The organism is Flavobacterium sp. TS_SC_5, assembly GCF_056156265.1.
In genome coordinates this window covers 3,551,741-3,667,083 of the sequence record NZ_CM149588.1, presented here as the reverse complement: position 1 = coordinate 3,667,083, position 115,343 = coordinate 3,551,741, and the positions used below count along the sequence as shown (strand labels likewise).

At 35.4% G+C, this 115,343-nt stretch carries 100 protein-coding genes and 3 pseudogenes (2 of these 103 running past the window's edge); 28 read left to right on the top strand and 75 right to left on the bottom strand.

Translation table 11 applies throughout. From position 1 onward, the window contains the following. Window positions 1–1,518, bottom strand: partial view of a TonB-dependent receptor gene (locus AC0J6S_RS15785; protein WP_474954690.1) — the 5' portion only. 1,131 nt of this gene lie to the left of the window's left edge; only the first 1,518 of its 2,649 coding nucleotides appear in the window; the start codon lies at window positions 1,516–1,518; its stop codon lies off the left edge, out of view. 391 nt (window positions 1,519–1,909) lie between these two features. On the opposite strand from AC0J6S_RS15785, the gene ychF reads away from it, so the two are divergent. From ychF to AC0J6S_RS15760, 5 genes are all read left to right on the top strand, one after another. Further along, a complete protein-coding gene (gene ychF / locus AC0J6S_RS15780) occupies window positions 1,910–3,004 on the top strand; it encodes a redox-regulated ATPase YchF (RefSeq protein WP_474954689.1) in 1,095 nt (364 codons plus the stop codon). Window positions 3,005–3,343: 339 nt separating this feature from the next. Then, the gene (locus AC0J6S_RS15775; protein ID WP_474954688.1) at window positions 3,344–3,868 is read left to right on the top strand and encodes an NADPH-dependent FMN reductase; all 525 of its coding nucleotides are present in this window, start codon (window positions 3,344–3,346) and stop codon (window positions 3,866–3,868) included. Between the two features lie 6 nt (window positions 3,869–3,874). Continuing rightward, complete coding sequence (pncB, locus tag AC0J6S_RS15770) at window positions 3,875–5,053, top strand: nicotinate phosphoribosyltransferase (protein WP_474954687.1); 1,179 nt, start codon at window positions 3,875–3,877, stop codon at window positions 5,051–5,053. 151 nt (window positions 5,054–5,204) lie between these two features. Then, window positions 5,205–7,067, top strand: coding sequence for a DNA topoisomerase IV subunit B (locus tag AC0J6S_RS15765; protein WP_474954686.1), 1,863 nt, complete (start codon window positions 5,205–5,207; stop codon window positions 7,065–7,067). Window positions 7,068–7,120: 53 nt separating this feature from the next. Then, window positions 7,121–9,778, top strand: coding sequence for a DNA gyrase/topoisomerase IV subunit A (locus AC0J6S_RS15760; RefSeq protein ID WP_474954685.1), 2,658 nt, complete (start codon window positions 7,121–7,123; stop codon window positions 9,776–9,778). A gap of 42 nt (window positions 9,779–9,820) precedes the next feature. Here the strand turns inward: AC0J6S_RS15760 and AC0J6S_RS15755 are convergent, their stop codons facing one another. The 7 genes from AC0J6S_RS15755 to AC0J6S_RS15725 all read right to left on the bottom strand — a co-directional run bounded on the left by AC0J6S_RS15755 (window position 9,821) and on the right by AC0J6S_RS15725 (window position 14,391). Continuing rightward, entirely contained in the window at window positions 9,821–10,594 is a 774-nt protein-coding gene (locus tag AC0J6S_RS15755; RefSeq protein ID WP_474954684.1) for a TerC family protein, read from the bottom strand. A 25-nt stretch (window positions 10,595–10,619) separates the two neighbouring features. After that, on the bottom strand, window positions 10,620–10,994 hold the full coding sequence (locus AC0J6S_RS15750) for a DNA topoisomerase IV (RefSeq protein ID WP_474954683.1): 375 nt from the start codon (window positions 10,992–10,994) through the stop codon (window positions 10,620–10,622). Window positions 10,995–11,166: 172 nt separating this feature from the next. Further along, the gene (locus tag AC0J6S_RS15745) at window positions 11,167–11,739 is read right to left on the bottom strand and encodes a pentapeptide repeat-containing protein (RefSeq protein ID WP_474954682.1); all 573 of its coding nucleotides are present in this window, start codon (window positions 11,737–11,739) and stop codon (window positions 11,167–11,169) included. After that, window positions 11,739–11,960 carry a DUF6095 family protein gene (locus AC0J6S_RS15740; protein ID WP_474954681.1) on the bottom strand — a complete coding sequence of 74 codons (222 nt, stop codon included), beginning with the start codon at window positions 11,958–11,960 and terminating at the stop codon, window positions 11,739–11,741. The genes AC0J6S_RS15745 and AC0J6S_RS15740 overlap by 1 nt, the downstream gene beginning before the upstream one ends. Before the next feature lie 67 nt (window positions 11,961–12,027). Beyond that, complete coding sequence (murQ, locus tag AC0J6S_RS15735; RefSeq protein ID WP_474954680.1) at window positions 12,028–12,843, bottom strand: N-acetylmuramic acid 6-phosphate etherase; 816 nt, start codon at window positions 12,841–12,843, stop codon at window positions 12,028–12,030. A 114-nt stretch (window positions 12,844–12,957) separates the two neighbouring features. Next, window positions 12,958–13,626 carry a ZIP family metal transporter gene (locus tag AC0J6S_RS15730; protein WP_474954679.1) on the bottom strand — a complete coding sequence of 223 codons (669 nt, stop codon included), beginning with the start codon at window positions 13,624–13,626 and terminating at the stop codon, window positions 12,958–12,960. Then, on the bottom strand, window positions 13,627–14,391 hold the full coding sequence (locus AC0J6S_RS15725) for a class I SAM-dependent methyltransferase (RefSeq protein WP_474954678.1): 765 nt from the start codon (window positions 14,389–14,391) through the stop codon (window positions 13,627–13,629). A 95-nt stretch (window positions 14,392–14,486) separates the two neighbouring features. Here AC0J6S_RS15725 and AC0J6S_RS15720 point away from each other — a divergent pair, with 95 nt between their 5' ends. Next, on the top strand, window positions 14,487–15,662 hold the full coding sequence (locus tag AC0J6S_RS15720) for a THUMP domain-containing class I SAM-dependent RNA methyltransferase (RefSeq protein ID WP_474954677.1): 1,176 nt from the start codon (window positions 14,487–14,489) through the stop codon (window positions 15,660–15,662). 59 nt (window positions 15,663–15,721) lie between these two features. Next, entirely contained in the window at window positions 15,722–15,958 is a 237-nt protein-coding gene (locus AC0J6S_RS15715) for a hypothetical protein (protein ID WP_474954676.1), read from the top strand. Window positions 15,959–16,042: 84 nt separating this feature from the next. Here the strand turns inward: AC0J6S_RS15715 and AC0J6S_RS15710 are convergent, their stop codons facing one another. Genes AC0J6S_RS15710 through rlmD form a run of 3 tightly spaced genes read right to left on the bottom strand, consistent with a single transcriptional unit; the run spans window position 16,043 to window position 18,807 of the window. Next, window positions 16,043–16,864 carry a DUF6048 family protein gene (locus AC0J6S_RS15710; protein ID WP_474954675.1) on the bottom strand — a complete coding sequence of 274 codons (822 nt, stop codon included), beginning with the start codon at window positions 16,862–16,864 and terminating at the stop codon, window positions 16,043–16,045. After that, window positions 16,836–17,357, bottom strand: coding sequence for a DUF6452 family protein (locus AC0J6S_RS15705; RefSeq protein WP_474954674.1), 522 nt, complete (start codon window positions 17,355–17,357; stop codon window positions 16,836–16,838). The genes AC0J6S_RS15710 and AC0J6S_RS15705 overlap by 29 nt, the downstream gene beginning before the upstream one ends. A 37-nt stretch (window positions 17,358–17,394) precedes the next feature. Continuing rightward, window positions 17,395–18,807: a 23S rRNA (uracil(1939)-C(5))-methyltransferase RlmD gene (gene rlmD, locus AC0J6S_RS15700; RefSeq protein ID WP_474954673.1), complete on the bottom strand. Its 1,413-nt coding sequence runs from the start codon at window positions 18,805–18,807 to the stop codon at window positions 17,395–17,397. A gap of 379 nt (window positions 18,808–19,186) precedes the next feature. On the opposite strand from rlmD, the gene AC0J6S_RS15695 reads away from it, so the two are divergent. After that, a complete protein-coding gene (locus tag AC0J6S_RS15695; protein WP_474954672.1) occupies window positions 19,187–19,597 on the top strand; it encodes an OsmC family peroxiredoxin in 411 nt (136 codons plus the stop codon). A 68-nt stretch (window positions 19,598–19,665) separates the two neighbouring features. On the opposite strand, the gene AC0J6S_RS15690 is transcribed toward AC0J6S_RS15695, so the two are convergent. Together AC0J6S_RS15690 and cysM are read right to left on the bottom strand one after the other, a co-directional pair. Then, complete coding sequence (locus AC0J6S_RS15690) at window positions 19,666–20,358, bottom strand: SGNH/GDSL hydrolase family protein (protein ID WP_474954671.1); 693 nt, start codon at window positions 20,356–20,358, stop codon at window positions 19,666–19,668. Between the two features lie 124 nt (window positions 20,359–20,482). Continuing rightward, window positions 20,483–21,370, bottom strand: a complete 888-nt coding sequence (gene cysM, locus AC0J6S_RS15685; RefSeq protein WP_474954670.1) for a cysteine synthase CysM — start codon at window positions 21,368–21,370, stop codon at window positions 20,483–20,485. A gap of 394 nt (window positions 21,371–21,764) precedes the next feature. On the opposite strand from cysM, the gene AC0J6S_RS15680 reads away from it, so the two are divergent. Then, entirely contained in the window at window positions 21,765–22,463 is a 699-nt protein-coding gene (locus tag AC0J6S_RS15680; RefSeq protein ID WP_474954669.1) for a DUF1003 domain-containing protein, read from the top strand. Between the two features lie 35 nt (window positions 22,464–22,498). Here the strand turns inward: AC0J6S_RS15680 and AC0J6S_RS15675 are convergent, their stop codons facing one another. Further along, window positions 22,499–22,777 (bottom strand): DUF2752 domain-containing protein, encoded by a 279-nt coding sequence (locus AC0J6S_RS15675; protein ID WP_474954668.1) that lies wholly within the window; start codon window positions 22,775–22,777, stop codon window positions 22,499–22,501. 101 nt (window positions 22,778–22,878) lie between these two features. Between AC0J6S_RS15675 and AC0J6S_RS15670 the strand changes: the two genes are divergently transcribed. Beyond that, on the top strand, window positions 22,879–23,061 hold the full coding sequence (locus tag AC0J6S_RS15670; protein ID WP_474954667.1) for a hypothetical protein: 183 nt from the start codon (window positions 22,879–22,881) through the stop codon (window positions 23,059–23,061). Beyond that, entirely contained in the window at window positions 23,054–23,605 is a 552-nt protein-coding gene (locus AC0J6S_RS15665) for a Smr/MutS family protein (RefSeq protein ID WP_474954666.1), read from the top strand. Before AC0J6S_RS15670 ends, AC0J6S_RS15665 begins: the two co-directional genes overlap by 8 nt. 140 nt (window positions 23,606–23,745) lie before the next feature. Here AC0J6S_RS15665 and AC0J6S_RS15660 read toward each other — a convergent pair whose 3' ends face one another. Then, complete coding sequence (locus AC0J6S_RS15660; protein ID WP_474954665.1) at window positions 23,746–24,687, bottom strand: hypothetical protein; 942 nt, start codon at window positions 24,685–24,687, stop codon at window positions 23,746–23,748. A 196-nt stretch (window positions 24,688–24,883) separates the two neighbouring features. Between AC0J6S_RS15660 and AC0J6S_RS15655 the strand changes: the two genes are divergently transcribed. Next, window positions 24,884–25,801 (top strand): EamA family transporter, encoded by a 918-nt coding sequence (locus tag AC0J6S_RS15655; RefSeq protein WP_474954664.1) that lies wholly within the window; start codon window positions 24,884–24,886, stop codon window positions 25,799–25,801. A gap of 20 nt (window positions 25,802–25,821) precedes the next feature. Beyond that, window positions 25,822–26,946: a cysteine desulfurase family protein gene (locus tag AC0J6S_RS15650; RefSeq protein ID WP_474954663.1), complete on the top strand. Its 1,125-nt coding sequence runs from the start codon at window positions 25,822–25,824 to the stop codon at window positions 26,944–26,946. Window positions 26,947–26,981: 35 nt separating this feature from the next. Here AC0J6S_RS15650 and AC0J6S_RS15645 read toward each other — a convergent pair whose 3' ends face one another. From AC0J6S_RS15645 to ppsA, 26 genes are all read right to left on the bottom strand, one after another. Then, complete coding sequence (locus tag AC0J6S_RS15645; protein ID WP_474954662.1) at window positions 26,982–29,249, bottom strand: glycosyltransferase; 2,268 nt, start codon at window positions 29,247–29,249, stop codon at window positions 26,982–26,984. 11 nt (window positions 29,250–29,260) lie between these two features. Continuing rightward, the gene (locus AC0J6S_RS15640; RefSeq protein WP_474954661.1) at window positions 29,261–30,298 is read right to left on the bottom strand and encodes a glycoside hydrolase family 130 protein; all 1,038 of its coding nucleotides are present in this window, start codon (window positions 30,296–30,298) and stop codon (window positions 29,261–29,263) included. Window positions 30,299–30,355: 57 nt separating this feature from the next. After that, complete coding sequence (locus AC0J6S_RS15635) at window positions 30,356–31,339, bottom strand: MlaD family protein (protein ID WP_474954660.1); 984 nt, start codon at window positions 31,337–31,339, stop codon at window positions 30,356–30,358. 7 nt (window positions 31,340–31,346) lie between these two features. Beyond that, on the bottom strand, window positions 31,347–32,099 hold the full coding sequence (locus AC0J6S_RS15630) for an ABC transporter ATP-binding protein (protein ID WP_474954659.1): 753 nt from the start codon (window positions 32,097–32,099) through the stop codon (window positions 31,347–31,349). 5 nt (window positions 32,100–32,104) lie between these two features. Continuing rightward, a complete protein-coding gene (locus AC0J6S_RS15625) occupies window positions 32,105–32,887 on the bottom strand; it encodes an MlaE family ABC transporter permease (RefSeq protein WP_474954658.1) in 783 nt (260 codons plus the stop codon). 427 nt (window positions 32,888–33,314) lie between these two features. Further along, window positions 33,315–35,897 (bottom strand): cation-translocating P-type ATPase, encoded by a 2,583-nt coding sequence (locus AC0J6S_RS15620; RefSeq protein ID WP_474954657.1) that lies wholly within the window; start codon window positions 35,895–35,897, stop codon window positions 33,315–33,317. A gap of 14 nt (window positions 35,898–35,911) precedes the next feature. Next, the gene (locus AC0J6S_RS15615) at window positions 35,912–36,910 is read right to left on the bottom strand and encodes a sodium:calcium antiporter (RefSeq protein WP_474954656.1); all 999 of its coding nucleotides are present in this window, start codon (window positions 36,908–36,910) and stop codon (window positions 35,912–35,914) included. A gap of 150 nt (window positions 36,911–37,060) precedes the next feature. Beyond that, complete coding sequence (locus tag AC0J6S_RS15610) at window positions 37,061–37,894, bottom strand: universal stress protein (protein WP_474954655.1); 834 nt, start codon at window positions 37,892–37,894, stop codon at window positions 37,061–37,063. 158 nt (window positions 37,895–38,052) lie between these two features. Next, complete coding sequence (locus AC0J6S_RS15605) at window positions 38,053–38,340, bottom strand: chaperone modulator CbpM (RefSeq protein ID WP_474954654.1); 288 nt, start codon at window positions 38,338–38,340, stop codon at window positions 38,053–38,055. A gap of 2 nt (window positions 38,341–38,342) precedes the next feature. Then, entirely contained in the window at window positions 38,343–39,248 is a 906-nt protein-coding gene (locus AC0J6S_RS15600; protein WP_474954653.1) for a DnaJ C-terminal domain-containing protein, read from the bottom strand. A 102-nt stretch (window positions 39,249–39,350) separates the two neighbouring features. Then, window positions 39,351–39,923 (bottom strand): YceI family protein, encoded by a 573-nt coding sequence (locus tag AC0J6S_RS15595; RefSeq protein WP_474954652.1) that lies wholly within the window; start codon window positions 39,921–39,923, stop codon window positions 39,351–39,353. Window positions 39,924–40,139: 216 nt separating this feature from the next. After that, window positions 40,140–41,201 carry a reverse transcriptase domain-containing protein gene (locus AC0J6S_RS15590; protein ID WP_474954651.1) on the bottom strand — a complete coding sequence of 354 codons (1,062 nt, stop codon included), beginning with the start codon at window positions 41,199–41,201 and terminating at the stop codon, window positions 40,140–40,142. Window positions 41,202–41,696: 495 nt separating this feature from the next. After that, the gene (locus AC0J6S_RS15585; protein ID WP_474954650.1) at window positions 41,697–42,851 is read right to left on the bottom strand and encodes a phospholipase D-like domain-containing protein; all 1,155 of its coding nucleotides are present in this window, start codon (window positions 42,849–42,851) and stop codon (window positions 41,697–41,699) included. After that, entirely contained in the window at window positions 42,838–43,941 is a 1,104-nt protein-coding gene (locus tag AC0J6S_RS15580; protein ID WP_474954649.1) for a site-2 protease family protein, read from the bottom strand. Before AC0J6S_RS15580 ends, AC0J6S_RS15585 begins: the two co-directional genes overlap by 14 nt. A gap of 66 nt (window positions 43,942–44,007) precedes the next feature. Then, window positions 44,008–44,997, bottom strand: a complete 990-nt coding sequence (locus AC0J6S_RS15575; protein ID WP_474954648.1) for an NAD(P)-dependent oxidoreductase — start codon at window positions 44,995–44,997, stop codon at window positions 44,008–44,010. A gap of 1 nt (window position 44,998) precedes the next feature. Further along, the gene (locus tag AC0J6S_RS15570; RefSeq protein ID WP_474954647.1) at window positions 44,999–45,244 is read right to left on the bottom strand and encodes an acyl carrier protein; all 246 of its coding nucleotides are present in this window, start codon (window positions 45,242–45,244) and stop codon (window positions 44,999–45,001) included. Further along, window positions 45,241–46,410 (bottom strand): dihydrolipoamide acetyltransferase family protein, encoded by a 1,170-nt coding sequence (locus tag AC0J6S_RS15565; protein ID WP_474954646.1) that lies wholly within the window; start codon window positions 46,408–46,410, stop codon window positions 45,241–45,243. Before AC0J6S_RS15565 ends, AC0J6S_RS15570 begins: the two co-directional genes overlap by 4 nt. Further along, the gene (locus tag AC0J6S_RS15560; protein ID WP_474954645.1) at window positions 46,403–47,401 is read right to left on the bottom strand and encodes an alpha-ketoacid dehydrogenase subunit beta; all 999 of its coding nucleotides are present in this window, start codon (window positions 47,399–47,401) and stop codon (window positions 46,403–46,405) included. Before AC0J6S_RS15560 ends, AC0J6S_RS15565 begins: the two co-directional genes overlap by 8 nt. 19 nt (window positions 47,402–47,420) lie before the next feature. Beyond that, entirely contained in the window at window positions 47,421–47,693 is a 273-nt protein-coding gene (locus AC0J6S_RS15555) for a zinc ribbon domain-containing protein (RefSeq protein ID WP_474954644.1), read from the bottom strand. Window positions 47,694–47,840: 147 nt separating this feature from the next. After that, a complete protein-coding gene (locus AC0J6S_RS15550) occupies window positions 47,841–48,113 on the bottom strand; it encodes a zinc ribbon domain-containing protein (RefSeq protein WP_474954643.1) in 273 nt (90 codons plus the stop codon). Window positions 48,114–48,125: 12 nt separating this feature from the next. Then, complete coding sequence (pdhA, locus tag AC0J6S_RS15545) at window positions 48,126–49,121, bottom strand: pyruvate dehydrogenase (acetyl-transferring) E1 component subunit alpha (RefSeq protein ID WP_474954642.1); 996 nt, start codon at window positions 49,119–49,121, stop codon at window positions 48,126–48,128. Between the two features lie 11 nt (window positions 49,122–49,132). Then, window positions 49,133–50,650, bottom strand: coding sequence for a S1C family serine protease (locus AC0J6S_RS15540; RefSeq protein ID WP_474954641.1), 1,518 nt, complete (start codon window positions 50,648–50,650; stop codon window positions 49,133–49,135). A gap of 46 nt (window positions 50,651–50,696) precedes the next feature. Further along, entirely contained in the window at window positions 50,697–52,430 is a 1,734-nt protein-coding gene (gene acsA, locus AC0J6S_RS15535) for an acetate--CoA ligase (protein ID WP_474954640.1), read from the bottom strand. A 57-nt stretch (window positions 52,431–52,487) separates the two neighbouring features. Next, window positions 52,488–52,946 carry an OsmC family protein gene (locus AC0J6S_RS15530; protein WP_474954639.1) on the bottom strand — a complete coding sequence of 153 codons (459 nt, stop codon included), beginning with the start codon at window positions 52,944–52,946 and terminating at the stop codon, window positions 52,488–52,490. A 31-nt stretch (window positions 52,947–52,977) separates the two neighbouring features. Continuing rightward, window positions 52,978–53,733 carry an SDR family oxidoreductase gene (locus AC0J6S_RS15525; protein WP_474954638.1) on the bottom strand — a complete coding sequence of 252 codons (756 nt, stop codon included), beginning with the start codon at window positions 53,731–53,733 and terminating at the stop codon, window positions 52,978–52,980. A gap of 12 nt (window positions 53,734–53,745) precedes the next feature. Further along, complete coding sequence (gene ppsA, locus AC0J6S_RS15520; RefSeq protein ID WP_474954637.1) at window positions 53,746–56,166, bottom strand: phosphoenolpyruvate synthase; 2,421 nt, start codon at window positions 56,164–56,166, stop codon at window positions 53,746–53,748. 630 nt (window positions 56,167–56,796) lie between these two features. Between ppsA and AC0J6S_RS15515 the strand changes: the two genes are divergently transcribed. From AC0J6S_RS15515 to AC0J6S_RS15490, 6 genes are all read left to right on the top strand, one after another. After that, on the top strand, window positions 56,797–59,151 hold the full coding sequence (locus AC0J6S_RS15515; protein WP_474954636.1) for a PAS domain-containing protein: 2,355 nt from the start codon (window positions 56,797–56,799) through the stop codon (window positions 59,149–59,151). Between the two features lie 6 nt (window positions 59,152–59,157). Continuing rightward, a complete protein-coding gene (locus tag AC0J6S_RS15510) occupies window positions 59,158–59,886 on the top strand; it encodes a sensor histidine kinase (RefSeq protein ID WP_474954635.1) in 729 nt (242 codons plus the stop codon). A 4-nt stretch (window positions 59,887–59,890) separates the two neighbouring features. After that, window positions 59,891–60,301, top strand: a complete 411-nt coding sequence (locus AC0J6S_RS15505; RefSeq protein WP_474954634.1) for a response regulator — start codon at window positions 59,891–59,893, stop codon at window positions 60,299–60,301. Window positions 60,302–60,322: 21 nt separating this feature from the next. Further along, the gene (locus AC0J6S_RS15500; RefSeq protein WP_474954633.1) at window positions 60,323–60,745 is read left to right on the top strand and encodes a response regulator; all 423 of its coding nucleotides are present in this window, start codon (window positions 60,323–60,325) and stop codon (window positions 60,743–60,745) included. A 9-nt stretch (window positions 60,746–60,754) separates the two neighbouring features. Continuing rightward, a complete protein-coding gene (locus AC0J6S_RS15495) occupies window positions 60,755–63,097 on the top strand; it encodes a response regulator (RefSeq protein WP_474954632.1) in 2,343 nt (780 codons plus the stop codon). A 282-nt stretch (window positions 63,098–63,379) separates the two neighbouring features. Next, window positions 63,380–63,547: a hypothetical protein gene (locus tag AC0J6S_RS15490; RefSeq protein ID WP_474954631.1), complete on the top strand. Its 168-nt coding sequence runs from the start codon at window positions 63,380–63,382 to the stop codon at window positions 63,545–63,547. 135 nt (window positions 63,548–63,682) lie between these two features. Here the strand turns inward: AC0J6S_RS15490 and AC0J6S_RS15485 are convergent, their stop codons facing one another. The 10 genes from AC0J6S_RS15485 to AC0J6S_RS15440 form a co-directional block, all read right to left on the bottom strand. Continuing rightward, window positions 63,683–64,555 (bottom strand): HAEPLYID family protein, encoded by an 873-nt coding sequence (locus tag AC0J6S_RS15485; RefSeq protein WP_474954630.1) that lies wholly within the window; start codon window positions 64,553–64,555, stop codon window positions 63,683–63,685. A gap of 70 nt (window positions 64,556–64,625) precedes the next feature. Beyond that, the gene (locus AC0J6S_RS15480) at window positions 64,626–65,027 is read right to left on the bottom strand and encodes a hypothetical protein (RefSeq protein ID WP_474954629.1); all 402 of its coding nucleotides are present in this window, start codon (window positions 65,025–65,027) and stop codon (window positions 64,626–64,628) included. A gap of 92 nt (window positions 65,028–65,119) precedes the next feature. Further along, the gene (locus tag AC0J6S_RS15475; RefSeq protein ID WP_474954628.1) at window positions 65,120–65,566 is read right to left on the bottom strand and encodes an endo-arabinase; all 447 of its coding nucleotides are present in this window, start codon (window positions 65,564–65,566) and stop codon (window positions 65,120–65,122) included. A gap of 168 nt (window positions 65,567–65,734) precedes the next feature. Beyond that, window positions 65,735–66,409: a hypothetical protein gene (locus AC0J6S_RS15470; protein ID WP_474954627.1), complete on the bottom strand. Its 675-nt coding sequence runs from the start codon at window positions 66,407–66,409 to the stop codon at window positions 65,735–65,737. A 358-nt stretch (window positions 66,410–66,767) separates the two neighbouring features. After that, complete coding sequence (locus AC0J6S_RS15465) at window positions 66,768–67,352, bottom strand: fasciclin domain-containing protein (protein ID WP_474954626.1); 585 nt, start codon at window positions 67,350–67,352, stop codon at window positions 66,768–66,770. Window positions 67,353–67,733: 381 nt separating this feature from the next. Then, on the bottom strand, window positions 67,734–68,762 hold the full coding sequence (locus AC0J6S_RS15460; protein WP_474954625.1) for a hypothetical protein: 1,029 nt from the start codon (window positions 68,760–68,762) through the stop codon (window positions 67,734–67,736). A 169-nt stretch (window positions 68,763–68,931) separates the two neighbouring features. Then, window positions 68,932–69,525: a CHAP domain-containing protein gene (locus tag AC0J6S_RS15455; RefSeq protein ID WP_474954624.1), complete on the bottom strand. Its 594-nt coding sequence runs from the start codon at window positions 69,523–69,525 to the stop codon at window positions 68,932–68,934. 480 nt (window positions 69,526–70,005) lie between these two features. Next, window positions 70,006–70,179 (bottom strand): hypothetical protein, encoded by a 174-nt coding sequence (locus AC0J6S_RS15450; protein WP_474954623.1) that lies wholly within the window; start codon window positions 70,177–70,179, stop codon window positions 70,006–70,008. Between the two features lie 778 nt (window positions 70,180–70,957). After that, window positions 70,958–76,213 carry an endonuclease gene (locus AC0J6S_RS15445; protein ID WP_474954622.1) on the bottom strand — a complete coding sequence of 1,752 codons (5,256 nt, stop codon included), beginning with the start codon at window positions 76,211–76,213 and terminating at the stop codon, window positions 70,958–70,960. 1,405 nt (window positions 76,214–77,618) lie between these two features. After that, window positions 77,619–78,200, bottom strand: a complete 582-nt coding sequence (locus AC0J6S_RS15440; RefSeq protein WP_474954621.1) for an LOG family protein — start codon at window positions 78,198–78,200, stop codon at window positions 77,619–77,621. A gap of 414 nt (window positions 78,201–78,614) precedes the next feature. On the opposite strand from AC0J6S_RS15440, the gene AC0J6S_RS15435 reads away from it, so the two are divergent. Further along, a complete protein-coding gene (locus AC0J6S_RS15435) occupies window positions 78,615–79,409 on the top strand; it encodes a tyrosine-type recombinase/integrase (protein WP_474954620.1) in 795 nt (264 codons plus the stop codon). After that, window positions 79,388–79,819: pseudogene (locus tag AC0J6S_RS15430) on the top strand (IS91 family transposase); the annotation flags it as partial. The gene AC0J6S_RS15435 and the pseudogene AC0J6S_RS15430, both read left to right, overlap by 22 nt. Before the next feature lie 9 nt (window positions 79,820–79,828). Here AC0J6S_RS15430 and AC0J6S_RS15425 read toward each other — a convergent pair. After that, window positions 79,829–80,089: a GIY-YIG nuclease family protein gene (locus AC0J6S_RS15425; RefSeq protein ID WP_474954619.1), complete on the bottom strand. Its 261-nt coding sequence runs from the start codon at window positions 80,087–80,089 to the stop codon at window positions 79,829–79,831. Window positions 80,090–80,123: 34 nt separating this feature from the next. Between AC0J6S_RS15425 and AC0J6S_RS15420 the strand changes: the two are divergent. Beyond that, a pseudogene (locus AC0J6S_RS15420) lies at window positions 80,124–80,897 on the top strand (transposase); the annotation flags it as partial. 275 nt (window positions 80,898–81,172) lie between these two features. Here AC0J6S_RS15420 and nhaA read toward each other — a convergent pair. Continuing rightward, window positions 81,173–82,486: a Na+/H+ antiporter NhaA gene (gene nhaA, locus AC0J6S_RS15415; RefSeq protein WP_474954618.1), complete on the bottom strand. Its 1,314-nt coding sequence runs from the start codon at window positions 82,484–82,486 to the stop codon at window positions 81,173–81,175. A 182-nt stretch (window positions 82,487–82,668) separates the two neighbouring features. On the opposite strand from nhaA, the gene AC0J6S_RS15410 reads away from it, so the two are divergent. Continuing rightward, on the top strand, window positions 82,669–83,583 hold the full coding sequence (locus AC0J6S_RS15410; protein WP_474954617.1) for a transposase: 915 nt from the start codon (window positions 82,669–82,671) through the stop codon (window positions 83,581–83,583). Window positions 83,584–83,721: 138 nt separating this feature from the next. Continuing rightward, window positions 83,722–84,195: pseudogene (locus AC0J6S_RS15405) on the top strand (transposase); the annotation flags it as partial. Between the two features lie 931 nt (window positions 84,196–85,126). Here the strand turns inward: AC0J6S_RS15405 and AC0J6S_RS15400 are convergent. From AC0J6S_RS15400 to truA, 13 genes are all read right to left on the bottom strand, one after another. Beyond that, window positions 85,127–86,044: a helix-turn-helix domain-containing protein gene (locus tag AC0J6S_RS15400; protein WP_474954616.1), complete on the bottom strand. Its 918-nt coding sequence runs from the start codon at window positions 86,042–86,044 to the stop codon at window positions 85,127–85,129. Between the two features lie 77 nt (window positions 86,045–86,121). Beyond that, window positions 86,122–86,490 carry a DoxX family protein gene (locus AC0J6S_RS15395; RefSeq protein WP_474954615.1) on the bottom strand — a complete coding sequence of 123 codons (369 nt, stop codon included), beginning with the start codon at window positions 86,488–86,490 and terminating at the stop codon, window positions 86,122–86,124. 1 nt (window position 86,491) lies between these two features. Continuing rightward, window positions 86,492–87,415 carry an oxidoreductase gene (locus AC0J6S_RS15390; RefSeq protein WP_474954614.1) on the bottom strand — a complete coding sequence of 308 codons (924 nt, stop codon included), beginning with the start codon at window positions 87,413–87,415 and terminating at the stop codon, window positions 86,492–86,494. Window positions 87,416–87,616: 201 nt separating this feature from the next. Beyond that, window positions 87,617–88,444 (bottom strand): transposase, encoded by an 828-nt coding sequence (locus AC0J6S_RS15385; protein ID WP_474954613.1) that lies wholly within the window; start codon window positions 88,442–88,444, stop codon window positions 87,617–87,619. Then, a complete protein-coding gene (locus AC0J6S_RS15380) occupies window positions 88,416–89,090 on the bottom strand; it encodes a transposase (RefSeq protein ID WP_474956376.1) in 675 nt (224 codons plus the stop codon). The genes AC0J6S_RS15385 and AC0J6S_RS15380 overlap by 29 nt, the downstream gene beginning before the upstream one ends. A 291-nt stretch (window positions 89,091–89,381) precedes the next feature. Continuing rightward, the gene (locus tag AC0J6S_RS15375; RefSeq protein WP_474954612.1) at window positions 89,382–89,708 is read right to left on the bottom strand and encodes a hypothetical protein; all 327 of its coding nucleotides are present in this window, start codon (window positions 89,706–89,708) and stop codon (window positions 89,382–89,384) included. 170 nt (window positions 89,709–89,878) lie between these two features. Then, the gene (locus tag AC0J6S_RS15370) at window positions 89,879–90,922 is read right to left on the bottom strand and encodes a tyrosine-type recombinase/integrase (protein WP_474954611.1); all 1,044 of its coding nucleotides are present in this window, start codon (window positions 90,920–90,922) and stop codon (window positions 89,879–89,881) included. 290 nt (window positions 90,923–91,212) lie between these two features. Then, complete coding sequence (gene cysK, locus AC0J6S_RS15365; RefSeq protein WP_474954610.1) at window positions 91,213–92,127, bottom strand: cysteine synthase A; 915 nt, start codon at window positions 92,125–92,127, stop codon at window positions 91,213–91,215. A 5-nt stretch (window positions 92,128–92,132) separates the two neighbouring features. Further along, entirely contained in the window at window positions 92,133–92,969 is an 837-nt protein-coding gene (locus AC0J6S_RS15360; RefSeq protein WP_474954609.1) for a serine O-acetyltransferase, read from the bottom strand. 198 nt (window positions 92,970–93,167) lie between these two features. Beyond that, window positions 93,168–93,953 carry a hypothetical protein gene (locus tag AC0J6S_RS15355; protein WP_474954608.1) on the bottom strand — a complete coding sequence of 262 codons (786 nt, stop codon included), beginning with the start codon at window positions 93,951–93,953 and terminating at the stop codon, window positions 93,168–93,170. A gap of 248 nt (window positions 93,954–94,201) precedes the next feature. After that, window positions 94,202–95,590, bottom strand: a complete 1,389-nt coding sequence (lpdA, locus tag AC0J6S_RS15350; RefSeq protein ID WP_474954607.1) for a dihydrolipoyl dehydrogenase — start codon at window positions 95,588–95,590, stop codon at window positions 94,202–94,204. Between the two features lie 522 nt (window positions 95,591–96,112). Next, complete coding sequence (locus tag AC0J6S_RS15345) at window positions 96,113–97,867, bottom strand: ABC transporter ATP-binding protein (protein WP_474954606.1); 1,755 nt, start codon at window positions 97,865–97,867, stop codon at window positions 96,113–96,115. Between the two features lie 63 nt (window positions 97,868–97,930). Then, complete coding sequence (truA, locus tag AC0J6S_RS15340; protein ID WP_474954605.1) at window positions 97,931–98,665, bottom strand: tRNA pseudouridine(38-40) synthase TruA; 735 nt, start codon at window positions 98,663–98,665, stop codon at window positions 97,931–97,933. Between the two features lie 246 nt (window positions 98,666–98,911). On the opposite strand from truA, the gene AC0J6S_RS15335 reads away from it, so the two are divergent. After that, the gene (locus AC0J6S_RS15335) at window positions 98,912–99,409 is read left to right on the top strand and encodes a metallophosphoesterase family protein (RefSeq protein ID WP_474954604.1); all 498 of its coding nucleotides are present in this window, start codon (window positions 98,912–98,914) and stop codon (window positions 99,407–99,409) included. Here AC0J6S_RS15335 and AC0J6S_RS15330 read toward each other — a convergent pair. The 3 genes from AC0J6S_RS15330 to AC0J6S_RS15320 all read right to left on the bottom strand — a co-directional run bounded on the left by AC0J6S_RS15330 (window position 99,384) and on the right by AC0J6S_RS15320 (window position 102,431). After that, on the bottom strand, window positions 99,384–101,111 hold the full coding sequence (locus AC0J6S_RS15330) for a tetratricopeptide repeat-containing sensor histidine kinase (RefSeq protein ID WP_474954603.1): 1,728 nt from the start codon (window positions 101,109–101,111) through the stop codon (window positions 99,384–99,386). The genes AC0J6S_RS15335 and AC0J6S_RS15330 overlap by 26 nt on opposite strands. Before the next feature lie 77 nt (window positions 101,112–101,188). Continuing rightward, complete coding sequence (locus AC0J6S_RS15325) at window positions 101,189–101,851, bottom strand: response regulator (RefSeq protein WP_474954602.1); 663 nt, start codon at window positions 101,849–101,851, stop codon at window positions 101,189–101,191. A gap of 166 nt (window positions 101,852–102,017) precedes the next feature. Next, the gene (locus AC0J6S_RS15320) at window positions 102,018–102,431 is read right to left on the bottom strand and encodes a DUF4293 domain-containing protein (protein ID WP_474954601.1); all 414 of its coding nucleotides are present in this window, start codon (window positions 102,429–102,431) and stop codon (window positions 102,018–102,020) included. A 182-nt stretch (window positions 102,432–102,613) separates the two neighbouring features. On the opposite strand from AC0J6S_RS15320, the gene rho reads away from it, so the two are divergent. Continuing rightward, window positions 102,614–104,389: a transcription termination factor Rho gene (gene rho / locus AC0J6S_RS15315; protein WP_474954600.1), complete on the top strand. Its 1,776-nt coding sequence runs from the start codon at window positions 102,614–102,616 to the stop codon at window positions 104,387–104,389. Window positions 104,390–104,526: 137 nt separating this feature from the next. Here rho and AC0J6S_RS15310 read toward each other — a convergent pair whose 3' ends face one another. The 4 genes from AC0J6S_RS15310 to AC0J6S_RS15295 form a co-directional block, all read right to left on the bottom strand. Then, complete coding sequence (locus AC0J6S_RS15310; protein ID WP_474954599.1) at window positions 104,527–105,783, bottom strand: RsmB/NOP family class I SAM-dependent RNA methyltransferase; 1,257 nt, start codon at window positions 105,781–105,783, stop codon at window positions 104,527–104,529. Window positions 105,784–105,962: 179 nt separating this feature from the next. Then, window positions 105,963–107,948 carry a KUP/HAK/KT family potassium transporter gene (locus tag AC0J6S_RS15305; protein WP_474954598.1) on the bottom strand — a complete coding sequence of 662 codons (1,986 nt, stop codon included), beginning with the start codon at window positions 107,946–107,948 and terminating at the stop codon, window positions 105,963–105,965. 106 nt (window positions 107,949–108,054) lie between these two features. After that, entirely contained in the window at window positions 108,055–110,016 is a 1,962-nt protein-coding gene (locus tag AC0J6S_RS15300; RefSeq protein ID WP_474954597.1) for a KUP/HAK/KT family potassium transporter, read from the bottom strand. Window positions 110,017–110,133: 117 nt separating this feature from the next. Further along, window positions 110,134–111,411, bottom strand: coding sequence for a hypothetical protein (locus tag AC0J6S_RS15295; protein ID WP_474954596.1), 1,278 nt, complete (start codon window positions 111,409–111,411; stop codon window positions 110,134–110,136). 116 nt (window positions 111,412–111,527) lie between these two features. Between AC0J6S_RS15295 and AC0J6S_RS15290 the strand changes: the two genes are divergently transcribed. Both AC0J6S_RS15290 and AC0J6S_RS15285 read left to right on the top strand, forming a co-directional pair. Next, a complete protein-coding gene (locus tag AC0J6S_RS15290; RefSeq protein WP_474954595.1) occupies window positions 111,528–112,592 on the top strand; it encodes a WD40/YVTN/BNR-like repeat-containing protein in 1,065 nt (354 codons plus the stop codon). A 181-nt stretch (window positions 112,593–112,773) separates the two neighbouring features. Next, the gene (locus AC0J6S_RS15285) at window positions 112,774–114,069 is read left to right on the top strand and encodes a TIGR00341 family protein (RefSeq protein WP_474954594.1); all 1,296 of its coding nucleotides are present in this window, start codon (window positions 112,774–112,776) and stop codon (window positions 114,067–114,069) included. A 45-nt stretch (window positions 114,070–114,114) separates the two neighbouring features. Here AC0J6S_RS15285 and AC0J6S_RS15280 read toward each other — a convergent pair whose 3' ends face one another. After that, window positions 114,115–115,173 carry an ArsO family NAD(P)H-dependent flavin-containing monooxygenase gene (locus tag AC0J6S_RS15280; protein WP_474954593.1) on the bottom strand — a complete coding sequence of 353 codons (1,059 nt, stop codon included), beginning with the start codon at window positions 115,171–115,173 and terminating at the stop codon, window positions 114,115–114,117. Window positions 115,174–115,185: 12 nt separating this feature from the next. Continuing rightward, window positions 115,186–115,343 carry the end of an ACR3 family arsenite efflux transporter gene (gene arsB, locus AC0J6S_RS15275; protein ID WP_474954592.1) on the bottom strand. It continues 889 nt past the right edge of the window, so the window shows 158 of its 1,047 coding nt (coding positions 890–1,047); its start codon lies off the right edge, out of view; the stop codon is at window positions 115,186–115,188.

Sequence of the window (115,343 nt, the reverse complement as noted above, 5' to 3'; positions counted from 1 at the left end):
ATCGCCTTCAGTAACTTCAAAAGTTTCTGTTCTAATTTCTGTACCAAAACCAATACTTACTTTGTCAGAAAGGTTTTTAGATATATCAATATTTCCTACAACATGGTTAAAAGAAGTTCCTCCTGGTTTAAAAGATATTGGGCTGTTTTCTAAATATACATTGTTACCATCAGCATCTTGAATGTCCGAACGGTTAAATGAATTTTCAACACTATATGTTTGAGAGTTACCACCCACAGTAATACTAGCGTCTGTGTTCCAATCATTTTTAGTGGCTTTGTACCCTAAAGTAGCATTGTAATCGTTTAGATCTCCAGTAAATGTAGGTACATAACCTTGGTATGAAGAAGGAGTTCCATTCCCAAAGAAATCAGCTAGAAAAGGATAGTCAGATAATGTTCTCCAGTATGGAGTTCTATAATTAGCAAATGAATTTACTTTTTTATAAACATAAGCAGCATTATAGTAAAGTGAAGTGTCATCTGATAAACCAAAACCACCGTTTACTAAAAACTTAGCAGCAGCAGTTTCTGGTGATCCATTGATGTTTCCTGCATCAGGTTGTAATGCTAAGAATGATTGTACCGCGGCTAGTGAAGCACCAAAATCAGCAGCGTCTCCTGCAGCGTCTACAGTTCCAGGTCTATTAGATAAATTTACTTTCGAAAAATCAACAGTATAATTTACATATCCTTTGTCGCCAACTTCTGATCCGTTATTTAAACTCACACCAATCATTTCGCCATCTCCTTGAGATGTCATTCCGCTTCTCATTGTAACAGATGCGCCGTTGGTATTCTTTTTTAGGATGATGTTCATTACACCTGCAATAGCATCAGATCCGTATTGTGCAGATGCTCCATCTCTTAAAATTTCAACTCTTTCAATAGCATCAGTTGGTATTGCTGAGATATCTGATCCTGTTTCACCACGTCCCGGAGAGGTTTGTACATAAAGTAAAGAACTTAAGTTTTTACGTTTCCCGTTGATAAGGATTAAAGTCCTACTTGGTCCCATGTTTCTGATTTCATAAGGATCCAGTAATGAAGTTGCATCATTTACTGGGGTTTGCACCGTATTAAATGATGGAATTTTGTACTGTAACGCTTTGTCAAAAGAAGCTTGTCCAGTTGAGGTCAAGTCTTTTGAAGATAAAACATCAATAGGCAGGGCTGATGTCGTGTTACTTCTTGGAGCCGTTCTAGTTCCTGTGACTACAACTTCGTTAAGATTTTGCCCGCCTTCTTCTGATAGAACTACATCTATAACTGCGTCAGTAGCTGCTTTTTCTAATTTAGCAAAGCCAACATAACTAAAAACTAAAGTAGCTCCCTCTTTTACTTTAATTTTATACATTCCATCCATGTCTGTAGAAACTCCGTTTTGAGTTCCTTTTTCAACAACGTTTACACCTGGTAAAACATTACCAGTGTTGTCTTTTACAACGCCCGAGACTTCTCTTTGTGCAAAAAGAAACGAGACGTTTAATAGAAATAATAATAATGCGAATTTTTTCATAATAAGTTGTGTTTAATATTTGGTTTGGTTTAAAATCATTCGCAATGTAATTTTTTTTTAACAAAAAATTAATAGATATTTTGATTTTTTATAAAAATATTAGTAATTTTTTTAAATCCGTCGATAAAATTAATTATCCATTAATTAAATCACTTTAAAATACGAAATTCTTAATGCTCTAAATAATTAGGTATAACAATAAATGCTCTGTTTATATCACCTTACATTCATTTTAATATTATATTTGCAAACTTTTAAAGTGAAGATTACAAAAATAGTGGAGTTCGTTGTTAGCAAATAAAAACGCAATCAAATCGTCCTTCACTATAAGATTATAAAATAGTACGGCAGACAAATTTATGTTCCATTAAAAATAAAATATTATCCACATATGAAAGCAGGAATTGTAGGATTACCAAATGTTGGAAAATCAACATTGTTTAATTGTTTATCCAACGCAAAAGCGCAAAGTGCCAACTTTCCTTTTTGTACTATTGAGCCGAATATAGGTGTTGTAAATGTACCAGATCCAAGAATTGAAAAATTGGAAGAATTGGTAAAACCAGAGCGTGTGCAAATGGCTACTGTTGATATAGTTGATATTGCAGGATTAGTAAAAGGAGCTAGTAAAGGCGAAGGTTTAGGAAACCAATTCCTTGGAAATATCAGAGAGTGTAACGCCATTATTCACGTTTTGCGTTGTTTTGACAACGATAATATTGTACACGTTGACGGAAATGTAAATCCAATTCGTGACAAAGAAACAATTGATATCGAATTGCAGTTGAAGGATTTAGAAAACGTTGAAAAACGTCTGGAAAAAGTAAAACGTGCTGCTAAAACAGGAAATAAAGAAGCAATCGTTGAGGAAGCGTTGTTGAACAGAATTAGAGAAACGTTACTTCAGGCAAAATCAGCCAGAACCATAACCCCGCAAAACATTGACGAAGAAGTTTTGATGGAAGGTTTCCAATTGATTACAGCAAAACCAGTATTGTATGTTTGTAATGTAGATGAAAATTCAGCAGTGAGCGGAAATAAATATGTGGACCAAATTCGGGAGTTGGTAAAAGATGAAGATGCAGAAGTTATCGTGCTTTCTGTTGGTGCTGAGGCTGATATTACCGAATTAGAAAGCTACGAAGAGCGTCAGGTTTTCTTAGAAGATATGGGATTGACTGAGCCAGGAGCTTCGGTTTTAATTCGTGCCGCTTATAAATTATTGAAGCAGCAAACTTATTTTACCGCAGGAGTTAAAGAAGTTCGCGCTTGGACTATTGATGTTGGATCAACCGCGCCACAAGCTGCGGGAGTGATTCATACTGATTTTGAAAAAGGATTTATCCGTGCCGAAGTTATTGCATACGAGGATTTCGTGCAATACGGTTCAGAAGCTAAATGCAAAGAAGCCGGAAAATTCAAAGTAGAAGGAAAAGAATATATCGTAAAAGATGGTGATGTAATGCATTTTAGATTCAACGTCTAAATAAACAGTTATAAAGCCGAAAGTCATAAAGTCGAAAGTTAGCAATAACTTTCGACTTTTTTTATGGACCTATTCCAGCTTTCCACTTCAAAATTTTCCAGATCAATCTCTTTTTTCTAAGACAAAAAAGGAGCTTCTCCCGAAGTGTCGGGAGTCGCTCTTTTATGCCAAGAAAAAAAGGAGATTGATTTGAAAAATGCTTTCCGTTTCACTCTGGGGTAAAATCGATTTAGAAAGAAATGAAGTTTCGTTTTCTTATCGTTTTTTAAATCTGTGAATCAGTAGTTAATTATTTTGTTGCTATTTTATTTTTAGTACTTTTAAAAAAAACTAACTCTCATGAAAATAATCGCTTTTGGCGCAAGCCCCAGCAAAAACTCAATCAATAAAAAATTAGCAACTTACGCAGCCAATTTATTTGAAAATGCCGAAGTAGAGGTTCTGGATTTAAATGATTTCCAAATGCCAATTTATACCGTTGATATCGAGCCAGCAATCGGTCAGCACGAGTTAGCAAAAACATTTTTAGCTAAAATTGCTACTGCTGATATTTTAGTAGTTTCAATGGCAGAAAATAACGGAAATTATTCCGCTGCTTTCAAAAATATTTTTGATTGGTGCTCCAGAATTACAGGAAAAGTTTTCCAGGAAAAACCCATGTTTTTAATGGCTACTTCTCCGGGGGCTAGAGGCGGTGCAAGTGTTTTGGAAACCGCTAAAAAAGCTTTTCCATTTTATGGTGGAAACGTAAAGGCTACTTTTTCACTTCCTAGTTTTGATGCTAATTTTGATGTCGAAAAAGGAGAAATTAGTAGCGTAGAATTGCGAAAAGAACTTCAGAAATTAATCACAGATAATTTTTAACACGTTATGATTTCAGTTCAATTGCATTCGATTTTAGATAATGATTTTTACAAATTTACGATGCAGCATGCTGTAATCAAACTTTTTCCAAAGGCTAAAGTTCAGTACGCATTCATTAATCGTGGTAAACATCAATTTCCGTCTCATTTTGCTGAATTACTTCGTAAAGCAGTTGATGCAATGATTCATCTAAAATTGACAGTAGCCGAAAAGAGGTTTCTTGCCGATAATTGTCCCTATTTAGATCCTACCTATTTGGATTTTTTGCAAGGTTATCAATATGATCCTTCCGAAGTGTTAATTGAGCAGGAGGGAAGTGACTTGAAAGTGATCATTAAAGGGTATTGGTACCGTACAATCCTTTGGGAAGTTCCCTTGATGGCTTTGATATCAGAACTTTTCTATAAGTCTCAAAATTTAATTCGTGTTAGTGATGAAGATGTTAAACGAATCACTAAAACAAAAATAGAGAATTACAATAGTTTGGCTGTTGTGATTTTAGAATTTGGAACACGTCGCCGACATTCCTATAAAGTCCAAAGTTTGGTTAATGAAACATTAAATGTTTTTGGTGCAAATAGTTTTTTAGGAACAAGTAACGTGCATTTGGCAATGTTGCAAAACCGAAAACCATCGGGAACGCATGCCCATGAATGGTTTATGTTTCATGCATCAGCATATGGGTTTAAAGTAGCCAATGCCATAAGTCTCGAGAATTGGACAAAAGTGTATCAAGGCGATTTGGGGATTGCATTAACGGATACGTACACAACCGAAGTCTTTTTTGAACAATTCAATAAAAAATATTCTAAACTTTTTGATGGCGTTCGACACGATAGTGGCGATCCAATTGAGTTTGCAAAAAAAACGATTGCACATTACGAAAAAATGGGAATAGATCCAAAATCCAAAATTATAGTTTTCTCTGATTCGTTAAATTATGAAAAAGTAAAAGTCATTGCTGATTATTGTCGAGGAAAAATTAAAATGTCATTTGGCATTGGAACAAACTTCAGTAATGATGTTGGTTTGCCTGCAATGAATATGGTAATTAAACTCACTGATGCCAAACCCGAAAATAGTCATTGGGAAGCTGTTGTGAAATTATCGGATGAAAAAAATAAACACACAGGAACCCCAAAAATGATTGCCTTAGCACAGCAAGTTTTAGGAATTGAATCCTAAAAGCAGTTGATTCTACAAAGACAAAATCATTTTTTTTAATTTTGAGGCATAGCTCTTTTAAAATATATTGAGATATGCTATATTAGCAAACTCAAGGTCTAAGCTAAAGCTAAGGCCGAACAGAACCAAGTTAAAATCCACAAATTTTAAAATGTCCGAACAAAATCAATATACCGAAGATAATATTCGGTCACTCGACTGGAAAGAACATATTCGCATGCGTCCCGGAATGTACATCGGGAAATTGGGTGATGGTTCTTCTCCGGATGATGGTATTTATATTCTTTTAAAAGAAGTTCTCGATAACTGCATCGATGAATTTGTTATGGGTGCCGGAAAAACAATCGAGGTAACGATTAAGGATAAGACCGTTACTGTTCGAGATTATGGACGTGGAATTCCGTTGGGAAAAGTGATTGATGTAGTTTCCAAAATGAATACAGGTGGAAAATATGATTCATTAGCATTTAAGAAATCCGTTGGTTTGAATGGAGTAGGGACAAAAGCGGTAAATGCTTTGTCGAACTATTTTCGTGTAGAATCCGTTCGAGACGAAAAACAAAAAGCAGCGGAATTCTCTGCTGGAAACTTAGTTCTCGAAGAAGATATTATTGATACAACGAAACGAAAAGGAACTAAAGTAACTTTTATTCCCGATGAATCAATTTTCAAAAACTATAAATTTAGATTTGAGTATATCATCAAAATGCTCAAAAATTATTGTTACTTAAACAATGGTTTGACAATCATTTTTAACGGAGAAAAATATTTTTCTGAGAATGGTTTGAAAGATTTATTAGAAGAAACCATTCACGCTGACGATTTGGAATATCCAATCATTCACTTGAAAGGTGAGGATATCGAGATTGCTTTAACACACAGTAAAACACAGTACAGCGAGGAATACCATTCGTTTGTAAATGGACAAAACACTACGCAAGGAGGAACACACTTAGCGGCCTATCGAGAAGCAATTGTCAAAACAATTCGGGAGTTTTATAATAAAAGTTTTGAAGCTTCAGATGTTCGAAAATCGATTGTTACTGCGGTAAGTATCAAAGTAATGGAGCCGGTCTTTGAGTCGCAAACCAAAACTAAATTAGGTTCGACTGATATGGGTTCAGAACCCGGAATGCCTTCGGTGCGTACTTTTGTAAATGATTTCGTAAAAACGAAATTAGATAATTATTTGCACAAGAACCCTGCAACTTCAGATGCATTATTACGAAAGATTCTTCAAGCGGAGAGAGAGCGTAAAGAATTATCTGGTATTAGGAAACTAGCCACAGACCGCGCCAAAAAAGCGAATCTGCACAATAAGAAATTAAGGGATTGTCGCGCACATCTTCCGGATACTAAAAATCCTAAGAATTTAGAAAGCACGCTTTTCATTACAGAGGGAGATTCGGCTTCCGGGTCGATTACAAAATCACGTGATGTAAATACGCAAGCGGTTTTCAGTTTACGTGGAAAGCCTTTGAATTCTTATGGAATGAGTAAGAAAATTGTTTATGAAAATGAAGAATTTAATTTATTGCAAGCAGCTTTGGATATTGAAGACGGGTTAGAAAAATTGCGTTACAACAATATTGTAATTGCAACTGATGCCGATGTCGATGGAATGCACATTCGTTTGTTATTAATTACATTCTTTCTGCAATTTTTCCCTGAATTGATAAAAGAAGGACATTTATATATTTTGCAAACGCCACTTTTTAGAGTTCGAAACAAAAAAGAAACAATCTATTGTTATTCTGAAGAGGAACGAAAAGCGGCAATCGAAAAACTAAAGCCAAAACCGGAAATCACCCGATTTAAAGGTTTGGGAGAAATTTCTCCCGATGAGTTCAAGAATTTCATTGGAGAAACCATTCGCTTAGATCCTATTATGATGGACAAAAATACTTCAATTGAACAATTGCTTTCTTTTTATATGGGGAAAAATACGCCGGACAGACAGGAATTTATCATCAAAAATTTGAAGGTGGAATTGGATGTAATCGAGAAAGTTTAAATAAACAGATTAAAGTTGATAGGAGGAATCCATATACAATTCACAGAAAATAAATGGACGAAGAAGAAGAAAACATAATTCCAGAAGATCAAAACGAAGGTAAACAGTCTGAAGGACAACATTTTTACGATAATCAAGAAGACGGAAACGATACCATTACCAAAGTTACGGGGATGTATAAAGACTGGTTTCTGGATTATGCTTCGTATGTAATTCTGGAGCGTGCCGTTCCGGCGATTGAAGACGGTTTTAAACCGGTGCAACGTCGTATTATGCACTCTTTGAAAGAATTAGATGACGGTCGTTATAATAAAGTTGCCAATGTTGTAGGACACACCATGCAGTATCATCCTCACGGAGATCAGAGTATTGGTGATGCGATGGTGCAAATTGGACAAAAAGAATTACTGATTGACTGTCAGGGAAACTGGGGGAATATCCTAACGGGTGATGGCGCTGCGGCTTCACGTTACATCGAAGCGCGTTTGTCTAAATTTGCTTTGGAAGTTATTTACAGTCCAAAAATTACCGATTGGGGCGTTTCTTATGATGGACGAAGAGCGGAGCCGAACAATCTTCCGGTGAAGTTTCCGTTGCTTTTGGCACAAGGAGCCGAAGGTATTGCAGTAGGTCTTTCGACCAAAGTTTTGCCTCATAATTTCAATGAATTAATAGATTCTTCGATAAAAATATTAAAAGGGAAGCCATTTACACTATATCCGGATTTCATGACGCAAGGAATTGCCGATGTTTCCAATTATAATGACGGATTGCGTGGCGGACGTGTTCGGGTTCGTGCCAAAATTGGTCAGCTAGATAAAAATACGTTGGTGATTACCCAAATTCCGTTTTCAACCAATACTACGACTTTGATTGACAGTATTTTGAAAGCGAATGAGAAAGGGAAAATCAAAATCAAGAAAATTGAAGACAATACCGCCGCTGAGGTTGAGATATTAATTCACCTTTTCCCGGGTGTTTCTCCAGATAAAACCATAGACGCATTATTTGCTTTCACGGCTTGTGAAACTTCGGTGGCGCCTTTGGGCTGTGTAATTGAGGATAACAAACCACTTTTTATTGGTGTTTCTGAAATGTTGAAAATCTCAACGAACAGAACCGTTGAATTACTGAAAAGCGAACTCGAAATTCAATTGAATGAATTAGAAGAACAATGGCATTTTCTATCTTTGGAACGTATTTTTATCGAAAATAAAATATACCGGGACATTGAAGAAATGACGACTCGAGAATCGGTGATTAAAGCGGTTGATGATGGTTTGAAACCACACACAATACACTTAAAACGCGCTGTTACCGAAGAAGATATTCTGCGATTGTTGGATATCCGAATCATGCGTATTTCTAAATTTGACAGTAATAAAGCGCAGGATAAAATCGAATCCTTGGAAGGCGATATTGAACAAGTGAAACACAATTTAGAACATCTGATTGATTTTGCTATAGCCTATTTTGCCAAGTTAAAAGAGAAATACGTAAAAGGGCGGGAACGTCAGACAGAGCTTCGTATTTTTGATGATATCGAAGCGACGAAAGTGGTTTTAAGAAACACTAAATTATATGTCAATAAAGAAGAAGGATTTGTAGGTACGAGCTTGAAAAAAGACGAATACGTTACGGATTGTTCTGATATTGATGATGTTATTGTTTTTCTGCGTGATGGAAAAATGATGATTACCAAAGTAGATGCGAAAACCTTTGTGGGTAAAGACATAATTCACATTGCTATTTTTGACAAAAGCGACAAGCGAACTATTTATAACATGATTTACCGCGATGGAAAATCCGGGCCTTCTTATATTAAACGTTTTAATGTTTCAGGAGTTACCCGAGACAAAGCCTACGATTTAACCAATGAAACCGCTGGCTCTCAAGTAGTATATTTTTCTTGCAATCCAAATGGAGAAGCAGAAGTAATTACGATATTATTGCGCCAGATAGGAAGTGTCAAAAAATTAAAATTCGATATTGATTTTGCCAGTTTAGCGATAAAAGGACGCGCTTCCAAAGGGAATTTAGTAACCAAATATCCAATCAAAAAAATAGAATTGAAGGAGAAAGGAATTTCTACTTTATTACCAAGAAAAGTTTGGTTTGACGATACTGTTCAACGATTGAATGTAGATGGAAGGGGAGAATTGTTGGGCGAATTCAGACCAAGTGATAAGATTTTAATCATCTCACAATCGGGGAAAATAAAAGTAATTACACCCGAATTATCTACTCATTTTGATGAAGACATGGTAGTCCTAGAAAAATGGATTCCCAAGAAACCAATTTCAGCTATTTATTATGATGGTGAAAAAGAGCGTTATTACATCAAACGTTTTTTGGTGGAAACCGAAAACAAAGAAGAAAGTTTTATCACGGAGCATCCTAATTCACATCTCGAAATTGTATCAACGGATTATCGTCCCGTGGCTGAATTAGTTTTTACAAAAGTAAAAGGAGTTCAAAAAGAAAGTATCACTGTAGATATTGAATCTTTTATTTCTTTGAAAGGATTCAAAGCTTTAGGAAATCAATTGACAACCGATAAGTTGAAGCAAGTAAATCTATTAGAGCCTTTAGCGTATGAAGTTCCGGTTGAGGTAATTGCTGAGGATATAGAGGTCAAAGGGGAAACGGATGCTGATAATGCTACGGTTCAATTAGATGATGATGGTCAGATTACTTTATCCTTAGAATAAAACAATAAAAAAAAGCGCTAAAAGCGCTTTTTTTATGAAATATTATTTTTTCCTCTTTCTCATTTTCATATTGAGGAATTCCACCGCAAGGGAGAAAGCGATTGCAAAATACAAATATGCTTTTGGAACCGCACCCACAGTTTGTCCTGCCAATACCGCATCTGATAAGTGCATACTTTCAGTAATTAACATGAATCCGATTAAAATCAAAAAGGCTAAGCCTAAAATCTGAATGGATGGATTATTGTTAACAAATGTACCAACAGGGACAGCAAACAACATCATCACAGCAACAGAAATAACGACCGCGGTTACCATTATGTACAAAGCGCCTTCGATGCCGTTAGTCATTCCTACAGCGGTAAGAATACTGTCTACAGAGAAAATAAGATCAATCAATAAAATCTGAAAAATCACATTTCCAAATGATTTTGCCGCTGAGGTTTTTAACTCTAACTCCTCTTCGCCTTTAAGATCTACTTTTTCATGAATCTCTTTGGTACTTTTATAAATCAGGAAAATACCACCACTGAATAGTATTAATGCCTGACCGTTAAAATGACCGCTGAACCAACCCCAGTCAAAGCTAAAAAGAGGTTCCTTCATTTTGATCAGTAACGTGATTCCGAATAATAATGCAATTCTCATAAACATGGCTAAAAACAAACCAATTTGAGTTGCTTTTTTGCGTTTCTCAGGAGGTAATTTGCCAGTAACAATCGATATGAATATAATATTGTCAATTCCTAAAATAATTTCAAGAAAAGTTAATGTTAACAGTGCAACCCAAGCATCGGGATTTAAAAATACTTCCATTTTGTTCAGTTATAAATTATAATTCTTAATCGGCTATTTTGGTAACAGTTCCTTTTTGTTTGGCATCTGATCCAACCATTCCAAATTCAAAGGTATACGAATTTTTTGAGGTTGTCAAAATTTTCATCCCGATAGCTTTTTTCTCTGCCATATTTTTAGGATGAATTTTTTGTAATACATATTCACAATCATTTACCCATCGAATTGCCGCGGTATCCGTTTTGCCTTCGAAAGTTTCAATCTCGATAGTGTCACTGCGTTCAAAAAGGGTGGTTTTTTTTATACCGTCAACTTCATATTCAAATTTGAATTTTCCGGTTTTAAAATCCTTGCAATTGCGCTCCGCATCATAGCACGATATAAGTGACAGCAGAGGAAGGAGGAATAGTATTTTTTTCATTTTTAAATTATTTTACTTTTTATTGGACCTAATCCAAGTGTACGTTGCAACTCCCAAAGCTAAAATCGTTTTTTCTATTGGCAAAAAAGGAGCTTTCTTTGGTTGCTCTTTTTAGCCAAGAAAAAATAGCTTTTAGCCTTTCGTGGTTTTCACTTCGATCTGGGGTAAGGCATTATTGTATTTTAATGTCATATTTGTCCAAAAGACCGATAATTCCTTGTGTTGAAAATTTTGCTTTTTTCATCGGATTGAATTCAGGATCAATTTTAAAATCAGTTGCTTTTGAAAAATCGGCTCCAGCTAATTGTGTATTGTTAAAAATAGCGCCATCTAAATTACTATTATCAAAAACAGCACTCGTGAGATTGGTCCCAACAAAACTTACCTCCCTTAACGAACAGGAATTGAATTTTGTCTTCGGCATTTTTTTGTTGGCAAACGAAGAATAATCTAAAACACATTCTTGAAAACTGACATTAAACAGGAAATCATCACATTCCTCAAATTGAATACCCAGCAATTTACAGTTTTTGAATTGTACCCCTTTCAAGCTTGTTCCGGATAATTTGGTCATGGCCAAATTACAATCAATAAACTCGCAATCCATAAAACTGCTATAAGAGAAATCGCTATTCGATAAATCACAGTTTTTAAAAACGCAATCCTCAAATTCTCGATTGTTTACTTTTTTATCGACATAAACGATTTTTTCAAATGTTTTTTGAACGTGAATTAGATTTTCCATCAGTCGTTAAATAAGCTTTTCATAATTGTTTTTAACCCCAGAAACATTAAATACATTGCGGCAAGACAAGCAATTATTCCAATTGCTAAAACTAAATAATGCCAAACATTCTGTTTGTTCATAAACGCGTTATATATTAAGGTTGGACCAATGAAGATCAACGGTAAAGCTCCTGATAAATATTTTATTCCTTTAGATAGTAGTTCTTTGTTGGTTGCCATTGTTTTTTATTTAAAGTTTAAGGTTCGAAGTTTTTTGATGTTCTCAAAATATTTACCTGTAATCTGTTTATTGAGCTGTAAAATTGTTAATAGCTTTTCGCACGCTACCGTGCTTTTTTAATAAATCAGCGGCTTGTTCATAGGAGACGGGAATTTCTTCCATAATCATTTTCACGCCTCGATCAACCAATTTGCTGTTGCTGAGTTGCATGTCTACCATTTTGTTGCCTTTCACTTTCCCAAGTTGAATCATGGTTGCTGTTGAGATCATGTTGAGTACCAGTTTTTGCGCTGTCCCAGCTTTCATGCGGGAACTTCCCGTTACAAATTCTGGTCCTACAACTACTTCAATAGGGAATTTTGCCGTTTGCGAAAGCGGGCTTCCTGCATTACAAGAAATACTTCCTGTGGTAATATTATTTTCGTTACAAGTTTGTAATCCTCCAATAACATAAGGTGTTGTTCCCGAAGCTGCTATTCCTATCACTACATCATTTTCATTTACATTGAAATCTTTCAAATCAATCCAGGCTTGCATGGCGTTGTCTTCGGCATTTTCTACGGCTTTGCGAATTGCGGTATCGCCACCGGCAATTATCCCAATTACCAAATCAAAAGGGACGCCAAAGGTTGGTGGGCATTCCGAAGCATCTAGTATTCCAATACGTCCTGATGTTCCTGCGCCAATGTAGAATAACCGTCCGCCGAGTTTCATTTTAGCAATGATTTCAGTCACTAAAGTTTCTATTTGCGGCAATGCTTTTTCTACGGCAAGCGGAACGGTTTTGTCTTCCTGATTGATATTAGATAACAATTCTTGAACCGACATTTTTTCTAAATGTTCGTATTTTGAGGATAGCTCGGTGGTTTTTGTGAATTCCATGTTCCTGTTTTTTCGCGTGAGGGATATCAGCGGAAATCCTTTTTATTTTTTCTTTAAAAATAAAAAGATTGAAGCGAATAGCCCGACCCTTGCGGTCACGCCCAAATTATAAAATTATATAAAATAAGCCAACGCAATTCCTATCACAATCATTGAAACCTTGGCAATATTGAACTTGTGTCCTTCGCTGCTTTCGAAAATAATGGTGGATGAAATATGAAATAATATTCCTATTACTATGGCTGTGATTTCAGTGTAATATACGTTTAATATTGGCAAATAATCAGATAAAATGGTACCTAGTGGCGTCATTACTGAAAAAGTGATCATGAAAATAAAAATGGCTTTTTTGTTCAGACCGGCATTGATAAAAAAGGTGGTCAGGATTATGGCAATGGGTAAATGATGGATAGCAATTCCAATTGCTAAATCATGATGATGGCTTACAGGGAAACCTTCTAGAAACGCATGTATACAAAGACTTACGAAAAGTAACCAGGGAATTTGTGTCATTATTTCGTGTCCGTGAACATGCCCGTGTTCAGCTCCTTTTGAAAAAAATTCCAATATGATTTGGAATAATATCCCCAGCATGATGAATAGTCCAATGTTTGGGTTTGCATTTTCATAAATTTCAGGTAATAAATGCATTACCGTTAAGGAAAGTAAAAAAGAACCACTGAAAGCCAATAGCAATTTTAGGTTTGTTTTATTCTTTGGTCGTATAATCAATGCGACGATATATCCTACAAGTACCGAAAGTAATGGTAAAAGGTAATTCATTTATTTAAAAATCATGATTAATCGTTCACTATCTGTTTTATGGAATTTTTTTAATTTGTAATCACCAAAAATATCCAATAAATAGATTCCGGCTTCTTCCATTAATTCCTCAAAATCTTTTAGGGTTAGCGCTTTTACTTTTTCGGTGAAATGAAATTTTTGGCCTTTGTCTTCGAAGTCAATTTCTTTGTAAATATGACCATCTTTTAAATAGCGTTTAATGTGAAAATCGATTCCTTCGACTGTTTTTGTTTCTTCAGGAACTAGCGTTTCAAGGACTTGGGGAACATTCATGAAGTCAATCACGGCAAAACCATATTCTGAAAGGCTTTCTTTGATGGCTTTTAACGTAGTAAGATTGTCTTCATCATTTTCGAAATAACCAAAACTGGTAAATAAATTGAAAATGGCATCATATTTCTCTTCAAAAGGTTCACGCATATCGTGTACTTTGAAATGAAGGGTTTCATTCGTGTTTTTAGTAGCTTCGGCAATACTGTTTTCGGATAAATCTGCTCCCAGAACTGTAAAACCTAATTGGTTCAAATAAATAGAATGGCGGCCTTTACCACAGGCTAAATCCAATACTGTTGCGTTTTCAGGAAGATTAAGATAATGGGTGAGATTATCCATGAAAACCTGTGCTTCTCTATAGTTTCGGTCCTTGTAAAGGATGTGATAATAGGGAGTGTCAAACCAGGAACTGTACCAGTTTTCAGGTGTTTGTGGTTGATTATCGGTAAAGGATTTGCTAGATTCGGACATTTATTCTTTTTCAATTAATTCGATTGATGCAAATTTAGTGTATTTTTGCCGAATATAACGATAACAATTCCCCCTTTAGGGGTTAGAGTGGGCAAATGGAAAATAATTATAAAATGATTGCCAAAACCTTTTTTGGTTTTGAAGAAATATTAGCAAAAGAACTGCAAAACCTAGGTGCACAAGATGTGGAGCAAGGCGTAAGAATGGTAAGTTTCAAAGGAGATAAAGGCTTTATGTACAAAGCGAATTTGTCTTTGCGTACCGCTTTAAAAATCCTAAAGCCTATTTATTTTTTCAAGGCCAATAACGAACAGGCTTTATACAAAGGAATTTCGAGCATGAACTGGTCTAAATTATTGAATGCCAATCAGACATTTGTGATTGATACTACGGTGCATTCGGAATATTTTAATCACTCAGAATTTGTTTCCCAAAAGTGTAAAGATGCGATTGTGGATCAGTTCAGAGAAAGAACGGGGCAACGACCAAGTATTGATAAAGTACATCCTGATTTAAGAATCAACATTCATATCGATAAAGACCAGGTTTCAGTTGCACTGGATACTTCAGGGAATGCATTGAACCAACGTGGGTACAGAACCGCAACCAATATTGCTCCTATAAACGAAGTTTTGGCAGCAGGAATTTTATTACTTTCCGGTTGGGACGGACAAACTGATTTCTTGGATCCAATGTGTGGTTCGGGAACATTCTTAGCCGAAGCAGCGATGATTGCCTGTAATATTCCGGCAAACATTAACCGCAAGGAATTTGCTTTTGAAAAATGGAACGATTGGGACAATGATTTGTTTGATAATATCTCGGACAGTTTATTGAAACGCGTTCGTGAGTTTCATTACACGATAAAAGGTTACGATAAAGCACCAAGTGCCGTTCAAAAAGCCAAAGACAATATCAAGAATGCCAATCTTGACGAATATATTTCTATTGAAGAAAAAAACTTTTTTGATACTGAAAAAACTTCGGAAGGGAAACTGCATATTGTTTTCAACCCGCCATATGATGAGCGTTTGGATATTCACATGGAAGAATTCTATAAAAATATCGGTGATACGTTAAAGAAAAATTATCCGGGAACAAATGCCTGGATGATTACAGCAAACTTAGAAGCATTGAAATATGTTGGACTTAAACCTTCGAGAAAAATCAAACTTTTTAATGCTGGATTAGAAGCTCGTTTGGTAAAATACGAAATGTACGAAGGAAGTAAAAGAACAAAGTTTCAGGTAACAACTGATAGTGCTGAATAAGCAATATTCAGATATTTACTTTCGACCTTTGACTTTACAACTTTAAGACTTAAAAAAAAATGACCAAATTACAAATACGAGCATTTATATATCAACTGGGATGTTTTGCAATATTATTTATTTCCGCAAGGTATCTAGTGGAGCATTACACTAAATTAACCGGATTTTGGATTCCGTTAACCGCATTTGTGATAGGAACACTTTTGTCTCCAAAATTCCATGCAATAAAAACCAAAGATGGAGAGAAATTATTCATGAAGTGGATTTTCATGAAAGGAATAAAGGAAATAGGATAGTTTAGAAATCCTGAGATATTAGTTTTAAATATGGACGGCCAATTTGCTAATTTTTACCAAAAATAAAAATTAGCGAATTGGCTGTTATTTTTTATCTACTTTTTTTGGTGCAATTTTCTTCTTGTAAATAGGAACAAAATAAGTAACAGTGTAATTGAATCCTACTCCAAAACTACCATCGTAAGTTCTGTTGAATCCGGGAATATATAAGTTAGAAAAATTCTCCGGTTCTTTATTGGTGACCAATCGGTTCAATCGAAGACTGAAACCTACAAACACATTATCAAATACTTTGGCTTTTACTCCGGCTACAACTTCAATCCAGCTTGCGGATAAACCATCAAACTTTTTACCGGAAGGAATTGCAGGAACTTCTCCAAAATAAGGATTCGCATTGTAGATTCGATAACTGTTTAATTGTTGATTAAAAGTACTGAAACCGTAACGCATTCCTATAGAAATAATGTTTTCCATATCCAGCCAGTTTTCATAGGCATTATAATCAAAACCCGCTTTTATATAGGAACCTTTGGTGGTGAAATTGACACGGTCATCATCTGTCGTTTTATTTTCATTCCCAAGTTCGGCAGCCAAAAAATATTTTTTTGTCAGTCGATAATCTCCCACCAACTCAATTCCCTTGTAATCTTTGTCATAAAGAGCACGGGTCAGTTTGTATAAATCGACTCCCACACGAACGCCATAACGATCCGTTTTTACAGGAATCGAATCGTTCTTTATAATTTCAGGACTAATTTTGACTAATGGCAATGGCGCTGCAGGAATAATCTGTTCTGTTTTGGTGGTTTTTGGATCACTTTTGACAGGAGTCGTCTCTTGAGCCTGTACTAAAGTCAACGACAATAAGAGACCAATACTAAAAAAAGATCTTAATGTGTGTTTCATTTTCGTTTTCGATGTTACTTTTTTCAACCGATATAAATTTTATCCATTTTTGATTTGCAGTTGTTGCATCAGTATGTGTATATGGATTTGTGGGGTCTAATGTAAAAATTGTTTTGTAACCGCAAGCTCTGGAAACAAAAAGTTCCTGTGTGGTATAATCAAATTTTATGATGTCTTCATCAACCAATGCAGGATTAGGATTTCCTGAGTTTAATGTGAAACTATAGGTTGTGTTTTTTCCAACAGTTTTTAACGGAATAGAAATAGTATTTGCACTAGTCGTTTGACTGCCGTTAAAAAGAATTCCATCGCTCATTCCTTCGCCAACTATTTTTAGATTTGATACGTTTTTTAAAACGGAAGGATTTAAAAAATCATAAAATTCTATTACTAATCGTGGCGTTGTGGGAGTATTTGCATCGCAAATGTCATCTTTCTCACAACCGGAGAAGGATAGTGCTAATGCAAATACCAATAAAATTATTTTTTTCATATACACTTTATTGTTCCCCCTTTGGGGGTTAGGGGGCTTATCTTCTTTCCAAAAGTACAACATTTTCCACGTGATGTGTTTGCGGAAACATATCCACAGGACGCACACGAGTCACTTTGTATTTTTCGTCCATTAAAGCCAAATCTCGAGCTTGTGTAGCAGAATTGCAACTTACATAAACCACTTTTTCAGGAGCAATTTTCATGATTTGTTCAATTACATCTTTATGCATTCCGTCTCTTGGCGGATCCGTGATAATTACGTCGGGATGTCCATGTTGTGCTATGAATTCATCATTAAACACCACTTTCATATCTCCTACAAAGAACTCACAATTGGTGATTTCATTGCGTACCGCATTAGCTTTAGCATCTTTAATCGCATCAGGAACACTTTCTACACCAATTACTTTTTTTGCTTTTTTCGAAACAAATTGAGCAATAGTTCCCGTTCCGGTGTATAAATCATAAACAATTTCATTTCCTGTCAATCCAGCAAAATCACGCGTTATTTTATACAACTCATACGCTTGATCCGAATTGGTTTGGTAAAAAGATTTTGCATTAATGCTAAATTTCAAACCTTCCATTTCTTCCAAAATGTAATCTCTTCCTTTGTATAATTTAATATCAGTATCGTATAAAGTATCGTTCGCTTTATTGTTCACTACGTATTGCAGCGAAGTAATTTGCGGGAATTTCTCGTAAAGATGATCTAGGATTAATTCTCTGTTGTCTTTGTCATTTTCAAAAAACTGAATCAAAACCATGATTTCCCCCGTCGAAGCAGTACGCAACATCAAAGTTCTCAATAAACCTTCATGTGCTCTTGGATTAAAGAAAGTCAGTCCATTTGCATTAGCAAAATCTCTCACTTCGTTTCTAATTGCATTTGATGGATCTTCCTGTAAATGACATTTATTGATGTCCAGGATTTTGTCCCACATTTTCGGAATATGAAAACCAAGAGCGTTTCTGTTTCCTAAATCTTCAGTACTGTCAATTTCCGCTTCGGTCAACCAACGGCTGTTCGAAAAAGAAAATTCCATTTTGTTTCTATAAAAAAACTGTTTTTCGGAACCCAGAATTGGTTCAAATTCCGGAAGTTCTACTTTTCCAATGCGTTGCAAATGATTTTTCACTTCATTTTGCTTGTAATACAACTGCTGGCTGTATTTCATATTTTGCCATTTACAACCGCCGCAAACACCAAAATGCTCGCAAATAGGCTCAACACGATGTTCTGAATATTCATGAAAATGAACTGCTTTACCTTCGTAATAAGCTTTGCGCTTCTTGAAAGTCTGTACATCAACCACATCACCCGGAACCACATTTGGGATAAAAACTACTTTTCCATCGGGAGCTTTTGCTACCGAAACGCCTTTTGCACCAGCATCAAGGACTTTTATTTGATGAAAGACAACTTTGTCTGTATTTTTCTTAGTCATAGCGCAAAAATAAGTGTTTGAATGGTTTTATAAATTCAAATTGTGAAATATTTTCACTTTTAGATGTTTTTATTTGTGGCATTCCCGATTTTCACTGCAAATCCTGGCTACGCAAGCAATAACACTAAGCCCGTAAAGCACTTTCTTTTTTAATAAGCACAACGAATTAAATAAGAAAGGTATCATTAATATTAATTTTAAACGTAGCTTAGAATTCATGGAATCAGGATTTTTTCGAACACGCAATAATGTAGCAAGTGAAAGAGATTATGATTATTTTAGTATTGAAAAGAACTTTAAATTTTAGTTAAATTATCAATTGTTTGAAAGTGTTTTTTGATAAAAGAGCTAAATTTGAGAAAACAGAAAACTGAAAATTATGAAAAGAAATGCAACCGCAGTCTGGAATGGTTCACTGAAAGAAGGTGCCGGAAAACTTACTACACAATCGACCACATTAAAAGATACACAATATTCCTTTAAATCCCGTTTTGAAGAAGGAGTAGGAACAAATCCGGAAGAACTTATTGCAGCGGCTCATGCAGGCTGTTTTACAATGCAACTTTCGGCTTATATCACCGAAGCAAGTTTTGAAATTGAAAGTATCGAAACGAAATGCGATATCGATTTGGTGGATGGGACAATTATAACGGCACAATTAACGGTTCAAGCAAAAGTTAAAGAAATAACAGAAGATGCTTTTCAGCAATTAGTTACCAAAGCAGAGAAAAATTGTCCTGTTTCTAAAGTATTGAATGCAGCGATTTCAAGTACAGCTGCTTTAGCTTAAACAAAAATTAATAAAATAAAAAGGCTCGATTAAGTTTAAATCGAGCCTTTTTGTTTCTGTATAGCAGATTATTTTTTTGCTAAAACTTCCGTGATTGCTTTTTCAGCTAGCGGAGCCATTACCTGATAGCCTAATTTGTTTGGATGAACACCGTCTTCGGAATAAGCTTTTTTCAATCCGTTGCGTTCATCTTTCATAGCCGAAAAGTAATCAAGATACAAAATGTCATTGACGTCAGCGTAATTTTTTATCATTTTATTTAAAGCCACTACTTTTTCAGCTGGATTTTGATTGGGTTTCCAAGAGAAATCGTAAGCTGGTAATACGGAACATAAAATCACTTTTATTTGGTTTGCTTTTGCCAATTCGGCCATCGAAAAGATATTATTGGCAATCATATCTAATGTTGCGGGACCGGTATTGCCGGCAATGTCATTTATTCCAGCCAAAATAACCACAACTGCTGGTCTTAAAGCAATAACATCGGCTCTAAATCGGATAAGCATTTGGGGTGTGGTTTGACCGCTGATACCGCGATTGACGAATGGTTCTTCAGCAAAATATTCAGGATTTATGACGCTCCAAAATTCGGTTATGGAATCACCCATAAAAACTATTCTTTTGTCTCTGGGTGCTAACGATTTTAGTTGTGCATTTTGTTCTTGATATTTATTTAAATTCGGCCAGTCCTGCGCTTGTACTTTTCCTCCCATAACAATTGATAAAAATAATATGATATAAACTAATTGAATCTTTTTCATATGTAAAAGGATTTAAAATTTTGAAAAAGGAAATTTTGTCGTGCCAAATTAAGACAAAACAACCCTCCTTGTTATATCCGAAAGATACACAAAAGGAAGGTTGTTTTTATAAGATCAAAGTAATTTAATCAAACAAATCCGAAGACAAATACCGATCGCCTCGGTCGCAAATGATAGCGACAATCACTCCTGATTCTAAATTTTCAGCTATTTTTATTGCTGCTGCTACAGAGCCCCCACTGCTCATTCCCGCAAAAACGCCTTCTTCCAGTGCTAAACGTTTGGTCATCGCTCGTGCTTCTTCTTCGGAAACTTCGATGATTGTATCTACTTTCTTGGCATCAAAAATTTTAGGTAAATATTCTTGAGGCCATTTTCTGATTCCTGGAATTTGGGAGCCGTCGCTGGGTTGCGCACCCACAATTTGGATAGCAGGATTCATTTCTTTCAAGTAGGTGGAAGTCCCAATAATTGTTCCTGTTGTTCCCATTGCCGAGACAAAATGGGTTACAGTTCCTTCGGTATCATTCCATATTTCGGGTCCAGTGGTATTGTAGTGTGCTTTCCAGTTGTCGTCGTTTGCAAACTGATTCAGCATGATGTAACCGCCTTTAGCTACTTTTTTATCGGCATAATCTCTGGAACCAATTATTCCGGTAGCAGCGGGTGTCAAAATCACGGTTGCGCCATAAGCACGCATGGTTTGCGTGCGTTCGATAGTAGAATCTTCGGGAAGGATCAATTCGATTTCGATATTGAATAATTGGGCAATCATCGCCAGAGCAATTCCAGTGTTACCACTGGTTGCCTCAATGAGTTTGTCTCCTTTTTTAATATCTCCTCTTTCTAATGCCGATTTTATCATGTTATACGCCGCACGATCTTTTACGCTTCCACCGGGATTATTTCCTTCCAGTTTCAGCAAAAGTTTTACATTTTTATTTTGTACCAAATGTGTGGATTCGATTAAAGGCGTATTTCCTATTAAATCTAATATTTTTTGTGATTTCATGCTGTTTGATGTCTTGTGTTTGAATTGTAATTACCCGATTCTGGATTTGATTACAATAAGAATTTGTTTGTGCAACCTCTTTATATCAAGTGAATTTTAAAAACTGTGACAACAATAAAAGATAGAAATATTTTCGAAGTTCAGTGACATTTTCATGGGTTTTAAAACGAATCGCAAAGATATTGAACTATTTCGAATTATTTCTTTCTTATGCGAAAAGCTATCCTGATTATTGTGACACTTTTGTTAAATTTATAGTGTTTAAATACTACGAGATTTATTGTTTTAAATTTTTAAAAGGAAAAGCAATACTTTTTTTAATTTTCAATTTATAGAAACCGATTAGTAGTTTTGATGAAAGTGTTTTTTTGAATTAGCCAATAAATAACAATCCATGAAAAGTAATGCAACTTTTATAAGTGATATTTCCAAAAAGGAATTCCCAATTGCGGATAAAGTATCTGCTAAAACCATTCGAAATCCGATACTGGCGCTTATCCAAAATGATTATCCTGATTTTGATGCCGATAAATTCTTGTCTATTACTGAACTTAACATGTATCGGGAGAAATACATTTCGAATTATTTATTAGTTGAAATAGGGGAGTTGACCAATCTGGAAACCAGAGTTATTGGGTCGCTAAACGAGGATAAATCCTTAGTGAGTACTGTAGAAGATGAAGCAGGTATTCGAACCTTTGGCCAAGTGGTGGCGGATAAAGTAGCTGCTTTTGGCGGAAGCTGGAAATTTATCATTTTTTTCGGGGTGTTTATTCTGTTGTGGATTTTGGCTAATATCTATATTCTCTTGAATAAAGGATTTGATCCGTATCCGTTTATTTTGTTGAATTTAATTTTGTCTTGCCTTGCCGCACTTCAAGCGCCGGTAATTATGATGAGCCAAAATCGTCAGGAAGAAAAAGATCGGGAGAGATCCAAAAAAGATTACATGATCAATCTAAAATCAGAACTTGAAATCCGCATGCTTCATGAAAAACTAGATCATTTGATCATGCATCAACAAGAAGAATTGATAGAAATTCAGAAAGTGCAAATCGAAATGATGAATGATATTTTGACACGAATTAAATAATCTTTTTGTTCTAAAAAGTTTAAAAAAGGAACCTGTTAATAATGCTTAAAATAATAACCCGCAATCATAAAAACACCATTTAGGATTGCGGAGCCAATGATGATTTTTTTATAATTCCTGTTTTTGTCAATACAATTTAAACCCAGAATTCCCAGAAATAACAGGGTGGTAAAAATGGCTGGATACATCCTAAAAGCACCTTCAAAATCCCTTTGCAAAAGCAGTAAAAATCCCCTCTGAAAACCACAGCCCAAACACTCCACTCCAAAGAGTGTTCTGCTTAAACACGGCAGCATATATTTTTCTAAATCCAATGGTTTTTCTTTTTACAATTTTACGAAAAAATAAGAAACGGTTGCGATATTAATTGTTGCAATTTTAAATTCATTACTTTTGGAATCTTATATTTTAAAAGATGAAAAAGTTTATAATTCCCATAATGATTATCGCCATAATTGTTGCTTTGTATGAGCAGGTAAGTGCCGAAAAAAATGTATATATAATGGTAATTGCAATTGTAGTTTTCATGATGGGAATGATGCAATTGAGTGCCAAAACGCCAAGTAAGAATCAAGATAAAGAAGACGAAAATGTTTAACAAAGGAGATAAGGTTTCAGTGCTGGATGAAGCTATGAACGGAATAGTGCTGACAGTAAAAGAACAGCAAGTAACTATAGAGACTGAGGATGGATTCATGATGACATTTTTTGTCAAAGAGTTGATTAAAGTAAACGATTCCAGTAACTTACTAGATTGTATTAGAAGAATAAATATAAGTGAGGTTTCTAAGGAAAAAGAGATTCCAAAAGCACGAAGTTTTGTAAAAGAAAAGAAATCAAAGCATGAAATTTCAGCTCCGGAATTTGATTTGCACATTGAAAAATTGGTACCAAATAAACGCGGAATGTCTAATTATGATATTCTGACATTGCAGACAGAAACGGCAAAACGACACATAGAATTTGCCATTCGTAATAGAATTCCGAAGATTGTTTTTATTCATGGAGTTGGCGAAGGAGTTCTGAAAGCGGAGTTGGATTTTTTATTGGGACGATACGATAACATCGCTTTTCAAGAAGGCAATTATCAAAAATATGGACAAGGTGCAACGGAAGTTTTCATTAAGCAAAGTGCTATGTAAGTTCTTATTTTAAGTTTTTAAAATAAAAAAAGAGACCCGATTTTAAATGAATTTTACAATTGAAATTCATTTAAAATCGGGTCTCTTTTTGGGCATAAAAACAAACGATTTAGCGGTCGATTTTTATGCCTTTTCCGGTCTTAATTTGTAGTCAATAATTCACCGTAAATGTAATTATCGCCCAAAATAAAATCGCTGTTTCCTTTCTTCATTTTGACTTTTTTGAGGACAACGGTGTGCTTAAAACCATTCCCAAAAGCCGTTGTAGTGACTTCGACGATACCACTGATATTTGCTACTCCAGCTACTGCAATCCATTCTTCAGTTACTACTGGAGTTGCTGGAAAAGTGGTGTTACAAAAATAAGCGCCGGTTACTAAACCGGAGAATAATCGGTAGGTAAGTTTGTTTTTTGTATCGCTTATCAGTCCTGTTCTTGGTGCATTTAGAGGTGTTGCTTCATTAACAATTAATGCGGAATCCACATCAAGAATAAGTGCTTCGCTACTATTGTAATCATATAATTGCTTTGAAGAACTGCATTGTTCAAGGGTTTTATTGAATACTAATGGTAAAGGCGTTGCTGAAATCAAATAGTCTCCAAAAGCGAATGTTTCGTAAACTTGTGTTCCAGTTCCTTTGTCAAAAGTGATATTTTTGAAAGTGATATTGTGATTATAACCTGTAATTTTTGTGCTGTTGTCCGCTTCATCGGTTTTTACAGCAGTTGTATTTATTACTATTTTTCCACCCGTAGCGGTCCATTGTCCCGTGACAATAGGAGTTGCCGGCGGTATTGATTCGCAAATTGTTGATGCACTAACGGTACCATTATAAAAGCGGTAAATCACCCGATTGGCACTGCTGATGTTTAATTCTTGAGAAGTAGTTTCATTAGGAAGCGTAACTCCTGTAGCTTCAAAAATAAGCGCTTCACTTTCTTTCAGTTTGTAAATGATGTTGTTTGTGGTACATTTTTGCGCGGTAACATCTTCAAAATTGATGTCTTCCTGAATTAAATCGCCATCATCACACCCATTTAAGAACATGGAAAAAACCAACAAGCTAAGGACTCTTTTCATTTTTTATAATATTTCAAACAAAAATAGAATTTTTAATTTGTTCCAAATACATAACCGTTTAAAAATAGATTATTTAACAGGATTTTGGGTTTTCTATTGAAATGTTCAAGATTTAAATAACCGCCCGGAGTTGTCAGTATTGCTGTAGTTTAAAGCCATTAGAATTCGTTATCTTTGCACTAATTTAATACTGGTCATGAGACTTAACAAATATTATTTGGCTGCTTTTTTAGCTTTTTTTGTGTGGGGATTTTTTAGTTTTGCTTTGAAACCGTTGCATAATTATCCTTCTTTGGATATTTTATTTTATCGAGTATTTTTTAGTGTGATTACAATGGTATTAATCAATGTTATTTTTCGAAGAAGAGTAATGCGACAAAACTGGAATCATTTCAAAAATATCTCTTCAAAACAACAAAAAAATGTTGTGTTATTGACACTTGGCGGTGGTATATTTCTTTCCTCAAACTGGTTTGTTTATATTTATGTGATGAATCATGTCAGTGTTAATGCTGCATCATTAGCCTATCTGATTTGTCCAATAGTAACTACTGTATTTGCCTTCTTTATGTTGAAAGAAACATTAAGTAAATGGCAGTGGGTAGCTGTTTCAATCAGTTTTTTTAGTTGCATTTTGTTATCGTTTAATCATTTTCAGGACATATTTTACAGCCTTATTACCGCGACCACATACGCAATGTATTTAGTGAGCCAACGTAAAAATAACGATTTAGACAAATTTTTGGGTCTTACGATTCAGTTGATTTTTACGGCAGTTGTTTTGCTTCCTTTTTATCCAAAATACAGCGGTGCAATCCCTACGGAACCTTTGTTTTACACCTGTATGTTCATGATTGTGGTTTTTTTTACCATAATCCCTTTATTCTTAAATCTTTATGCGCTCAAAGGAATCAACTCCTCTGCGGTAGGAATTATGATTTATATCAATCCGATTATTAATTTTTTACTGGCCATATTCTATTACAAGGAGCAAGTAAGTCTCCTTCAATTGTTTTCTTATTTTCTAATTTTGGTTTCGATAGTTGTTTTTAATGAAAGAATACTCTTTTCCAAAAAACCAAAAGCGATGCCAGCAGAAATCAAAGGGCTTTAATAATTTTATATTTTAAAAAAATGAAAAAAGTATATCTTGATAACGCCTCTACCACAGCTCTCCGTCCCGAAGTAATTCAGGAAATGACCAAAGTTTTAACGGAGGATTACGGAAATCCCTCGTCAACACATAGTTTAGGACGTTCTGCAAAAAATATTTTGGAGCTTTCCAGAAAATCAATTGCTAAAAATTTGAATGCTACGGCTCAGGAAATTATTTTTACTTCTTGTGGTACTGAAGCCAACAATTGGATTCTTCGTTCTGCAGTTAAGGATTTGAAAGTTAAACGAATCATTACCAGTAAAATCGAGCATCATGCTGTTTTGTATACGGCTTTAGCATTAGAAATAGAGTTCGATATTCAAATTGATTATGTGGCAATAAAACCAAACGGTGAAATCGATATAACGGATTTAGTGGAATTATTGTCGCAGGAAAAGAAAACATTAGTGAGCTTGATGCACGTGAATAATGAAACAGGAACCATTTTAGATTTGGAGCGAATAGGTCGTATTTGTCAAGAGCACAGCGTTTTATTTCATTCGGATACCGTGCAATCCATCGGGAAAACATCAATAAATTTGCAAACAATTCCTGTCGATTTCATTGTGGCCAGTGCGCATAAATTTCACGGACCTAAAGGAGTTGGTTTTGTTTTTATTCGAAAAAATTCCGGATTACAACCGTTATTTTTTGGAGGCGAACAGGAAAAAGGATTGCGAGCAGGAACCGAGGCTTTACACCAAATTGCAGGAATGGCAAAAGCTTTAGAACTTTCATACAGCAATTTAGAAACGGATAGAGAACATATTACTGAGTTGCGAAACTACCTCATTACCCAACTTGAAATCGAATTTCCGGCTTTTGAAATCAATGGAACTGTTGATGGTTTTTACACAGTTTTGAATGTTTTATTGCCTTTTTCAGCAGATAAAACAGCGATGATCTTATTTCATTTAGACATGAAAGGAATTGCAGTTTCCCGCGGAAGTGCTTGCCAATCAGGAAGTATCAAGCCTTCACATGTTTTAGCCGAAATGCTATCGCCTGAAGATTTAAAGAAACCAAGTTTGCGAATTTCTTTTAGTCATTTCAATACACAAGAAGATATTAATGTGCTTATCGCTGCACTGAAAACCATATAAAAAAATCTGCTTTATAGCAGATTTTTTAGTGGAATTTAAGTAATTAGGGACTTCGTTTTGGATATTTTTATTGGATTGGATGGTTTTTCCGTATATTTTTCCATAATTAATCGCGCTTTGAAAAAACACAAAGTAGATTCAGCTCCCTGATTGATATTGATGTGTTTGTCCTCCAAGCCATCATAGGAAGCACCATTTTCCGGATTGTACATAATTTGCTTTAAATGATTGTTCCCTAAAAACCAAATAAATGCGAGTTTTAATTGGTCTTTATATTTTTTATTTCGCGTTACTTCGTAAAAAAGATCGAGTGCAATAATGGTTGTAGCGACTTCAATAGGTTGTTCGCCATAGAAAATCCTTTCATTTTGCTTCTTAAACCAACCTCGATTAGATATTACTTTCAACTGTCCTTTCATGAAATAATGAGAAAGCAGAAAGTCGAACGTAATTACCGCAATTTTTTTATATTTCGGATTCTTGGTGACTAGATAGCTGTACATCATAGCTTCTGGAAGGACATTATTAGCATACGTCATATAATCTTCATACCAACACCAATTCTCGGCAGAATTGATTTTATAATGACGCAACAGTTCATCAGCAAGATTCTCGATATGTTTTTTTATTTCCCCGTCTTCATACATTTCATGATAATGATAAAGTCCTTTTAATGCGTAAGCTATGGCTCTTGGAGATTTAAAATTATCAATTTTTTTGATGGCTTTGTCCCAGCATTTTACTGCTTGGCAAATCATGTCCAACGGTAAATTTTGTCTGTGAGAAATCACCGTTCCAAGACTCCAAAGCGCTCTACCATTCGCATCTTCCAGATTAACCTCTTCGTTTTGTTTGGTCAATTTCTTGTTGTAGTCTTTATAATTATCAAACCAACCGTCGTGCTGTTGTATTCCTTCAATAAAATTCAAATAGGTATTCGCTAATTTTAAAATTTCCTTATCGGGAAATGCTTTGTTGTAGAGAACCATATTGATTAATGCTCGGGCATTATCATCTAATGTATAGCCAGATTCAGGATCAGGCTGACTGAATTTTGAAAACTGAAGGATTCCAAAATCAGTAGTCAGTTTTTTAATATGATCTAACTTTATAGGCGGGAAATTGAATCTTAAATCATCTTCTCTATTGGTTAATTGATCAAACAAAAGGCGGTATTGTATGGCGATATTCTCCCAGTTTGTGGCTCGAGCCATTGAAAAAGCATTTTTTGCCATAGCTATTCGCTGTTCTTTATTTTCGATGAGAAAAAGGATTGCTTCCTTAAATTCTTCAGGATTATCAAAACTTTTCAATAGGATTCCATTGCCGTTTCCTAAGGATTCGACAGCATGCGGTATAGGTGTAGAAATTACTGCGCAGCCGCTGCTCATCGCATACGCAAAAGTTCCACTTACGGTTTGATTGGGATCTTTTGAAGAAAATAAATAAATTTCAGATAACGTTAAAAATTCTAATAGTTGGTCCAATTGAAGATACTCGTTGACGAAAATCACATTGTTTTGCAGACCGAGTTTTTTTACTGTAGCAGTAAGTAAATTGCGGTATTTTTCACCTTCTCTTTTAATAACTTCAGGATGAGTTTTCCCTATAACAAGATAAATTACTTCAGGATGTTGAGCCACGATTTCTGGTAAAGCGCATAATACGTTTTCAATTCCTTTATTTTCACTGATTAATCCAAAGGTTGATAATACAACTCTGTCTTTAAAGCCAAATTTGTTTTTCAGTACTTTTTTTTGTTCCCAAAGAACTGTATGATTGCCGTGAGGAATAATTATACATTTAGAAGGAGGACAATTGTAATGATCGGCTAAAATTTCTTTTGATTTTTTGGTCAAGACCACCACTTTGTCCGATAAATCAGTTAGGGCATAAACTACTTTTTTTCTTTTTTCATCAGGATGAGGCAAGACCGTATGAAAAACGGTTACAATGGGTTTGTTAAGTGCTAGTATAAAAGAAAGAATTTGATCTCCATATTCTCCTCTGAACAGACCAAATTCATGCTGAATACATACCAGTCCAATATCGTTTCGTTCATTTATTTTCTCGGCGACCAACCTATAATGAACCAAAGAATCTACCGGCAGTACATAGCTTACTTCTTCAGGATATTGAAATTCCTGATCCCTATTTTGCAACGCGCACACTTCCACCGGAAGCGTGTCTCCAAAGACAACATACAATGCATTAACAATATCATTGGTAAAAGTTGCTATTCCGCATTCTCTGGGTGGATAGGAGCTTACAATTAACATTTTTATTCCTTTCTCGATTTTCATAGCGTTATTTTTTAAGGTTGTTTTCTCAGTTCGAGAAGTAGTTCGTTAAGGTCTACTTTTGCAACTGCAATATGTTTATCGGCCACACCGTAATAGATGTATAGATCATTCCCAAACAAAGCATGTCCCGATGGAAAGACAATATTGCTAACTTCTCCCTCAATTTCCCATTGCTTTGTAGGCGAAAATAACGGAAATGGCAATCTGGCGATCTCAATTTTTGGATTATCTAATTGTAATAATGCGGCTTTAGCATGATATATTTTTCCCTTTATCGTTTCTTGTACCCCATGGTAAATAAGCAGCCAACCATATTCAGTTTCAATAGGCGGACCGCCTGCACCAATGTAATTTACTTCAAATGCATCCCTGGGATCCAGTACAATATGATCCACTAGATTTATGAGATATTCTTTCCAAAAAGCTTCAGTTAAATCCTTGAAATCGGTAAATTCCGCAATCTGAATTCCAGGCCAAATCCGATGCAAAAGCATAAATTTTCCGTTTATTTTCCTTGGGAACAACACGACATCTTTATCCCTGAGCAATCTGAATTCATCAGCAACCAATCCTATTTGAGCAAAAAGATTGTAATATTGATGATATTTTGGATTCAATTTTCCATTGTCACAGCAGTTGACAAAATTTTCATATTCCTGATAATTGACATGAGGAGTTATGACACCGTGCTTTTCAAAATCAATTAAATCCTTAGAAGTGGCGAGCGCTCCCATTGCATTGACGCCGTCGTAGGCAGTGTATGTAACATAATAAGTATCTTCAATTTTGACAATTCGGGCATCTTCCACACCATGTTTTTCATAGTCAAAATCACGCATAATTAAAGGTTTTTCATGGCGTTCAATCACCTTTGTTGGGCCATCTAACTTAGCGTATCCTATCGTAGAATAATTGCCGTGTTCTGCCGCTCGGTATAAAACATGAATGGTGTTTCCGTCCTGATAAATTCCGGGATTGAACACGCCGTTATTTTCAAATTGATGGTCGGTAGGACTTAGAATTATTCCTAATTTTTCTATTGTAACCATGTTTTAATCGATTTTTACGTAGTTCTAAATTCAAATAAACGCTGTAATCTATTTTTGCTATTCTTCCTTTTTCTGTTCTTTTAATTTTGCTTTTTCCTGTTTTCTAAAATAACCACGTAGTAAAAAATTATGTTTCAAGGCTTCTAGATTTTCATTCAAACGCAAACTCGCCTCGTTAACATTTGTCATCGTTGAATCTATTTTTCGAACTAATTCAGGGTCATTCGAAAGATAATTTACTGCTCCTTTACCGTTTTTTATATTTACAATTGTGGTATCTAGGTTGTTTACAACGTTATCTATTTGAGTACTGGTTTGTTTTAAATTCAGTACTATTTTTTTAAGATTATTGGCAACCGCGGTATCTTTCAAAACACCAATCACATTGTCTTTATTTTCTAATGAAGAAATAAGTCGGTTTATTTTCGTGATTGATTCTGAACTTCCCCGTCCTGTAATTTTCAAATAGTGAACGGTTTGTTTCAAATCATTTGCCAAGTTAGCATCCTTAATTAATAAGCCCACGGTTCCAGTTCCTTGATTAATTTCATTCGTGATTTTAAGTAAATCTGATGTCAGTAGCGCCGCATTTTTATTGGTTTTGCCAAGTGTATTCAGCATATCATCAGTACGAATGCGGTTTAATGTGCGAATCTCATCTCCAGGCGATAGTGAGGTTGCTTTGTCCTTCCCAGGAATAATATTGATGATCATGTTTCCCACCAAACCATCGGAACCTATTGTGGCAATGGCATTTTTCCTGATATGCGGAAAAATGGTTTTATCAATCAGCATATCGACTTTTATCGCCGTGTCGTTAATCATTGCTATACCGCGGACCGTTCCCACATTTATGCCGGAATAGCGCACATTATTTCCTAACTGTAAGCCGCTGACATTATTGAAAACCGCTGATAATTGATTGGTTTTTCCAAACATTTGTTGCTTATCGCCAATGAAATACACTGCGAGTATAAACAGCAATAACCCGATTATTACAAAAAGTCCAAGACGCAATTTTTGTGATGTCGTTTTTTCCATCTTATTCTTATTTAAAGAAAGCTTGAACTTTTTCATCTGTTGAGATGGATAATTCATCAAAAGTGCCTTCGATATAATTGATGCCATCGACCAATAAAATCATTCGGTTCGAAATCACTCTGGCACAATCCACATCATGGGTAATGATAATGGCCGAGGTGTTGTATTTTTGTTGGATAGACATCATCAACAGCAAAATTTCTTTTGCAGTAATGGGATCTAATCCCGTTGTAGGTTCGTCATATAGAATTATTTTGGGTTGCAGAATCAATGTTCTGGCCAAAGCAATTCGTCGTTTCATTCCACCCGATAATTCTTCGGGCATTAAATTTATGGTTTGAGCTAGTCCTACGTTTTCCAAAGCTTCCATCACTAACGGTGTGGTATCTTTAATGACTCCAAATTTCTTGGTATGGCGTCGCAAGGGAAATTCCAGATTTTCGCGAACCGTCATCGAATCGTATAATGCACTTCCCTGAAAAAGAAACCCAACTTCAGTACGTAAATCGTCTAGTTCCTCCCGATTAAGTTGGGTAATGTCTTTGCCCATCACAACGATAGAACCACTGTCTGGCTGTTCGAGCCCAATCAAACATTTTATCATCACTGATTTTCCGGAACCTGATTTCCCCATAATCACCAGATTTTCTCCTTCGTTCAGTACCATATTAAAACCATCCAAAACATGATTGTCATCATAACTTTTTCGCAAGTCTTTGATTTCTATTATTCGGTTTTGATTGGGTGTCGGGATACTCATAATCGCTATAAATCATAAAATATATCAGTAATAAAAACAGCAATGAAGTCAATAATAAACAGCAACATCGACGTGAAAACGACTGCAGAATTAGCTGCTAATCCCACACCAGCTGTCCCTTTTTTGCAATAATATCCTTTAAAACAACCGACTAATCCAATGGCAAAACCAAAAAAGAATGTTTTGATGGTTGCGGGTATCAAATCACCAAATTCTAATGCCTCAAAAACCTTGTTGTAATACAATAAAAAAGAAACATTTCCTTTTATATTTTCGACCAAAAAAGAACCAAATATTGCAATAGCATCGCCAAAAAAAACTAAAACGGGTAACATAAAAGTGGTAGCCAAAACACGGGTTACAACTAAATATTTAAACGGATTTGTACCAGAAACTTCCATGGCGTCAATTTGTTCCGTAACTCGCATGGAACCTAATTCAGCACCAATACCAGAACCAATACGACCCGCACAAATCAAAGCGGTTATAATAGGACCAATCTCTCGAATAAGTGAAATACTAACCATTGATGGCATCCAGGAAACGGCGCCAAATTCCTGCAGCGTAGGACGTGATTGTAAGGTGAATACCAATCCAATAATGAATCCCGTAACCGCAACCAAAAGCAAGGAACGATTTCCCATATTAAAACATTGTCGTAAAAACTCTTTGAACTCCATTGGACGTTTGAACGTTTCTTGAAAAAAACGACCTGAAAAGTAGGAGAGTTCACCAATTTCGAGTAAAAAAGCTTTGAATAATTCCGTTATTTTTGAAATAGTATTCATAAGCAAATGAATTAGTTTTTAACAGAAAACAGCTACTCAAATATATAGTTATTTATCTGATTATCAGTACTATTAATAGTGTTGTTTGCCTATTATATTGCCGGTTTTGTCGAGAAAATTGCGATTTTAAAAAATAATGACATTTTTGCAACCGTTATTTTTATTCGCGCGAATAATTCGGATTATAAAATGGGTTATGTACAAGTACTTTTTTATAAAAAAAGATAAAATAATTTTTGGGGTACAATGCTATGGTTTTCTCTAAAAAAGTGAAATGCCTTCTGACATTTTAAAATCTATGTTCTTTGTGTTTAAAAAAGTAAACAAATGGAATTACAGCAAATGATATAACACTATTACAGAAGTATCCAAGATTGAATTTGCTTGGAAATAAAGTAATTGAAAGAGAGTAAAAACTCTTATTGAACTATTTATTTCTGTTTTTAATCCACTTCTCTATTTCTACTGCCCAAAAAACTACACTTGATACAGCTAAGGTAATCAGCAATTCATATAAAGTAAGTGGTTGTGTTTTGAAAATATCATTAAAAAAAGGCGTGTAAACAATCATAAGTTGTAGCGAAACCGTTATTAATAAAGCACCAATCATGGGTTTATTAGAGAAAAAACCAATTTTAAAAATTGAATCCTGTCCGGAACGGATCACCATTACATGTCCCAATTGACTGAAGCAAAGTACCGTAAATGCCATCGTTTGCCAATGGGAGTTTGCCACATGTATCGCATATGCCTGCATTCCAATGGTTACGACTCCCATTAAAAATCCAACCCACAATATGTGAACTGCCATACCATTTGAAAAAATACTTTCAATTGGATTTCTGGGCGGGCGTTTCATAATATTTATTTCTGATGGCTCGGAGGCTAACGCCAATCCAGGCAAACCATCCGTTACCAGATTAATCCAAAGGATGTGAATGGCCAATAACGGAATGGGTAAACCAAAAAACGGCGCCAAAAATATCGCCCAGATTTCGCCTGAATTTCCGGTCATGATGTACTTGATGAATTTCAGAATATTATCGAATATTTTTCTACCATGTTTGACTGCAACTACAATTGTGGCAAAATTATCATCCAGCAAAATCAGGTGAGACGCTTCTTTAGAAACTTCTGTGCCATTGATTCCCATGGCGATTCCAATATCAGCGTTTTTAAGTGCTGGCGCATCATTCACACCATCACCAGTCATAGCCACAAAATTATTTTTAGATTGTAGCGCATTAATGATTCTTAATTTCTGTTCGGGATTAACTCGGGCATACACCCGAACGTTCTCCACGATTTTCACAAATTCAATTTGTGTTAATGCGTATAACTCAGAACCCGTCAGTACTAGATCTTCCTCGGAAGAAATGATTCCCAGTTTTTCGGCAATTGCTTTTGCGGTGAGTTTATGATCGCCGGTAATCATCACCGGAATAATACCAGCCTCTTTGCATTCCGAAACCGCTTGTTTCGCTTCCTCTCGCGGCGGGTCAATCATGCCTACAAAACCAATGAGCGTTAGTTCTGTTTCAATGGTTTCCGGATTCAAATTTTCCGGTAACGAAGAGAGTGTTTTCATGGCATATCCTAAAACCCGATACCCTTTTTCCGCCATTTCATTGACTTTACGTTCCAATTCGGGAATAAGTGATTGCTGCTCGGCATTTAGTTTATGAAATAGGACATCGACCGCTCCTTTTGTAATTACGACAATTTCAGCATCAGCATTTTTGATTTGATGCAGGGTTGTCATGCATTTTCTTTTGGAATTAAAAGGTAATTCCGCTATTCGTGGAAATGTAATTTCTAAATCTGCACGGTTTAAATTTTTATCGAATGCATATTGCACCAATGCGACTTCAGTTGAATCGCCCAGCCATTTGCCGTTTTCGCTTTTCGAGACATCATTATTTAAAGCTATGGCATAAAGCAACCGGTTTTTTTCTTCAAAAGTATTATTGTATTTCGTATCTGAAGTTTCAAAAATCTCCTGTACAGTCATTTTATTCAGCGTAAGAGTTCCCGTTTTATCAGAACAGATATAGGTAACAGAACCAAGCGTTTCTACAGCGGGCAATTTGCGAATAAGCGCATTATTTTTGGCTAATTTCTTGGCTCCAAAAGCCAATGCGATGGTAACTAATGCTGGTAAAGCCTCAGGAATTGCGGCAACAGCAAGGGAAATTGAAGTAATCAACATCGTCATTGCAGATTCTCCCCGCAACCATCCGATAAAGAAAATAACAGTACAGATGATGAGGATGATGATTGATAATCTTTTTCCAAATGCCGCTAATCTTTTTTGCAACGGAGTTGTGGTTTCCTCTGTTTGAATCATTTTAGCGATTTGACCCAGTTCCGTATGCATTCCTGTGGCCACAACATATCCAAGAGCTCTTCCATTCGTTATCGAAGTGCCTTTGTAACCCATGTTCGTTTGGTCGCCTAGAGCGTAATTTCCTTCTGGAAGTTTCTCTGTATTTTTTTCTACATTGTTGGATTCGCCGGTAAGTGCTGATTCGTCTACTTTTATTTGATGGGTTTCAAAAAAACGAATATCTGCAGGAATAACATTGCCGGCTTCTAGAACCACAACATCACCTGGAACAAGATCTGAAGCTGGAATAGTAGTCATTTTTCCTTCGCGCATAATGCGAGCGTGGTTTGCTACCATTTTTTTTAATGCTTGCATCGCTTTTTCGGCCCGATATTCTTGAATGAATCCCACAATGGCATTAATAATAATGATGGCAAGAATAATGATCGTATCTGTTATATCGCCTATTATTCCCGAAATTATTGCTGCCGCAATCAGAATCAGAATCATGAAATCAGATAACTGAGAAAGCATCATCTTTACAATGCTCTTCTTTTTAGTGTCTTCGATTTCATTCTTGCCATTTTCGCTTAGGCGTTCCTTAGTGGTTACTTCATCAAGTCCGCGAGGAGTCGTTTGTAACAAGTGAGTAATTTCTGAGAGTGGGAGTAAATGCCAGTTCATCGCTTTGTTTTTTTTTATTTTTTGTAATATAAAAGTCCCATCATGAGTACATAAACGGAGGCAATTAATGCAGTATCAATGGCAAGTTTCCATTTTTTTTCTTCTTTAAAAACAATTCCAATAATTCCTATGGCCGTAATAATAATGGTACCAAGCACGGGAATAATGTGATTGGGACTTGTATATTGTAGAATAGGCCCTTTGGTATACAGCATATCGTTAAAAGCGAGTATTGCGATATTAAAAATATTACTGCCAAAAATATTACCAATCGCCAAGTCGATAGTTCCCAAACGGATGGCGGCAATAGACACCACAACTTCCGGAAGTGAGGTGGAAGCCGCAATGAATAATGTGCCAAAGAAACTTTGTCCTAGCCCACTGGCTTTTGCAAGATGTTCTCCAAAATAAGGTAATAACATAGCAGCACCCATTAAAACGACCGCATTCAAAGCATAACGGAGAACCACTTGTTTTAAGGTAAGAGTATAACTATCTTTTCGTTCTTCTCGATTATTATTTTCTTTTTTGTCATAAAGGAAAATAACACGAATCGCTACGAGGTAAAATACCAGAAATAGAATACTGAATTCTCCAATCCAAAGAATAGTTCCAAAAAAATTAGGCATCAAAATGGCAAATGCAACTAAGCACAAGAGTATGATTCCAAAAGAGGCGGCAATTATATGGCCCGGTTGTGCAACGGATGTTAATGGTTTTTTGTGATCGTAAAAAAAATCCATAATAGAAATAATAAGGATGTTGAAAGCGCAACTTCCCACGATATCACCAACAGCAAGATCTGGAGCATCCAGAATAACTACAGCGCTTATTCCATTCATCAGTTCAGGCATCGAAGTTACGGAGGCCATCAGGATAATACCCATAAACATTTTTCCCCAGCCCAGCATATCAGCCATCATATCACCGTACTTAGAAAGCCGAGAACCTGTCGCTACAATCACTCCGGTTGCTGTCAAGAAACCTATACTATCAACATATATTGAATTCATCTCAAAACAATTATTTCGTTTTTGTCTCTTATTGTACCTGTATTATTGCTTTTGTAAACAATAATGAAGGGTGGTCTTATATCAGAAATTGTAACAGTTTTATTCTCCTTTTGGGGCAAATTTAAGTGTATCAGAAGCGCCCCAGCGATATTATTTTGTTGGGATTGTTAGCAACGGAAAAGGAATACGATAAGCCATTTTCTTAGTTACACTTTTCTCAAATAATCGTTCCCACATTCCTTTTCGTTTTAATGGATTCATTACTATCATTTCAGTGTTATCTAGTAAGGTTTCCTCCAAAATGGTTTTTGTAATATCCTTTCCCGCGCTGTGATTGAACGAAAATTCGAAGTCTTTAAAGTGATTTTGAATTGATTTCTTGTATTTTGCATGATCATCATCTGCTGTGAAAAACGTCATGCCCCAATCAATATGTAAAAGGCTAATGGAAGCATTGAATACCTCGTTAAACTTTAATAATGCTTCGAGAACTTTTTTATCTTTTTTACTATAATTAGTGGCGTATGTGATTTTTTTTGGAATTCTGAATTTATACTTATTTGGTATGGCTAACACTGGACAAGGTGCTTTGGTCATGACTTCAGCAGTAAAACTTCCAATTAATTTTTCTTTTAAACCGCTGGCGCCACTAGTACCCATTAATATCAGATCTACTTTTTTTTTCTTGCAAAATTCAATAATTTTTTCACCTTCTGGACCTTGATCAACGTGAATTGAAATGGAAAGAGACGGGTTTTTTTTCAAGATTTTATTTTGAATTGTAGCGAGCCTGTCCATTAATTTTTTTTCATTTTCGAGATTTTCTTTTTGGCTCAGTGATCGTAAATAAAAACCACTCTCGAAAGGAATAAAACTATGGTACAAAATTAAGGAAGCATCCCAAAGCGCTGCTAACTGCGCTGCATAATTTATAGCGGAATCAGCTGGAATGGAGAAGTCTGTAGGTACAAGTAATGTTTTCATAGCTATAAAATTTATGCGTTAGTAATCTCGTAAAGTATCAATTTTGAATTTTTTTAGTTTCCATAAATAATAGCATTACTAAAAAGCAGTAAAAACATTCTCTTTTTTAAAGATTGTAAACCAAAACTTTTTAAGGGTAGATTTAATTGGGACCGTTGTTAGCTTTCATACAATCGCAATCTGTTTCTCAGCGTATTTAATTCATTTTGCAATACATCAATCTTTTGTAACAAATTAAGCACTACATCAATTCCTTCTATGTTTACGTCTAATTCCTGATGCATGCGAATCATTTTTTCTATTTCATAAATTGCATTTGAATCAATATACTGCTTGGATTCAATTGTTTTTATTTCGAGCAAACCCATTTCGCTAAGATTGGTAAAAAAAGATAGTTCCACACTATAGTGAATGCACAATTCAGGTATCGGGATCAGGTTTTCCATGTTTATGATTTTCTTAGCGTAGCGAGTTCCGTAAATAATTCCTTTTCTTTTTCAGAAAGATTGGTGGGAATTTGTATTTGATAGGTTAGGTACAAATCACCAAATTCTCCTTCTTTTTTATATACCGGAAATCCTTTTCCTTTCAGTTTAACTTTGGTTCCGTTTTGAGTTCCGGGTTTCACGGTGAGTTTTACTTTTCCGTCAAAAGTGTCTGCGGTAATCTCGCCGCCCAATAGGGCAGCATATAAATCCAAATCCACTATTGCGTAAAGGTTGTGCTTATCCAGTTTAAAATCAGTGTGATTCGCCACCGTGAACGTGATATATAAATCACCTTTAGGACCACCACCGGAACCTTCGCCACCCATGCCGCTGATTTTTATTTGTTGGCCGTTTTCGACACCGGCAGGAATGGTAATGCGAATATTTTTCCCATTAATAGTTAACGTGCGTTTGTGAGTTGTGTAGACGTCTTTTAGTTCGAGATGTAGTTCAGCATTAAAATCCTGTCCTTTGAACTGCGCACTTCTGCGGCTACCGCCACCAGAGGCTCGACTACCAAACATCGATTCAAAAAAATCAGAAAAATCACCTCTACCACTGAATCCACCACCGCCAAAACCGCCTTGCTGTCCGTTTCCTTGGTATTGCCGTTGCTGTCTGGATTTTTCAAATTCTTCAGCATGTTGCCAGTTTTCGCCGTAATCATCATATTTTTTACGATTCTCCGTATGACTCAAGACTTCATTTGCTTCATTGATTTCCTTGAATTTTATTTCGGCGCCCTTATCGTTGGGATTTAAGTCGGGATGGTATTTTCGCGCAAGTTTACGATACGCCTTTTTAATTTCGGCTTCGGTTGCTTTTTTGTCCACTTCTAGAATCTTGTAATAGTCTATAAATGCCATTGTGATTATTTTTATGTTGTGGTTATTTGGTTAAGTTTAAAACATCTTTATATACATATTTTGCTTTTTACAATCGATGAGATTGTACAGTTCAATACATAGCTATTGTTTTATAAATTCACTGTCAGCCTTAATTTTTACTTCATCACTAATCATTGGTGCAAGGAATTTTGGACCTATATTAAAATCAGAACGTTTTATGATGGTACTAAATTTAAAACCAGCTGTTGGCATTTTCGTTTGAGGATTTTCAATAGTTCCTCTGTACCACATCGTGATGACTACCGGTTTCGTTATTCCGTGCAGGATAAGTTGGCCCGTTAGCTTGTATTTATCTTTTGCTGTTTTTTGTATCGACGTACTTTTGAAAGTCATTTTCGGATATTTTTCAACATCAAAAAATTCGTCACTTCGTAAATGCTTATCTCGCATTTCAACTTCGGTATTGATGGACGCCACTTCTGTAGAGAGTTCAAAAATAGCATCACTGAAATCAGTTTTGGTTGTAATTGCGCTAATTTCAAATGTTTTGAACAATCCTGCAATGTCAGAAATTCCATTGTGCATTGTGCTAAAAGTTAATTTAGAATGCATTGGATCACCTTTCCATGTTGTTTGTGCAAACAGAAAAGTAGATAAAAATAATGAGGCGATAATGGTAGCGATGTTTTTCATGGCTTAATTTTATTTAATCTTAAAGATACGCTATTAAGTAGTTACGAAGTTTAAAAAGGAACTTTTTGTGATATGAGTAATTATAGTTTTCAAAGAGTGTATTTGTCAAATTTAATCAATTTTTAGACGAAAAAATAACAATAAAATACTTAATAACAGTTATTTATAGAATTCAAAGCCCCGAAAAGGAGCTTGTTCTAAATTGATTTTTACAATTTAAAGAGGAAATAATTCGTTTTCTATCGCAGTTAAGTCTTGTTTGTGTTTCAAGTCAAATAGCATCGCTTTGTACTTTATAAATTCTGCATCTTTTGGATTTATTTGTAGCACAAAATTTATTTTTCCCAACAAATGTTCCAGATAATTGTTATGATTAATTTTTTTGAAGATTTTATGTTCCTCAAAACCAAATTTCTGAATGTAATATAAGGTTTGTCTCAATTCATTGCGCTTATGGAAAATGACTTGCGGTTTTTGATTCACCACAACTCCAGTAACCGTTTGTCGCATATTTGGCGTCATTAATTTGGTCTTTTTGGTATTGATGCAAAGATTCAGTTTTTCAACCGTTTCTGTTACTTTTTTTAGTAATTCCTCGTGGTCAAAATCTCCTGAAAAACTCATATCGTCCGCATAACGCGTGTACCTAATTTTATAATCTTTGCAATACGAAGCAATTTCGGCATCAGCCTGTTTAAAAATCAGATTCGAAAGATAGGGGCTGGTAGGCGCACCTTGGGGCAAATTTCCATTTCTGGTGCATAATCGGGAAAGTAATTTGGATACTATTTTTGAATATCCCAATTCCAGAAATTCTGCTTCAACAAGGTCAGCTGATATTGAAGGAAAGAAATTCTCTAAATCCAGCGTAAAAATCTTAGATTGATTTTTATGAAACCTCAGATTTTCCAGCAATGTTACGTTTGGTTTATACGCTTTCGCAAAAGGGCTGATGGGTACTTTATACAGTATACTTCTTAGAATCCAGATTTGGATTTCTTTCAAACTGGGTAGTGGTTCAGAAATCAGTCGTTTGGTTCCATTTTTTTTTGCGACTTCAAAATCACGATAAAAATAATTAGGAAACAGCGATGCTTTTTTTAAATATTCTTTTTTGTATCCCACAAGTGCTGATAAATGGGAAGGATTGTAAATTACCGGGACTTGATGCGAAAATAAAACTTCAGCATAATCAAGACAACGCTGAATATTAGGTAACGAAAAGCCTATTTTTCGTGACTCTTTAATAAACGCTTCTTTATAATGTGTAAAATCCATAAGGTTGAGTCATTAATGGGATAGGGACTTTTGCGTCCCTAACCCCAATTAAGAAAACCGGTTTAAAAGTTCGGAGCTCTGCGGAGAATCTTTTAAACCTGGTGCTTGAAAGAACATTCTATTACAGAACAGTGACTCACGGCTCCGTCGCTAACCTGGGCTAACAAATTCCTTTTTAAAAATGAATTAAAAAAACAGTTCATCCTGATTAGGGACAAATATTTTTTTACTGTCCAATTTTGGGATTTGTCTTTCAAAATCCTTTTGGATCCAATCCTCTTTTTTTTTGGTTTTAATTCGGTATGGTTCCATTTTTAAAAAATTATAAATCAACACCCAGTATTTGTAACTACTTATATATTAAGTAATTAGATATATAAATTTACAAAAAAAAATATAGTGACCGCATAAATTCTTAAATATTTTAGTTTTTAATTTTAAAATAGGCTTTTTTCTAAATTTTAGAGATTTTAATTGTGATGAAGGGAGTGCTTTTCAATTATAGAATCGTTTATAAGGCGTGTAAGTGACTATTATTTCTATGATTCTGGTTATCAAATAGGAAACCAAGTTGATGAATTTTGTCATTATAGTGGTTTTTGTTTTCAGTGATTCGAGAGTAATTCTTTGGCATTGTGCAATAATTTCGGTGAGGTGTTCTTGAAATAAGATGGAAAAGGAACTTGAAAGTACCTCAACATTCATTTCCAGACTTCCGTAAGAACTCAAATTATTGAGGTTAAAAGAACCAATTGTAGACCAATTGCCATCCACAACAGCTACTTTTCCATGTAAAATGGATTCGTTCCATTCGTACAATTCAATGTTATAACTGAGGAGTTTGCCATACAAAAAGCAAGTTGCCCGTCTTGTCAGCGGTAGATCTGATTTTCCAGAGAGAATCAATTTGATTGTTACTTTATTTTTAGATGCTTTTTTCAAGGCTCGAATGATTCGAATTCCGGGAAGAAAATAACTGCCTACAATGATGATTTCCTTTTTGGCATGGCGAATTGATTTTATATATGCGTCACAAATTTCGTTTTTCCCTTTTAACCAGTCATTCTGGAGTATGCGAACGGAAGTATCTTCCTGAATATGAAATGCCGATTTTATTTTTTTGTCTCTCAGGCGTTTTTTCTTAAAATAAATATCGTGACAAAGTTGTTGAAGAGGCTTGGCAATTTCTCCGTTTAATTGAATGGCGTAGTCCAGCCAAGGTTTTCCGGTTACGGACCCGCGGTATTTGTCCGCGATATTTATGCCGCCAACCAGTGCAACTTTTGCGTCAGCGACAACCACTTTACGATGCAATCTCCGTCCAAGATAAAAAGTGTAGGTTGAGAATAAAGGGGCAAAAAAGCGAATGTTTACGCCGCTATATTTCAGTTCCTTTATTAATTCTGCCGGAAAAGATAAAGAACCCAAGCCATCCAGTAGCACATAAATTTCAACTTTTCGGAGCGCGGCTTCTTTTAGTGCATTGACGATTCTTTTTCCCGTTGCATCATTTTCAAAAAGATACATTTGCAGGTGGATTTTAGATTGTGCCTCTTGGATAATAGCTTCTAATCGGTCAAAATAATCTTCGCCACTGCACACCAGCTCCAATTTTTTGGATATAATAAAGCTATCGTTAGTTTTTATCATGCGCTTTATTTGTAGTAACTTCATTAATCAAAATGAACTCCATTAGATTTTCTATATCTAAAGTTCCGGTGACTTCATTGTTTTCCATGACGAGCATTAGCCTTGATTTATTGAGTTGTATCAGTTCAAAAACATTTTCCAGAAGTGAATTTGCATCAAGAAAAATTAAATTCCTATCCATCACATTATAAATATATTCCTCTTCGCCTTTTTTGGAGAGTGCCATTATGATTTGATCACGGTTCAGAGTTCCAACAGGGGTTCCTTCTTCCATGATTAAAAAATTCTTGTTTTGGCTGTTTAAAACTGATGCTACGGCAGTTTTTACGGTTGCATTGGCATCAATTTTTGGATAGTCCTTCATCACAACGTCATGGACTTTAAATCCTTTCAGTATGAATTTCGATTCAGTATAATCCGCTTCAACCTGAGCACCTATAATTACAAAAATACCAATAAAAACTAAAATAGGAGAGGTGAAAAAACCGAAAAGTATAAACCCCAAAGCAAGAAATTGACCAATCCGCGCCGAAATGCGGGTCGCTATATGTCGCTGCATCCGGAAGGATAACAAGGCACGTAAAATTCGGCCGCCATCCATTGGAAACGCCGGAATTAAATTAAAAAGTGCGAGCCAAAAATTCACTAAAAAGAAATTCAGAAAGAAATTATTCGCATTGACGCCATTGGATAATTCGGCCATCAGCTGTTCCGAAGTATCAGGAATAGTGATGAAAATTCCGGTAATAAATGCTAAAGTTATGTTGACCATAGGTCCTGCAATAGCCACGATTAATTCTTCGATTGGTTTTTCAGGAATTTTTTCAAGACGGGCTAAACCGCCAATGGGTAACAGTGTGATGTCTTTGGTAATTATGTTGTATCTTTTTGCTGCCAAAGCATGACCTAATTCATGCATTACAACGGTGATGAAAATACTCAAAATAAACACAACCGACCATACTATCTGAGAAGCATTTTGACCTGATCGGTAATTAATGAAAATGATAAACAGAATCAGTAATGAGAATGTCCAGTGAACAAAAATACCTATATCTGCTATTTTTCCGAGTTTAAAGGAGCCTTTCATTTGGTGTTTTTTTGGTAGTTTATTTTGAAAAATAATCAAGCTTTAATAAAGAATATTCTGTTTTTATCAACTTATTTCATTTTCAGAAATGCCATTATACGCCCAAGCATTTAAATTGGCAATCGTAGTATGGGCAATACCTGCCAGCGTTTCATTAGTCAAAAAACCTTGATGTCCGGTAATCATGACATTGGGATAGGAGCGGAGTTTCAAAAATAAGGTGTCTGTAATAGGAGCTTCCGTATGATCCTGAAAAAATATTAAATTTTCTTCTTCATAGACGTCTAAACCAACAGCAGAAAGGATTTTATTGTCTATTGCTTCAATTAGGTCTTCGGTATTTACCAATTTTCCATCTGCGGTATTAATGAAAATCATTCCTTTTTTGCATAACGAAAAGGTGTTTTTGTCAAACAAATGATAGGATGATTTGTTCCAATTTGCATGTACAGACAACACATCTGAAGTGGCACAAACTTCCTCTAGCGTCTTATAGGAAATTGGGATTTCATTCATCAGCTCCTTGTTTGCGTCGTTATCAAACGCGACAATCTTACAACCAAAGCCATGCATAATCCGTGCAAATGCAGTACCTATTTTTCCGGTTCCAATAATTCCCACTGTTTTTCCATGCAAATCAAAACCGACCAAATGATCCATTCGGTAGTCTCCAATGTGCATTAATCGCTGTCCTAAGACCAGTTTCCTGTTGAGTGCCAATACCAAACCAACAGCATGTTCAGCTACCGAATAGGGAGAATATACAGGAACATTCGCTACCTTAATCGCTAGGGATTTTGCCTTTGGAACATCAATTAAATCAGAGGTTACAGCCCGCAAGGCAATATATTTGACACCGTAGCTATAGAGTTTTTGCAAAACCGGTTCTGAAGCCACATCTGAAGTGTAAAGCGAAACTGCATCAAATCCTTGGGCCAAATGTGCAGTGTTTTCATTCAAATGCTGCTCCGTAAAAACCAATTCATGATTTCCATGGGCCGCTTTTTCCATAAATGGCTTATCAAAGCCAAAGATACTGTATACTAATACTTTCATTTTATGGTTTTTTATTTTTAATGTAAGCTGTCAATGCCTGTAATGTGGCTATTTTTCCATAATCTTCTTCTGGAATTTCGATTCCTGTTTTTTTGTTCAACGCAACTATAAATTGCAGCGAATCAAACGAATCAATATTGAGCGTTTCCCTGATGTTTTCATCCGGTTTTAATGTTGATGGTTCCGTATCCGGTGCAATTTTTTTCAACAATTGAAAAATAATTTCTTTGATTTCTTCTTCATTCATAACGCTTCAGGATTTTGTAAATGGTTGTCCAAGGCTACTAGAAAGCGGCTGCCTGTTAATCCATCGGTGGCACGATGATCCCCCGCCAAAGTTGCGAAAATTGAAGTTCGAATTCCTAACATACCTTTCTCCGCAAAGGGTTGTTCTGAAATATTTCCGAAACCAATTATCGCGACCTGTGGCGGATAAATCACCCCAAAAATGGTATCGGCGCCACCATCGCCAATGTTGGTTACCGTAATTGTAGCGTCACTCAATTCTGAACTGCGTAGTTTCAAGGCGCGAGCTCGGGGAATAATATCATTTAAAGCAGCCATGATTTCATCCAGACTTTTTAAATCTGCATTGTGAATCGCGGGAACTATAATTCCTCCGTTGCGCAGCGAAACCACAAAACCAATATGAATTTCTTTTTTTTTCTGTAAACCGTTTTGCCAAACCGCATTCAAAGCCGGGAAAGCGTTCAGCGCTCTGGCGGTTGCTTTAATGAGCAACACAACGGGAAGCAGCCGTTCTTGAACTGATTTTTCCTTATTTTTGGCTATCAGCCAATCAGTTGATTTTGTCACATCTATCTTTTTCTCTAGGTAATAATGTGGAATTTCTCGTTTCGATTTGCTCATTGCCGACGCTATTGCTGTACGAACCGCCTCAATTTGTGCTAGTGTTTTTGCGTCATCAGGAGGAAATTTTTCCACTTTTGGAAGTTGCTCTTTTTGAGTTTCCAATGCTTGCTCCACATCATCTTTGGTAATCACGCCATTTTCTCCTGTTCCTTTTATTTGCGAAAGATCAAGATGATTTTCCACAGCAATTCGCCTTGCCAGTGGGGAAGCTTTTATTGAAAATACAGCTGTTTTTTCTTCTATCGGTTGTAAGGCAATTGGCTTTTCTGATGTTCCTTTTCCTTTTTTGGTTTCCAATGCTGCTGCGCTGGGATGAATCAATGCCATTACCGTTCCCACAGGGACTTTAGTTCCTTCTTGTATCAGTAATTCTCCGATTGTTCCTTCATCAAAAACCTCAATTTCTATCAGCCCTTTTTGCGTTTCTACTTCGGCAATGATATCGCCACGCTGAACCATATCGCCTGGTTTTTTTTTCCATTCGATTAGAGTTCCAGCTTCCATATCAGCACCTAAATTTGGCATTTGAAATTCAATCATGACGTATCATTTTTTTTACTGTATTTACAATATCATTTTTCTGCGGAATCGAAGCTTCTTCCAAATGTGCAGGATAGGGAATGGGAACTTCGACACCGCACAATCGCTGGACGGGAGTATCCAAATCATAAAATGCCTTTTCCATAATTCGCGCACTAATTTCTGCTGATATACTGACCGAACGCCACGCATCTTCAACAATCAAAACCCGATGCGTTTTTGCCACTGATTCCAGAAATGTACGTTCATCCAAAGGTCGCAACACCCGCAAATCAATAACTTCGGCATCGATTCCTACCTGAGCTAATTCGGCGGCAGCCTCCAGACTTTTATAAACACCCGTTCCATAAGTGATAATCGTAATAGCAGATCCTTCGCGTAATACTTTGGCTTTTATAATATCTATAAATCCTAAATCTACAGCAATTTCTTTTTCGAGATTAAGCATCAGTGTGTATTCAAACAGCAAGACAGGATCCGGACTTTGCAAAGCAGCGCGTAACATTCCCCGTGCATCCTCATGCGTTCCCACTGACAAAACAATTAAGCCCGGAATGTGTGCATAAAACGGTTCCCAACTGTGGGAATGTTGCGCTGCCAGTTGACGGCCAATTCCGCAACCCATCCGGATAACCATTGGGATATGGATTTGGCCGCCTGACATGTGCAACAAAGTCGCCGCATTATTCACAATTTGGTCCATGGCCAACAAACTGAAGTTGACAGTCATCACCTCAATAATGGGTTTCATTCCTGCCATAGCCGCCCCGATTCCAGCTCCTACAAAACCTGCTTCAGAAAGTGGGACATCTATAATCCGATCTGCGCCAAACTCCTGCAATAGTCCTTTGCTTACCGCAAAAGCGCCTCCATAACGGCCCACGTCTTCGCCCATCAAAAAGACGTTTTCGTCATTTTGCAAAGCATCTCGAAGCCCTTGTTTCAAAGCCTCGCGATAGGTAAGAGTTATTGTGCCGGTACTGTTGTCCATGATGCCAATCGATTAGAGATTAAATAACAAATTGTTTGTTTTTCCAACGTTTCAATGCGGGTAAAATATTCAATGCTTTTTGAACCATATAAGGAGGAAGATTTTTTTTTTCCATGTGCATTTTTACCGTATCTTTCATTTCTTCCAAGTTCATATCCGGGTTTTTGAAGTGACTGTCTTCATAACAATATTTACAATAGTCATTCGTTTTCTGGCCGTTATTTTCGGTTCCTTTCGCTTCTTCTGTAGTAAGTGGCATTCCGCAACTTTGACAAAAATGTGTATTTTCCATGTGTGTTGATTTAAATAGTTAGCTTTCTTTCTTTATGTAGTTTCTAATTTATTTTTCTTGTACACCATTTTGTCAATGGGCTCATGAGACCAGATTCCGGCTTCCGCAAAAGGAACTCCGTTCTGGATTTTTCTTTTAACTTCTGGATTAATTACTTTTCCAACGTTTTAATGCTGGTAGTATGTTTACCGCTTTTTGAATTGCGTATTCATGCAGTTCTAATTTTTTCATTTGATTTTTCACGTTAGTTTCCATGTCATTTTCCATGTCTTCTAAATTCATTTTTGGATCTGTAAAAACCCCATCTTCATAGCAATACTTACAATATTCATTGCTTTTTAAACCGTTTTTCTCCGTTCCTTTCACAGCTTCGGTGTCCAATGGCATACCACAACTTTGACAGATTATTTTATTTTCCATTATTATAAATTTTTAGTTTCCCGTATCACTGTAAACAAATTTCGTTAGTTGGTCTAACGGTTCCCATGTTCCTGCTTCCGCAAAATCAACTGCGATAGCTATTTTTTTTTCAATTTCACTTTCAAAAGCAGCAATTTCCTCATCTGTTATCCATTGCTTTTGCAAAAGAAACTTTTCGAATTGTGCAATAGGATCTCTTTTTTTCCATTCCTCGACTTCTATTTTATCCCGATATAATTCTGCATCAAACATCGAATGCGCCCGAAAACGATACGTATTGCAAACTAGTAAATATGGCTTTCCACTGCTTCTTATTTTTGCAACAGCGGTATTAGCAGCAGTAATAACAGCCATCAAATCCATTCCGTCCACCGCAACGGCTTCAATCCCATAAGCAGCACCCTTTTTTTCCATTTCCGTTACTGCATGCGAATATTTTATCGCAGTTCCCATTGCATACAAATTATTTTCACAAACAAACAAAACAGGAACATCCCAGAGTGCCGCTAAATTCATACTTTCGTGAAAAGTACCTTCGGCAGCTGCTCCTTCTCCAAAAAAGCAACAAGTAAGGTTCGTTTTCTTCTGTTTTTTGGCTGCCAAACCCATCCCAACAGCAAGCGGAAGATGGCCACACACAATCGCATTACCGCCATAAAACTTTTTTGACACATCGAACAAATGCATCGAGCCTCCACGACCTAGGCAGCAGCCTTGCATTTTACCATACATTTCGGCCATCATGATATCAGGATCCAAACCTCTAGCTAGTGCATGACCGTGTTCCCGATACGTACACAATAGATTATCATCTTCCGTAAGCGCCTGAATTACGCCTACCGCAACCGCTTCTTCGCCAATGTACAAATGCAGAAAACCACGGATTTTCGCTTTCGTATATTGCTCGGCTGCTTTTTCCTCAAAGCGTCTTATGAGCAGCATTTGATATAAAAAAAGCAATCCTCTTTTGGCATCCATCGATTGTGATTCTGTCGTTGATTGTACCATTTTTTATAGTTTTATAATCCAAAAGCATAATAGTAATACGTAGGATCGCCGGCATATTTTCCTTCTAGCATGATGCCGCGTTCTTGTGATGCAACTGATTCCATAAAGGATTGAATCGATGAAACTACCCTGTTGTTGACTGATGTAATTACGAATCCGTTGCGTATGCTTGTGAATCTTTTTATTTTTCCATCGTATAGTTTCGTAATTTTGAGTCCGTTTTTTACATTATATACTTTTTGGTCTTCCTTAGTAATTGGGCTCAACTCAACTCCTAAATCCTTCAGCAATTCTATATTTTTATTTTTTGTAAGTTCTGGGATTGCTTCCTGCTTTTTCAGTGTGGCAATAAGTTCTTTTTTCTCATTACCATTTCTGATGAGTGTGATTTTAACTTTCTCACCCGGACGTTTTCGCATGATGATTTCCTGTAATTTAGCTGCTGATGCGGTTTCTATATTATCAATGCTGATGATGACATCTTTCTCTTTTATACCCGCTTCTTTTGCCGCACCATTTGCAGTGACGCTGTCAATATAAACGCCATTGGCACGGTCAATTTTTATTTCCTTTGCCAATGTGCTGTTCAAATCGCGAATGCTTATTCCTAAAATTCCCCTGCGAACGGACCCAAAATTCATTAGATCATCCGCTACTTTTTTTACAATATCTACAGGAATTGCGAACGCATATCCAGCATAGACTCCTGTTGGCGTTGCTATTGCGGTGTTTATGCCAATGAGTTTTCCTTCCAGTGTTACTAAAGCGCCGCCGCTATTGCCTGGATTTACCGCTGCATCTGTTTGTATGAAGGATTCTATGGCGCCTTGATCGCTTAGAATGTTGATGTTTCGGGCTTTGGCACTGACAATTCCTGCCGTTACCGTAGATGCCAGATTAAATGGATTTCCTACCGCGACGACCCATTCACCGACTTCAATAGTATCACTGTCGCCGTAGCGTATAAATGAAAGGTTGCTTTCTTTGATTTTAAGGAGAGCAAGATCAGTTTGAGGATCATTTCCAATAACTTTTGCCGGATAGGATCGTCCGTCGAACAAAGTGATATTAATTTCATCGGCATTTTTTACCACATGATTATTGGTAATAATATATCCGTCAGGTGTTAGAATCACTCCAGATCCGCTGCCAATCACGGTTTCCGAATTGTATTTTGGAGACTGTGGCAGTTGAAACCTAAATTCCCTGAAAAAAGGATCGTCCCTAAAAAAATCTTTAAGTGGGTCCGGAATGTTATAAAATTTATCTTCACCCTCGTATTGAAGGGTTTGTGGTTTGAAACTGCACTTGATATGAACAACTCCAGGCGTAGCTATTTTAGCTGCCATTCTGAAATCGACATTACCTGAATAGGAAATTTTTTCGGGAACAAGGGCGGCGCTTTTCTGGATGGATTCTATGTCAGTTTCATTATTCCTATTTTGAGCTTCACATCCTTGAGATAGAATAAGAAGTACAAACAGAAAAATAGTTTGGTTTTGTAGTTTTATTTTTTGGAAAGGTATCATGGCTGAAATTCATTAATAAAAATTAATTTTTGATGACTTTTATATTTTAAGAGGATTCCAATGTTGAAATATCGCCTTCGGGTAAACCGAGTTCTCGGGCTTTTAGTAATCGCCTTAAAATTTTCCCGCTTCGGGTTTTAGGAATATTTTCCACAAATTCAATTTCTTTGGGAGCCACCGCTGGGCCCATTTCTTTTCGGGCGAAAGCCATAATATCCATTTTGGTTGTCTCGTTAGGCTCTTTTCCGGTTTTGAGTACAACGAAGGCTTTTACTATTTCTCCAATGGTGGGTTCCGGAATTCCAATCACAGCAGCTTCTGCCACATCAGGATGGCGCATCAGCGTGCTTTCGACTTCAAACGGACCGACCATGTGTCCGGAAGTTTTGATAATATCATCGGCCCGACCGATAAACCAGAAATACCCATCCGCATCTTTCTTAGCTAGGTCACCGCTGAGATACCAATCGCCAATGAAGCATTTTTTATAGCGTTCTTCTTCATGGATATATGCTCTAAACAGCGACGGAAATCCTTTTTTCAGAACCAAGTGCCCTTGAATTTCAGGTTGTGTGATAAGTTTCAATTGATCGTCATTTATTGCTGCAATCGCAATTTCTACTCCGGGCATCGGTTTTCCCATCGAACCCGGTTTTACGGCCATCGACGGATAGTTGGCAATCATGATGCCGCCCGTTTCGGTTTGCCACCAATTGTCTAAAATGGGGATGCCAAAATTTTCCTGTCCCCAAATCACGGCTTCGGCATGAAGCGGTTCGCCAACACTAAGAATCAATCGAAGATTCTCGAGATTATATATATTTTTGGGTATTACATTCATACGCATCAATCGCCTGATAGCTGTGGGAGCGGTGTACCAAATGTTTATTTTATGTGTTTCAAGAAGCGAATACCATCGGATAGCATCAAATTCTGCTTCATCAATGATACTGGTAATTCCGTGCAGCAACGGAGCAATAATTCCGTACGATGTGCCGGTAACCCAACCTGGATCTGCGGTACACCAATAGTGATCTCCTTCGTGAAAATCGAGAACATATTTGCTCGTTATATAATGCGTGAGAACGGCTTGGTGAACGTGAAGCACGCCTTTCGGCATTCCGGTTGTTCCGCTGGTAAAATGTAATAAAGCGGGATCTTCCAGATTGGTTTCCGGAATGGTAAATTCCGCTTCTGCCTCGTCCATGAGTTTGGAAAAAGAGCGTATTTTTTCAGAAACATGTTCAATTGCATCGGTAAGAATAACATAGCGGAGTGAAGGAAGCTTTTCGAGAATTTGTTTTATTTTTTGTTCGAATAAAAGAGAGGTGGTTACCAGAACCGTCGCATCGCCTTTACTGAGTCTTTGATACACGGGCTCAGGGCCAAAGACAGAAAATAACGGACTAAATACTGCAATATATTTCAAGGTTCCCAAAGCGGTGATGTATAATTCCGGAATCCTGCCAGCGAAAGAGAAAACACGCTCTCCTTTTTTGATTTTTAATTTTTGAAGTACATTGGCAAATTTCGAGGTTTGGTTTTGCAATTCGGAATACGTGAACTCTTGTAAACGATTGTCTTTTCGAATAAAACGCAATGCCACCGTATTTTTTAGATGCGTTTGTGCGTGACGGTCAACCGCTTCATGCGCTATATTCAGCCCTTTTCCACTAGGAAGACCATCTAATTCCCGGGCAACATTTCCCCACGAGAAATTAGCTTGCACTTTTTCATAGTCCAGAAGGTGGTGCGTGGTTTTATTTTTGATGGAAATCATGGCGTGGCACATTTAAAAAATGATGGATTTGAATAAAAATTTTCTGTTTTGTATTGATCAAAAAGATTCACCAATAGGAATCAGACTTTTCTCTACAATGATTTCGGGCTCTAATCGAATGGGTATTTTTAGTGTATTGGAAACCAAACACGCCTTTTCACTCATTTCCACAATCCGTTTTGCCCGGTCTGGTTTTTGGGAATAGGGAATGACGATTTTAGGATGTAAGAGGACTTCAGTAATTACATAAGCTCCTTCGACCAAATCAACGGTACAAGAAGATTTGCATTCAAAACTGATAAAATGCAATTTAGAATTTTCGGCGATATTCAAAAAAGTACTCATGACACAACTGTTGATTGATGCGATAAATAAGTGTTCTGGCGACCAAATTCCTTGCATTCCTTTTGGGAAATCAGGAGGTGTGGCGACTTCAATATTTTGGGGTAAAACCGGAGAACTCAAAAGTCCTTTCGTGTTACCGGTCCATTTTAGGTTGACTTCGTACGTGTGCATCTTGGTATGTTTTTTTAGTTATTTTTTAAAGTTATTGTGCTGTAAATCCTCCGTCTACAGCCATTACATGTCCGGTAACAAATGAGGCTTCATCAGAGCACATCCATATCACGGCATTGGCTATTTCTTCTGGAAGACCAAAACGGCCGATGGGTTCAAAACTTTTAAATCGTTCGATTCCTTCTTTTGTTTTTCCGGTCAACCGGTCAATCATTGGTGTTTGTATAACGCCAGGACAAACCACATTTACCCGGATTCCTTGTGTTGCACATTCTAAAGCAGTGGTTTTTGTCAGTCCCACAATTCCATGTTTAGAAGCCACATAAGCCGGTAGGCCTGCAAAACCAATCATTCCGGCTACCGAAGCACAGTTGACGATGGCTCCTTTTCCTTGTTCGAGTATTTTAGGGATTTCATATTTCATGCACAGCCAAACTCCTTTCAGGTTTACACCAATGGTTTTGTCCCAGTTTTCCTCCGTACAATCTTGGGTAGGAGCAGAGGCACCCTCGATTCCGGCATTGTTGAAGGCATAATCCAATCGGCCAAATGCGGCAATCGTTTGCGCCACCATTGCTTTTACGTCAGCGGTTTTTGAGACGTCGCATTTTATAAAAATAGCTTCACTGCCTAATTCTTTGATGAGGTCTATGATTTCATCATTTTCTTTCCAATCTACTACGGCTACTTTGGCTCCTTTTTTGGCGAAAGCAAGTGCAGTGGCTCTGCCAATTCCTGATGCTCCTCCGGTTACTAGTGCCACTTTATTCTTGAATGTTGTTTCCATGATTTGGTTTTCTTAGACGATGATTTTTCTTTTTGTTTTTTGTTCTGCTTCCAAAATATTTTCGATTCCTTTTATCAAAGCATCGGGGTTAAACGAAATACTGTCAATACCTTCTTTTACCAGAAACGTTGCAAATTCTGGAATGTCGCTGGGAGCTTGTCCGCACAGTCCCACTTTTATTTCGTGGCGCTTGGCTACCCGAATGGTTTCTTTTATAAGGGCTTTGACGGCAGGATTTTCTTCGCTGAATAAGTAACTCACTAATGCCGAATCCCGATCCAGCCCTAAAGTGAGTTGCGTTAAATCATTAGAACCAATAGAAAAACCATCAAAGAGTTTAGCAAAATCATCGGCCATTAATACATTGCTTGGGATTTCAATCATCACATAAACCTGTAATCCGTTGATGCCTTGCGCTAAACCGTTTTTAGCCATTTCAGCTAGTACTTTTTCTCCTTCTTCGAATGTGCGGCAGAAAGGAATCATCAATTTTACATTGTGAAGTCCCATTTCGTTGCGTACTTTTTTCATTGCTTCGCATTCTAGTGCGAAACCTTTTCGATAAAAATCACTGTAATATCGCGAAGCGCCACGGAAGCCAATCATCGGATTTTCTTCGTCTGGTTCATAATATTTCCCTCCGATGAGGTTGGCGTATTCATTGCTTTTAAAATCACTCATTCGAACAATAACCTCTTTAGGGTAGAAAGCAGCGGCGACAATCGCTACCGCTTCGGCGAGTTTATCAATGAAATATTTTTTGGGATCTTCATAGCCTTTTGTCAATGCCGCTATTTCCGATTTGATATTTGGATCTATTATTTTTTCAGGTTCGCATAACGCTAAAGGATGGATTTTGATGGTATTCGAAATCGCAAATTCCATTCGCATCAAACCCACACCCTGATTGGGATACTGACTTAATTCAAAAGCTCGTTCGGGATCGGCGAGAATTAGCATCGGATCTGTTTGCGGCATTTTGAGAGTACTGAAATCTTGTTCAGTAATTTCCCATTTCAATTTCCCGTCGTACACATTTCCTTCTTTGCCTTCGGAGCAGGAAACCGTGATTTCCTGTCCGTTTTTTATTACCGAAGTGGCATCACCGCATCCTACAACAGCAACGGTTCCCAGTTCACGTGCTACAATAGCTGCATGACTGGTGCGTCCGCCTTTATTGGTTATGATTGCCGAAGCTCTTTTCATGATGGGATCCCAATCGGGATTGGTCAAATCAGTGACAATTATTTCTCCGTTTTGCAATAAAGCACCTTCTCGCGGATTGTTCAGAATTCGGGCTTTTCCCGAGGCAATCTTATCGCCAAGCGCAATTCCTTTGGTCAAAAGTGTACTTTTTTCTTGAAGTTTATAGATTTCCCGCACTTGCTTGTTTGCTTTTCCGTGAACGGTTTCTGGACGGGCTTGAACAATGTACAATTGGTTGTTCAAACCGTCTTTTGCCCATTCGATATCCATTGGTTTTTGATAATGTTTTTCAATTTTAGCACACCATCGGGACAGTTGGATGACTTCTTGATTGGATAAGGAAAATTGGTTCTGTTTTTCCAAAGTTGTTTCGGTATTTACAATGGTATTTTCTGCTGATGAATTTTCTGATTTGTCCGAATAAATCATTGTGAACTCTTTTCTGCCGCATTGTTTTTTCAGCATTGGATTCAAATCCGATTTTTCTAAAGTAGGTTTAAAAATTATCCATTCATCAGGCGTGATGGTACCTTGGACAATATTTTCGCCCAGTCCCCAACATCCGTTGATGATGATTGTGTTATCAAATCCGCTATCCGGATCAATGGTGAAAGCCACGCCCGAGGATGCTTTATCACTCCGAACCATTTGTTGTACGCCCACGGAAATAGCGATGTCTATTTTGTCAAAATTCATATCATACCGGTATTTAATCGCGCGATCTGTAAATAAGGAAGCATAGCATCTCCGAATGGCTTCTAGCAATTGCTTTTCGCCGTTGATATTTAGAAAAGATTCCATTCTTCCGGCGAAACTGGCGGTTGGCAAATCCTCCGAAGTGGCGCTGCTGCGGACTGCTACATCAATATTATTTATGCCGCATTGTTCGCTGAGTGATTGATAAGCTGCTTTTATTTCAGTACGAATCTCCTCCGGAAGAGTTGCTGATAAAATGAGGTTTCTAGCTTTTTCTCCAATAGCGGAAAGATTTGAATACTCTTTAGTGTCTAATGAAAACAACAAATCTTGAAGCGGTTGCTCCAGATTATTTTCTTTTCGGAAGAGTCGATATCCTTCTGCGGTAAGGGCAAAGCCGTTTGGAATGTTAATGCCAATTGGATTAAGCTGATTGTACATTTCGCCCAATGAGGCATTTTTGCCTCCAACCTCGCTAAGGGCATCAATACCAATTTGACTAAAAAAAAGGATGTGTTTGAACTGTTCCATTTCGTATTTTTTTAAGTTAAGACAGACCCTTATTTGAGTCCGTCAAAATCATAACATTAGAAAACAGGAATGGGGCTTGTACGGTAATCCGATTGTAAATTTTGTATTTCAAATGTAGGTTTGAAATTTACGAATTGGTTTTTATCAGTTTGATATACAAATAAGTAGGGCTTTTTGCATGACAATACTAATAGTGTAAATTTAATTAAATATTTTTAAAATTTTGTAAATTAATTATTTTTTTTATTCTGTAAATTGCTGTTTATCAGCATAATGTGTCTTTTATCGACTGCTTTTAATAAATTTTTATTTTTCACTAGAAATATGCAATGATGGAAGTTTTTTTAGGTAAAAAGTATGGAGTATTATTAGTTGAAATTTAGTAAATCACATTTAAGGGATTGAAAAATAATTTAAAAGCAGTTCTTGGTCACTATTTTAAACTTTTTTGAAAGCAAAAAACGAAAAAAAGAGAGAAGAATCTTTGTATAATTGCGTAATTTTAAGACTAGAAACTTCTGTTTAATCCAAATTTAATTTTATTTTTGTAATGAAAAATATTAGTTTTTTTGATAAAAATTGGCAAGTTTGATTGCGAAAATTGTGTAATCAACGGGCAAAAAATAGTAATTGCTTATTAATACTAGTAAAGAAAGTTCCATTTTGATGAAAATATATCCGAAACCGGAGAATGAAGTAGAAAGACTCAAAGCCCTAAAAGAATATTCGATACTGGATTCATTACCAGAAAAAGAGTATGACGCCATTACTCAGCTTGCTTCCTACATTTGTGGAACTCCAATAGCTTTAGTCAGCTTGATAGATAAAGACAGACAATGGTTTAAATCAAGTGTTGGATTAGGAGCCACCGAAACTCCCAGAGAGATTTCGTTTTGCCAATATGCCATCATGGGAGAGGAAGTCTATGAAGTTACAAATGCTTTAGAGAATAAATTATTTGCGGATAACCCTCTGGTTACCGGAAATCCAGATATTCGATTTTATGCTGGTGCACCTCTAACAGATTCAGATGGTTTTAATTTAGGATCGCTTTGTGTTATTGATACAAAACCCAAAATACTTACTGAAGAACAAAAAAACGCGTTGCAATTACTGGCCGGGCAGGTTGTGTTGTTGCTGGATGCTCGAAAGAAAAATTTAGAGCTTAATAAATCGCAGGTAGAGTTTCAAAATTTTATCAAACTCTCTAAAGATTTGGTTTGTATTGCCAATGTGGATGGATTATTTTATAAAGTAAATCCTGCATTTACATCCGTTTTAGGGTATTCTAAGGAAGAACTGGAAGGAAGTCCCTTTGTGAATTTTGTTCATCGCGATGATTTGGCATCAACATCCCGTGAAGTAGAAAAACTATCTAACGGGGAACTGACCATCAGTTTTGAAAATAGATATCTCTGTAAAAATGGGAAATATGTTATATTGAGCTGGAATACCTCTCCAGATCCTGTGACTGGTAATCTGTATTGTATTGCCCGAAATGTAACAAAAGAGAAAGAAGTAGAACAAAGCTTAATCGATGGGAACAGATTGCTGGATGAATCGCAAAGTATAGCAAAAATTGGTAGCTGGAAATTTGATTTAGCGACAAATGATTTGGTATGGTCAAAAGCACATTACAATATTTTTGAATTAGAGGAATTAAGTTCGGACAAGTTATTTGCTGCCTACAGAGAAAGGATATTTCCCGATGATTTAAAGATATTAGATAATTTAAACTTTGATAAATTAAATATCGATGAAGATTTTAAAATTAGTTATAGAATAGTTTTACCAGATAATAGCATAAAGCATATTTTAGAAATAGGGAAGCCCTTTAAAAATGATAAAGGGCAGCTGATTGGCTTGCAGGGTTCTATTATGGATGTTACCGAAAAGACGCTTGCAGAGCAAAAAATTGCTGAAAAAGCGAAAGAAATCAATGACATAAGATCCGCATTAGATGAATCGTCGATTGTGTCTATTACAGATAAAAATGGGGTATTTTCATTTGTAAATGATAATTTTTGCACTATTTCTAAATATTCTAAAGAGGAACTCGTAGGAAAAGACCAAAGAATAATCTCAGGTAACCTTTCACCGGATTTTACCAGTACGATATACAAAACAATTACAAACGGAAATATTTGGAAAGGGGAGATTAGAAATTTAGCTAAAGACGGAACATATTATTGGGAAAAAACAACCATTGTCCCATTTTTAGATGAAAAAGGAAAATCGTACCAATATATTGCTATTAGTGCTGATATTACTGATCAGAAAAGTGCCGAAGAAAACTTAAAAGTAGCATTATTAAATCTTGGGAAAACAAATAAAGAACTCGACCAGTTTGCTTACGTAGTTTCGCATGATTTGAAGGCACCGCTCAGGGCAATCAATAATCTTTCGGAATGGATTGTTGAAGATATGCCAGATATGCCAAAAGAGGTAAGCGCAAACTTTGATTTATTGCGCGGTCGAGTGATGCGAATGGAAAATTTAATCAATGGAGTTTTAGAATATTCACGTATTGGCCGGGTTGAAATTGAGAAAGAAACTATTGATTTGAAACCGATGCTAAGTCAAATCATAGATTCGATTGTCCCAGTGGAAGGTTTCGCAATTACACTTGATAGCAACTTTCCGGTTATTGTATCTGAACGAATACTGTTGCAACAGGTTTTTAGTAACTTGATTAGCAATGCAGTAAAATACAATGATAAACCTTTGGGAAAGATACGATGTCGTTATAAATCGGTACGCGGTTTTCACCAATTTAGCATCAAAGACAATGGTCCAGGGATTGCGGAAGAATACCATAATAAAGTATTTAAAGTTTTTCAAACCATTGAAGCACGCGATGTAAAAGAGAGTACCGGAATTGGATTATCTATTGTCAAAAAAATTATTGAAGAAATAGGAGGAACAATTCATATTGAATCTCAACAAAATAAAGGGTGTAGTTTCATTTTTACCGTACCTAAATAAATTAAAATGGAGGAATCTAAAAAAAAGTGCCAAGAAGAATTGGTAGCCCTTAAAAAAGAATTTGAAGAGTTTATTTATATTGTTTCACACGATATAAAGTCGCCAATGAGAGCGATATCAAATATAACGACTTGGATTGAAGAAGATTTGGGAAGTACGGTAAACCAAGATGTTTTATCTAACTTAGGATTGTTGAAAAATAGGGTAAAACGTCTTGAAAACATGATGAATGCCTTACTGGAACTTTCGCGGGTTGAACGAACAGAATTAGAATTTTATGAATTGAATATTCCTAAAATGATTTCCAGTTGTATTGCGTTATCTGATAATACAGCAAATGTAGATTTTCAATTTAAGGCTGATCTGCAGCAGGAGAATTGTATTACTTTAGGATTGAAAATGCAAAAAGTAATAATGAGTGTGCTTGATAATGCTGTACGGTTTAATCATGAAGAGAATAGGAAGGTATTTGTTGACGTCAGCGAAAATGAGAATGATTATGAAATAAAAATCAGCGATAACGGACCGGGAATACCAGAACAGGTAATTCATAAAATATTCTCTATTTTTTATACCGTTAATTCTAAAGATGAAGTGGATACAACTGGAGCCGGATTAGCCATAAGTTGTAAAATCATGAAATTAGTGGGAGGAAAAATAGAATATACACCGGGATTAATCAGCGGTTCTGTTTTTACAATAAATTGGCCCAAAACAATAACATTAAAAAATTAATATTATGAACCAAAAATTGGTAAATATTTTATTAGTCGAAGACGATGAAGTAGACGTGATGAATGTAAAGAGAGCATTCTCTAAAAACAATATTATGAATCCGCTTTTTATTGCCGGAAACGGAGTGGAAGCCCTTGAAATGCTAAATAATAAGATAATTCCTTTGCCTAAAATCATTATTTTGGATATTAACATGCCAAAAATGAATGGAATCGAGTTTTTGAAAATCATGAGGGAAAATGAGAAACTTAAAAACATATCGGTTTTTGTGATGACGACTTCAAACGAGGACAGCGACAAGATCAATGCTTATAATTTGAATGTTGCCGGATACATTCTTAAACCACTCTCTTTCGAAAAATTCCTGACTTCAGTAGCTACGCTCAAAAATTTCTGGCAATTATGTGAAATGTAATTTATTTAAATTGTTTTGGTTATGGGAAACGCAAACATCTTGCTGGTTGATAGTAGAAAGACCACAATTGAAAATATTAAAAAGTCTTTTTTAGAAATTGACAGTAAGCATACTTTATTTTCAGCAGAAAATGAAAATGAGGCATGGTTAATGTTGGATGGAACTCATAAAATAAATCCTATTCCTAAAATCGTACTTATTGATGTGAATAGAACAAAGAAAGAAGGAATAAATTTATTGAATGCAATACGAAATCATCCGGATCTGAAATCGATTTTAATCTTTGTAATTACAGACTCAGATGAAGATTTAAATAAAGCAGCAGCGTTGAACCTGAATATTGCCGGTTACATCCGATTGTCATTTGAAAGTCATAAATTAAATTATTTTCTTTCGGTCCTGAATGATTATTGGAATATCATCGAATTTTCAAGTCAAAAATAACAGTATATTATGGCCCTTGTTTTAAAAATATTAATAATCGATGATGATAAAATCGACTCTATTACCATCAGTCGTTCCATATCTCAATCTGGAATTATTGCTGAGGTCGACAGTGTGTTTTCTGCAAAAGAAGGCATGGAAAAGATTGATTCAATGCATTATGACTTAATCTTTTTAGATTATTTGATGCCGGATATGGATGGAATTTCTTTTTTGAGAAAAGCAAGAACGGCAGGAATTGAAACACCTATCATTTTTGTAACCTCACAAGGCGACGAAAAAATTGCCAGTCAGGCCATATTAAGCGGTGCTTCGGATTATATGCCAAAAACCCTATTGACTCCTGATGGCATTTCCCAAAGTATTAGAAATGCAATCAAACTACATGAAAATATAAAACTCCGAAAAGATACCGAATTAGCTTTGAAGGTAAATGCTAACCGCCTTCTGGAAGCACAAAAACTCGCAAAAATAGGAAGCTGGGAAATTAAATTAAGTACTAACGAAACCTATTTCTCAGATGAATTCTTTACTATTTTTGAAGTAGAAAATCAAGCAAATGCTTCCGTTGATTTTTTTAAATCATGTTTTAACGATGCCGAAGATTTAGCTCTTTATGAAAGTAATCTCGATCATGTCAAAAATACAAATGCAGAAGTACAGTTCCAGCACAGCATTACCAGTAAAAAAGGGACGTTAAAATTTATTAGTGTATTTATCAAATGTTTGAATGACGAAAATGGCAAACCTTGTAAAATATTGGGAACCATTCAAGACATTAGTGAACAAAAACATACGGAAGCAGAATTAATAAAAGCAAAAGAATTAGCAGAAAAAGCAGTGGTTATAAAAGAGCAGTTTCTGACTAATATGAGCCATGAAATTCGGACTCCTATGAATGGAATTATTGGATTCGCCAGAATTCTTGAAAGTACAAATCTAGATAATGACCAGAAAAAAAGTGTGGAAGCGATAAAAAAAGCCAGCCATAATTTGATGTTTATTATCAATGATATTCTTGACTTCTCGAAAATTGAAGCTAATAAAATGACTTTAGAAGCCGTAAGTTTTTCTTTGTCGAAAACAGTGAATTATGTCATTGAATTGCTGTGCCCAAGTGCAAAAGAGAAAAAAATAAAATTGCTATACGATCTTGATCCGGATATAAATGACAATTTAATTGGAGATCCTACAAAACTGTCTCAGATTTTAATGAACTTGGTTGGGAATGCTCTAAAATTTACCGAAAAAGGATATGTGGAAGTAGTTGTTACTGAAATGCAGGAAACCGAAACTGATGCTTTAATCAAATTTTCAGTAATCGATACTGGAATTGGTATTCCAAAAGATAAAATAGAGTCCATATTTGAAAGTTTTAATCAGGCTTCAAACGAAACTACCAGAAAATATGGAGGAACTGGACTTGGTCTTACCATAACGCAAAAACTGGTTGAGTTACAGGGCGGAAAAATTACTGTTGAAAGTGTCGTTTCTAAAGGAAGTGAATTCTCTTTCTCATTAAAGTATAAAAAAGCTCAAAAAGGAACCGCCAATAACACTAAATTAAAAAATGCAGCTATCGCTCCTGATTTTTTAAAAGACATCAAAATACTTTTAGTGGAAGATAATGAATTGAATCAGCTTCTTGCAGTGAAAGTTTTTGGAAAATGGGACAAACAAATTGATATTGCCGAGAACGGAAAAATTGCGATCGAAAAGATCACTAATAGCGATTATGATATTATTTTGATGGACATACAAATGCCGGATATGGATGGAAATCAGCTTACACATCACATTCGAACTAAAATGGACGAGAAATCTACAATTCCTATTATCGCTTTGACGGCGCATGCTACATTGGGAGAAGAGAAAAGATGTTTGCAAAATGGAATGAACGACTATTTATCAAAACCTTATGATTTCAATGCATTATTGGAGAAATTGTATCAGAATTTGAATAAAAATACGATACCATTTCCTGAATTACCATCACAAGAAATGACAACAGAAAAACTCATTAATTTTAAATATTTAAAGGATTTTGCAGAAGGAGATGATACTTTCATAAAAAACATGATTTCCATTTTTTTAGAAAATACACCGGAATCAATAGAAATTATTTTGAAATCAAATAAAGAGGATGATATAAAAACGTTGAGAGAAGAAATCCATAAGCTAAAATCGTCCATCAGTTTATTGGGTATTAGCAAGGCTGCAGAAAGTATAGCAATTATCGAAAATGAAATTGAGACAAATCCCTTGAGCCAGAAAAGAAGAGATGAAGTTGTTTATTTGAATAAAATTTGTCAGTTGGCTATTACTGAGCTCGAATTTGTGGAAGAATATTAAATTATCCACTGATTCTTGTTTTTTGTGATTTGTAATTGATAATCCAATTATTTTTTTAAACTATAAGCTTATAAAACCATTTTTATGCAGAAGATAGTAACTGTGGAGGATCAGGAGATAATGTTGAAAACCATGGAATTCAGATTGGTTAAAGAAGGGTCTCACGTGATTTTATATGCTAACGGATAGGTTGCTTTGTATAAAATAGTTTCAGAAAATCCAAATTTAATAATTTCGGACATTATGATGCTTTGAATTTCCGGATTAGATATCGTCAGAAAAGTGAGAATCGAACCGCAACTCAATATAGCAGTTATTATACTTTCGGCTGTTGGATTACAGAAAACAGTATTGGCAGCCTTTGAACTTGGCGCAGATGATTTCATGAGAAAGCCTTTCAGTCCAAATGAATCGACCGTTAGAGTGAAACGCCTTTTGCTCAGGAAATGATAATATATATTTAGATTTAAATTCTGTTTTTAAAACTTGGAGTTTAAATTATAGACTAATAGCTAGTCGTAAAAAACCTCGCTCAATGCTATATTGGCGAGGTTTGCTATTTTTAAATGGAGTTAAACAGTTTTTCTAATGTGACGGTTCGTAGATTAACCGTAAAAAAGTACTGAACCTTTGATTTTCTCTTTTTATAGGAATTCCAGTAACGATTCCCACAAGTAAATGTTCTGTTACTTCCACTCGCATTTGTGGCCTAATAGTCATATCAAAATCATTTTTTTTGATTTCCTTGTTAAACTCAATCCCAATAAAATTTCTACTTCCGGGAATCATATAATGAAAATTAGAGTTAATTTGCCATTCTGTTTGTTGTGCATTATCAGCAAAACGAGTTGAAAATTGTGGGCCAGTGTATAAAAGGGTGTGGAAATTTTGGCCCCAGCGTTTCGCGACTACCACAAATGGATTGTAGACATTTCCAGTAAAAAAAGTATCATTTTGGTAATTTTTAAAATCGGTTAATTGAAATTCATGAATGTAGCCCAATGCCATGGAAAGCTTCTTTTTTTCGGAAACAAAAAAAGTATATTGTGCCGCCATTTTTATACTGTGTAGGCTACTTCCTGGTGTCTCACCATCATTGATGGTAGGGTAATAAATTGAAAAAGGTAATTCGACTTCAAGACCTAACCTGTCAATTGGTGCCCATTCATATTCTATTAGTGCAGTATATTCATCATGTGTAATATTATCGGTTAATCCAAGTCCTACATTCCATTCGCGTTCTCCCTTCCTAGCGCCTAGATCTCTAATTAAATCAATATATAGAGGTTCGGCGTGCAAGACTTTGGGACTGTCTTTTTTACCTTCGACTTGTTGAATATAAAGACTGTCTTTCAAATTATTACTTTGATTTATATCTGTTTGTGCGTTAGTGGTATAAATTGCAAGCGTTAGTAATAACAAGGTCCAAACCTTTGTTTTTAAATAGTGGGTAGTCATCTTAATTTGTTTTATTTTTAGTAAAAAAGGATAGTACTTTACTTTCTTATGTAAATAGAGTAGATTTCATCTAAACAACAAATAAAACGTCGGGCGGAGGAGTATTGATTTCAAAAAAAGGGATTAAAACAAATGGATTTTGTCCCGCCAAATCTTGGTTTTTAAGAATTAAAAATTTTTGGTTGATGTGACAATGCATGCTTGGTAAAACAAAAAGATCTAAGTTAAAAACACTTTTCCCTAAGATATTTTCGTTAGTGTCCGTATCATCATATTCAGCAATCGCATTTTCGAATCCCAACAATTTTTCTACTATTATTTCAATAACACTTTCTTGATCGTTATAGGTCAAGTTTTCGGGGAAATAATTAGACTGTACGTCTGGAGAATCAACGCAACAGTTTAGCAGATATAAGGACATAAATCCCCAAAAATATCGGACTAATAAAGAATTTGTTGTTGCTGTAATCATTTTGCATAAGTACACTTAATTCTGCGATACTGTTTGTAATTTTACGTTAAAAAAAAGTAAAATATATCTAAATTTACAACAATTATGGGTTACTATTCTGGTTTGTAAACATGTATCGATTGTCCCACTAGTTTCCATTCCCCTTTGATTTTCTCTAAAAGCCGAATTTCATAAGAGTAACTTTTTGTTCCATCTTTTGCGGTTGATACTTCATCATGACTTACCCAAGCACTATTTTTTTGAATACTCATTTTGTAATTTGTATTTACAGAGAAACCGCCATTTCCCATCGCTGCTGGATCTGTATTTTTCATTGCCGCAGGTGGAATATCAAGCGCTGTTCCGTTTCCGGTTGAAATCAAAATTCGGCTGTACGGTTGTATGTGCCAGCAATCTGCATGGCCTTTTCCGTCTCCGGATCTCCACGTTGTCGATTCTTTTTCCAAAAGGCTTATTATTTTGGCAGATTCGTCAGTTTGTTGGCTGTACGCCAAAAGTGTAAAACTGAAAAGAAGAAAAAAGGATAATTTCCATTTCATAGTATTGTTGCGGTTAATGGTTATAGTTTAGGTTGGTTTTTTAAATAAAAGGATTAATACAACGTCAGAATACGTTTTTAAAATTTCCTTTAACGTAAATTTATTCTATTTTTGGTTACAATTTATATATTTCTAGGGTCTCAATGCAACGGTCATTTTCATACGGAATTATCTGAAATTACAACTAAGACCACTCCATAAACTTGTAATTTTAGCTTCTTTATTTGCCCCGTCAAAAATACCAAACAATTCCGACAAAGTCGAAAATTCGTATCCTGAACTGGTTTTAGAAACCGATAGAACATAAGCGCTTTCCATTTCTGCTCTTGTTGATCCAATACTGATTCCGGCCATTGTTGAGATTTCTTTTGAGTTTTTGGAATTGCTTCCCAAAAACCAACCCGCAAATTGCCAATTGGTTTCGGATGTTTTAGATTCAGATTTTTTATTCTGAAATACTACTGTCAAGCCATTATTACAAGATACCATTTTTAAAGGACCCGCACCACATTCTCTATTTATCCTAATAGTTTTTGGTTTGGATTGAAGAACATTAGTAATGATTTCAATCATTTGGTCCAATGGTTTGCCAACAGGAATTTCAGAGGTCGAACCGGTATTTTTATTTATAATTTGTAACGCATTAGAAGTCAATATCAATCCATGCGTGATTTTACTTTCGACAATTGCTATACGATCTGTAATCTCTTCCTTGTTTTCTTCCATATTGGAAACGGTGTCCTGCATAGTGGCTATTACTGGAATTTTAGATGAATTATTGTCTTTGTTCTGACAACCGATTAGGATTACGGAAAGAAGAATCAAAAGGATATAGGATTTCATATTATCTTTTTTTAGCTGAGTTTGCTTAGTTTTGAAATGACCATTTTAAATATTAGGAATTTCTGGTAAAAGCAGATGATTGTTTCAGCCACGAATTCTTATTTAATTTTAAAATTAGTGAAAATTGGTGAAATTCATGGTGAACTTTTTTGAAGTATTCGTGTCCTGTAACTTTTGTTATTTTAGGGACAATCGCAACAAATGATTGTTGTTTGCAAATACAGTTGAACCTGCTTCCATTTCAAAGTTAATTTAAGCTGTTGCCCGCACAAAAAAAATAATAGTTATTTTTTCGTGACATCTCATAAAAAAACCGTTGCACTGCTGCAACGGTTTCTGAAATTTAAAAGTTAAAACCTTATTTAGGCATAACTACAGTATCAATTGCATGAATTACTCCATTAGATGCTGCTACATCAGCAAGAATAACCGTTGCAGTTCCACCATTAGCATCTGTCAACATTACTTTTCCGTCTTTCAAGCTTAAAACGATAGTACCACCTTGAACAGTTGTAACCGTGTATTTTCCGTTGTTTTTGTTGATTGCATCAATTACAGTTGCTGCATCAAATTTTCCTGAAACTACGTGATACGTCAGTACAGCTTTCAATTTGTCAAGACTTTCTGGTTTCAATAAACCATCTACTGTTCCTGCAGGAAGTTTATCAAATGCTGCGTTGTTTGGTGCGAAAACTGTAAAAGGTCCATCACCGCTTAACGTCTCAACTAATCCTGCTGCTTTTACTGCTGTAACCAATGTTGAGAAATCTGCATTTCCTGAAGCCACACCCACAATGTTTTGTGTTTCAGCAACTGCCATTGTATCTACTACTACAGTTGTTGTATCAGCCATTTCTGTTGAGTCAGCTGTTTTTTTCTCTCCACAAGAAGTAGCGATTACTCCTAACAATGCAAATGCACTAATTGTTTTTACTAATTTCATAGTCAATATTTTAAGTTTAAATTAAATTAAGATGCTCAAAGATATCTATTTATCTGTTTTGTTTAGTTTTTTTAACAAATAATTAAACAAATAATATAACAGCGATTCATTTAGAAACCAGTCTACGGTTATTCATAAGAATTTAGGAAATGGGAGCAGAATGTGCAAAAGTGTAGAAAAACACGGTAGCAAATCAAAAAATACTTCTTCAAAAAAAAGAGGACACTAAATCCTCTTGAAATTCTCTCTCAAAAATTTACGAACTCCATAGTTCCTAACAGTGACCGGTTCTCCCGCAAAAAAAGGTCAGGCTGTTCAAACGGAGTTTCATTGTTTGTGCTGCGCACGCAACGAATCTCTAGCTGTTGGCAGATGATTTTTTTACGTTTCGTTTTGAGGAAATATTTTTTCTTTCAAATATATAAAATATGGTAAAGTCAAAATTACCAGCCAAATTGCAGTTTGTCTATGCATTATTTGATATTTATAATTTATGAAATAAAATGAAGAACAATAAAGTAGGCAAAGAAAAGAATCAAATTTCATTACTTGCTTCTCTGAATATCGTTCAATATGTGTTTTATTCATTGCTTTAATATCTGTCATATGTGTTTTGTCATAAAACCTATTTCTACTTGGCAAATATTCAGCTAGCATAAAAAAATTCTGCAAAATGTACATTGAAGATATGCCTAAAATAAAATACTCTAAAGTTAGTATTGAACCATTTACAGCATCCGTGTCTTCTATGTTTTGATTATTAAAAACACTAAAAATATGTTCGGTGGCGAAAATTATCATAATTATTGAACTCCATATACTTAAGAACAGTCTATGATTTCCACTTAAAGGGATATATGTAAATGCGTGAATTAAAGAATAGAAAGAAATTAAGAAAGATATTGATATTAATGATAAGGAAAATACATTTAAGTTCTCAAAGAAATTATAATCAAAAATCCAATATATTATTGAGATTGATTGAATTAAAGTTATTCCTTCGGTTAGTTTTGGGACAACTTTATTATCGTGGAAAATTACTGATATTAAAATAAAAAATGCTAAAAAAGTAAAAGGCCAAGCTTCAATATGACTTTCGAAATTATAATTGCTTTCGTGCTTACCAGGTAAAAAAGCAAAGAAACTTAAAATGAGTGAGCCTAAAATTTTAAAAGCGATAATTTTCCAATCCGTGGAAAGTCTTTTGTTTTCGTAGATTATTCCAAGTAGTAAGGGAATGAAACTTAAAGTAAATAATTTTCTCTCACTCACTTGAACTCTGTATAGAATATAAATTAAAAACATTAAGACAAAGAAACCGAGAATATAAATGTAAGTAGACCATTTTTTGTAGAATGGTAATTCCACTTCAATTGACTTCTTTTTGAGAGTTTTTTTTCTTTCGGTCATTAGTGTTCGTTTCGTTCTTTTAAATTATCTGCCAACGGTTTGCCGCTTTGCGAAGGCGGTTTTTTTAGCAATAAACTTCATTAGATGCACAAAGCTTGAATTTAGCACTTCGCTGTCATAGAAGCACGAAACGACCACTTTTGCAAAACTGCTTTCTTTTTTAGTCGTATCATTCCTTCCTTAACCATCCCAAAATTCGTTTGTTTTTTATTTCCCATTTCCCTTCTTTTTTGTCAATTGTAAATGTTTCTCTGGATTTACTAAACGGTCCTGAGTTTTGTTGAATGACTTCAATTTCCGTTTCTGTCACGCTTGATATAATTGCAACGTGTCCGAATTTATTTAATGTCGTGCCGTCAAATATTAAAAGGTCGTCAACTTTTGGTTTTGTGTTGCTTGAATTTGTGAATTGAGTTAAGTCTCTTTTTTTACTTTTCTGTCCGTCTTTTATAGAATTGTCAAAAAAGTCTTTTGCGTGTCCGTAACTGTCGGGCATTTTGTGTTTTAGGTGTTCGTAGTAATAACGTTTTACAAATTCAACACATTGATAATTTAATCCTAAGTTGTATCCGTCCGCTGTCGTGTTTCTACCTGTTACATTGTCAACACCACCATTGTAATAAACATAAACTCCGTTCAAACTGTCAATTTGTTGACCAACAGAAAAGTCCGTATTAAAGTTGAACTTTTTAAAAGTCCAAAGTCCACCGTAACTCAAAATGAGAAGTCCGATTAATAAATATGTCCAATGTTTAATTTTCAATTTTTCTGTCTGTTAGTTTTCTGTTGTGTCGTCTTTTAAATTTGCGTACAACGTCAGTTCGTCTAAAAACCTTTAAGCGAACATTATTTGGTTAATCAGTGAGTAAATATATGTGATTTAAACTACAATTAAAATTCTTTCTGGGAAAAGTTACTTTCCTTTTCTCAAAATAAAACAATCCGTAAAAAGCTTTAAAAATCGCTTTTAGAGTCCCAAAATATAAAGTCAAAATTATTTATATTTTGCTTTAGTAGCTATTAGTCAACAAGTTAAAACTGGGCCTCGGTCGTAGGTGCAGAAAATTAAATTAACAACGGCTGAAACGTGTTTGATTGTTTTCTTAGTCATAATATAATGAAATCCACATTGTCTTTTCAGAATTGGATTCAAATCCGGATTTTCTACATTATGTTTAAAAATCATTCACTCATCGGTTGTTATCGTTCCCTGAACAATATTTTCCCTAAACCCCAACACTTGTTAATGATAATGACGATATCCTTTAGCTGAACCTGCAAATCCATTAAGAGTACTAATCCCTATTGGATTAAGCTGATTGTACATTTCGCCTAAAGAGGCATTTCTACCACCTACTTTACCAATGGCATTAATACCAATTTGGTCAGAAAACAGTAAGTATTTGTACTTCCCCATTTCGTATGTTTTTAAAGTATAAACAGACCATTATTAGGATGCTAGATTTGAAACAAAAGAAAATTACTGGGGCGGATTTTTAATTAATAGTATAGTAAATTTTGTAATTGTGAAGTAGGTTTGAAATTTACGTATCAAGTTTAAAAGAAGGGGGTAGGTGTTCCTGCCTCTTTAAACCAGTATTGTAAATTTAAACTAACAATTATTTTATTAGAGAAAATTAACTCTTCTTAATATTTTTTATTTTAAGTATTGAATATACAGATATTTGTGTTTTTTTTATTAAATTTTCTTCAGCAAAAAAGGCGATGCTTTTGTTTGATTTGGAGATTAAAATGATTTTAGTTTCTAGTGGAGACACCTACGAGTCTGGAAATAAAAACCTGATATGTTTAAACTGAAAGGCTTCCGGACTAAGATTAAAAAAAAAACAACACGTTAGTGCATTTCGTTTAGTCATTTCAATACAAAAGAGGGCATTAATATACTCATTAAGGTATTGTAAAGTTGCTAAGTAAATAAACTTAACTAACTAAAGTACTGGTTTAAGATATTGAAAGTTATTTTATAAAGTAATATAGAATACTTAGTGTTTTTCGATTGCAAATACTGTTTTATAGTATGTAAACAATTCTTTTTTTGTTTTCTTAAAAGTAGAAGTAGAATTAAAATGGAAATGATAGCTGTAGCCAATCAAAAAAAAAACCATCAAAATTACTTTTGATGGTTTTAGTTGATTTATTGGATAAAGAGAATTTTTTAATCTCTAAATAAAAAATTATTGTTTAATCAAGTATTTGATATCTTTGACTTTACCATTTATAGAAATTTTCAAGAAATAGTATCCTTTATTCAATTCTGATAATTCTAATTTTGTAATTGATTTTCCAGCTTTAACTTCTTGACTACTTTGTTTTTTGATCTGTCCGTAGAAGTTATAAAGTAAAAAGTCAACCTTTGCATTTTCAGAAATGTTAATGCTTACATCTGCATTATCTACGAATGGATTTGGAAATACATTTACATCAGTTATTGATACGGAATCCTTATTTATTGATGCACAAGCACCTAAACGATCTCCATGAGCTAAATGGCTTGCAACAGCATTTTCGTCAATACAAATTGTTTTTCCGTTGTGACATATTTCCACTTTTGGATTTTTTGAATTATTCCCGCAACGCACATCAATTACATTGACAATTTTTTCTGTGGCAGATATACAACCATTAGCATCTTTCACAATTAGGGTATATGTGGTAGTTGCCGTAGGACAAACCGCAATACTACTTGTCGTTGCTCCAGTGCTCCATTGGTATGTATAAGGTAATACTCCTCCTGTTACTGTACCGGCTGAAAGTGTTGTGCAGGAAGCATTAGTATAACCATAATAGACATTTACCTCATTTGTTGATGGAATAGTAATCATTGAAGGCTCAGTTATAGTGAAATTAGCAGTCAATTTATTGTTTAAAGCATCTTTTACAATTACAGTATAAGTTCCTGGATTAAGATTAGATATGGAGTTTGTATTTGTGATTTCATCAGTACTCCAAGTATAGGTGTATGGTGTAATTCCGCCTGAAACAGAAACAGTAGCAGTACCATTAGCTTCGCCGTTGCAAGTAATATTTGTTGCACTGCTAGCGTCAAGAGTAAATTCTTTTAATTGCAATCTTACAGAAACTGGAAAGTGGTCCGAAGCTGTTTTAGTATAATCACTAGCGTAAAATTCATAATGTACTCTAGCGGATTCATTGATGTATAAATTAGCAAGTTCGTTAGAAACTGTTATATGATCAATCATGTTTTCATAAGTAACATACGATCTAAAGCCAGCTTCACTTAATGTTTTAGTAAGTACATTAAAATTGGAACTGTCATTTACATACCTTTCATAAGTAGAAACTGTAGTTGTTACATCAGATACTGTGTAATCAACATCATCGTTATAATCTCCTAGTAATACTAAGTTTGCATCTGGGTATTGTGCACTCAATGTGTCTTTTAGAACTTCTACATCAAACTTACGCATATCATATTTGCTTTGTGCATCACCACTGGTATTTGCTCTAGCATGAAGATTAATAATATTGATTTGTTTTTGATTACCATCAATAGTAACATTTGCAGTCATCATAAATGGCAATCTACCACTTGCGAAGAATCTAGATTTATCTGCATCAGGATAATTAGCAAGTGCCGAAACATCACCACCATTGTAATATGGATGAATGGTTTCCAAAAGTACTTTGGTACTCACCGGTGCTACTGTTTTATTTTTAAAAATAAATCCAACTTTTTGTTTTGGACTACTAAAATCATTAGGATATGACGTAGCCTCCGATAAAACATAGCTGTAATCATTCATTTCACTAACCATCTGAGCAAGCAAAACATCATCAGAGATTTCTTCTACAGCATAAATATCAGCATCTAATTGCTGTAAAACATTTTTGACAGCCGCTTTTTGTATAGCATCAGAGTTGGTGTTTCCTGCTGCAGGCGAATTGGTTTCATCACCAAACCAAGCTATGTTCCAAGTAGCGATATCCAAAGTTTTTTCTTTTGAAATGGCTAAATCATTACCAGTTTGTTCATATTTATTTGCACATGGTAAGTCTGTTCTCATTCTAGGTAATAGTTGTTGAGTTGCAAAATAATTTCCTACAACACCTATTATTTCTGAACAATTTTCTGGTTGTGCAAAACCTGTAAGATCACTTACATCTGCATCGATTCTCAATTGAGCTGTTCCGCTAGCATCCGTAATATTAGTGTTTGAATTACCAAACATCATGGCGCCAGGCTTAGGAAAAGTTGTATTTTGAATGCGAACTAATTCAGCTGGGTGGTTTGCCATTTCACTTAAAGTGATAGTAAGGGGCGCAATAGGTTGATTAGGTAATCCATTATTGGTAACCGCACTTACAGGGCTTATTTGTACTTGTTCGCTGAAAGAGCTTCTGGTTCCTGTAATTGTGATAGAATCTCCTATTTTAAAAAGTCCAGTTCCATGAACCGATTTGTCAAAAACAGCTATCGCTCCTGTAGCATCTTGAAGGTAAGCTGATCCTGAAAATTGCTCAGAAACGGTTAAAACTCCAGTTACCGTTACAATTTCTCCATCTGTTTTTGCTCTGGCTTCAGCAATTGGAATAACTACCAGTATATCAGAAGCATTACCAAAAAACTGTCCTTTATTTATGGCTCCAAAAGTATTATTGACTGCTTGCCAAGTAAAATCAGCATAGGTAAATCCTACTCCAGTTAATTGTAAAGAAGTTCCTATTGCCGCAGTACCTGCTTCAGCGATACCTATATCTGTACTTTTTATTCCTGCAGCAGGACCATTAGTAGCAGTAAAAGTACCTTCGTAGCTTAAAAATTGAATAACTTTTCCAGAAGCATCTACTAATGCAACTCCGTCAGGAGAACCATTTTGTAATCCAGCAATGTTTACTGATACAGTACCATAACCATTTAATTGATCTGGAATAATTCCGGATAAATTTCCTGTTGGAGTATAGCTAGCTCCTCCTGTTCCATTGTAAGGAATTATGCTCCATCCTGTTAGATCAGTTCCTGCGTAACCAGCAATTTCTACTGCTTCACCAATATCAGTTCCTGCATTGTCATAATGAATTTCATTTATAAAGACTAAATCACCAAATTTTTCTCTCTTGTTAGGTTTTCCAAAAGTACTTGCTGCTGCTTCCCATGTAAAATCAGCATATTTGGTTCCTTTACCAATAAGCTGAAGAGAATTCCCAACAGTTGCAGTACTTGCCTCAGCAATACCAATATCAGTGCTTGTCATTCCTATCGCAGGACCATTGCTCGCTGTAAAAGTACCTTCGTAGCTTAGAAATTGAATAACCTTTCCAGTAGCATCTACTAATGCAATTCCGTCAGGAGAACCATTTTGTAATCCAGCAATGCTTACTGATACAGTACCATAACCATTTAATTGATCTGGAATACTTCCGGATAAATTTCCTGTTGGAGTATAGCTAACTCCTCCTGATCCATTGTAAGGAATGATTTTCCATCCTGTCAAGTCCGTTCCAGCAAGCCCAGCAACTTCAACTCCCTCTTCAATATCTGTCCCTGCATTATCATAATGAATTTCATTGATAAAAACAGCTCCAGCCGGAGTAGGTGTAGTAGTATTTAAGGTAGTTATGCTAACCACATTACTAGCTATTGAAGCATTGTCATTAGCATCTATTGCAATCACTGTTAAGGCGTAAGTAGTATTTGGTGTTAAACCATTTAGAGTAAAACTGGTAACTGTTGTAGCTGCTAATAATGTACCTCCGTTATAAATTTCATAAGAAGCATTAGATGTTCCTGCTGTCCAAGATAATGTTGAAGTAGTTGCAGTAATATTAGTTGCTAATAAATTTGTTGGTGGAGTAAGAGGCTCGGCAACCATTGCGAATGATTGTCCGTTATTGATATTTCCATACGTGCTTGCAACTGATGTTTGCCATGTAAAATCACTGTATTGATTTCCAGATCCTTTTAACTGTAATGATAAGCCTACTGCTTCGGTTCCAATTTCAGATACACCAATATTCGTACTTGTTATTCCGGTTGCTGGTCCATTAGTAGCAGCAAAAGTTCCTTCATAGCTTAAAAATTGAATAACATTTCCAAAGTTGTTTACTAATGCAAGGCCATCAGGTGCTCCATTTTGTAATCCATTTATAGATACGAAAACAGTTCCAAATCCATTAGACTGATTCGGAATTATACCTGATAAACTTCCTGCAGGAGTATACGATACACCGCCAGTTCCGTTATAAGGAATAATACTCCAACCCGTTAAATCGGTTCCAGCTGTTCCAGCAATTTCAACACCTTCACCTACATCAGTACTTGCATTATCATAATGAATTTCGTTAATGAAAACAACAGAAGTAGTTGGAGTTGGTGGTGGTGTACCAACTAGAGTTTTTACAGCTACGTTATTACTAGCGTTTGAAATGTTTCCAGCCGCATCAAATGCTTTTATGGATAAAGTATAATTTGTATTAGCTGTTAATCCAGATAAAACATAGCTAGTAGTTGAAGAAGATGCAATTTGTACTGTTCCGTTATAAATTCGGTACCCTAAAACGCCCACGTTATCTGTAGACTGAACCCATGTTAATGTAGTTTCTGATGCCGTTGTATTTGTGGCAACCAAGTTAATAGGTACTGACGGAATTTCTGTATCCAATTGAACACTGCCATCAAATCTATTTTGAGCTTGTGGCCCACCCCAAATTGCTGTCGCAAAAGCAGGATTATCAATAAAAGGGTTTCTGTTTCCTTGAACACCTTCTAATATTGTATTTCTATTAATTTCTACTTGGGAAACAGGATCTTCTGCACTCCATTCTAGTAGTATATCGGTCATATCAGTACTGTAGTTCTGCGAACTTACAGTTACTACACTAGGAAGACATTGTGTACCATAATGCAAATACATGTACATAATCATACGGGCAACATCACCTTTCCATTCATCGCCAGGATAGAAGATATTGTTGACTAATTTAGCATTTCCAGATCCTGCACCAAAAGGATAATTGTTTCTAGTTGCATTAAAATTTACATCTGAGGCTCTTAGATGATGTGCATCACTTCCTGGGCCTTCACTTCCTAAATTAGGATTTCCCAATGATCTAGGAAATACATGTTCTCTATTCCAGTCCCCTTGGTTTCCACCATTTTTATCTTTGGAGCGGGTTCGATCATTCGTTAAATCAGCATCACTGTCATTATAACCATAAATCAGTAAAACTTTCAAAGGATCGTTAGGGTCTAAATCAGTTTGTTTTAGAGCATCCCACACTCCAGGAGTATAAGTCAAATAAGTAGAATGGGTTGAAATAATTAAATTTGACAGGCTTGTTTTTAAGGCATTTCCTGTTTGGCTAATGTTAGTTCCGTTATAATAAGCAGGAACTTGAGCATTGGAAATAAAACTTAAAAAAATAAATACAGCTACAAGAAAGAACTGTGTCTTTAAATAAAATTGCTTCATAATTGTTTAGTATTTGTTGGACTGTAAAACTATAAATATTAGTTTTCTTATTTACTGAATACTATTAATAAATTGTTAAAATTTTTAACATTTAATCTTGGTTTGTAAATGTTTATTTAATAGAATTAATCAATAATTAGTAATTTGTTTATGAAAAGTATTAACTCGTATTTATAAGTTGTCTGTAAAAATAATTTTAAAGAATAAAAGTTATAAATAAGACTTCTTTTTTTTGATAAAATTTTAATCTTTATTGAATTATTATGCATAACGATTTGTATTTAGTGATTACTAAAAAGAGTTATAATTTCTTACTGATAAAGTATAGAAGATTATTTTCGATTATAAATATGGATGGATTGCCCCACTAATTTCCATTGTCCCTTTATTTTTTCTAATAATCGAATTTCGTAGGAAAACGTTTTTTTGTCATCCTTAGCAGTAGATTCTTCGTCATGGCTTACTCAGGCATTTTTCCCATTAATACTCATTTTATAATTTGTATTTACAGAAAAACCGCCATTTCCCATAGCGTTAGGATTTGTGTTAATCATAGCAGTTGGAGGAATATCAAGTGAACTCCCTCAGGAGTGGAAATTAATATGCGGCTGTATGGTTGAATGTACCAGCATTCCGAATGACCTTTACCATCAGCTGCTCTCCATGTTGCGGACTCTTTTTCCAATATTTTTTTTAAATGCAGCTTCATCACTATTCTAGTTGTAATCTACCATATTGATTATTAGGATAATAAAAAAGGATGTTGTCCGCTTCAAACTACTGCTTAGTTGTTTGCAGTTTACTAGAGTTGTTTAATTGTTATTTTAAATTTTTCAATTTGTCTTCTGTGGCGTAAAATAGGAACTATGGCATGTTCCATTAGTTGTCCTATGTCATAAAGTTGTCCATAAGAAGTCCTAATTTTCTGTGAAGCATCCCTTTCATCAAGCGCATCATCCTCAATAGTTGCAAATGTTTCTTGTGTGAATTTTAGAACGTTATCTAAATCATGTATGTAGTCTGCAATAGAATTCCGATTTACTTTTTCGGGTCGTATGCTATTCCTATTTTTTAAATTCTGAATGGAAACACAGAAGAATATCCTGAACTCATCACATGCGAAAGTATCGTTTGTATAGATTTGTAATCCGGATTTGTGGTTACATGATTTACTGTAAATGTTAAGTCCTTCTGTGAAATATATTGAATTACGTACTGCAATTCTATAATCGCTTTTTAATATTCAGCTAATAATGCGCTAACCGCGTTTTGAATGTTACTATTCTTCATTTGTAGACTTAGTTTGAATTCGGCGCATTATATCAGAAATATTAAATAGAGACCTAAAATAGGAACCAGCAGCTTTTTTATAAAAGCGAAACAATTAATGTTGTTTGTCTCTCTATTATTCGTTCCCTTTTTTAATCCATTTTCCAACTTCGGGCGCTTCATAATTTTCCATTTTTTCAAGCAAATCGGTGGCATTATCACTCACCAATATCATTTGGTGATTGATTTGTTTTAAAAAACCTTTATCGACCATGTTTGCAACAAATTCCAGCAGCAAATCATAAAAACCATCGATATTCAAAATTCCTGTAGGTTTTTTATGGAGACCAAGTTGCGCCCAAGTTAACATTTCGAAAAATTCTTCTAAAGTTCCAAATCCGCCAGGCAAAGCAATTATGCCATCGCTAAGTTCATTCATTTTGATCTTTCTTTCATGCATACTTTCCACGATGAATAATTCGGTTAATCGATCGTGCGCAATTTCTTTAGTCATCAGAAACCTTGGTAAAACACCAAATGCTTTTCCGTTATGATTTAAAATACCATCTGCAACACTTCCCATAAGACCTACTTTTGCACCACCATAAACGAGTTCATAATTATTTTCGGCCATTATTTGTCCAAGTTTGAAAGCTTGAATTTCATAGTTTTTTTCGTTTCCAAAACTGGATCCACAGAAGACGGTAATTCTTTTCATGTGTAAAATGGTTCTTATTTATTTGATAGTTTTCAAGGCAATTATTTTTTTAGAATTTAGGACTAAATTAAGCTAATTATTCAGATTTGCTACCTGAGCGATAGCGAAAAGGCGAAGCAAATCATCCCTAAATACAAAAGCAATTTTAAATTAAGCCTTATACCCAAATTGCTTGTAGCATGTGTTGAACTAAACCTTCGGTAGCACCATTGTAGATTTTGATTATCTTACGAAGATAACTAAAATAGAATAGTATGACTACAAAAAAAAGCATCCTGATGCGTTAAGAGAAAACAAAATATTGAATCAAGCCAAGCGTGAAGTTCCAGGTTTTGATGAATTACTTCAACGATTTGAGCGTACGGTTTCGCTTTAGGCAGAAGCCAAAGTACGTTCAATAACTATTCCCGCCATGTGGCAGCTATCTCGCTTTATTTTGGTAAAATCCCAACTGAATTAGATGCTGAACAAGTACAAGACTACTTGTTTTACCAACAAAAAAAGTCTAAAACCCCTTCACAAACGTATTTTAAACACTGTGTTTACGGACTTCGATTTTTGCTAAAATCAGAGGGTTTGCCGTATGAGTTCCTTCGTTTACCATCCATAAAACACGAGAAGAAACTCCCCGTTGTTTTGAGCAAAGAGGAAGTTTGGGCGATGCTCCAGTGTGCTAAATTACTTAAACATAAAATCCTGATCGGTTTGCTTTATGGTTGCGGACTTCGCTGTATGGAAGCCCGAAGTGTACGATTGCAAGACTTGGATTTCGATAGAAAACAACTTAAAGTCGTTCAGGGCAAAGGCAAAAAAGACCGTTATGTGCCACTTTCAGAACATTTAATACGGGGACTAAAAAAATACATTGAAGCCGAAAAACCTCAAGATTATCTTTTTAATGGACAACCTATCGCAAGAGCCGGAGGTGATTTTGACAGCCGTTACAGCCAGCGCGGCGTGCAATGGGCGGTGAGGCAAGTTGCCAAGGCAGCAGGTGTTAAAAAAGAAGTTCACACCCATACGCTGCGGCACTCTTATGCCACGCATTTGCTCGAAGATGGTATGGATATTATGACGCTCAAAGACCTTTTGGGACACCAAAACATTGAGACTACAATGGAATATTTGCACATTGCCCAACTCGAGAGTCAGCGTATTTTTAGCCCACTTGATACGCTTTTTGCAAAATGCAGTCGCACTTTGAAATAGCCGATGTGCTGCGAAAAGTAGGGTCTGAAATGGAGAGTTACGGACTCACTACTTGGCAATTACGCACGCTTTATGCCATTAAAAAATGCCGAACGGCCGAATTGGGTGGTCATATTGATGCTTGCGATCAATGTGGCAACATTAGCATTAGTTACAACTCTTGCCGCAATCGGCATTGTCCCAAGTGTCAGGGTAATAAACGAGAAGAGTGGATAGAAAAACGAGAAACGGAGCTCTTGCCAGTGCCGTATTTTCACGTAGTTTTTACTTTGCCCGATAGTATTAATTCTCTAGCGATACATCAACCTAAAATGGTGTATGATACTTTGTTTGAAGCTACTTGGGAAACGCTTCAAAGTTTTGGTAAAGCCAAGGAAATGCATATGGGAATGATAGCGGTTTTACACACGCCTGCCCCGTTAGAAATTGAGTTGGTTTTTTAATCTATTCTTTAAATACCTTCTGCCCATTCCACTTTTTAAATATTTCTCTCTGGCAATAGCATCTTGTTTATCAAAGCCAACTTCATAGTATAAGATTACCCACGGCATCTTTTTACTTGTAGTTATAGTTTTTCCTGAATTGTGTTGTATAAATCTTTCTTCTAAGTTAGCCGTATAACCAATATACCAAGAATTATCTTGTTGTGAAATCAACACATAAACATAAAATTTTTCCATTAGATAAAGATATGAAAATTTCTAACGGGGTGCGGGACAACAATTGAGTTTGCATCCACACCTGCATTGCATTGTTCCACGCGGTGGAGTTTATAAAAACGGACAGTGGCAAAACAGTCGCGCCGATGGTAAATTCTTGTTTTCAGTAAAAGCCTTGTCGAAAGTTTTTGGAGCTAAATATTGCGCCAAACTCAAGGCGCAATTACCTACTCAATACGAACAAATCCGGCAGGATTTATGGAAAAAACCTTGGGTGGTATTTGCTAAGAAACCTTTTGGAAGTCCAAAGTCAGTGGTAGAATATTTGGGAAGATACATTCACCCCGTTAGAAAATTTTAATCTGCTTTTTAGAGATTTTTTAACGGGGCACGTAAAATCGCCATTAGCAATACTAGAATCAAGAGCATTGACGAGCAAAACGTAACTTTTGATTACAAGGATTACCGAGTAGGAGGCGTGAAAAAGCAAATGACACTGACGCATCAGGAATTTATCAGGCGTTTTGCGTTGCATATTTTACCCAAACGCTTTACTTCGTCAGTTCGCCCTTTGGGCTCGGGTGTCAAGATCCGGCATTACGGTTTTTTGAGTAGCACTTGGAAGCGACAAAAGCTGAAACTTCTACAGGAAAAACTTAAGGTAAAAGTTTTAGAAAAAGCATAAAAGAAGCCCTTTTTGCCCAAGTGTCCGTGTTGTAAAACAGGAAATTTACATCGGATAGCGGTCTTTGACCAGCGTGGTCCGCCTCCCGAAGCCTCGGGATGGCATCTTGGCGGTAGCCAAAGTTCAAGTTTCTGTAAAAGCTAAATTATGGGTAAGGGAACTTTTGTTCAAAAGTGACGGAAAACACGATAGCAAACCAAAAAATACTTCTCCAAAAAAAGAGGACCCTAAATCCTCTTGCTATTCTCTCTCAAAACTTTACGATAACTCCATAGTTCCTGCCAGTGAACGGTTCTCCCGAAAAAGCTGGACAGGCTGTTCAGCTAGGGATTCATTGTTCGCGCTGCGCACGCAACGAATCCCTAGCTGTTTAGTGGCTTTGCTTTTAATTGTATTCAAGGTTCAATCATTGATACGAGTTATAAAGCTGTGGCATTTTTCAATGTCAAATAGCCACCAATCCCACACAAAATAGAGGCTATAAAAATGCCGATTTTTGATTGTAAAATATAATCAGGATCAACAAATGCAAGGTCTGTTATAAATAATGACATTGTAAATCCAACACCTGCAAGCAGAGATACCCCATATATTTGACGCCAATTAACTCCGTTTGGAAGGTCAGCTAATTTTAGTTTAATTAAAATTTTGGATACTAAAACGATACCAATAAACTTACCTAATACCAAACCAGAAATAACACCTAGGCTAACATTGCTACCCAAGTTAGCAACAAAATCATCAGAAAAAGTTATACCTGCATTGGCAAGTGCAAAAATTGGCATTACTACAAAAGCTACTAATGGGTGCATAGTATGTTCGAGACGTTGAAGTGGAGTCATTGCTGCTTTTGAATAATGTCTTATATCTTCTAAAATATGTAATTGTTCGTGAGTAACCAGTGAAACAATATTTGGCGCACTTTTTTCAAATTTATTGGTCAAAGCATTCATTTTTTTGACATATTCCTTGTCTTGAATCTTAACATTTGCTGGAATGGTAAGAGCTGCAATTACACCTGCTATAGTGGCGTGCACTCCCGATAATAGAAATGCTAACCATAAACCGCCAATTCCTATAATTCCATAAAATAGCGTATTACGTACACCTAATCTATTGGCTAATATGAGTAAAGTTAAAAATCCACCGCCTACTAATAAACTTAGAGTAGAGATATCAGAAGTATAGAAAAATGCAATGACCAATACTGCTCCTAAATCATCAGCAATAGCAAGTGCTGTCAAAAATATTTTTAAAGAGACGGGTACTTTATCACCCAGCAAATAAAGTATTCCTAATGCAAATGCAATATCGGTAGCCATAGGGATTCCCCACCCAGCAGAAGTTTCTTCACTTGAATTAAATAGCAAGTAGAATAATGCTGGAACTACCATACCGCCTAGCCCGGCAAAAAATGGTAGAATTGCGTCTTTGGGAGTTGAAAGTTCACCTGCCATTATCTCTCTCTTGAGTTCCAAGCCGATTACAAAAAAGAAAATGGACATCAAACCATCATTAATCCAATGATGTAATGTTTTGGAAAGAACAAAATCACTGAAACCTATCGTAAAAGTATTCTCCCAAAAATGATGATATGTTTCTTTTAAAGGAGAGTTGGCTAGTATCAAAGCCACTATGGCTGATACGAACAATATGATTCCACTAGTTGTTGAATTACTAATGAAACGTGTGATTGGTATTATCAAAATCTTGTCTATAGGGTCTACTCTCATATTATAAATCTTTTTTACTATTCAGTTAAGTTGTTGCTGTATTTTGTTCAGCATTACTGCTAACGTCAGTCTGTGAAAAAACCTCCGTTTTATTATCATCAAATATAACAAAATACTTTTATAAAAAGAAGGTTTTTCGTATATTTAAGAATGCAACACATCACCGGAATTTCCCGTCACCAATGCGTTTTTCAAGTTTAGAAGATACTATAAGTCCCGATAATCAGGTGCGATTTATAGATGCCTTTGTAGAGCTTATTGACCTCTCTAAACTCGATTTTGCTGTAAAAACGCTCAAGACCGAAGGTCGCCCGAGTTTCAATAGTAAAGTGTTTCTAAAGATTTATTTATATGGTTATCTCAATGGAATCAGGAGTGGTCGAGATCTAGAAAAGGAATGTTTGAGAAACATTGAAATGCAATGGCTTTTAGAAGACATTCGTCCCAATTACCACAGCATTAGTGATTTTAGAAAAAATAACCCAATGGCATTAAAGAACACTTTCAAACTCTTTGTTTCGTTCTTGAAAGATGCTGATTTGATAGGATGCGAAACCATTGCTATCGATGGTACCAAAAGCCGCGCACACAATAGCAAGAAAGCCAATTTCAACCAAAAGAAAATCGACAAACACTTAGCTTATATTGAAGCCAAGACCCAAGAATACCTAAACGCTCTGGAAGAAAATGACGCCAAAGATAACCCAATTATAATCCAAAATATCCAACAAAAGTTAGACCGATTGAAAGGGAATAAAATCCGTTATGAGCAACTGGAAGAAAAACTAAAAGCCAGTGGCGAGCCGCAAATAAGTACCACCGATAACGATGCCAGAGCCTTGTTAGTTCAGGGGCAAGTGGTTGAGATTTCGTTCAATATTCAGGCTGCAGTCGATGCCAAACACAATCTGGTGGTAGCCACGCACACCATCAATAAGAATGATCGCAGTGCTTTGTCAGCTATTGCCATAGAAGCCAAAGAGAATTTAGGTATAGAAACCTATACCGCATTGGTCGATAAAGGTTACCATAATGGCAAACAAATAGAAATCTGCAAACAAGCCAACATCACTACCATTGTAGCACAGCCTGAATAAGGAAAAAGTAACGAAAACGGCACAACAAAAGAGTATTTAGTTTCTAATTTTCAATACGATCATAGCACCGATAACTATACTTGTCCACAAGGAGAAACGCTTAAAACTACGGGGCGTTGGCATAAAAAAAGTAGTTCAAAGGAGAGTTACGAATTTAAAAAATACCGAACCCCAAAATGTAAAGAATGCTCTGTAAAACATTTATGTACTAGTCGAGCAGCAGGAAGAGAGATTGACCGCAGCCAATATGCTGATGCTGTAGAAGAAAACAATAAACGCTATCGAGAGAATCCCCAACTGTATCGCAAAAGGCAAGAATTGAAGCGTAGCGGAAATCACGAAAACAAATAAAAAAAACAATAAAAAATTGAGTAAATCAACGAACACATTTTTGGCACCATCAAACGACAATGGGGCTATAACCATATCAACTTAAAGGGATTAGAAAAAGTAAACGGAGAACATAGCTTGATTATGCTGGTGTATAACATCAAACGCAGTGTCAATATCCTAGGCGTTCCCGATTTGATTACTAAACTCAAAAAATGGAACTCACCCTACAAGGCAAAAGTCTTGTTTTTGCTAAAAACGATGTATTTAAAGCTGAAATAAGCCTTATTTTTTCCTGTAACTAATTTGGCAGCCTAAAAAAACAGCTTTGTTAAAAGGCTTTATTTACAGTCTAGTAATAGGGAAATGTGAAGGTTTTAAAAGGAAAAGGAGGTTTTTTCACAGCCTGACGTTCCCGCGCTACACGCGGTTTGGGACTAAATTAAGCCCTATTTTCGGATAAGCCAAATCTTCCAAATACAAACCAATTTTCCCATTAAACCAAAATGCCCAAATCGCTTGTAGCGTGTGTGTGTGCCTTGCATGCACTTCCAATTCCTCAAAAGTAGGAATTTTATCTAGAGGGTGCAAGTCCCTTATCGGCAAGTTGTTGATTTATATTGAGCCGATTAGCACGTGGTAAGCTGGTTTGGAGCGATCCATGCAGTGAAGGTTATTGCGAAAGCAATATCTTCCTTAATTTTTGTCTGTACCGAGGAACACAATTAAGCGCAGCGTATCACGAATACCAAAAAAACAATAGTAAAGCGTGAGTAAAGCGCATAAGAGGCTAGCTAAATTGGGTAAGCATGCACAGCAATGCGAAGCCTTTAAACAACAGGTTTAGTTAGTAGATGCGTCGGGGATAGACAGAAAGAGGAAGTGCTTACCGAGGGAGGTCTTCACAACCACGGGTGGTTAAGTGAAGAAGTCAGCAGAAGTCATTGTACTTTGGGGAACGAGTTGTCAATAAAAACGGTAAAAACTAATAAACAAGAAATTAAATAACGAAAGTGGTTCTTGATTTTCATCTGAACAACGCAAGTTATAGCCCCGGAAAAGCAGCACAAGTTAAACAAGAATCTGAAGTAATTCCGAAGTTTCGGGACGAAACGCCGTGTGCTAGAACTTATACCTATGGTGGTGCGAGAGGCGCAGTCCGTCAGTTTCTGGGGGAGCCGTCTACTCGATTAGCTGTTCGCCCTTTTCTTTGTTAGTTAAATGAAGCTCTAAATTCAATCGGTGTCAAATTTGTTTTGCTTTTAAATAATTTACTAAACGATTGCGGATGCTCAAAGCCTAACTGATAAGCAATCTCACTTACTGATAAATTGGTTATTGTCAATGTTTCTTTTGCTTTTTCTATTAATTTGTTGTGAATATGCTGTTGTGTGCTTTGCCCTGTGAGTGCCCTCAACATATCACTTAAATAATTTGAAGAAACGTTCATTTTTTCTGCAAAATATTGAACTGTCGGTAGTCCTGATTCAATAAGTTTATCGTTTTTAAAATATTCATCAAGCAATTCTTCCATTTTACTAAACAGGTCATTTCCTGCCTTTTTTCTCGTTAGAAATTGTCTGTTGTAGAAACGATTACAATAGTTCAAAAATAATTCAAGATGCGAAACCATTACATCTTGACTAAACTGATCTATTGATGTCTGATATTCTTGCTCTATATTCTTAAATATTCCTTCGAGCATTTTTTCTTCTTTGTCAGAAAGGTGCAAGGCTTCATTTACTGTATACGAAAAAAAACCGTAGTCTTTTATAACTTTTCCTAATGGATAATTTAATATAAAGTCAGAGTGAAAAACTAACCAATATCCTGACACTTTGTAATTTTCTTCCCTGCCTACAGATAAAATTTGTTTGGGTGCTGTCATAGCCAATACACCTTCATCAAAGTCGTAGTAGTTCTGTCCGTATTTTAATTTGCCACTTATATTTTTTTTCAGAGAAACGCCATAAAAATTAAGCAAAAAATGTAGTTCTTCTGTTTTTTCAGATGATTGTACTTCATCCATATTAATCAAACTGATTAATGGATGAAGTGGTTTAGACAATCCCATTAGGCGATGTAGCTCTGAAATGGAATTGATAGTGATATGATTTACATTTTTTGCCATTGGTCAAATTTAATAAAAATCAACAACGTTTGATTTGAACTTACATTGTTGACTTTTTAGGTTTTTATTTTAGTAGATTATTTTTTCGCAAACATCCAAGCCCACGCAATAAAAAGAAACTGAATAGGTAACCTTATGATGCTTGCAACAAACTTCTCGTTACCTGTCTTGTAGTAGCCTATGCTTTCAGGAATATGAATTGCAAAGAAAAATACCACCAACATAGCTATAATTAACTTCGCAGCAATTGCTCTTGTTTTAATTGGTATTAAAAGCACTGCTAAAACAATTTCAACAATTCCACTCAAAATGATTAAAACTTTTTGTGCTGGTAACCACGAAGGCATCATTGCAAAATACTGTTCGGGTTGTATAAAGTGCATTGACCCCATAAAAAGGTAAAATGCCACTAACAGATAGAGTAATACGATTTTTACTGTTTTCATATTAAAATTGGTATTTAAAGTTGGTTAATTTTTCTGATACTTCCCATAGTTTTTTAGCCAAATCTTTGTCATAAGATTTATCACTTGATTTTACTAACTCAGGATAGCCTTTCATTTCCATCATTTTAGTCGGTCCAAAATACTCGGAGCCTTTTACGTTTTCATCAGTTGCTGCCCTTAAAATGGGTAGAGTTCCAATTTTGACATTTTGGGCAAGAATGTTGTTCAAAATAATAGACATTAAAAATCCTGAATTTGCTTGAAGGTTTGTTTTTGTATAACCTGGATGAGCCGCAGTTACAATAGTGTTGATATTGCTGGCTTTCAAACGTCTGTCTAGTTCATAAGCAAAAAGCAAGTTAGCTAATTTGCTTTGGGCATAAGCTTGGTCTCTGTTGTATGATTTTTCAAAGTTCAAATCATCAAAATGAATATTAGGCTTCATACTTTCTGTTTTGTGAACAATGCTGCTTTGAACCGAAATTCTCGAATTCGGTGTGTTTTTAAGTATATCCAAAAGCAAGCCAGTGAGTAAGAAATGTCCTAAATGATTGGTGCCAAATTGAACTTCAAAATGCTGTTTTGTCACTTCTTTTTTAGGTGGGTTCATCACACCTGCATTATTTACCAAAACATCAAGTTTTGAATACTTCGAATGAAATTCATCTGAAAATTTTCGGATTGAGTGCAAGTCAGCTAAGTCCAAATGCATTAAGTGTAACTTTGCATTTGGGTTTTCCTTCTTGATAGCTGCTAAAGCTTCATTGCCTTTCTGCAAGTTTCGGGCGGTCATGATAATGTGAGCCCCTTTTTTACTCAACACTTTTGTCGCTTCATAGCCAAGTCCGCTATTTGCACCCGTGATTAAGATGGTTTTTCCTTCTTGTGAAGGAATGTCGTCAGCTGTCCAATTTATTGTTGCCATATTTTATTACATTTTAAATGATAGTACAAAGGTCAGGCAGCTGTTTTTTGTTTTTGTAGTCAAATCTCTGTTTGTTGTGTTCAAATCAAGAATAGTTTGAAATTCTTTGTCAATTTTCAGGATGTTGAATGTTTGTCGGTTCTTTTTAGGGTGACAGCTAACCTCAGTTCGTCTAAAAAATTCTAAACGAACTCTATTTGATTAATCAGTTAGTAAATATATGTGATTTAAACTGCAATTAAAATTCTTTTTTAAAATAGCCTCTTTCACTTTCTCAAAAGAAAATAATGCGTAAAAAGTTTTAAAAATCGCTCTTATAATCCCAAAATATAAAGCCAATACTTTTAGATATTGTTTTAGTAGATTGTGGTCAATCAAGTTTAAAATGCGACGCAGATTGTAGGCGCAGAAAATCAATCCTACATCAGCTGAGGCATGTTTGATCGTTTTCTTGGTCATAATATAGTAAAAATCCCATTGTCGTTTTATTACACCGTAGGGATGTTCTACAATGGCTTGACGTCTACGGTAGGTTTCATAATTGTTGTCGATTCTAACTTTATTTTCATAAATCAAATGGGCGTACTGGGATCTTTCAATGAGTCTGCCTTTGGCATTTTTGGTGCATTTTTTATACAGTTCACAAGTCAAACACGCAGTAGTTTTGTAATGCTTCATCTGGGTTATTGATTTGCCGTTCTTTTTGGCGTACCAATTTCCATTGGTCGTTAGGGTTTCATTGGCAGGGCAAGTATAGGAATCGGTGGTTATGTTGTATTTAAAATGCTCTACATCAAAAGCCAAATCAGGTGCGTGAGCAGAAACTCCTGGAATGGCGACCAGCACATCAACGCCAAGTTTATTAGCATAATCAAATTCACTTCCCGTATGATAGCCTTTGTCGTAAATAGCGGTAAAATTATTGTGTCCCAAAATGTTTTTGGCTCGGCGTAACATTCCTCCCATAGCTTTGGAATCGTTTTCATTGGTCACCTTAAAATCAATGGGAATATTGTGCAGCGCATCCACTGTGGTTTGTACCGTATACGCAGACTTCAGAGATGTTGTTGCGAGTCATGATTTGGCGACTATCGGGATCTGAAGTCGAGATTTGGGTAACGCCAGTGGCATCAATTGTGTTTTGATACCCGATGTATTTTTGCCTTTGAATAGTGTGTTTCTTTATCTTCTTTGCAATAATTTGTTTTTCCAGAACATCACCATCTTCTTTGGCTAAAGCCGAGTTGTACTCTTCGAGTTTGGCATCGATGTAAGCAATGTGTCGCTCAATTTTATTGGGATTGAAATTGTTTTTCTTAGAGTTTTGTGCTCTGAGTTTGGTACTGTCACCAGCAACCAAAGCACCGCCAATAAGTTCAAAGTGCGTCGCTAGTTTTACCGTTGCCCGAAAAACGCGAGCAATGGCTTTGGGATTGTTTTTACGGAAATTAGCAATGGTGTTGTGATCAGGAACCAAACCTTTCAAAAGCCACATAAGTTCAATGTTGCGATTGCATTCTTTCTCCAAAGTTCTGGACGAACGCATGCGATTGAGGTAGCCGTAAATAAAGAGTTTGAGTAAATCCGAAGGATTATAAGCGGGTCTTCCGTTTTCGACAAAATCGAAAGTGAATCCAAAATCAGCGAGTTTAATACTGTCTACAAAAAGGTCAATGAGCCTGATTTCGTTGTCTTGTGCAATGGCATCATCTATCGATGAGGCAAAAAGTTGAAGATTTAGTTACATCAGTTAAAAAATTAGAAAAGTTACAATGGATAAGATTTTCTAAAGATTTAGATGAAATTAAAGAAAGGTATAACAACCTTGTTTTTGATTTAATACTTAATTATAAATCTGAGTTTAAACAAAATAGTGCTAATTAAAATCTATATTCTATAAAAACTTTAGAATTTTCTAATTTTTGTAATTTAAATTTTAACGAAACATATGATTATTTTGAAAAAATTAACGGTTTAGTGTAGCGTAAGCTCTTTCTATAATTGCTTTTTCAATACGCATTTTTTTATCTAGTTCAAAATATGACTGTTCATCTGTTATACTTTCATTATCTCTTAAATTTTGTTTTCTGTCTAAAAAGTCTTTAAAAAAACCTTCATCTATACTTGTTATATTTACATCTATTGGTATGGAATAGGTTTTTATTTCTCTTTTAGCGAAGTTAATTAAAGCGTAACTTTCCACTAATACTTTGTAAATACTTCTATCTATTTTTCCAAATTCTTTTGTTAATATTTTGGCGTTAGGCTTATGATAAACTTCCTCATTTGTCATTTTTCTGTTTAGTTATTTCTAAACATCGGTTAGTCGCTTTTCCACTTTCGGTTCTTTAAGCTGACCACTAATATATAGGTCTGACAATATCAGACTTATCACCCCGAAATTGGGTAGATAGGTCTAATAGACGTCAGTGTTATTTTATTTTCAAATATATACTATTTATCTCATAAATCATCAAAAGGACTTTTTATTTGTTGAATACTTTTGGTGCTAACGTGAGTATAAATTTCGGTGGTTTTACTGCTGCTATGTCCCAATAATTCCTGTATATACCTAAGATCTGTCCCGCTTTCTAGCAAATGGGTGGCGAAACTATGTCGCAACCAATGTAAAGTGACGGGTTTTGTTATATTAACTTTTTTGAGTGCTTGCTTTAATACGCTTTGCAAACTTTTTTCGGAATAGGGTTCGCTAGGAATTACACCTTCAAACAAATAGGTTGTGGGTCTGAAGGACAGGTAATATTCCCGAAGCATTTCTAAAATCTTGGGAGACAAAGGAGCAATTCTATCTTTGTTTCCTTTTGCATTCTTAAGCAATACAATGTTTCTTTTTGAATCGATATGAACGGGCTGCAGTGCCAATAATTCGCCACAACGCAAACCACAACTATAAATCAACGAAAGCATCATCTTATGTTTGATATTGCTGTGAGCATTTAAGATTAGTTTTACTTCTTCTTTACTCAAAACGTTGGGCAATAGTTTGGCTCGTTTGGGGCGGTGTATTTTATCAATGTCAATCTTGGTTCCTCTTACTGTCATAAAAAACAGCTTTATCGCATTAACCGTTTGATTCTGGTAGGAAGCAGAAAGATTATTCTTTAAAATATACTCGTTATTATAAATAATCACGTCCTCATTATTGATTTCTACAACTGATTTTTCTCGATAGAAGATTAAGAACGATTTCAGAGCATCGCTATAGGTTTTGATGGTGCTAGGACTATATCTTTTTGACGATAGCCATTGTATGAATTTTGTAATGTGTTCAATTCCCTCGAGTGAAGGAAGAGAATTTTTAAGGGGTTCTATCTTGAAACGTTCTCTATTTTCGCTGGTATCGGGTAGGTGCCAAACCGTTTTTTGCTGGCTCCATCGGGCTCCTTCTATTTGTTTGATGCGGGCAATTAAGTCTTGATTTTTTTCAAAATAGACAGCAATCCGGTTTTCGCCTTTGTGTTTTATGGGTTTTGCAGTCCAAGTCATATTGTGTTGATTTTGTGATTGAAAGATACTAATTTTTACAAATAGTTTTATTACTGCTAGAATCTTGTGGATTGAAGCTGTTTTGCGTGAAGGATGGAAGTGGAGCTCTTTATTGTTTTATCCCGAAGGGTAATACAATATAAGCGGGAATAAACAGCCTGACCTTGTTGCAACACTAAACAAAGTGATTCATACAATAGCACTGCAACAAGGACACGCCCAAAAAATAAACGTCATAAAAAAACCGACTTGTTTTCACAAATCGGTTCGTAATAAAAGGGGATTTTCGTTTATACAAATAAGCCTTCGATGCTTAAATAATGTTCGCCGGTATCGTAACAAAAAGTGAGGACTTTCGCGTTTTCAGGGATTTCTGAAAGTTTTTTGGCCACGGCAGCGAGTGATGCTCCAGAGGAAATTCCTATGAACATGCCTTCTTCTTTGGCTGCTCTTTGAGTATAAGTAAATGCTTCGTCTTTGCTTACTTGGATTGTTCCGTCTAATAAATCAGTATGTAAGTTTGTGGGGATAAATCCTGCTCCAATTCCTTGAATAGGGTGGGGAGCAGCTGCACCACCGCTGATAACTGGTGAAGCTTGTGGTTCTACAGCGTATACTTTCAGGTTAGGGAAATGTTGTTTCAATATTTCGGCACAGCCCGTGATATGACCACCAGTTCCTACGCCGGTTATCAAATAATCCAATCCGTCAGGGAACGCTTTTATGATTTCCTGAGCGGTGGTTGTTTTATGAATTTCAATATTAGCAGGATTTTCAAATTGAAGCGGTGACCAGGCATTTGGCATTTCGGAAACTAATTCTTGTGCTTTTTCCAGCGCGCCTTTCATTCCTTTTTCGCGGGGCGTCAAGACAAATTCGGCACCATACAGGCTCATGAGTCGGCGTCTTTCTATAGACATCGATTCGGGCATCACTAATATTAATTTATAGCCTTTTACGGCCGCAACCATAGCGAGTCCAATTCCTGTATTTCCAGAAGTGGCTTCAATAATAGTTCCTTCAGCTTTTAATAGTCCTTTGGTTTCGGCATCTTCAATCATCGCAAGAGCGATTCTGTCCTTGATGCTGGCACCAGGATTGGCGCGTTCCAGTTTGATCCAGACATTGCGGTTGGCACCAAATAAACGATTGATTTTTACGTGTGGCGTATTGCCTATTGTTTCGAGTATGTTATTGTATTTCATAATATTTATATAGAGAAAAAATTAATATCTTTTATTTCCTGCTGGTTCAAAACCGTGTTTTTATTGGATTGCATGACAAATGAATACGGATTCATACTCTTGGTAATAAACGTATTTCCCCCTACAATACTGTGATTTCCTATGATGGTGCTTCCGCCTAGAATAGTGGCATTAGCATAAATAATCACATGATCTTCTACGGTTGGATGTCGTTTTTTTTCCTGCATACTTTTCTCAACTTGCAACGCTCCTAATGTCACTCCTTGATAAATACTGACATATTTCCCTATGATTGTAGTCTCTCCAATGACAATTCCGGTGCCATGATCAATCATAAACGGAACATCGATAGTGGCACTGGGGTGAATGTCGATTCCAGTTTTGCTATGCGCATATTCGGTAAGAATTCGCGGCAACAAACACGTAGTTCGGGAAGCAATAGCATTGGCAATGCGATAGACTTCTATGGCAAAAAAACCGGGATAGGAATTGATTATTTCCTGAATGCAATCAGCTGCAGGATCTGTATCCAGAATAGCCTGAGCGTCTTTTTGCATCGAGCTATATAGTTCCGGAAGCGCGGTGTAAAATGATTCAGCGTCATCCAGAATTTCATTCGCTGTTTTGTCTTTTACAATCTCCGAAAGAATAGCGATGAAGTTGGCTTTGTTTTGGTCCAAAAGCAATTCGATTTGAATGGTTTCCAGAGCTTTTTCGGGGAATAATATTTTGAATAAATCATCAATCCAAGTAATAATCTTAGAAGAATCAATGGCTCTTACCCAATTTTTATTTTGGCTTTCATGCAGTGTATTCGAAAAATGGTTGGTTGCAGTGTTCATTTATAAAGGAATAAAATCAGAATTATACGAGTAAAATGGCTCGTTATACAAATATAGAGCAGAATTGAATAGCTTCATAACCCTGCTTTGTAAATAAATGTTAATATGTTAAATTCCCACATAATGGATGCTTTGTGTTGGAAATGCTAGTATAAAAAAAACTAGTGGCGGAAGTCAATAATAAGATTTCGCTGATGATTACTTAATGAAAATCCTGTTTTTTGAATTAATAACTTTACTATACATCGCATCAAAAGTATACTGTTTAATCAAACCGGAAATCTTTTTTAATTCATTGATTTTATGTAAGGTCGAACGTTTGATCGCGCGTGACATTCTAATTAGATTGTCAGTATTGTCATCAATTTCCATGGCTATTATGGATTGAATAATATCTTTTTTCTTGATATGTCCGACCATTCCTTGCTCCGTAACGTCATTAAACTGTTGGAGTTTTTCTGCGATTCTCAAATTTTGAATGCCTTGATACGTATAATTTGGTTGTTTGTTTAAAAAGTTTTTCTTCAAATTCGGGATTAAAGAATCATTTATCCCATTAGATAAGCTAGCGGTTTCCACTTTTATAATCGAAAATTGAACAGCCGTATCTTTCTTAAAATGTAATATAGTATTTACACTTCTTCTGCTGGTTACAACAGTTGAAAGATGTTTTCTTAGCGTTGATTGGTGACCCGATATACCAAAGCTGTGTTTAAAAGTTCCCTCAGTGCAATACGCGAATACAATTGACGTTGCGCTTAAAGATTCCATACTTAGTGTTACATCATCTGCAAATGTCATGTTAACCTGAATACAAGTAAAACCATTTATGAAGGTTACCGCGTCAACATTTCCCTTAATCAAATCAGTATCCAGCGCTAATTTAAATTCGTTATTACTTGAATTTAAAACGCCATTTAAAGAAGTTTCCAGTCCACTAAAAACTTCATTTATTGTTCCGGCATTCAGATAAATATTTTTCATAAGACATCTATTTAAATAATTATTAAGAAAATGGATTTCGTTTACTTTACTATTTTAATTTATTCAAATTTCAGAATAAGTAATGCAATTTTTGTTATGTAATTCTGTCTAAAACTTTCATAATTCTTATACCTAATTTATCTGTTAGTGAATGTATTAAGGGCATAAAAAAATCCGATTTGCGAAAGCAAATCGGATTACTATTATTTTGTAGAGACGCACTGCAGTGCGTCTTTACAATCTGAAATCTATAAGTGTATAACCTCGCCATAGGCATCAGCAACCGCTTCCATAACGGCTTCGCTCATCGTTGGGTGTGGGTGAATTGATTTTAAGATTTCGTGTCCTGTAGTTTCCAGTTTACGTGCTACAACTGCCTCAGCAATCATATCAGTAACTCCGGCTCCGATCATGTGACATCCTAACCATTCTCCGTATTTAGCATCAAAAATTACTTTTACAAAACCATCCGGTGTTCCAGATGCTTTTGCTTTTCCTGAAGCTGAGAATGGGAATTTTCCAATTTTCAATTCGTATCCTTTTTCTTTAGCTTGTTTTTCAGTCAATCCTACAGAAGCAATTTCTGGAGTTGCATAAGTACAACCCGGTACGTTTCCGTAATCTATAGGATCTACGTGAAGTCCTGCAATTTTCTCCACACAGTTGATTCCTTCCGCCGAAGCTACGTGAGCTAATGCTTGGCCTGGCGTAACATCGCCAATAGCGTAATATCCTGGAATGTTCGTCTGGTTGTAAGCATTTACTAAAATTTTATCTTTATCGGTAGCAATTCCTACTTCTTCTAGTCCTATGTTTTCAATATTGGTTTTGATTCCAACCGCTGAAAGTAAAATCTCCGCTTCCAAAACTTCTTCTCCTTTTGCTGTTTTGACAAATGCTTTAACACCTGCTCCAGTTGTATCAATTCTCTCAACAGATGAGTTAGTCATAATCTTGATACCTGCTTTTTTCAAAGAACGTTCCATTTGTTTTGAAATATCTTCGTCTTCAACAGGAACTACATTTGGCATAAATTCTACAATAGTTACCTCAGTTCCCATGGAGTTGTAAAAGTGTGCAAATTCAATCCCAATAGCTCCAGAACCCACGATAATCAACGATTTTGGTTGTGTTGCTAATGTCATTGCCAGTCTATATCCAATTACCTTTACACCATCTTGAGGCAAGTTTGGCAACTCACGGGAACGTGCTCCAGTGGCAATGATGATATGATCCGCACTGTATTCAGTAACTTTATTTTCTTTGTCAGTAACATCAACCTTCTTTCCTGGTTTTAGTTTTCCAAAACCATCAATCACGTCAATTTTATTTTTTTTCATCAGGAATTGAACCCCTTTGCTCATGCCGTCCGCTACAGAACGGCTGCGCTGTACAACAGCAGAGAAGTCTTTGTCAAATGATGAAACAGTCAGTCCATAATCCGAAGCATGTTTTAAATAATCAAAAACCTGCGCTGATTTTAGTAACGCTTTTGTTGGGATACAACCCCAGTTCAAACATACACCGCCTAAGCTTTCTTTTTCTATTACGGCTACTTTAAAGCCTAATTGTGATGCTCTAATTGCTGTAACATAACCCCCTGGACCACTTCCTAAAACTATAATATCGTATTTCATTTTGTGCTTGTTTATTTGTTATTTGTACAAAATGAATTCGTAAAAACTCATTTCATTATGTGTGTTTGTCTTATTTAATTGATTGGGCGAATTTAATGATTTATTCTGTTTTGAGAAAGTTTCAAAGTAATAAAGTAAACATTTTTTAGAAAAACACCTTTGTTTTAAACAAATTGCAAAAGTATGAATGCAGATTTATTTTTTTAACTGCTACATCTTTGTAAAAAAGTAAAGTGAAATTTAGACACTAGAATTAAATTGATTTTCACTCTTAACTCTCTTAACCTAATTGTTGAAAAGATGGGACGCGGATGACACAGATTAAGCTGATTTTTAACCTTGAAACCTTTCTGTCTTTTATTCTTTATTCTTTTTTCTTTATTCTTTTTTCTATGTTCTTTATTCTTTATTCTTTATTCTTTATTCTTTTTTCTTTATTCTTTTTTCTTTATTCTTTATTCTTTTTTCTTTATTCTATGTGCTTTGTCCCTATGTTACTTCTATTTCCTTTTCAGTAAAAAACTAATTTGCCACCGAAAACTGGGAATCATACAAATTCTTGTAATAGCCACTTTCGCGGTTAATTAATTCCTGGTGTGTTCCTTGCTCTACGATTAAACCTTTATCCATTACCACAATTTTATCAGCATTGACAATCGTTGCCAAGCGGTGCGCAATAACAATTGATGTTCTGCCTTTAGTAATCGTTTCCGTAGCGCGCTGAATCAATTCTTCGGAATACGTATCGATTGAAGATGTCGCTTCATCTAGAATCAAAATACTTGGATTGCTCACATACGCTCTCAAGAAAGCAATCAGTTGGCGCTGACCTGACGAAAGCATAACGCCACGTTCCTTTACATCAAAGTCATAATTATCCGGTAGACTCATGATGAATTCATGTACGCCGATTTTTTTTGCTGCAGCTAAAACTTGTTCCCGACTAATTTCAGGATTATTCAAAGTGATATTATTGAAAATCGTATCGGCAAAAAGGAAAACATCCTGCAATACAACTGCAATTTGTTTGCGTAAAGAATCTAAAGTGTAGTTCTCAATATTGTGATTGTCTATGTAAATCGAACCGCTGTTGATTTCGTAAAAACGATTCAGCAAGTTAATAATCGTCGATTTTCCGGCACCAGTGGAGCCTACAATGGCAATGGTTTGACCGGCAATCACCTCTAAATCGATTCCTTTTATTACTTCTTCATCCGGAATATATCCAAAACGAACTTTTTTGAACTTGATATCTCCTTTAAAAATCGGAGCTTCGATTATTCCTGTATCCTGAATCTGATCTTCGGTGTCCAAAATGTCAAAAACACGATTCGCCGCAATCATTCCCAGTTGCATCTCGTTGAATTTATCGGCAATTTGACGCAACGGATTAAATAACATTCCTATGAACATCGTGTATGAAAATAAATCTCCAAAAGTGGTGAAATTATCCCCGTTTAGTATTTTGATTCCGCCATACAACACAATGAAACCAAGCGTTAAAGATGAAATAATATCAGCAATAGGGAAGAAGATGGAGTTATAAAGAATGGTTTTGATCCAGGCTTTTTTGTGCTTATCATTGATACTTTTGAATTTTTCGTACTCAATTTTTTCACGATTAAAGAGTTGAACAATCTTCATTCCTGTTACTCGCTCCTGCACAAAGGAGTTCATATTGGCAATTTGGGTGCGCACTTCTTCAAAAGCGACTTGCATTTTCTTTTGGAATATACGCGTGAAGAAAACCAGAATTGGCATTGCCACAATCACAATCCATGTCAGTTTCCAGTTCATATAAAACATAAAAGCCAACACGACAACCATTTTCATCAAGTCACTAATAATCATGAATAATCCCTGACTGAAAATTCGGGCAATGGATTCAATATCTGAAACTGAGCGAGTCACGAGTTGACCCACCGGAACGTGATCAAAATATTTCATTCGGAAACTCAAGATGTGTTGAAATAGTTTTGTCCGAATGTCTTTTACAATATCCTGACCGAGCCAGTTTGCCCAATATACAAAGTAAAATTGCGAAAACACCTCCAGTAATAGTACAATTCCCATTAGGATGACATACATTAATAATCCCTGTTGGTCTTGGGTTGCAATGTAACCATCAACGGTTTGCTTCAATAAATACGGTCGCAAAGCCGCAAATATCGATAGTGAAATGGCGAAAACAATCACGCCATTAAAACGCCATTGATAGGGTTTGGTAAATTTTAATATTCGTTTGAATAATCTGGTATCAAATGCTTTTGCTTTCATATTGTTTCTTTAAGCCTTATGCTTTAGGCTTTAGGCATAATGCGTAAAGCTTACAGCCTGAAGCTATAAATAATCGTATTCTATTTTGGTTAAATACAAACCATGCGCCGGAACCGAAAAACCAGCTTTGTCTCGGTTTTTACTTTCTATGATGGCAGTAAAATCAGCCAGTGTAATCTTGTGTAACCCTATGTTTACCAATGTTCCTACAATGGCACGTACCATATTCCGTAAGAAACGATTGGCCGAAATGGTAAAAATCAGGTTGCCATTTTCTTGCTTCCAATAGGCTTCAAAAATCGTACAATCAAAAGTATTTACATCCGTATTTACTTTCGAAAAACATTGAAAATCAGTCTGATCGAAAAGTAATTGCGCCGCTTCATTCATTAAATCGACATCTAACTTTTGATGGAAATACCAACTTTGCTCTTGCGAAAAAACATCTTTGAACGTATTGATGTGGTATTCGTAGGTTCTTTTTGTCGCGTCAAAACGAGAGTGCGCTTCATCATGAACCGGAATAATGTCATAAATAACAATGTCTTTGGGCAAATAAGAGTTGAGTTTGTGCACTAAATTTGGAATGTCAAACGGGTTTTCAAAATCAAAATTAGCATACATCTCTTTAGCATGAACTCCGGTGTCTGTTCTTCCGGCTCCCATGAGACTAATGGTCGTATTCAACACCACCGAAAACGCTTTGTTCATCGTTTCCTGAACAGAAGCAGCATTGGGTTGGTATTGCCAGCCGTGATAATGCGTTCCGTTATATGCTAATTTGATGAAATATCTCAAGTAAATTTTTTTGAAGCCACAAAGATACTTATTAATTTTTTTGCCACGAAGTCGCACAGGTGCAAAGTTTGGTAAGTTTCAATTTGATTTTTTATTTGGAATGTGAATGTTTATTTTTACCACAAAATCCTAGCCCTGATTGTAACGGAAATCCTTTCTAATCGCCTTTTCGGCGGATAAAAAGATTGAAGTGGAAAGCGGGAAATAGCTCCAGATTGCCTCAAGCCTTGCAATGATAACATAAATATGAAAAAAATACTCTTGCTTTCTGATACGCACAGTCATATTGATGATACGATTTTGAAATATGTTGCTCAAGCTGACGAGGTTTGGCATGCGGGCGATATAGGTGATCTGGCTGTAACAGATGCGATAAAGAAGCTAAAACCGTTGCGTTGTGTGTATGGGAATATTGATGATGCCAAGGCTCGAATGGAATTTCCGTTGCACAACCGATTTAAATGTGAAGGTGTCGATGTCTGGATTACGCATATTGGCGGTTATCCGGGAAAATACAATCCAAATATTAAAGCAGAAATGCAATCAAACCCTCCTAAATTATTTATTTGCGGGCATTCTCATATCCTGAAAGTCATCTTTGATAAAAAACATAATTTATTGCACATGAATCCCGGAGCGGCAGGGAAAAGTGGTTTTCATCAGCTGCGCACCATGTTGCGATTTGTGATTGAAGGAGACAAAATCAAGGATATGGAAATTATTGAGATTGAAAAACGGGTGTAGTTGCCTTTTTTGGATACGTTATTGGGACTTCAATTGTAATGATTGTTCCAGCGTTTACTTTTGAGTTCAAGTGAATATTTCCTTTTAAATTATTGATCCGAGCTTTTATTTGGTTTAAACCAAAACCTTCCAGAACATGAAATCTACTGGAATCAAAACCTTTTCCATTATCCATAAGCGTGATTTTCAGTAATTCGTTATTTTCATCCATACTTAATTTAGACTGACTTGCATGACTGTGTTTTATGATGTTGTTGAGAAGTTCCATGATTATAAAATAAATTTTCATTTCAAAATCTTCATCATAACGCGTTTTTCTGTTTATAAAACTGGCGTATTCAAAATGCACAATCGAATTGGAATTTTTTTCACACAAATCATCCAAAGCATCAAATAATCCAAATCGTGCCAAAAGTGACGGCATTAGTTCGTGTGACAAATCCCGAACCTGATCGTGCGCTTCTTCCAGTATTGCTTTGGTTTTCATTATTTCTTGCGAATAAGACTGGTTTTGTGACGTGTATGCATGTAAATGTAATCCTGCCGATGACAGTAAAGCGCTGATATTATCATGTAAAAAAGCCGCAATTTTTTTGCGTTCTAATTCTTGCCCGTTTATAGACGCATTAATCATGTTTTCCTGAGCTTTACTGCGCAAATCTTTTAGTTTATTTTTTTGTTTTAGTTGCGCATTTTGGGAATAAAGGTAAAAAAGCAGGAACAATAGTAGTAGGATCGCGCTTAATATAATAACAATTTTCTTGTTTCTGGATTGCTCTTGAAGTAAAATATATTCTTTAGTTTTAAACTCACTTTCTATTTTGTCAATTTCTCGTTTGTATTCGTCAATTTCAAGATTTATACCGGCAACATTGGCTTTGTTGAGTTTTTCTTCATCGTTTAATTCATCCGTTATAGCATTAAAAATAGCGAGATTTTTATAAGCTTTTTTATAATCTCCATTTTTTAATAAAAACTTAGAATACTCATGGTGTGAATACGACAAATCTGATTTTTCGTTTCCTTCATTTCCAAGTTTTATTGCATTTTCAAAAAAGAACGTTGCTTTTTCAGGGTCGTTTTTATAATTATAATACATTCCATTGAGCATGTGTAGTGCCACAATAGTAGAGGTATCGCCATGTTTTTCATGATGTTTATTGATGTATTTCAGGTAGGGAAGTCCTTCATCATAACGTCCTATATCAAAATATGCCCAGGTCAAATTTAGCTTAGTAAAAACTATTTGTGCGGAGTCCTTGATTCTCGTGCTGTATTCTAATGATTTTTTATAATAATAAATACCTTTTTCATATTGTTTTTTATCAAAACAATAAATGTTCCCTAAATTATTGTTAATCCAGTTTTTTAAAACATCATTATTGGTTTTGTTGGCATAGGTTAAGCCTTTGTGGTAATAATAAAAAGCTTTGTCATATTCAGATAACTGGTCAAAATTTGCAGCAATGGTGTTGTACGAACCTGCAATCAGATTGTTGTCTTTTAGACGAATAGCCTGACTTAAAGCAAGTCTTGATTTTATGAGTGATTTTTCGTAACTGCCTTCTTTCATTAGGAGTATTGCTTCGTTAGAAAGCGCGGTAACTTCTTTTTTTATAGGCTTTTTTTTGTATGCAAAAACTGTATTTGTGGAACAACTAAGTAATACAAGCAATGCGATAACAATTTGTCTGTATGACATAGGTACTTTAATTTTATTGGGTTTTATTGTTTTGTCACAGCTGGTTTTTGAAAATGAATCGGATTTAAATTACCAACTCAGGATTTAATTAACTGATGTTTAATGGCGTATTTTACAAGACTTATGGAGTTTTTTGCATCCAATTTTTTCATTATGTTTTTTCGATGTGTTTCCACTGTATTGACACTGATGAATAACTGATCACTAATTTCTTTTCCACTGAATTCAAGTGAGATCAAAGTGATAATTTCTAGTTCTCTGTCGGTTAACGCTAAGTTTCCTTTTAGATCAGGTTTGTTTAATTTTGGATTATCCTTAGTTGCGGTATTGAATATTTTTTCCCGAACCGATTTGCAAAAATATTCTTCACCATTGTAAACAGCCTGAATGGCTTCGACGATATTTTCACCGGCACATTTTTTTGTCAAATAACCGCTGCTACCTAATTTCATTACTTCTTTGATTATTCTCAAATCATCATGACTGGATAAAATAATAATTTTGCAGGGAAATCCTTTTTCAGCAAACTCTTTAATTACTTCAATTCCATCTTTTTCTGGCATGTTAATGTCCAGAATAAGGATATCCGATTTGTTCTGAATAACTTCATCGTATAATTCGGTACCATTAATGGAAAAACCCACCACTTCAAATCTAGGATTGGTATGTAATATGGTTCTGATTCCATCAATAAGAATTTGATGGTCATCAGCAAGATGAATTCTTATTTTGTTTAACATATCGTGATTGTTATTGCCAAATTTATAAAAAAAACAACAGATTATTAGTTTATTAGATCTTTATTATTGTTTTGTACTGTTAAAATAAATAGTGACAAAATCCACAAAAAAACCCGAATTGTTACATTCGGGTTTCCTTCGCACTAATAAACTAAATATTATAGGTTTACCTCAATCTGTCCACAGATTTTACAAGATCTTCATCCTTTTTGATAGCCTTATTAGCCAAGACTAATAACACGATAGCAACTACAGGTAGAAACATCCCAATACCTTTCTCCGAAACAGCAGGTGTTTCTCCAGATAGATTTAGTGAACGATATACAAACAATCCTAATAAAATCAAATTTAATATGATATTCAGTCTGCCAATAACAAACTGATTTTGTCTTTTTTTATAGGAAACTACACTAAATAAACTCAACGTCGTACTCAATCCTAATAATATCGTATACACTTGACTTTGCATGAAATAAAATGCTTTACCATCGCTCATAGTCCATAATGGAATAAAAAATAGTAAAATGCCTGTCACTACAAAAGCAAGCAATAAATAAATAGTCTGAATTCTTTGTATCATTTGTTAAATATGTTTTACAAAAATATATTTTCTTTTTTAAAAATACTATTGTCTGATTAAATTTTATTCGTATTATTGCATCATAATTCCGTAAGCACTTCATACTGCGGTTGATTCAATTTTAAGTTCACTACCTATCTTTTACATTATTTCCAAAAATTAATTAAACTCATAGAACATTCATGTTTGATATTTCTGCATTAAAAGAAATGAAGCTTTCTGAGCTTCAAGAAATAGCTAAAGCAGCTAAAACCATAAAATTTAACGGTGTAAAAAAAGATACTTTAATCGGTCAGATTTTGGATCATCAAGTTGCTACTGTGGAAGCTATACTAGATACAAAGACAGAAAGTAATCTTGAAGAGGATAAACCGAAAAGAGAAAGAGCTAGAATACTGCCTGTGAAAAAAGTGGCTATACAGAAAACAACAAAAAACACGCTGTTTGAAACCGAAGATAGTAATGTAGAAGAAAATGTTCTCGTTGAAAATAGTTCTTCTTTGGAAGAAATGCCAAAAGAACAAGAAGCAGTTTCAGTTCAAGAGCCTGTGGTTACTGAGAAAAAAGCAGATAAGGTGATTAAGTTTAATAAATCAGCTTACGAGAAAAAAATAGCCTTGAAAAAGGATAAAGAAGAAGTAAAAGATACTGCAAAAGAAAATGAGGCTACAGCAGAAACTTCCACTGAAGAAAAAGGTGAGGTTGTTGTTCCTGTCAAAAAAATAAATCCAAACCAATTACATAAGCTGAATCCAAATCCTAACGGAAATGGGAACGGAAATGGAAATCAAAATCCGAATTTCAAAAATAAGAAAAGTAATTTTGCTGCTTCTGATTTTGAATTTGACGGAATTATAGAAAGTGAAGGCGTTCTGGAAATGATGCCTGATGGATATGGTTTCTTACGTTCATCAGATTACAACTATTTGGCTTCGCCAGATGATATTTATTTATCTACTTCTCAAATTAGATTATTCGGTCTTAAAACCGGAGATACCGTAAAAGGAGTAGTTCGTCCTCCAAAAGAAGGAGAGAAATTTTTCCCATTAGTACGCGTTTTAAAAATAAACGGACACGATCCGCAAGTAGTTCGTGACCGAGTTTCATTCGAACATTTGACTCCGGTTTTTCCATCAGAAAAATTCAAATTGGCCGAAAAGCAAAGTACGATTTCAACTAGAATCATCGATTTGTTTTCACCAATAGGAAAAGGACAACGCGGAATGATTGTGGCGCAGCCTAAAACCGGTAAAACGATGTTGCTTAAGGAAATTGCCAATGCTATTGCGGCAAATCATCCTGAAGTATATTTAATTGTTTTATTGATTGACGAACGCCCAGAAGAGGTGACTGACATGCAGCGCAGTGTGCGTGGTGAAGTAATTGCTTCTACATTTGACAGAGAACCGCAAGAGCATGTTAAAATTGCAAACATCGTCCTTGAAAAAGCAAAACGATTGGTAGAATGTGGTCACGATGTAGTGATTCTGTTGGATTCGATTACGCGTTTGGCCAGAGCATATAATACAGTTCAGCCTGCTTCAGGTAAAGTATTAAGTGGTGGAGTGGATGCGAATGCATTGCAAAAACCAAAACGTTTCTTTGGAGCTGCCCGTAACGTAGAAAATGGTGGTTCATTAAGTATTATCGCTACTGCATTGACTGAAACTGGTTCTAAAATGGATGAAGTTATCTTTGAAGAATTTAAAGGTACTGGTAATATGGAATTGCAATTGGACAGAAAAATTGCTAACAAACGTATTTTCCCGGCTATCGATTTGACTTCTTCAAGTACACGACGTGACGATATGTTATTGGATCAAAAAACATTACAACGCATGTGGATTATGAGAAAATACCTTTCGGATATGAATCCAGTGGAAGCGATGGATTTCATCAATGATCGTTTCAAGAAAACAAAGAATAATGAAGAGTTTTTAATCTCAATGAATGATTAATTATAAAAGTTCAAAGTTTTTTTAGTTTAATGTTTAAAGTTAGAAAAAGATTAAACTGAAAAAAAATAATTACATAAAAAAAGTCCTCGAAATTTCGAGGACTTTTTTTGTAAATTATAGAGTGTAAAATCTAATTTTTATTCTACTTCTTTTTGTACTCTTTTTTCCTTCTGTTCTGAGCTTTCTTTACGTTCTAGTAAGGCCATATAAAATCCGTCAAAACCAGATTCCGATGCCAAGATTTTTTGGTCTTTTATAAAATTGAATTGTTTACCAATGTCAGTTGTCAAAAAGCGTTGTACCTGTTCTTGGTTCTCTGATGGTAATATAGAACAAGTGGCGTACACTAATTTACCTCCCGGTTTTACAATTTTAGAATAGCTTTCTAAAACTTCCGATTGTACTTTACGGATGTTGTCGATGAATTCCGGTTTCAATTTCCATTTAGCGTCCGGATTTCTTTTCAAAACTCCTAAACCACTGCAAGGTGCGTCAATTAAAACACGATCCGCTTTTTCGTGTAATTTTTTGATGATTTTTGTAGAGTCAATAATGCGGTATTCAATATTGAAAGCACCGTCTCTTTTAGCTCTGATTTTTAATTGCTTCAATTTGCTTTCATACAAATCCATCGCAATTAATTGTCCTTTGTTTTCCATTAAAGATGCAATGTGCAATGTTTTTCCACCAGCACCGGCGCAGGTATCAACCACACGCATTCCTGGTTTTACATCAAGAAAAGCAGCTACTAATTGTGAATTGGCATCTTGAACTTCAAAGAAACCTTGTTTAAATGCGTCAGTTAAGAAAACATTAGCTCTTTCTTTCAGTACCAAAGCATCCGGTTGATTTTTCAACGTTTCCGTTTCAATGTTTAAATCCATTAAAATAGCACGTAACGCTTCTCTGGTAGTCTTAAGTGTATTTACTCTCAAAATTACTTTAGCTGGTTGATTTTGAGCTGTAATTTCAGTAGCCCAAACTTTTTCGCCTAATTCTCTAACTCCTAATTCATCCATCCAGTCTGGAATAGATTCTTTTAAGGCTCTTACTTTTGAAAGTTCATCAAAACGCCCTTTTATTTTTCGTTCTGGAGTTCCTTCCAGCTGACGCCAATCCGGAATAGGATATCCTCTTAATACAGCCCAAACAGAAAACATTCTCCATAGATTGTCTCGGTCAAATGGTTCTTTTACTTCGGCTATTTCTGCGTATAATCTTTTCCAACGTACAATTTCGTAGATGGTTTCGGCAACAAACTTTCTGTCAGAACTTCCCCAACGCTTGTCTTTTTTTAAGGATCTTGCGACCACTTTATCCGCATATTCGCCTTCATTAAAAATGGCGTTCAATGCGTCTATTGTTGTATAAACTAAATTTCTGTGTAATCTCATTTTGAATAATTGAGGTGCAAAGGTAGGTTTTTTTTATGTGAGTTTTTGCATTTGTGGCTTACGAGTTTGTACAAGTGCTACTTGAAAACTTATGGAAATTGCATAAAAACAAAAAAGTTTTTTTCTGATAAAGAAAAAAACTTTTTTAGATACTATTTATGATAGAATAATTACGGCAATCACATGTTGGTATTTGATTTTTCTATTCTTTTCATATTGATAATTTCCGGTGGATGCAGAACCATGGGGAACTGTTCTACTTTAACGGAACTATTGTCTAAACCAAAAGCTTTACCTTCAGACAAACTGAATTTTTTCAAAATGAAATAAGTGTTCATTACAATTTTTTCGAAGAAAGTTAAATCACTGTCATTAGAAAGAAACTTTTCAGATAAAACAAATTTGAAATCACCTATAATATTATTTTTATTCAAAGATTCATAACGGCTGGAAATGTCCATTTCGCCTTTGCTAACCATATCTTTTATTACTTCTTTAAACATTAAGTTGATTTTTGTAGGTTCTCTAAAACCCAAATAAAAATCAACTCGGTATAAATCATCTTTTAGGATTTCGGTTACTCGATATTCTTTTTTGTAAGGTTCGTTTAGCACATTTACATGTATAAACCAATAAATGTCAGCTCTTTTGGGTCTTTTACGAAGGATTGAATACATTACTTTTTCTTCAATTTCATCGGATCGCGTAGCATTTGTCATGTAGACTAAATGGGTGGCGTATTTCGGGATAGTTTCATCATGACTCAACTCACCCAATACTTTTGTATAATCGTCAATTTTGACAATTTGCGTATAATTTTTGCTGATTTTCTTAGCCAAAAACCAAGTACTCATTATGAAAATCATGAATATTGCCACAAATAACGTCACATATCCACCTTCCATAAATTTAGAAATATTAGCATATAAAAAGCCAATTTCTATAGTTGCGTATAAGGTAATTAACGGAGTCAAAAAATACCATTTGACTCTTTTCATTATCAAATAATAATTCAATAACGTTGTTGTCATCATCATTCCCAGAATTATGGAAAGGCCATAGGCATGCTCCATATTTTTGGATTCTTTGAAATATAAAATGATTCCAACACACCCTACAAAAAGCAGCCAATTGATAGAAGGAATGTATAATTGCCCTTTTACGTCAGTTGGATAATTGATTTTTACTTTTGGCCAAAAGTTCAATCGCATGGCTTCATTGATCAATGTAAATGAACCACTAATTAATGCTTGTGAAGCAATGATAGCTGCAAATGTGGCAATTACAATTCCGATTGGCTGAAACCAATCGGCCATGATGAGATAAAACGGATTGTGATTCGAACTTCCTAATTGTGCCAATGTTTTTCCTTCATGTAGCAACAGAAATGCTCCCTGTCCAAAATAATTAAGAATTAAAGTAGTTTTTACAAAAATCCAACTCACTCGGATATTTCGTCGTCCGCAATGTCCCATGTCCGAGTACAATGCTTCTGCTCCCGTTGTACACAAGAATACCGCTCCCAAAATTAGAAATCCTTCGCCAGCCTTATCTGAGGTTAATAATTTATAGCCATAATAAGGATTAATAGCTTTGAAGATTTCAACATTTTTAAAAATCTGGATGCAGCCTAAAATTCCAAGCATCGAAAACCATACTAGCATGGTAGGTGAAAAAAACTTGCTTACCAGTTTAGCTCCAAATTGTTGAATACTGAATAAAATAAAAAGTATCGCAATGACAATGGGGATTGTTGGGATATCGGGTTTGAATATATGCAATCCTTCAACCGCAGAAGATACAGAAATGGGAGGCGTAATAATACCTTCGGCTAATAATAAACTTCCCCCAATAATAGCAGGGACAATTAGCCATTGAATTTTGGTTTTTTTTACTAAAGAATATAAAGAGAAAATTCCACCTTCGCCGTGGTTATCCGCATTTAGGGTAATTATTACGTATTTTAGTGTAGTTTGTAAAGTCAATGTCCATAAAATACAGGATAAACCACCTAATATTAATTGCTTGTTTATGGCATGTTCTCCAATAATGGATTTCATTACATATAATGGTGAAGTACCAATGTCGCCATATATAATTCCTAACGTAATCAAAAGGCCAGCAGCGGAAAGTTGGCTGTGGATGTTTTTATGCGAAGTGCTCATGAAAAATTTTTAAAAAACTTTTCAAAGTTACTATTTTAGAATAAATTAACAGTAATTATTGTAAGAAATAAAAATAAAACACGGTTTTAAGGCCGTGTTTAAATTACTATTTAGTTCTTGTCAGACCAATTTTTTCAGGAGCATGGAGAACCATTGGGAATTTTTCTATTTTTACGGAGCTACTGTCTAAACCAAAAGCTCTTTCTTCGGATAAACTCAATTTTTTAATTAAAAAATAAGAGTTCATAATTATTTTTTCATGCCATCTTAAATCACTGTCATTAGAAAGAAATTTTTCAGATAAAACGAATTTGAAATCGCCTATGATATTATTGTTATTCAAAGACTCATATCTGCTGGTAATATCCATTTCGCCTTTTTGTACCATATCCTTAATAACTTCCTTAAACATCAGGTTTATTTTTGTAGGTTCCCTAAATCCTAAATTGAAGTCTACACGATACAGATCATCTTTTACAATTTCGGTAACTTTATATTCAGTTTTGTATGGTTCTGTTAGAATATTGACATGAACGAACCAATAAATATCAGCTCTTTTAGGTCTTTTTTGTAAAATGGAATACATTACCTTTTCTTCTATTTCATCCGTTCTTCCCGCATTGGTCATGTAAACTAAATGTGTGGCATATTTTGGAATTGATAAATCTGCACTTAGTTCAACCAGAACTTTTTTGTAGTCCTCAATTTTAACGATTTTCGTATAACTCTTGTTGATTTTCTTAGCTAAATACCAAATCGTCATTATACTGATTAAAGTAATTGCTATGAAAAGCGTTACATAACCACCGTCAGCGAACTTAGTTATGTTAGCAGCGAGAAAACTAAATTCTATCGCTAAATAAATGGTAATCAACGGTATGATAAAATATAATTTTACTCTTTTCATAATTAAATAAAAAGTAAGTAAAATAGTGGTCATAATCATGCATAAGATAATCGCCAGACCGTAAGCATGTTCCATATTGCTGGATTCTTCAAAGTGCAATACGATTCCAACACATCCAAAAAACAGTAACCAGTTAATAGATGGAATGTACAATTGACCTTTCAATTCTGTAGGATATTTGATTTTTACTTTTGGCCAAAAATTCAATCGCATTGCCTCATTTATCAGAGTAAAAGAGCCGCTAATTAATGCTTGCGAAGCAATTACAGCGGCAAGCGTAGCGATTACAATTCCGAAAGGCTGAAACCAGTCCGGCATTATTAGGTAAAAAGGATTTCCATTTTTTCCACCCAAACTTTGTAATGTTTCACCTTGATGCTGAATTAAATAAGCGGCTTGACCAAAATAATTAAGAACTAGGGCTGTTTTTACAAAAACCCAGCTAATTCTAATGTTTTTTCGTCCGCAATGTCCCATATCGGAGTACAATGCTTCCGCACCTGTTGTACAAAGGAATACAAATCCCAAAACAAAAAATCCTTCAGGATGAATGGTCAATAAATGATAGGCATAATAAGGATTGATGGCTCTAAAAACATCAGTATGTTGTGCGATTTGGATACATCCCAAAATAGCAAGCATTCCAAACCAAATCAACATCATAGGAGCGAAAAACTTACCAACTAATTTAGTTCCAAATTGCTGGATGGCAAATAGTACGAATAAAATACCTATTACAATTGGTATTGTATTTATTTCCGGATAATAGGTTCTAATCCCTTCAACAGCAGAAGATACGGAAATTGGAGGGGTAATTATTCCGTCAGCGAGTAAAGCACTTCCACCGATTATTGCGGGGACAATCAGCCATTGAATTTTTGTTTTTTTGACTAAAGCATACAAGGCGAAAATACCTCCTTCACCATGATTATCAGCACTTAAAGTTATGAGTACATATTTAATAGTAGTTTGAAGGGTAAGTGTCCAAAACACACATGATATACCACCTAAAACAACATCCGCGTTTATGATATGCTCGCCTAATATGGCTTTCATTACGTACAATGGAGATGTTCCTATATCCCCGTAAATTATTCCTAATGAAATTAATAAACCACCTAATGTCCATTTACTATGCAGGTCTTTGTGCGATGCGCTCATGTAATATTTTTAAAAAACTTGTCAAAAATACACTTTTAAAAAATAAATAAGATGTTTTAGATAATAAAAAAAACACGGCGTATCGAGCCGTGTTATCTGTTTTAAAGTGAAGTGTTTTTAAGATCTTCTGTTGTCGTTTCTGGAAGAATTACCTCTTTGACTTTCTGACCTTTGTGGCGCTGATTCTCTCGAAGAATTCTGTCTGCTTTGAGACTCTGCTCTTTGTGGTGCAGCTTGTCTGGAAGGACTAGTTCTGTTTTGAGAATAATCTCTCTGAGAATTTTCTCTTTGAGGAGCTGCCTGAGTAGAAGTACTAGTTCTGTTTTGAGAATACTCTCTCTGAGAATTTCCTCTTTTAGGAGCTGCCTGAGTAGAAGGACTGGTTCTGTTTTGAGAATACGCTCTCTGTGAATTTCCTCTTTGAGGCGTTGCCTGAGTGGAAGGACTAGTTCTGTTTTGAGAATACTCTCTCTGAGAATTTCCTCTTTGAGGCGTTGCCTGAGTAGAACGATCAGTTCTGTTTTGAGAATAATCTCTTGAAGAACCTGCTCTTTGCGGAGTAACTCCTCCTCTGGAAGGGCTAGTTCTATTTTGAGAATTGTCTCTAGAAGTCACGCCTCTTCTGTTAGAATATCCATTATCATTTCTGGAAACTCTTCTTTGATCTAATTCATATCGGTTCGCAACAGTAGCGTTTCTTCTTGAAAAGGAATAGTTTGGATTTTGTCTCTCATAACCATTAGAACGTCTTGAATTGTATAAAACTACTGCTCGATTGCTTCTTCTGTTAGTAACATAATTATAGTTGTTGTTAATATTCAAATTAATATTTATGTTGTTTCTGTAACGAAATACCGGAAATGGATTCCAAGCGTAATAATAGGAAGGATAATAACCCCAGTTCCAAGTTGAGTAATAAGGACAATAATTAGGTGACCAGAATGAAGCATAAATTACAGGAGTGGTATAATATACGGGCTCATAAATATAGTTTGCGCCATACATGAAAACATCCCCAACCACTTGAACATGAATTTTATTGTTTCTGTCTTTTTCAACATCAATTGTAGCAACATCTTGGTAAACATCGTCATCAAGAACAGATTGAACGATGATTAAATGCGTTCTATTTTCTACGGTTTCAATAACCCGTAAATAATCAACTTGATTGTCGTTGTTTAAATCTAAATTAGATATTTGAAGTTCAGGATCATTCAGGCGTCTTTCAAAATCCTGTAGGTCTCTAGAATCACCAAAAATAGAAGCAACAGCTCTTAGATCAAGATTATCGCTGATTTCGGCATTCATGGCATTTACTGATGTTCTATCTTGCGCTTGTATTTGTGTTGCGAAAACAGAGGTCAATAGACTCAATAATAGTAGTTTCGTTTTCATAATTAATTGGATTAAGTTTTCCCTTTTTTTTCAATATTCAATTATTGTGCCAATTAATTTTGGCCTCTATTTGTATTTATATTATTAATTGTAAATTAGCCGTAAAATGTATAAAAATGAAAAATAATTTTTTAATTCTATTAGTTTTAATTGTGTTTGTTTCTTGTAAAACAGGTATTTATAAGTCGGAAAATTTAAATAAAGTTAGTTTTCAATCCATTACAATTGACACACTATTTCAAGGTAAAATAAGTATACGAGCTATTCAAATTGATAAAAATAAAATTTGGTATGCTGCTGATAATGGAAGATATGGTTTTTATGATTTGGATACCAATCAGAAAATAGAGAACAAAATCATCAAAGATTCGTTAAAACTTGAATTTAGAAGTATTGCTCAAACAGCGATGTATGTTTTTATTCTGAATGTTGCAAATCCTGCCTTGCTGTACCAAATTTCAAAAGAGGATAAGGAAACAAAAGTAGTGTATCAGGAAAATCATGAGAAAGTGTTTTACGACAGTATGCAATTTTGGGATGATAAAGAAGGTATTGCCATGGGAGATCCAATTGCTGATTGTCTTAACATCATTACGACTCGTGACGGAGGGAATTCATGGAATAAAATTCCGTGTGATAAATTACCAAAAGTTATGGAAGACGAAGCTGCTTTTGCGGCAAGCAATACGAATATTGTCATCAAAGGAAATAATACCTGGATAGTTTCTGGGGGTAAAAAATCAAGGGTTTTTTACTCCTCTGATAGAGGAAATAGTTGGTCTGTGCATGAAACTCCAATTGTGCAAGGAAAAACAATGACTGGAATTTTCACGGCTGATTTTTATGATGCCAATAACGGATTTGTAGCCGGAGGCGATTATGAAATCAGAAATCAGAATTTCACCAATAAAGCCAGTACAATTGATGGAGGTAAAACGTGGAAACTTGTAGCTGAAAATCAAGGTTTCGGGTATGCATCTTGTGTACAGTATATTCCTAAAAGTAATGGCAAAGGGCTTGTTACTGTAGGGACTTCAGGAATATATTATTCCTCGGATAGTGGGGCTTCGTGGAAACAATTGGCATCTGATTCCACATTGAATACAATTCGCTTTATAGATGAAAATACCGCAATCGCAGCGGGGCAAAATAAAATGATTCGAATCAAATTTAAACTCTGATTATAATAGCATTAACATCAATTAATTTGTATTTGAATAATTATTTCGGCAATTGGTTTTTTGAAAATATACCAGTATTACTATTTTAAAATTAGTTATCTTACTGACTTTATTAGGAAAAGGAACAATGGAGATTTTGTTTTTGAAAGTAATCTTGAAATAAGGAATAAATTTAAGAAGCATGAATAAAGTAGTAAATTTTATTGACTTGCATAGTGGGGAAGAAGATAAAAAGAAAGTATTGGATAATGTGAAGTCTAACATCTCTTTCCGAGGATCAAATTTATGGATTTTGGCCTGTGCAATTGTTGTGGCTTCTGTAGGACTGAATGTAAATTCTACAGCTGTCATTATTGGTGCGATGCTAATTTCACCTCTGATGGGGCCAATTGTTGGAGCTGGTTTTGGTTTGGGAATTTATGATTTTAATTTGCTTAAAAGATCATTGAAAAATTTGCTCATTGCTACGGTGGTGAGTTTGGTGGTTTCCACTGTTTACTTTTATTTAAGCCCTTTTAAAGATACGCAGTCGGAACTTCTAGCGAGAACATCCCCTAATATTTACGATATTTTTATTGCATTTTTCGGAGGACTCGTTGGAGTAATAGCCATCACGAGGGTAGAAAAAGGAAATCCTATTCCCGGAGTTGCCATTGCAACGGCATTGATGCCTCCTCTGTGTACGGCTGGTTATGGCCTAGCTTTGGGGAATTTTAAATTTTTTTTCGGTGCAATGTATTTATATACAATTAATTGTGTTTTTATCTGTATTGCAACGTTTATAATTGTCAAATATTTAAAGTATCCAATCGTTAAACAAACCAATCTAAAGACCGAAAAGCGAGTGAAGTATATGATTTATTTTTTGACTTTGGCAATGATTGTTCCAAGCGTCTTTTTTGCATATCAGCTTTTTCAAGAAAAAAAATACAAACAAAAGGTAGAACAATTTTTAAAAGTAGAATTTATCGATAAAGGATTTACTGTTTTGTATAAAAAAACGCAGTTTACTTCAAATCCCAAAAAAATAGATATTGCTTTTTTACGAAAAAGGCTGGATAAGGACGAAATAAAAGAACTTAACGGAAAATTGAAAACATATGAATTGAATAATACGGTATTAAATATTATTCAAGACACAACTGATTTAAAGCAAGATATTTTGAATGAAATCACTTTTAACAATAAAACGATGAGTGAGAAAGATTTGATTATTGCCAAACTTCAAAGTCAAATTACTTCTTTAAAATTTGATAACAATGCTATTCTTAATGAAACCAAAATATTGTTTCCCGAAATTGAGAATATAGCCATTGCGAATCATGTCTTTAATGAAAACAAGGCCACTAAAAAAGTGATTACCGTAGTGCTTTATGAAAGTAAAAATGATATAAATGCTGCCGACAAACAAAAATTGATTGCATGGCTAAAAAACAAATTCAAAACGGATGTCGTTGAAATTTATAAAAGACAATAAATTCGTTTAAACTATTGGAATTAACTGATTATGGAATTTTGAGATTTAGTTTTTCTGTAGATACTCTATGATTTCATTACAGGTTTGTTTGGCATTTCTGTTTATTCCAATGAGTGTTGCTGATGCGTAACCAGTCCAACTACCGTAACCTGTCAACCACAATCCGGGAACTTCAATTGCTTTGCTTTCTTCAGTTTTTACAATACCACGTTCGTCTGCTGAAACAATATTTTTCAAAAAAGAGGTTGCATAACCAAAACCTGTACACCAGATAATTACATCAAAGTCTTCTTGGGTTCCGTCAGACCAAAGTACACCGTTTTCATAAATGCTTTCAAAACTGCCGCTTGAAATTAGAACTCCTCTCGAGCGAGCTTCTTTCACTGGTGGCACCATTACAATATTTCCCAAATCATAGTTGGCAGCATTAAATGGTTTTCCTTCTTTTTCAGCAAGGTATTTAGCGGTTGCCACATTAAAAAGATAAAACCCGTCCACTTCATCCGGTAAATATTGAGGTGGTTTTCTGGTAGACCATTTCACAGTAGTGACTTTAGAAACTTCGGCTACAATCTGCGCGCCTGAATTTCCTTCACCAACAACCAGAACGTTTAAATTCTTAAACTGTTCTGGACTTTTATAATGGGCGGAATGCATTTGAATTCCTCTGAAAGTTTCTATTCCATTAATCTTTGGAATATAAGGATTATTCCAAGTTCCCGTTGCTGCAATAATTGCTTTTGAAAAATAGATTCCTTTATTGGTGTAAACCTTGAATACTTTATTGTCAGAAGTTATGTTTTCAACAGTAACGGAGCGCTCTATTGGCAGTTCGTAACGCTTTTCATATTGGCATAAATAATCAATTACTTCTTGTTTTAGAGGAAACAGATTTTCAGATTTTGGCATCAGCCAGCCAGGAAGGGAACTGTGTTGTGCAGGAGAAAAAAGCGTTAAGCTGTCCCAAGCATGAAGCCAGGCACCGCCGCACTTTTCTTCTTTGTCCAAGATTAGAAAGTTGAGTTTATGGCGTCGTAAATAATATCCGCAAGCCAATCCGCTTTGTCCGCCACCAATAACAATAACATCCAGAATTTCGTGCATTGGAATTTTACTTTAAGTTGTTTTAGTATAATATTTTTTTCTTAGCCAAAAAGCGACATTTACCAGAATAATCAAAGCCGGAACTTCTACTAATGGCCCAATAACTCCCGCAAAGGCCTGTCCGCTATTGATTCCGAAAACACCAATGGAAACTGCAATTGCCAATTCAA

Coding starts and splice junctions, on each gene's coding strand:
- ychF (WP_474954689.1), top strand. CDS start 1,910: ATGAAAGCAGGAATTGTAGGATTACCAAATGTTGGAAAATCAACATTG.
- AC0J6S_RS15775 (WP_474954688.1), top strand. CDS start 3,344: ATGAAAATAATCGCTTTTGGCGCAAGCCCCAGCAAAAACTCAATCAAT.
- pncB (WP_474954687.1), top strand. CDS start 3,875: ATGATTTCAGTTCAATTGCATTCGATTTTAGATAATGATTTTTACAAA.
- AC0J6S_RS15765 (WP_474954686.1), top strand. CDS start 5,205: ATGTCCGAACAAAATCAATATACCGAAGATAATATTCGGTCACTCGAC.
- AC0J6S_RS15760 (WP_474954685.1), top strand. CDS start 7,121: ATGGACGAAGAAGAAGAAAACATAATTCCAGAAGATCAAAACGAAGGT.
- AC0J6S_RS15755 (WP_474954684.1), bottom strand. CDS start 10,594: ATGGAAGTATTTTTAAATCCCGATGCTTGGGTTGCACTGTTAACATTA.
- AC0J6S_RS15750 (WP_474954683.1), bottom strand. CDS start 10,994: ATGAAAAAAATACTATTCCTCCTTCCTCTGCTGTCACTTATATCGTGC.
- AC0J6S_RS15745 (WP_474954682.1), bottom strand. CDS start 11,739: ATGGAAAATCTAATTCACGTTCAAAAAACATTTGAAAAAATCGTTTAT.
- AC0J6S_RS15740 (WP_474954681.1), bottom strand. CDS start 11,960: ATGGCAACCAACAAAGAACTACTATCTAAAGGAATAAAATATTTATCA.
- murQ (WP_474954680.1), bottom strand. CDS start 12,843: ATGGAATTCACAAAAACCACCGAGCTATCCTCAAAATACGAACATTTA.
- AC0J6S_RS15730 (WP_474954679.1), bottom strand. CDS start 13,626: ATGAATTACCTTTTACCATTACTTTCGGTACTTGTAGGATATATCGTC.
- AC0J6S_RS15725 (WP_474954678.1), bottom strand. CDS start 14,391: ATGTCCGAATCTAGCAAATCCTTTACCGATAATCAACCACAAACACCT.
- AC0J6S_RS15720 (WP_474954677.1), top strand. CDS start 14,487: ATGGAAAATAATTATAAAATGATTGCCAAAACCTTTTTTGGTTTTGAA.
- AC0J6S_RS15715 (WP_474954676.1), top strand. CDS start 15,722: ATGACCAAATTACAAATACGAGCATTTATATATCAACTGGGATGTTTT.
- AC0J6S_RS15710 (WP_474954675.1), bottom strand. CDS start 16,864: ATGAAACACACATTAAGATCTTTTTTTAGTATTGGTCTCTTATTGTCG.
- AC0J6S_RS15705 (WP_474954674.1), bottom strand. CDS start 17,357: ATGAAAAAAATAATTTTATTGGTATTTGCATTAGCACTATCCTTCTCC.
- rlmD (WP_474954673.1), bottom strand. CDS start 18,807: ATGACTAAGAAAAATACAGACAAAGTTGTCTTTCATCAAATAAAAGTC.
- AC0J6S_RS15695 (WP_474954672.1), top strand. CDS start 19,187: ATGAAAAGAAATGCAACCGCAGTCTGGAATGGTTCACTGAAAGAAGGT.
- AC0J6S_RS15690 (WP_474954671.1), bottom strand. CDS start 20,358: ATGAAAAAGATTCAATTAGTTTATATCATATTATTTTTATCAATTGTT.
- cysM (WP_474954670.1), bottom strand. CDS start 21,370: ATGAAATCACAAAAAATATTAGATTTAATAGGAAATACGCCTTTAATC.
- AC0J6S_RS15680 (WP_474954669.1), top strand. CDS start 21,765: ATGAAAAGTAATGCAACTTTTATAAGTGATATTTCCAAAAAGGAATTC.
- AC0J6S_RS15670 (WP_474954667.1), top strand. CDS start 22,879: ATGAAAAAGTTTATAATTCCCATAATGATTATCGCCATAATTGTTGCT.
- AC0J6S_RS15665 (WP_474954666.1), top strand. CDS start 23,054: ATGTTTAACAAAGGAGATAAGGTTTCAGTGCTGGATGAAGCTATGAAC.
- AC0J6S_RS15660 (WP_474954665.1), bottom strand. CDS start 24,687: ATGAAAAGAGTCCTTAGCTTGTTGGTTTTTTCCATGTTCTTAAATGGG.
- AC0J6S_RS15655 (WP_474954664.1), top strand. CDS start 24,884: ATGAGACTTAACAAATATTATTTGGCTGCTTTTTTAGCTTTTTTTGTG.
- AC0J6S_RS15650 (WP_474954663.1), top strand. CDS start 25,822: ATGAAAAAAGTATATCTTGATAACGCCTCTACCACAGCTCTCCGTCCC.
- AC0J6S_RS15645 (WP_474954662.1), bottom strand. CDS start 29,249: ATGAAAATCGAGAAAGGAATAAAAATGTTAATTGTAAGCTCCTATCCA.
- AC0J6S_RS15640 (WP_474954661.1), bottom strand. CDS start 30,298: ATGGTTACAATAGAAAAATTAGGAATAATTCTAAGTCCTACCGACCAT.
- AC0J6S_RS15635 (WP_474954660.1), bottom strand. CDS start 31,339: ATGGAAAAAACGACATCACAAAAATTGCGTCTTGGACTTTTTGTAATA.
- AC0J6S_RS15630 (WP_474954659.1), bottom strand. CDS start 32,099: ATGAGTATCCCGACACCCAATCAAAACCGAATAATAGAAATCAAAGAC.
- AC0J6S_RS15625 (WP_474954658.1), bottom strand. CDS start 32,887: ATGAATACTATTTCAAAAATAACGGAATTATTCAAAGCTTTTTTACTC.
- AC0J6S_RS15620 (WP_474954657.1), bottom strand. CDS start 35,897: ATGAACTGGCATTTACTCCCACTCTCAGAAATTACTCACTTGTTACAA.
- AC0J6S_RS15615 (WP_474954656.1), bottom strand. CDS start 36,910: ATGAATTCAATATATGTTGATAGTATAGGTTTCTTGACAGCAACCGGA.
- AC0J6S_RS15610 (WP_474954655.1), bottom strand. CDS start 37,894: ATGAAAACATTACTTGTACCTACAGACTTCTCCATTCCAGCTGATTCC.
- AC0J6S_RS15605 (WP_474954654.1), bottom strand. CDS start 38,340: ATGGAAAACCTGATCCCGATACCTGAATTGTGCATTCACTATAGTGTG.
- AC0J6S_RS15600 (WP_474954653.1), bottom strand. CDS start 39,248: ATGGCATTTATAGACTATTACAAGATTCTAGAAGTGGACAAAAAAGCA.
- AC0J6S_RS15595 (WP_474954652.1), bottom strand. CDS start 39,923: ATGAAAAACATCGCTACCATTATCGCCTCATTATTTTTATCTACTTTT.
- AC0J6S_RS15590 (WP_474954651.1), bottom strand. CDS start 41,201: ATGGATTTTACACATTATAAAGAAGCGTTTATTAAAGAGTCACGAAAA.
- AC0J6S_RS15585 (WP_474954650.1), bottom strand. CDS start 42,851: ATGATAAAAACTAACGATAGCTTTATTATATCCAAAAAATTGGAGCTG.
- AC0J6S_RS15580 (WP_474954649.1), bottom strand. CDS start 43,941: ATGAAAGGCTCCTTTAAACTCGGAAAAATAGCAGATATAGGTATTTTT.
- AC0J6S_RS15575 (WP_474954648.1), bottom strand. CDS start 44,997: ATGAAAGTATTAGTATACAGTATCTTTGGCTTTGATAAGCCATTTATG.
- AC0J6S_RS15570 (WP_474954647.1), bottom strand. CDS start 45,244: ATGAATGAAGAAGAAATCAAAGAAATTATTTTTCAATTGTTGAAAAAA.
- AC0J6S_RS15565 (WP_474954646.1), bottom strand. CDS start 46,410: ATGATTGAATTTCAAATGCCAAATTTAGGTGCTGATATGGAAGCTGGA.
- AC0J6S_RS15560 (WP_474954645.1), bottom strand. CDS start 47,401: ATGGACAACAGTACCGGCACAATAACTCTTACCTATCGCGAGGCTTTG.
- AC0J6S_RS15555 (WP_474954644.1), bottom strand. CDS start 47,693: ATGGAAAATACACATTTTTGTCAAAGTTGCGGAATGCCACTTACTACA.
- AC0J6S_RS15550 (WP_474954643.1), bottom strand. CDS start 48,113: ATGGAAAATAAAATAATCTGTCAAAGTTGTGGTATGCCATTGGACACC.
- pdhA (WP_474954642.1), bottom strand. CDS start 49,121: ATGGTACAATCAACGACAGAATCACAATCGATGGATGCCAAAAGAGGA.
- AC0J6S_RS15540 (WP_474954641.1), bottom strand. CDS start 50,650: ATGATACCTTTCCAAAAAATAAAACTACAAAACCAAACTATTTTTCTG.
- acsA (WP_474954640.1), bottom strand. CDS start 52,430: ATGATTTCCATCAAAAATAAAACCACGCACCACCTTCTGGACTATGAA.
- AC0J6S_RS15530 (WP_474954639.1), bottom strand. CDS start 52,946: ATGCACACGTACGAAGTCAACCTAAAATGGACCGGTAACACGAAAGGA.
- AC0J6S_RS15525 (WP_474954638.1), bottom strand. CDS start 53,733: ATGGAAACAACATTCAAGAATAAAGTGGCACTAGTAACCGGAGGAGCA.
- ppsA (WP_474954637.1), bottom strand. CDS start 56,166: ATGGAACAGTTCAAACACATCCTTTTTTTTAGTCAAATTGGTATTGAT.
- AC0J6S_RS15510 (WP_474954635.1), top strand. CDS start 59,158: ATGGAGGAATCTAAAAAAAAGTGCCAAGAAGAATTGGTAGCCCTTAAA.
- AC0J6S_RS15505 (WP_474954634.1), top strand. CDS start 59,891: ATGAACCAAAAATTGGTAAATATTTTATTAGTCGAAGACGATGAAGTA.
- AC0J6S_RS15500 (WP_474954633.1), top strand. CDS start 60,323: ATGGGAAACGCAAACATCTTGCTGGTTGATAGTAGAAAGACCACAATT.
- AC0J6S_RS15495 (WP_474954632.1), top strand. CDS start 60,755: ATGGCCCTTGTTTTAAAAATATTAATAATCGATGATGATAAAATCGAC.
- AC0J6S_RS15485 (WP_474954630.1), bottom strand. CDS start 64,555: ATGACTACCCACTATTTAAAAACAAAGGTTTGGACCTTGTTATTACTA.
- AC0J6S_RS15480 (WP_474954629.1), bottom strand. CDS start 65,027: ATGATTACAGCAACAACAAATTCTTTATTAGTCCGATATTTTTGGGGA.
- AC0J6S_RS15475 (WP_474954628.1), bottom strand. CDS start 65,566: ATGAAATGGAAATTATCCTTTTTTCTTCTTTTCAGTTTTACACTTTTG.
- AC0J6S_RS15470 (WP_474954627.1), bottom strand. CDS start 66,409: ATGAAATCCTATATCCTTTTGATTCTTCTTTCCGTAATCCTAATCGGT.
- AC0J6S_RS15465 (WP_474954626.1), bottom strand. CDS start 67,352: ATGAAATTAGTAAAAACAATTAGTGCATTTGCATTGTTAGGAGTAATC.
- AC0J6S_RS15460 (WP_474954625.1), bottom strand. CDS start 68,762: ATGACCGAAAGAAAAAAAACTCTCAAAAAGAAGTCAATTGAAGTGGAA.
- AC0J6S_RS15450 (WP_474954623.1), bottom strand. CDS start 70,179: ATGGGGAAGTACAAATACTTACTGTTTTCTGACCAAATTGGTATTAAT.
- AC0J6S_RS15445 (WP_474954622.1), bottom strand. CDS start 76,213: ATGAAGCAATTTTATTTAAAGACACAGTTCTTTCTTGTAGCTGTATTT.
- AC0J6S_RS15440 (WP_474954621.1), bottom strand. CDS start 78,200: ATGAAAAGAATTACCGTCTTCTGTGGATCCAGTTTTGGAAACGAAAAA.
- AC0J6S_RS15425 (WP_474954619.1), bottom strand. CDS start 80,089: ATGGAAAAATTTTATGTTTATGTGTTGATTTCACAACAAGATAATTCT.
- nhaA (WP_474954618.1), bottom strand. CDS start 82,486: ATGAGAGTAGACCCTATAGACAAGATTTTGATAATACCAATCACACGT.
- AC0J6S_RS15410 (WP_474954617.1), top strand. CDS start 82,669: ATGCGTTTTTCAAGTTTAGAAGATACTATAAGTCCCGATAATCAGGTG.
- AC0J6S_RS15400 (WP_474954616.1), bottom strand. CDS start 86,044: ATGGCAAAAAATGTAAATCATATCACTATCAATTCCATTTCAGAGCTA.
- AC0J6S_RS15395 (WP_474954615.1), bottom strand. CDS start 86,490: ATGAAAACAGTAAAAATCGTATTACTCTATCTGTTAGTGGCATTTTAC.
- AC0J6S_RS15390 (WP_474954614.1), bottom strand. CDS start 87,415: ATGGCAACAATAAATTGGACAGCTGACGACATTCCTTCACAAGAAGGA.
- AC0J6S_RS15375 (WP_474954612.1), bottom strand. CDS start 89,708: ATGACAAATGAGGAAGTTTATCATAAGCCTAACGCCAAAATATTAACA.
- AC0J6S_RS15370 (WP_474954611.1), bottom strand. CDS start 90,922: ATGACTTGGACTGCAAAACCCATAAAACACAAAGGCGAAAACCGGATT.
- cysK (WP_474954610.1), bottom strand. CDS start 92,127: ATGAAATACAATAACATACTCGAAACAATAGGCAATACGCCACACGTA.
- AC0J6S_RS15360 (WP_474954609.1), bottom strand. CDS start 92,969: ATGAACACTGCAACCAACCATTTTTCGAATACACTGCATGAAAGCCAA.
- AC0J6S_RS15355 (WP_474954608.1), bottom strand. CDS start 93,953: ATGAAAAATATTTATCTGAATGCCGGAACAATAAATGAAGTTTTTAGT.
- lpdA (WP_474954607.1), bottom strand. CDS start 95,590: ATGAAATACGATATTATAGTTTTAGGAAGTGGTCCAGGGGGTTATGTT.
- AC0J6S_RS15345 (WP_474954606.1), bottom strand. CDS start 97,867: ATGAAAGCAAAAGCATTTGATACCAGATTATTCAAACGAATATTAAAA.
- AC0J6S_RS15335 (WP_474954604.1), top strand. CDS start 98,912: ATGAAAAAAATACTCTTGCTTTCTGATACGCACAGTCATATTGATGAT.
- AC0J6S_RS15330 (WP_474954603.1), bottom strand. CDS start 101,111: ATGTCATACAGACAAATTGTTATCGCATTGCTTGTATTACTTAGTTGT.
- AC0J6S_RS15325 (WP_474954602.1), bottom strand. CDS start 101,851: ATGTTAAACAAAATAAGAATTCATCTTGCTGATGACCATCAAATTCTT.
- AC0J6S_RS15320 (WP_474954601.1), bottom strand. CDS start 102,431: ATGATACAAAGAATTCAGACTATTTATTTATTGCTTGCTTTTGTAGTG.
- rho (WP_474954600.1), top strand. CDS start 102,614: ATGTTTGATATTTCTGCATTAAAAGAAATGAAGCTTTCTGAGCTTCAA.
- AC0J6S_RS15310 (WP_474954599.1), bottom strand. CDS start 105,783: ATGAGATTACACAGAAATTTAGTTTATACAACAATAGACGCATTGAAC.
- AC0J6S_RS15305 (WP_474954598.1), bottom strand. CDS start 107,948: ATGAGCACTTCGCATAAAAACATCCACAGCCAACTTTCCGCTGCTGGC.
- AC0J6S_RS15300 (WP_474954597.1), bottom strand. CDS start 110,016: ATGAGCGCATCGCACAAAGACCTGCATAGTAAATGGACATTAGGTGGT.
- AC0J6S_RS15295 (WP_474954596.1), bottom strand. CDS start 111,411: ATGAAAACGAAACTACTATTATTGAGTCTATTGACCTCTGTTTTCGCA.
- AC0J6S_RS15290 (WP_474954595.1), top strand. CDS start 111,528: ATGAAAAATAATTTTTTAATTCTATTAGTTTTAATTGTGTTTGTTTCT.
- AC0J6S_RS15285 (WP_474954594.1), top strand. CDS start 112,774: ATGAATAAAGTAGTAAATTTTATTGACTTGCATAGTGGGGAAGAAGAT.
- AC0J6S_RS15280 (WP_474954593.1), bottom strand. CDS start 115,173: ATGCACGAAATTCTGGATGTTATTGTTATTGGTGGCGGACAAAGCGGA.